Source organism: Nocardia iowensis, from assembly GCF_019222765.1.
Classification (GTDB): Bacteria; Actinomycetota; Actinomycetes; order Mycobacteriales; family Mycobacteriaceae; genus Nocardia; species Nocardia iowensis.
The window spans coordinates 3724331-3839673 of record NZ_CP078145.1 but is presented as its reverse complement, the minus strand read 5'-3'; the positions used below and the strand labels follow the sequence as shown (position 1 = coordinate 3839673).

The following is a 115343-nucleotide window of genomic DNA, read 5'->3' as shown; positions in this document are numbered from 1 at the left end:
GTCGAACTCGGGGGCACGGAAGGTGGCCATGCCCGCCCCACTTAGTTGTTGCCTCTTTCCACCAGCGCGGCGACGTAGACGTGGAATGCACGCTCAGACTCGCCGATCCGTAGGTCTTCGTGCACGACGAACCCGGCCCCCTCGATGAGGGCGATGACCTCAGTGGGTGGTCGATTTATCAGACCGTCACGCCAGGGCGTGGCTTGGACAAAGGCAGGATCTGCAGCGCCGACCACCAGCCGACCCCCGGGTCGCAGCACACGCGCCAGTTCCGTGAACGACGCGGCAAGTTCTTCGTCTGAGATGTAATAGATCGTGTTCACGGTCACGACACCATCGAGGATGGCGTCGCCGAAGGGCAGCTTCCGCATCGGCGCTTCAACCAACCGCAATCGATCCGTGCTGATGAACTCTTCGAATCGTCTCTGCGCCTGGGCGATCATAGTTGGAGAGATATCAATGCCATAGACGCGTCCATGTGCTCCTACCTGATCGAGCAGGATCGCAAGTACGTGACCGCCACCAAAGCCGATGTCAGCGACGGTCTCACCCGAAGACGCCTTGAGCGCCGCGACCGAGCCCTCCATCACCCGCCTGTTAAAGATGTTGAGGCCGTTGGTGATCCGGCGTCCCCACCATCCAGATGGGAATCCCAGCTGGCGAGCGAACGGACCCATGAACGGAAGCCAAATGCGCACGCCCGCCAGCATTCCACAGTCCACGAGAGCGGGCTCAGTATGAGCGGAACCATCGCCCCGCCAACTGGTCATTTGCTATTTTGACGCCAGCGAAACTCCGAACGCGCTGAGGGGGCACCCGTGGAGCGAGCACACGACGAGGTGCTGATCGAGACCATCGGATCCGATCCACGGGTGGTCTGGGCAGCGAGCCAGGCCCGCGACGCACGGATAACGAATGTGTTCCGCGGAGCCGAGGGCATGCTCATGCAACGTCTGGTTCAAGACGTTGTGAAATCAAGGGTTAGCACCGTGCGTTCCGGACGGGAAGGCAACGCAACCGGGCGGGTGTATGCCGCCTATCCAGTAGTTGGCCCAGACAACGCAGTCAGCGGCGTGCAGATCCTGTATGGCCCGAAACCAGAACACCCGACCGCTGCCACTGCCGCCTACCAGTGGGAGCTCGATGTCAATGACGGGCCACCACGTTTGCATGCGACGCCCGAGTTACTCGACATCCTGGAAGTGCCTGAGCGTCAGCGTGACCGCCCTTCGCACGCCTATGGGCCCGTCGACTTCTTCACCCGCGTCGAACGGCTAGCCGATCTGGTGCGGATGTGGGAAGCAATACTGACTGCCGAACCTGGCCACGCCGCAACCGGCACCGTGATCATCCGCACCAGTTCGGGCCGGCCAGGCTTACTGCTCTATGCGGAGCGCTGCGTCAAGACCGAGGCAGGTCCACGGCTACGGGTCGTGTGCCGAGACATCACCGACACGGTCGATCCGCGACAGCTACGCATTGACATGCTCGATATGAGCATGGCGAAGGCAGCCGTCAGCGCACAAGGGATGTACGGCTTCGTGCTCGACGCACGCTGGCCGAGCACGTGCATCGTCAAATGGCTGTCGGCACTCGCCCCCGGCTTCGGACACGGCGTATCAACAGGCGCAACGCCTGGCGTACATCCCGACGATCAGCGGCGCGTGCCCGCAATGGTGAAGGCGGCACTGGAGACCGGAAGCGTGCAAGACACCTTCCGCATCCGACCCGGGTTCGGCGCCGACAACTGGGTCGGCCAGGACGGCTGGCTGACCATAAACTTCAACACGTGGCTGATCGACCCTGAAGTGTCGCAAACCCTCGCGCTGAGCCTGATCTACCCGAACACCGACAAGCCACCAGACACGTAGGTGCGCCGACCGAACAATCGCCTGCCGACGCCATTGACGCCAATAGGCCAGCCGCTCAGGAGATCTCGTCGTGCCAATCACCACCTGCATTGCCACACCTGCCCACATCGATGCCTGCGTACGTGTCCTGGCCGAAGGCTTCGCCGACGATCCAGTCATGTCGTGCATCTGGCCCGACCAGAACAGACGCCACGGTGCGCTACCGCGCTACTTCGCCGCGTCCCTGCGGCACTTCCACTTGCCGGGAGGGGGTGTACAGATAGCTACCGACCAGCACGGCGACCTCGGTGGCGTCGCGGTGTGGGATCCGCCGGGACAGTGGGATCAGCCATTCTCGCGCACACTGCGCGCCCTACCAGCGCTGTTACCCGCCCTGCGCGCCAGGACATCCGCTGCGATCGCTGTACGTCGCACACTGGACGATCACCACCCACTCGCACCACTGCACTGGTACCTGGCCAACATCGCAACACCCGCCAGCCACCGCAATCAGGGATATGCCGCCCGGCTCGTCGCCGACCGCCTCGCAGCTGCGCCGGACACTGCCGCCTACCTGGTGTGCACACGTGAAAAGAACATCGGTTTCTACCAGCGATTCGGGTTCACGGTGAGCGCCACCTTCAATCTACCCATAGGACCGAAACCCCCAATGTGGGCCATGATTCGCGAACCTTAACCCTCCAATCCCGTGTGGGGTGCGCCCGATCCGGTCGGCCAGCTTGAAGGATGCCCCTTGTCGTCCGGTGGTCGGGCGGTTCATGCGCCCAGGTGGTGTCGCCAATTCTGACAAGACATCGTCGTGAGTGGCAAAATGTTCGGCGCTACCGAGGAGTGTCCGATGCCAAACAGGTCAATGATCGAGTTGTCCTCTGCTACGCGCAGAGTTCGGCACCGATTCCCCATCGACATCGACGGCTTCTCCGCCAAAGCTCTTGCGGCCCCATCGCAATGACAAGCGGTGCTGAGGTCACTAGTGTCGATCAGACGAATCATCAGGATTCAAAGGATCGCGGCAGTGGTCCGGATTTTACGGAGACACAATCCCATTGCTCGACCTGATCCGCGTACTAGGTGAGCTCACACGTGTCATCGCCGAAAACGCCACGAGGGCGACGCGCGCTCTGGGTCAGGAACTCGGCCATATCGGCGGTAGCATAACCGGCACGCGAAACATACTCGTGGAAACCGACATCGACATCGCCCGCCAGGGGCAGCAGTGGGACGATCGTGCCAAACACGTGCATCCGACACATGGCGGGTCGGGCAGCGCGGCTGTGCCGACACCGGACGAGTCCGTCGCGACGCACATCGCCCGAGCGGGATGGCGGACAGGGCCCAAGACGCTGCGCATGCACGTCACTGACGCGGGAACCGAGATTCCACCCACCACTTGGCAGCAGTCCACCGCCGCGGCACCGGATGGGCCTCACCTCTATGCAAGTCGAGCCGGGCTGGTGGAAGTGCTTCGCAATTGCGTCGACGCCGGGGTCGAACTGGATCGGCTAGATCCCCTGGGTCCGATCGACCCCCACTTCAACTGTCATGGGTACACCTTCAGCTCGAGCGGCGAAGCCGGATGGTTGAGTGGACGATCAGTCGATCGTATCCTGGCTGATAATGGATTCAGACGAATCAGTGATGTTAGCGCCGTTGCACCCGGAGATGTCGTCGTCTACCGAAATGCCGCAGGAGGTATCAGCCACTCCGGCGTTGTCGCCGACGCCACCTCGGACGGGATCTACGTCGACGCGAAATTCAGCTCATTCGCCGTCACCAGACACGAAATCCGCGAGCTCGCTCCACTCTATGGAGCCGATGTCGAGTTCTACCACACCGATCGCCCGGGCGGACGGTTTCTCGAACCCGTCGAACACACAGAGGTCGAAACACACTGGCCAGCCGCCCCACCAGAACAGAACGAACCCCCAGGGCGGTGAACCCCGCGGACTCCTAACATTCCCCTCGCGCGTCTCATGTGCTTGAGTTGCGCTGGCGCGAGAGCAGTTCCCGTCCGTGACACTGCGGGATCGCCCTTACCGCACTGGCAGCCTTCAGCGTGCCCGGCCAGCGTCCGACAGGCGAGAAGGTTTTCAAGCTTTTTCATATGAGATTGCAACTATGAGAAGCCGCGCGGATTGCCGTAGGCATGTACCTGGGGAACTCTACGCGCGCAGCGTAATCAAGCTATGTTCCCAACCATGGGGGTCAGGCGATGGGCCGACCGGCGTATCGTCGATCAAGGATCCGGCGCTCGATCCATTAAACGCTCTGTTCAACAGAGTAGCTATCGAAGGGTTGGATCATGTACGACTTGCAACTCACCATCGCTGAGCTAGTGAAATTGATGTGGCATGTGGCAAGCGGCTGCGAGTCGAACGGTTGTGTCGAGGTTGCCAATGTGCCCGATGGGCGCGTCGCGGTCCGGGATTCCAAGGATCGCACGGGACCTACCCTGGTCCTCACTCCAGGCCAGTGGGACGAGTTCCTTTCGAGTGTGCGTGCTGGTGAATTCGATCGCTAGCCGGTATGGAGTCAACACTGGCTTCGGACTCGTGGGGTCGGCCCCGGTTTCGAGCAACGCTTTCTCGACCGCGTAGTGCTCCCCGATCGTGTGGGGCGAACACCGCGGCCCGGTTTAAAATGTCTAGCTCGGCGTGCTCTCGAATTACGTCGCGGCGGTCCGGGAAGGCAACGCCCGACTCGCGAGAGACGGCGCCTCCCGTCAGGATGGTAATGGATGGGACCTATTCTTCGCATCCAGGATGATGCGGAGTGAAATGACATCGCGACTAAAGATGACCTGTCCGGCAAATCAGCGCATGCGCGAAGCAAAGCAGCGTCGGGTAGTTGAGGCGATATATGACGTCGTCAGAGCGAAGAAGTCAACGTTGCATGCCGCCGAATTGTTGACCGCCACCCAGAAGGCATGCCAGGACGCCTGGGAGAGGCCCGAAGAGAACTTCGAGCACTTCTATCGAAAATCCAGGGAATCGAACAAGAACGCCCGAGGGGGGCGAGGTTTGGATCTCTGAATTGGAGATTGGATGTAAAATCCGGCCAGTACGGAAAAGCGACGGGACAGGGCAAGGCTCGACGTACCTGGTTACCGGTCGTCACTGGCCGATCTGGCAATTGGTATGAATGGCGCGGCCGCCAAGACGAGCTCACCTTCATCCTTTCCGCGCGGCTACATCCGCGCCATTACCGGCTGCCTGGCGTCGCCGTCCTGGTGCCGTTTTCACCTGCCTGATCAGTCAGCCGGGGGCTTCGAGCCTCTTGGGTTCTATCGAAGGCCGGGCGGCGCTTTGGCTGCACGCGACCGGGCCCTGACGGGACGATCTGAGTTCCCCATCAGTGAGAAGTGTCGTGGTTTGCCGCACGTATGCTGCGAATGTCGAGGCCTGCGTGAGCCTGTCCGTGACGCGAGCGGCCCTGACACCGTGGCGTACTGGAGGCGATAGCGATGAGTGAGTGGGAGTTGATAGTCGACCGTGAGGTATGCCTGGGTTCCGGGTTGTGTGTTGGAGCAACCAAAGGTGTATTCGAACTGGTGGACAACCGCTCGCGGCCCACAGCATCGCAATGTTCGCCGGACGAAGCTGTCATGTTGGCGGCAACGAGCTGCCCGGCCGGGGCGATAAGAATCGTGGAGGCGTCGGTGGGGCGAACGATCTTCCCTGACGAGGAGGGCTGAATGTCCGAGATGAGGGCCCAAACTTTTTGTCCCGTAGGCAATCTCCGGGACGCGCAGTTGACGTTTCCGTTCCCTCCGCAGCCGGGTCTCGACATTGAGCCGGAGTTCGCGCGATTGCGAAGCGAGGCGCCGATTGTGCCGGTCCGTCTTCCGGAGGGGATTGCATGGCTGGTGACGCGCTACGAGGACATTCGGGCAATCCTGACAGACCACCGCTTCAGCCGAGCCCGGGCCTTTGAGCCCGGCAGGCCAATGATCGCCGCGCGCTCCGAGCCGGACACGAACCCGCTGCCGAATTCGACCCTCATAGCCATGGATTCACCGCACCATTCACGAATACGCGCTCTTGTGGCGCGCGAATTCACCGTTCGCCGGGTGGAGCGGTTGCGGGATGGCGCCGAGAAGATTCTGGCAAAGTTGCTGGACAACCTGGCGGCCGGTCCGCGGCCAACAGATTTCGTGTCCGAAGTAGCGCGACGACTGCCGGCCCTCGTCGCCGGTGACCTTCTAGGCGTCTCGGAATCCGACCGCGAAACGTTCCGGGACTGGGTTCGAACGCTTCTCAACATCAACTGCGTGAGCCCGGAGGAGGGCGTCGCCGCAGCGGTCAACCTCGCCGACTATGTCCGCGTTCTCGTGGAACGGCGGCACCGGCATCCCAGCGACGATCTCATCGGTGCGCTGGTACGGGCCCACGACGACGAGGACAGACTGACCGACGACGAATTGGTCTCCTTCGGAATGGTTCTGCTGCTCGCGGGATTCGAGACGGTCGCCGACCAAATGGCGATCTCGGTGTTTCTGCTACTCACCACCAACGGTCACTACGGTCAGCTGCGCGACAATCCCGAGCTGGTACCCACCGCGGTCGAGGAACTCGTACGCTTCGCCCCTCCGACCGCGGGAACTCTCATGCCATATGTGGCGACCGCCGATGTGGAGATCGGTGGCGTCACTATCCGTGAAGGCGACACCGTGGTGCTGTCGAACATCTCCGCGAACCGGGATCCGGCGGCGTTCGCGGCTGCAGACCAACTCGACTTGGCTCGAACCCCCAACCCACATCTCGGATTCGGGCATGGCGCTCACCACTGTCTCGGTGCGCAGCTGGCGCGCATGCAACTACGGGTCTTGTTGACCATGCTCCCCCAGCGGTTTCCCGAACTGACACTGGCAGTCCCCACCGGTGCGGTGCCGTGGAAGAAAGGGATGTTCACCCGCGGGCCAGAGGAACTTTTGATCACCTGGTAGTGACAACTTGTAGACCACTACCAAACTTTATGCCGCACAACCGGTCCTGTACCCCATCAGGCAAACTTCGGGTAGGTAACCGCTAGCAGGATCTTGAAGTTGACCACGAAGTCTCGTTTGGGTTCAGCGTCCTGGTTGCACCAACAGATTCAACCTCAGCCAGCACCCGCATCGCCGATTTCCCATTGCTGGAGATGTGGCACGTCAGGTGCAATCAACTGAGTCCCCCGGTGGGTCTCAAATTTTCATCTTATTCGGACTCCACTGCATCACGATCACCATATTGCGGATCCTCGCATCCCCGGTCGTCAAGGCCGTTTGGCCTTCTTACCACTGGTGGAAGAAGGTGCGCGTCAGCTCTCGCCGGAGGCGATGGCGACGGAGTTCTTCTCTTCGCGTTCGGACACGACCTGGAACAGCAATTCTGTGCTTCGGCGGTCGAGTTCTATTGTCGGGTCGGCGGGGCGCCGTGCACCGTTTCCGGTGCCGGTTACCCGCCGCCGCCCCCGAACCGGACGTGCCGTTACCGAAGGTCCTGCTCTTCATGCGATCGGGTGGACTACGGGGAAGCCCATTCGGACCCTAGTCGGCAACAGCGAAAGCTGTTGTGTCAGGCCAGGTACTTGCGGCGCTTGCGCGGCTGGATATTCGCCAAGCTTATGTCGCCCCCGTAATGCGCCAACACGCGCTCGTTCATCACCGCGCGCCAGAGTGGCGGGATCGCGGCGAGCACAATCATTGTGGCGTATCCGGCAGGCAACTGCGGCGCCTGCGTCGAGCCGCGTAGCGTCTGATAACGGCGGCCCGGGTTGGCGTGGTGATCGCTGTGGCGCTGCAGGTGGAACAGAAAGATGTTGGTGACCAGACGGTCGCTGTTCCAGCTGTCGCGAGGCGAACAGCGCGCGTAGTTTCCGTTCGATTTACGCACACGCAGCAGACCGTAATGCTCGACATAGTTCACCGTCTCCAGCAGACCGAACCCGATCACAGCTTGCAGCACCAGCCAGGGCAGCACCGCCCAGCCGAACAGCGCGACCAGCGTTCCGAACAGCGCCAGGCTCATCGACCATGCCTGCAGGATATGGTTGTGCACGCTCCACCAGCCCAGCTCGCGGCGCGCGAGCCGTTCCCGCTCAAGCGCGATCGCCGAACGGAAACCGCCACTGATACTTCGCGGCAAGAACTCCCACAGCGACTCACCCAACCGGCCGCTCGCCGAATCCTCCGGAGTGGCGACCCGAACGTGGTGGCCGCGGTTGTGCTCGACGAAGAAGTGACCGTACCCCGACTGGGCGAGCGCGATCTTGGCCAACCAGCGCTCCAGATGCTCCACCCGGTGCCCGAGTTCGTGCGCTGCGTTGATACCGATACCGCTGACGAAGCCCAGCGTGGCGGCCAGGCCCAGCTTGTCCACGAGGCTCAATTCGTCACCGGCCCACATCGCGCCCGCGATGAACAGCCCGGTCAGCTGGATTGGCAGGAACAGATAAGTGCACCAGCGGTAGTACCGGTCATTGGAGAGCAACTCGTAGTCTTCCTCGCGCGGGTTTCTGCCGTCGTCACCGATCACCCAGTCCAGCACCGGGATAACGATGAGCATGATGATCGGACCGATCCACCAGAACACCGTTGCATCGGTATGTAACACCAACTGCGAGGGGAGCAGCGCGCAGCATGGAGCGATCAGACCCAGGACCCACAGGTAGCGTTTCGGGTCGGCGGCGCATCTCGATCGGCCCACGCGTGTTCGAAAACTACCGGTACCTGCACAATGCGCCGGACCTCGTTCGTCGGCGGTGAAATCTGTCATGTCCAGTCCTGAGCTATCCGGCAGCCTTGCGAGCGATACTTCGCGCGCCACGGTTCGACGTGCACCCGGGGCTATGCCGAAGACGTGCGGCAACCCGAAGCAGCGAAGCGCCGCCTGATGTCCTTAGCCGACGATCGGTTCGAAGATCACGCACCGGGAGGCTAGCAACGAAGCGGCACACTCAACTAGAGCGGATTCCCACCCGTGAGAGGTTGGGAAAACAGCCGCAGTGCCGCCCGCGATAGATGACATCTCAAGTCGGGTGACAAAGTGCGTCGATTCGTCGACCGCCGCGAGCGGACCGAGGCAGGCGTTGGCACGAGGAATTCGCAATAGTTCGGCTACCACCTGTACACCTCGTCGCCTTGCCGGAAACCGGACACGGGCGCATGAGAGTTCCTTGCGCACCGGTCGACAGGTCGACGTGCCGTTGAAGCCCGCGCCGAGTTAGAACGCACTTCCAGATCTCGGAAGCGGCACAACAAGACCGTATGGAGTCCCCCGGAATCCGCCGTAGCCGCGACACCCGCCATAACGGCTCCCGTCACCGCGGTCCGATCCCCCACGCCCCCAGCGATCGTGGCCCGGCCAGTCATAGCTCCAACCATGGTGGCACCATCCACCGCGCCCTCGCACGTCATCCAAACCTTCGCTGCGTGCCTGGCTATTAGCCGAAGCCGGCTCGGCGGCCGCAGGAGCCGCGAGCACGGCAAGCGGCGCAAATGCGATCGCCGCAGCGACCGCGACGCGAACGCGGATACGCGGGACACGTTCAGAAATATTCGATTGGATCATCAACTTTCCCTAACCGCTTAGTAACTCTGACGACGACGAGCCGGCGGGCCGATCCGGTCCGCTTGATGCACATCGAGAATCAATGACAACACCGACCATACCGCTATGCAACGGCTCGTTCAACAAGTGCACTATCGCTGACGCTGGGGACCCCGTACGAAAACGCAAAGGCGCCCCCGGGCGGATCGCTCGTGTCCGGGGGCGCATCTCATTGCGTCTGCGGCCGTTGGGTAATCGTGACCGCGACCGGTCGATTTTGCCTCAACCATGGGGCAGGTACAGAAGCCGGGGCACGTATCCCAAGCTTCCCCATAACTGCCTCGGAGATCAGGTGCACCACTTCGGCTTTGGGTTTGCCGCTGTGAGCGACGTTCTTCCGGCGGGAGCGCGGAGAGGTCGTAGTTCCTCAGGATGCCAGTGTCGCGGCCACGGTGGTCCCTCCCGAGGAGGGACCCGGAGTGGTGTTGGCGACCAACGGTAGGTGCCGATACGCCCGAAGACTCGTCCGGCACCGCCAGGCCGAGGGTTCGCGCGATCGTCCGCATCGAAAGTGTCAAGTGTTCTGGCATGGGTGTCGACTCCTCATGGACCCCCACCATTGGGAATTCTCTACGCTCGACGACGGCAGCGCGTCAATCCGGGGGCCTCACTCCGGCAAGCACATTCATGATCCCTAACAACGCGAGGGTAGATGCATGCTGCGCGCTGCCCCTGCTTACGGAAATGGGCAACTTAGATGTCAGTCAGAAAACCGAACCGGCTTGCGTGCGGACCGCAGGCAGCGCAGTCCGGCGACCATGGTGCAGAACGCCGATCCGGTGACGATCAACTAAGTGCCCGTTCGAATGTGTCACCAACTCGTGACTCTGATCCTCGATCATGATCAGCGGCGGCGAGATTCGGCATGGTGTCCTGCACGATCGCCTTGAGGGAAACACCACGATGACGAAGCGATTCACCCACTAGCCTGCACGCCGAACCACCGCAGGCTCAATCACCATCAACCGTAAGGCGAAGTCGTAGTCTATTCCCACACCTGGGGATGCGACATCGTAGTAATCGGCGATGCCTTCGCCACAAGGCCGAGCCAGGAGTGCCGGTTGAGAATCGGTGGAAACTGCCCCTCCCCGACTCCGACACAGATCGGTCACCTCTGGCTTGGCCGCTCAAGGCTGCGTCAATGTCCGCCGATGGCTCAATCACTGGTGCGATCAACGAGTCGCCCATCATCAGCAGGCGGACTATTTACGTGCGGGCCGTCGCTCGGATTCGTGTTGGACTAGCCCGTCGAGCTCATCCGGGATGTGCGAGATGATGTCCGAGCGGGCGGTGATCATCAGCTTCGTACGGATGCTCGCCACTTGAGCATCGACCGTGCGGATGGAACTGCCCCGTCGGGTGGCGATAGCGCTGTTCGGCCAGCCCGCCGCAGCCAACAGCGCGACCTCGCGCTCCGCGGGTGAGAGTTCCTCCCATCGGGAATTAATGGGTTGGGCGGCACGGCGACCAGTCGGCGTTTCATCGATCTTGTGTCTGCCGAGGGCGAATAATTGCAGCTCATCACGTTCCGGACGCAATCCCGCCCCGCGCCGGGCGGCCGCTTCATAGCCCTCCTCGCCTAATACCAGAGTGGCCACCTCGATTGCCTGTCGGGTCTCACCGGCGGCCAGAGGCACCTTGTCGGTGGCGAGCCCCAGCGACCGGTGCAGGGTTGCGATACCGCCTTGCAGCGTCGCTATCTCCGTCGCGGCGATCCTCACCTCGTCGGGATCCCCCGTCACTGTCGCCAACTGATCGGCGAGGATGTAAGTGCGAGCCATCATGCAGTAATGAATCAGCCAACCCGCTGTCTGCCGGTCGCCGATAGCAACCAACCGTTCCAGCACAACACGCCCCAGACGCAGGGCTTCGTGCCGGTCACCGTGACGGGATTGCGCAAGCACCACTGCTAGTTCCGCCCAGGAAATCGCGAACCCGGCACCGGAGGCGCGGGCATGGTGGAGGTGCTGCTCCGACAGCGCGAGCGCTCGTTCCGGCTCGCCGACGACCGAACACGCCAACGCTTCGAACAGTTCGCTCCGGTCTTCGCCGAGCCGGTCACCCACGGCGGCGAACTTCCGGCGGGCCCGCGCCAACACATCGAGCGCCCTAGGATCGAGGTGGATCGCCATCAACTCCAGTCCCCAGGTGAGCTCAACGGTAGCGGGCAGGCCAATGTCGCGGTCCGCCCTGCCTCGCCAATCTCGGTGCAGCATCGAATCGGTGACCCACACTGCAACGCACTCGTCCAACAGCTGAGCGGTGTACGTGTGCTTGCCCTGCCACAGCGCGATCCATCCGATGAACGCTGCGGCAGTGACCCAGAGCCCGGTGCGCATCTTGGCGGTGTCGCGCGTCACCTCCAAGGCTTGCTCGGTCAGCGTCGTGATCGCGCGACTCGCTCCGTATGGAAACCGCAACGACATAAGTATCGTCGCGGTTTCCAGGGCAATAACGGCTTCGGCCGGGTCGGTGAGGCCGGTCTCGATCCCAAGGAGGATGTTGTCCGCCGCGGCACGGGCCCAGTCGATCCAGTGCTGTTCGTCCGGCCCGTACCAGACGGTATGGCCCGCTACGACCCGGTCCCGGTAGTAGCGGCGGTGACGAGCCCGCAGCTGCCGCTCGTCTGATCCTCCGCGGTGGTCACGGAGGCGCTCTGCAGCGAACACACGGACGCTTTCCGGCAGGAAGTATCGCACCTTTGTGCCGCGGATGCTGGTCCTCACCAATGACCGGTCGACAAGGCGTTCTAGCATCTCCTCTACAGATGACGCCGACAGTGCATGATCAGCGCACACGGCAACAATCGCATCGAATTCCGCTCCGCTAGCACGTGTTTCGACAGCTTCGGTTTCGAAGCCCGCCGCGAACACCGACAACCGAGCCAGTAGAATCCGCTCACCATCGGTGCACAGCAGGTACGACCACGCAAGGACATCACGGACCCCGCTGTGGCGTTCTTCCGCGCCCAGGCTGACACTGTGCGACCAATGCAGACGTTGGTCATCCCGATCACCGGTGAGCTCACGCAGAAGCACGGCAGGCGGCCGGTATCTCAGTCGGGCCGCGGCCAAACGGATGAATAGTGGATTGTTGTCGACATGACGACAGATCTGTTCAGCAATGGCACGCTGCTCAGGATCTTCGGGAATAGGCCGCCCCGTGAGTTCGGCGCCGTATCGGAACAGTTCAAGCGCCTGCGTGGGCGTCAACGGCGGCACAACAACGATGCGCTCATCAGCCCAGCCGAGTGGTTCCCTGCTAGTTGCCATAACGGTAAGGCCGGGTAGCGCTTCAAGCAGATCGGCAATAAGCGGAACCACGCCTTCGAGTAAGTGCTCGCAATTGTCCATAAGCAGAACCACCCTTCGCGCGGGCGACCGCAGCTCGCCTTCGTCACCGAACGCAGCCAGCAGCGTGTCCCATGCCGAGCGGCCCGCGATGTCAGCCTTCACGGCCGACCGCACCACCTCTTCAGCGATGGCGCCGGTATCGGCGCCTGGAGCCAACCGAGCCAACCGAGACCAATGCACGGCGCACTGAGCGGAATCGCGTATGTTGCGCAGTGCCTCCACCGCCAGCCTCGTCTTGCCGATCCCACCCGGTCCGACCAGGGTGAGTAGGCGTGTACAGCTTCCGGAGAGCAGCAGCGATTCGATCTCGCGTAACTCCGTGCGCCTTCCGAGGAAGGCACCCGCTCCACCTGGAATATCGGTGTGGCCGCGTGAACCGGACATGCTTGGTACCCATCCAAATCAGTGCTGCACCCCGCACCAGAAACGGGTCAGCGGTCGAGGACTTCGTTGGTTGTCGCGCTAAAGCTCGTCCAGCTGAAGCCTATTTCGATTCCACCGGTGGCAGGCAATTGAACACACATGAGGAGTTGTCCTCGGCCCGCCCGATTCTCACTCGACCAAGGGTATAGCCCGGGCTTCTCCAGCCTCGCTCGCTTCGCCACGCGTGACGATCGTTGACGACGATCCTGGACGATCGACCAGACAATGTCGGTTGTGCTGTGCGCGAATCACGACCCGGCGGCCGGGACGGCGCCCGCGCCCACGAGAACTGCTGCTCCACTGGCGGCTGCGTGCAAGGGCACTCACTACAGCGCCACAAGCTGCGGTTCTCCGCCTCAGAACCACCATCCTGGAACGGACCGTCACAACACCGCGTCGCCAATCCCAGAGGTGGGAACGTCCGCGGTACCTCGCCTCTTAGGCTAGAGGTCTATGTCGCTCGGCTCGATTCGAAAAACGGGCCGGCGGTCCTTTGACCTCTAGGTAGCAACTGGCACCGCGGTGACCGCGCTTCAATCGGTCGCGCGGCCTGGCCACCTACCCGCCCGAGAGAACGGACCATCATGGCTGATGCCAAGCCTCACCTCTCCCCGAAGCGACTTGGCCTGCCAGCGTCTCCCCTCAATTTCCGCCAGGCTATGGAAGTGTCACATGCGAATGAACAAACATCAACGCGCGCTTGCAACGCTGAGCATCGTCATCATCGCCAGTTTGGTGCAGATCACCCATGTGCTCGGCCCGACTGACACCAATGCGGCCCCCGGACAAGGCATTCGAGCTGTCTCCTCCGATCTAACCTGCCCGACGAATCATGTACGACCCCAGAACGGCCATAACCCCGGCAGGCCCGGCGACTGTACGTACCGGAGCCAAAACCGTCCCAGGAGCAGCGAAGACACCAAAAGTCGGTGCCGCCAACCACTCTTCCCTTCGACTTCAGACTGTGCGTACCAACGATGGTGGTGCGGTGAGATCCTCCTGCCACCGCCGTCCGATTGCGATCAATACCTTGATTAGGGAGTGCTTGACAGTCGGGTCAGCGTAGCTCGCCGATTGACGGCGGTGATGTGCGGCGCGGTAACGTAGCGGACTGCAAATCGAATCTGGTCGCGACGGAGTGGTTTTGGTGGAGTCGGTTGATTCCGAGTTCGACGGCTAAGAACGCCCACGTCTCGGCGACCCACACCTGCGGTCGATCGCAGAGCGGTTTCGTGGTAGATCTTCCACCAGTACGTGACGACTTCGTGGCGCCCGTCGGAACTCTGCGATGGCACGACCCTGCGCTCCGTGGCGTCCAACGCTGCATGAACATCTAACAGGCCACGAAAAAGCGTAATCAGCCGCCGGACGGCGGCAAGTGAAAGGCAAGTGAAATCTGCGCGGGTGTGCGGCGTCGACCCAGCTGCGGCAGGGCAAGGAGCACCACAGCAGCCGTCCAGCAAGAGCCCACACCGGGATCCAGTCGAATCTATCCAATTGCCTCGTCTTGCTTCGTGAGCTCGGTGGGCTTTTCAGCAGATAGGCCACTGTGGAGCACCAGTACGATTGTCCGCAACACGTGTCCTCCACGGTCGACACCACGATCAGCGTCACCGAGCCGGGCTCCGGGAAGCCAACGACGAGGACCTTCAACGCCGACCGGAAGCAGGTAGAGCGAATCTTTTGGATCGGCAGACCGGCTGACACGAACTACTTTGAAACACTGCCGAGTCGCGGGGATCAGGAGACCTTGACACTACCGGCGTATCGGTCGCGGGGAGCGCGGATCTGACCGAGGTTTAATAGGCACGGTTGGCACCGTTGCTGCCCCGTGGCGTGAAGACGGGCAGTCCGCCGAAGTAGAGCTCATCGGCGGGATCCGGTGGCGGACCCGCACCGGCATACCGTGACGGGACGTGCCGGCGCGCTACAAGCAGTTGCAGACGATCTACGGACTGTTCCGGCGCTGGCAGCGTGGCGGGGGGGTGGGCGTTGGCCCTGAATATGTTGCAAGCCTTCGCCGATGCCGTCGGCGCGATCGATGATCAGATGACTCACCGTCGCAGCCGTAGCTCGACCGGTGGTCGGCCAACGGCATTAATGCCCCGAGAATGAAACAAGCCCAAGTTGCGAGGATAGTGGAACGTCTGTCGATGCCGGGCTCTAGCGCCGATTTCGGGCAAGTGAGCACGTCCAGGTGGTCGAAAGGCGAGAACGCTCACCGCATTCCCAGCACTGAGAATGCACATACGCTGAAGGCACGAAGATGGTTCCGCGACAGTAATTCTGTTTGCGGGCACAGCGTCGCCGCTGGCCTAATCGCGTGGGTGCGGTGCCGCTATGTGACATGGGACGCCACGACATCGTACTACCCCACGCACCTGGCGACTTGATTCGGTCAGGCATTCTGCACATAGAACATCCAGATATCGTCCAGCTTTCGAGCCACCTCCGGAATGGCGGGTTACCCGCTCCACGCGACATACGTGCTCGATAGCTCCGGAGCGGTAGCGCTACAACTCCTCGAGGTAGACGCCGGAGGAGAGACGTTAAAACATGCGCGAATCACCAAAGCTCCGGTCTACCGATTTACTCAGGATCATATAGAAATACGGAAGAATCATGCTCTCGATATATCTTGACCATTCAACTCATATGCACCGCACACCGGGCTCGGCGGCTCGTTTTGCTCGAACGGTCGCGGTCACTCTAGTTACCGCTATAGGCACTACAAGTCCTGGAGTCTGCGCTGCCGAACCACGAACAGCCGTTGAGCCCCGACCAGCTACCACGCTATCGGCGATCAAGGCCACCAACCAACTTGGACCTCCGGAGGTGGTGGACAGAACAGCAGGAAGGGGGCTGACGATCATCCCCACCGAGCACTCCCACCTGCCCGCCCGGCAGCAATTTCCCGACACCCTCGAGGGGTGGATACTTGCAGCACTAAATATCCTGCATCAGCATGGCATTCCAGGCAGCTTTGACGGAATCCATCGAAATGTCATCCGCGAATCCGGAGGCGATCCTCGCGCAATTAACCTCTGGGACAGCAATGCGGCGCGTGGAACCCCTTCGAAAGGGCTCTTGCAGGTTATAGACCAAACATTCGCCGCATACCACGTGGAAGGCACTTCGTGGGACATTTACGATCCGATCGCCAACATTTCTGCCGCTTGTAATTATGCGGCACATAATTATGGATCAATCGATAACGTCTACTCCGCCTACTAAGGGGCCGAACGGAACATGAACCGATTGCGCATATACGCCTCCGCATGAATCCGTCGCTCAGTGCGGACGACCACACCGGCAATAGGTCGAGTCTCGCCTGGGCAGTGGCCCGCACTCCTCCAGCTAGATCCGCGAGGGATCCAATCGATCAGGCCATCGACCACCTTACTCGGCGACCTGCCAGAACTCGGCTCGCGGAAACCGTCTATGACGGGGCTGCCGACTCGGTCCGTTCCATCGGGCGCTGACCGCGCTCCCGTGGAACTTCGCAGTTCACCCCGCAGGTGCCACCCCAAGCGGAGCAACGAGGTGGAACTAAGCCCCAGTCACTGCCGGATGCCCGTCACGAATCGAGCCATGTCTGCGGGCCGCGCAAAGGTTTCGGCAAAGGCGTCGGCCAGCGCAACATCGCTTTGAGCCGCCTGCATCAATGCCTGCACTGATGGTGGCGGGTCGAGCACAGCCATCGTCCACCGCGCTGCGGGAGTCGCGACATTGGTGAGCCACGGCTGTGCCGCCTGTGCCATCCAAGTCCGGTCGTAGCCGCTCGTCGCGTTACTCAGAATCGCCTCGCTGTAGGCGAACGCACAGTGCACGGCGTTGTTGGCGCCTTGCGCACCGCCGGGATCCATGCGGCACACAACGTCGCCGCCGCCTAGCAGTGGTACACCGGACGGCAAAGTCCCCACCGGTTTACGCATGCGTGGTAGCACCGCGCCGACGAGCGTTGCACCACCGTCGGTCAGTTCGGCGTGGCGGTACCGGTCGGCAAGTGCGGCCGGTAGATATCGCGCGAAGAGTTTCTTGGCCTGTCGCAACCGCTCGACGGCGCTGCTGTTCGTAGAGAAGATGTCCAGTCCGCCGTTCGGCAGCGCCTCGATGAGCATCATCTCGCACCGCCGCTCGTGTCCGGGCGGACCGGTGAGTCCAGGGTAGGAGATGATCTCTCCGTGTCCGGGCAAGGCGATATAGGTACCGAGATCGTCCGGATCGGGCTGTACGTCATCGAGATACAGCACTGCCAGCCTGCGCATCGGCTCGGCCGGAACCGTCCACGCCGAATCATCCGGGAAGCACGCGGCGAGTTCGCCCGACGCCCTGGTGACGACGGTGAGGTCGTACTCCGCGGTTCGTCGACCGAGGTCGGCCAACGTCAGGTTGGTCACGTCGAGATGTCCGCCTGCGACAACATAGTCGGTAAGCCAGCGGGCGAAAACCGTCCGCTGGTCCACACTCTGTGCCGGTCGGCTGAACCGTCCGGCCCACCCGAGAGCAGGCTCGGCATCGACCACCATGGTGAACCGAATGCCCAGGATGGCCGGCGCGGTGGCACGCCAAACACCGAGGCCCGCGTTAAATTCGAGATCCAAGGTGGCCGGAAACTTGATTTGGGTGCTGGTCACCGAGCCAGACAGCACCGCCTCGACGGTGCGGTCGGTCACCAGGTTAACCGCGACGCCACCGCGCAGCAGTTGATGGGCCAATGGCAGACCACATTCACCGGCCCCTAGTACCTGTACTCGTCGCATGTTGGATCCTTCCGACGTGAACTCACTAATGGCTTGTTCGGAGCTCGTGAATAGCTAGGATGATGCGATAAGCAGGTGCCACACATCGGGTGCTGCCAACCAGCGCGGCGGCTAAGCTGCATGTTGTGACGGTTCGACCTTCACTGGATACTGGTTCGCTTCCAGCGTCGACCAGCGATTTCGTCGGCCGAGAACGGGAGCTGGCAAAGATCGCGGCGCTGCTGTTGAACGGGACGCGGCTGATCACGCTGATCGGTTCGGGCGGTATCGGTAAGACTCGCCTCGCCACAGAGGCTGTCCAGCGATATCACCGGGCGCGGCGGGTTCCGGTCTACTGGGTCCGTTTGGCCCGGTTGGCGAAAGACAGCGATGCGTCCGAGGTAGAGGACGAACTTGCGCAGGCGATCGTGGACGCCGACTTCTCGGGACGCTCGGCGTGGGCCGCGCTGGTCGACACCCTGACCCGTACCGACGCCGTGGGCCGCAAATTGCAGAGCGTGCTGGTGATGGACAACTGCGAGCACGTGCTAGCCGGGGCCGGTCAGTTGATCGCGGATCTGCTCGCCGCGGTCCCGCACCTCACCGTGGTGGCGACCAGTCGCGAAGCGATCGGCTGGGTCGACGAACAACTGGTGGCGGTGCCATCGTTGCCACGGGAGCAGGCGCTGGCGTTGTTCCGCGCCCGGGCCGAATTGACCGGGCTCCCTGTCGCAGACGATCAACTGGAGCTGGCCGAGGCGATATGTCGCCACGTGCACAACCATCCTCTCTATATCAGACTGGCCGCGGCTCGCCTATTGCGGCAGCCGCTCTCGCGGATCCTCCAGGACCTCAGCGGGGAGGCGACCGATCGCAGGCTGCGATGGTCCAACGGCCCACGCGTTGGCGCCGACGAACGGCACCGTGGCATCCGCGATGTCATTGCCTGGTCCTTCGATCTGTGCAGGGACAAGGAGCGGCTGCTGTTCGAGCGGATGTCGGTATTCGCGGCCGGTTACGACATCGATCCGGACGACAGCAGCCCATCGTTACTGGAGGTGGGCGCCGAATTGGCGGCTATCGAGGGCGTGTGCGCGGACCTCGACGACACCGGCGACCCGGCGGTGCGGATCGCCCGCGACGAGGTCGAGGATCTGCTGGAACGCTTGGCGGCCCAGTCGTTGGTTACGGTACATATGAGCGCGACCACCGTGCGGTACTCGCTGCTCGAGAGCTTTCGTGTCTTCGCCCAACAACGCCTGTGCGAACGTGAGGGCGGCCAAGAATGGGTGCAACTAACCGCCCGACATCGCCGTTATTACCGCGACAAAGTACTCGAAGCACAGGCTAATTGGTACAGCCCAGCCGAACAGGAGCTGCTGGACTGGGCCCGCGCCTCCTGGGGCAACCTGCACAGCGCGATCGACGGCAGTCTCGCCACACCCGGCGACGCTGCGATCGGGTTGGAAATCGCGATCGGTTTGATTGCCTTGCGAGCGCCGTTTTTCAGGGGCTCTCTGCGCGAGAGCCGTCGCTGGGCCGAGCGGACGCTCGCCGCCACCAGAGATCAGGAGTCGGCACCGCTTGAATTGCAGATCACGGCGATGGCGTTGATCAGCTGGATCAGTAGGTGTCAGGGCGTACACGAGGATGCCGATCGAATGCTCGACGCGTGCGTCGCCGCGAGCCTCCCCGATGCTGCGGCCGGTTTCGACTGGCGGCTCACCCCCGAATCAGAGCTGGGTCTTCCAGCACCGGTGGAATTTGCCTGCGGCAGCGAACTGTTGCTGGTGCAGCAGGACCCGCGTGCGGTCACGGTATTCGCGCGATCGCGCGAAAAATTCGCTGCCCGAGGCGATCTCGGGGGCACTGCGATGAGCGAGTTGTTCGAGGCGCTGGCCGCGGGGTTCCTCGGCACGTCGGCCCAGGCACTCGATATCGCGCGCCGTCACCTCGACAACGCCGCCGCCTCCGGAGCGGGTTGGGCAAAATCCTGGGCCGAACTGGCATGGACAATCGCCCTGACCAAGCACGGTGATCCGAACGAGGCATTGGCAGTCGGACGCACTGCGTTGGCAAACCAGCTGGTCATGCATGATCAGTGGGGTGCGTTGTGGGCCATACACATACGGACCTGGACGTTGGCGCGCATGGTTGCGCGTGCGCAAGCCGAGCAGGCGCGCCTCGGTCACGCGAAGGCGTGGGCGACGGAAATCGCTCAGCTGATCGGGGGGGTCGCGACGCTGCGGCGGAAACTGGGCGTCAACCTCGCCAATCTCGCACCGTTCGCGACCGAGACCGATGAGGCGGTGGCCACTGCCAGAAGCGTGCTTGGAGCCGCCGACTATGCCGTTGCTGAACGGGAAGGTTCACTGCTGCACCCCGAACACGACGAAGTGGCTCGCCTGGCGTTGGGAACATTGGTGCTCGACGAACTCGAGGTGGATCACCCGGTCCGTCGACACCGTCCTTCGCCGTGGCATGAGCTGTCGGTGGCCGAGCAGGATGTCGCCATCCTCGCAGCAGCAGGCTGGACCAACACCGCCATCGCTGCGCGCCGCGGCAGTTCGTTCAAAACGGTGAACGCTCAGATGGTTTCGATCTTCCAGAAGCTGATGATCAATTCCCGCGCCGATATCGCAGCGTTCGTCCCAGCGGAGCGGCGAGGCGATGTCGCCTCGGCTGTCGCCAGTCGACCGAAGCAACGTTGATAGGGCATGAACACCCTTCACGGTTCTGGCAGGCCCAGTTCGGCCATCTCTCGTTCGATCGTGGCAGCCGCGTGATCCATTCCGATGGATCGCAATTCACGCACCCGCCGACTCAGCGCGAGCAACCCTCCGGGTTGGGCTGCGATATCAGCCACGCTGAGTGGACCATGCTCCGAAGCCCTCGACTTTCGGGTCATCATGCATCACCTTCTTGCCGTCGATTGCCCGCTGCGGTGATGAGCCGTAAGCGAGACGTTTTCTCCGAGAATCGCGTGTTAGGTAGCGTCCCGACATCGGTAGCTGCTGCATGCGCCAAATCGCAATCATCCAGTCCGTCTGTGTTGCGAGCGGATTAGCGACCACCGTGGGTTCGGCAGCCAGAAGATTGGTGAGTGTGTGCCCCCGCTACGTCCTCTTCAGCAGCGGGAAGGTCGGCTCCGTCTGCATGGTCCGACCGGGACGTAGTCTGCCGATGTGAACGTCTCCCCTTCCGGTCCAAGCCAAATGACCAGTTGGCGCGGCACTCGACGAAGGGAGTGTACGGCCGAGCAGAACGGCTCTACCAATCCAGCAAATGATGCCGGTCGAACCGGAAAAATCCCTTACAGCTGGCGACTACCATTGCTAGCTCCGACACGGCCCCACGCAATTGAAGGAGCTGAATATGGCTGACTGGAACTCTGCCATCATCGACGAATTCCGTGCAAACCAAGGCAGGGTGGGCGGCCCTTTCGCAGGGCACGACCTTCTCCTACTCACTACTACCGGCGCTAAATCCCAGCTTCCCCGCACCAATCCTCTTGCCTTTATTCGCGACGACGACCGCATTGTCATCACGGCTTCCAATGCCGGCACCTCCACCAATCCGGACTGGTACTACAATCTCCGCACTGACCCAAAGGTTACGATCGAGATCGGCACAGAGAAGTTCGAAGCCATCGCCACCGCCATCCCGGACGGGCCTGAGCGTGACCGCTTGTATACGGCGATGGTCGAGGTAATGCCAGGTTTCGCCGACTATCAGGCGAAGACATCGCGAGTAATCCCGGTGGTGACTCTTACCATTACCGAATAACGTAGCCGGAGCTAGCCCAATGACTAGGATTGGTTTCGACCGCGCCCGGACCGCATGGATTGCCGATCGGAATAATACGCGGGACCTCGACGCTGACCTGGTCTTGAGATTGGGAATGGCGATCTTTGCCCCTTTCCCCTCGAAGCCGGATTTCGCAACCGTGGCGGCATAGGAAGGTTGGACTCGAACAGGGACGGGTGCTTCCCGCATTGGCGAACGCGGACGCCGAGGACCAGGACATAGCACGGTGGCTTTGACTCCGCGCTCGGCACGATCTCGATCGACGGCATCCCTTCTGGTAGGTCCTTCGCTGTACCCCCATCAGTAGGAATACGCCCTCCCGCTCCACTCGGTATTCTGAGGGACCAGTCGAAATGCGGACGACCGTACGTATCACTTCCCCGATGCCCGGTCGCGGCAAAATACGGCGACCTGTTTACGATCACAGATGAATACGAATTTGGCGATAGTGAAGGTGCCGTCCGACTGGTCCGCAGTATCGCCATGCTGGAGGGCTGATGAAGGCTAACGTGACTGTACCGATGGTGCTCAGTTGGAACTTCGATGCCGTGCAGCGGGTGCTGACAGCCATGACCATGGCATCGACGTTGATGAAAGCAATCGTGTCGGGTGTGCAGCAAAGGGTCGAACACTCGGTCGACTTCTTCGACAGCTCTGCCGCCACATACGCCAGGAATCGCGCAGCGTTCGAACAACAAATAGGTCTACGGGAAGGGGACGAGTTTTCCGCAGCAGCGCGCAAGGCGGAAGACTACTTCCGGCAGATCGAGCGCAATGCAGCCAGGATCCGGACGGCGGCCGAAAAGGCTGCGAGCTTACCCTGGGACCTCTCCATCGCCCCGGACGGTGCGGTGCGTTCTGGCAAAGCCGACAATGACATAATGCAGGAGTACGGAGCGGAATTCGGGCTGCAGGCACTAGCGATGAAGTACGAGGCCATCTACGAGCTGGAATACGAGATCAGGACCGCGCTGGCCGAGATCGAAGCCGCCGAATCGGGATCACTGAGATGATCGGTGTGAGCATTGCAGCCTATGATTCCCTAGCCTCCGGCCACTTCCCGCAACGCGCCGCGCCCGACTACATCCGTAGCGCGGACGGCGCTACAACTCGCTGAGCTCGGCAACGAGTAGGCGCAACAGCAACCGGCCAGGCGTTCGACGTCCAGTCATGGCTGGTCCCGATTGATGCTTCGGCCCGTTCCACACTGATGGTGTCGACAGCGGAGCTGCCCCGCTCGCCCAGACGCACAGTCGCCAGTAAGGCTGCTACTGCCTGGCCCAATGTGTCGTTGGCATCGGGAATCGCTCGCGCAAGCATCACTACGGTAATCCCACTGCCGGCGGACCAAGCAAGTGTCTCGTCTCGCAGTGCGCGCCAGTCGCCTATTGGACGCGAGATCCGGATGAGATCGCCGACAGGGGGCCATGTGGCACCAACAATCGTGGCGAGGCCAGGCAAGTCCGGCCACCATCCGCCTACCCGCTCAGTTCGCTCGGATTGGTAACTGTTGTGGCAGTGATCGATCGATCCAAAGCCGGTGTTTGATCCCAACCTCTGCACGGCTCTCCCCCTACCCGAGCTTCCCATGGCTGGCATGACCTTACGGTGCATAGACATGAGCGCATTATGGCATGGATTTACCGATCTGGACGCAGTACAGCGTGAGGGGGCCTTTATCATCTCGCGAGGTGAGGGCGCCTATATTTACGATAATTCAGGAAACAGATACTTGGACGCCACCGCAGGCCTGTGGTTCGCCAATGTCGGACACGGTCGCCGCGAGATTGCAAATGCCGTCGCTGCACAACTTGGCCGAATCGCCCACTACTCCAGCAGCGGTGACTACGCTGGCGAGATCACTCTCGAGTTGGCGTCGCGGATCGCGGAGTTGGCTCCAGTTAAGGATAGTCGAGTCTTTTTTACCTCGGGAGGCTCGGATTCGATCGACACAGCGACCAAATTAGCGCGCCGCTACTGGCATGAGATGGGCAAACCAGATAAGCGAATAATCGTCGGTCGCGAGTTCGCCTTTCATGGGATGAATATCGGAGGCACTGCATTGGCCGGCATCACGAAGATTCGTGAAGGTTATGGAGATCTGATGGTGGACGCGCGCACCGTCGAGTGGGACGATGCTAAAGCTCTACTCAGGTTGATAGAGTCCGTCGGTGCCGACAATATCGCCGCGTTCTTCTGTGAACCCATCCTTGGATTGGGCGGAATCTTACTGCCGCCGGATGGTTACTTGAACGAGGTTCGCCGAATCTGTCGCGAAAATGACATCCTTTTCGTCGTCGATGAGATCATCACCGGCTTCGGCCGTATCGGCGGGTATTGGTTCGCCTCAACGCGTTTCGATCTGGATCCGGACCTCGTAGCGTGCGCAAAGGGACTGACATCCGGATACGCTCCGATGGGTGCGGTCATAATCGCTCCACATATCGCTGAGCCGTTTCTCCGGGGCGGCGTTTTTTGGTGGCACGGCTACACCTTCGCAGGGCATTGCGGTGCTGCGGCCGCTGCGATGGCGAACCTGGACATCATCGAAAGAGAGGACCTTCTCGGTGTCGCCAAACGTCTGGAATCCACCCTGCACGACCAGTTGGCTCCATTGGCTGAGCATCCACGAGTGGCGAGCGTGCGCAGCGGACTCGCGGCGCTCGCCGCAGTCCAACTGACAGACCCGTCCGAGGCACCAGTGCTGGTGAAACATCTTCGCGGACAGGGCGTGTCGACGCGGGCGATCGGAACGGGGGCTATCCAAGTATCGCCTCCGCTGATCATTTCCGACGACCAGGTCGCCGAGTTCATCACGGCCTTCGAACGCGCGGTAGGCCGATTGGACCGTGGCCGGCGCGGTTCGTCGTCATGAAATCGCTACGTCGGTTCTATTTTGGTCGACAAATCAAAGGACGATTACCCCGGCGACTCGGCCCCGCCAGGTGAGGGTGTCGGTGTGGGCGCGGATGTGGATGCAGACGACCAAAGCGCGGACCACCGGCGGCAGGGCCGCGGGAGCCCGGCGGGCGGTCTTCCCGTCTTCGTGCGGTCCTCACGGATGCCTTTCATGAGTTGGCGCACGGCGGCGTCGGTGGTGGGGTCGGCCAGCCCGGCGGCAGTGTGGGCGTTGCCGATCTCGGCACGCCACGCACCGAGCGTGGAAGCGCTCAACCCGCGCTGCGGGTCGTCGGCGGGGTGCGAGTTCCCGCGAGATTGTCAGTGGGGTTGAACTGGGGTTTTCCCATTGCATGTCAGTAGGTTTTCCCGCTTGATGTCAGGGGCGGTCGTGCGTTGAGGGGCGCAGACTGGGAGGCGATGGGATCACGCCTTTCGGCACCGCCGATCTATTCGCGGATCAACGATCGCACCCTGCAGGTGCACTCCGTGGTCGCTGACGACGTGCCGCTGGCGTTCCGACTTCCGTAAGGCGGTGCGCCACAGCATATCCGGGTGGAGGCCGACGAGTGCTCGGAGTGGGCGATCGCCGACATGGACCGGTGGATGGCGGCGGACCGTATGTTCGACCTGATAGGCCCCGCCGCGGCGGTCCGGTCAAGCGGAAGGAGGTTCTCGATTACGCGGAGAAGTCGTCGTATCGCTTGCGAAGGTGCCGTGGATCTCCGCGCTTGATCAGCACTCGTAGCGCCCGATAGGGCACCGCGCTGTAGCCGAAGGGCCCGTCCTGTTTGACGAACGGATAGCCATCGAACAGATTGACCTCGGGATCACCGTCGCGATAGATCCATCGACCGCCCTTGACCCGGAGTAACGCCTCGCCGGTATACCAGCTTGCGCCCTCGACGAAATCCGCGTTCGCCGGATCGGCCAGGGCATCGAGTGTCGGCGTGCGGCGTAACACGATGGCGCCCAACGCTTCCAACGACTCCGGAGAATGGTCCCAGGTGATCCCGTCGCCGTAGGTCGCGGTCCAGTGCGCAAACCCCGCTCGCCGCGTCCGCAGCCAGCGTTGGAGGTACTCGACCTCGGCAGCGCCGGGCTCGTAGGGTGCTGGTATCGGCTCGAACAGCAGCCCGAAGGGCCTGCCGAGCACATTCAACGCCGCCGGGTCCCCGAAAAAACTTCCCAGTTCACATCGGGATCGCCCGGGTCCACAGTGCACCATCGCGCGGGCGAGCCGGTCGGCACCAACTCTCCCACCGACCAGCAGAATACCTGTTGGGCATCGAGATCCTCGTCCGACCCGTGCGCGATCGGCCACTCGTGCGGTTGTCCATTGCAGCGGAACCGCAGCAGATGGGCCGGATGAACACCGTCGGCTGTGTCGACCAATTCCACCTCGGTGATGGCGAACAACCCGCGTCCACACGCGGCGATCCGCGCCAGCTCCTCTCGGTACACCCATGCGTCGTTCTCACACGCGCGGCGGAAGGTCTTGTATTCCGTGCTGTATCGAACCTTCACGTATTCCAGTAAAAGCAGCACAGCCGCAGACTCGGTGGCGCCGAAGTCCTCCAACAGATAGTCCAGAGTCTCCGGGTCCAGCTCCGCCGCCACGACCGCCGCATCGACAAGACCGAGTTCGACTATCCGGTCCGCTACCTCGCGAACTGTCAACTGGGAATTCACCCCGGACCCCATACCTCTCAGCAGGACAAGACAGAAGCTGGTAGCAGCATCAGCGCAGCCGACCATCCGCCACGGGACCGTAGTGTGACGGTTGTCTGCCCTGCTGGTCATCGGGGACTTCCCATTCATGGGGGGCATAGGTGTCGGTGCCGGCCTCGCTTGCTCATGCACGACAAGCCGCGGGCCCGGCGCGCCGCTGCACATGGTTCGCGGCCACTTCAAGAGCTGCGGGCCGCAGGAACCACTGCTGGGCAACCCCGCTCGGTCGCCGAAGGGGGTCGGGCCGACCTGCGCGATACGTGAACGCGCCGAGCAGCGGGCCGCTGCGGCGACGGAGCTGACGTTGTTCGACATCGCGGCGTGAGCCGATCGGGCGGTGCTGTCACGGCCCATGCTGGTAGAGACCACGGCGGGCTCGTTGGGTTCTATTTTCCGAGGGCGTGGTGGTCGATGTAGTGGTCGAGCAGACCAGCCACTGCGTCGTCTCTGGTTTTCCAGGGCCCGCGGAGCAGGCGGCCGCCGTGGGTGGTCGCGGGCGATCCATCGGCCCTGGCTGGCACCGACGCGAACCTCGCGGGTCAACGTGCCCAGGTGGGTGCCGTCGTGGTCGGTGACCCGCCAGTTCCCGGATTCGGCGTCGCGGGTGAGATCGACCAGATCGCGAGGCTGACCGGGAGTGGTGCGCCAGCGGTGGATCCGCGCCGCCCACGCGCGCGGCGAGTCCGATTCGCGGCGGCGGGCAGGAGCGGGGGTGTTGAGAGGTCGCCGTGAGGGCAGCAGGTCGTCGTAAGCGGTCCACTGTCGGTGGGCCGGGACGCGAGTCGGCTGGTAGCTCGGCCAGGACTGGGGAGAGTTCGTTGTCGCCGCAGTCTGTCTCGGGTCCGGTGGCGGCCGTGGTGGCTTGGTCGTGGTCGCGCAGGAGTCGCAGGACGGTGGCCGGTGAGGGGTGGCGGCCCTTCTTCTTGCCGGTGGTGATGACCAGGCGTGCGGCGATGTCGCGCAGGCTGTGGTTGTTCTCGCGCAGGTGCAGCGCCATGGCGAGCATGGTGTCGTCGGCGACGGTGGTGCCGCCGATGGATTTACCGCGCTGGCGAGCGGATTCGTGGCCTTCGAGGGTGCGGCGCAGCATCAACCGCACATTCCTACGGTGGGACCTCTCCGGAGGCCGGGACTTGCTGGCCCAGCGATGTCGGTGCACAGGGCTACGCTGCGCCACCATGAGCAGCTTTGATGACGCGATCGCTGCCGCTCGCCGCGACGCCGACCATCGAGACCACACCCAGCAGTCCCAGCAACGCCACGACGCCGAGTTCGCCGAGCAGATCAACCAGGTTCTCGCCGAGGCCGCCGAGCAATTCCGCCAGCTCAACGACGGACTGCGGCTACAACTGGTGCGCCCCAAAAAATTTTTGGAGCGGACCTCGGCCGACATCGTCGACACCGCCGGAACCCGCTACGTCGTCGCCGACGAACAACGATGCTGGATCGTCCCGCCCTACGGCAATCGGTCCCACGGCGCCGACGTGCTGTTCACCGAGCACGGCGGGCTTCTCTACGTTAGTGCGTCCATGCCCCCGATCAGCGGCGGCCCGCCCCGGATCCCCCGTCCGGATCCATTCACCATAATCGTCACCGAACCCCCGCACACGGTCGACGTGCGCAAGGAATTCGAACACGGCCACCGCTACGACGAAGACCCCCACGTCTGTGTCATCCGCACGCTACGCAGCGCATTGGCCCAATGCTTCGTCGAATACGAGCGAGCGATACAGCAGTCGGTGCCCCTCGGAGACCTTTTCCGTAAGTGGCCCATTCAGTGGCGGCGCTGAACACGACTTTAACAATCGACGTGCACGCAGCGACAACATTAGCGATGCGCGCATCGCCCCGTCGCTGCGCGCGATCTCGCCGTGCGCGGGCCTCAGTCTTGTCGTCGTGCATCACAGAGGTGAAAGCTGCACGCCTGGGCCCGCCGCGTCCGACTAGTCGCGCGTGCCGCAGGGTCCGAAGAACCGGCATTCGATCAAGGGGCGAGGGTCGAGTTCGCGGGCGTGGCCCTCGAATTCATCGAGCACACTGGCCCATTGGTCGAGGTCGAGTTCGTCGCCCGGCTCCAGCGGTGCGCGCCATTCGGCACGGCGATGGTCCGCGCACCCTTCGTAGGTGCCGGCTGCCAACAATGACACCCCGGCCAAGCCGAACTGTAGATGCCGCGTCAGAGCTGGTTATTGGCGGCCCCGGCTGGTGACATTCCGCTGTCGCTTCCCGCCGACATTCTCCTGTCGCCTATCAACCGCGAACTGCAAGGGCAGCGGGTACGCCGCCCCAAGAACTCTGCCAGGAGCCGAGGCGGCGTCCCATCTCATTGCTGGATACAGCGGAACCTGAATCCGGGTAGGCAGTCTACCGATCCGCAGTCTGACGTCATGTCGGAGCTTCGTACTAGATGCGGCAGTGTGACACCCCGGATTTCGTGGAGCAGGTACTGGCTGCACGGGCGCTCGTACTGAGCGAACGGCATGGGCGATGTGAGCGCGACTCGGGATGTAAGGGTTATGCGGCGCCAAACCCGGCGGTCCGGCCGTGTGCACCTCTCCACCATGCGGTGTAGGCGGTGAACGCGAGGACGGGCACGTTCCTGGTCTGCCGAGGCCTTGAGCCGACGGGATGCCTGTCCCATGGACCATGCTCTACATCAAGGACGTCTGGCGGCGTACGCGCGGGGGCTACCACACGTACAGCTCGGCGCGCCCTTCGGCCACCGCCTGGTGCTCGTCACTGATTGGCCAGTCCGCGCGCTGGATAGGCGGCAGCCCAGCTGCTTCCCGGGCCGCCTCGTTGGCCCCGCAGTCGCCGCAAATCTTGATGCCCCGACCACGTGTAACGCGGGACCGCGCTGGAAGATCATAGAGGTCGCGGCAGCGCGGACATCTCATGGTTGGTTTGCGTCCCTTGTGGGCTACATATGCCTTGGGCTCGTTCTGTCGCGGCACACTCTTCATCTGAGTCTGCTGGGTCCGAAGTCTTGCCAGCTCATTTTGGACGGCCGACCACCTAGCCAAATCCGCACGAGACGTCACGCCGTGATCATAGTCCGCTGGTGCCGATACTGTGCCCGGTAGCGGCGAGGCAGACCCTTCGGGGTTCACCGGTTGCGATGGGATTCACCTGGCGAGGGATGCTGTCCAATCACGCACCGCCACTTGGTACTCACACACTCCGCATCCCTTCAGCGTCGGACCCCTGCACTCAAGGGTGCGCCATGGAACGTTCACGCGAGTCCAACGCGACCACCCGCCCCTTCCCGATGGAACGCCGCGGCGACGCATCAAACTTCCCATCGGTGGGAATTTATGCTCCTAGCAAGCGGCACACTGGTCATTGCACCGATAGTCAACGGCACGTTATACGCGGGCCGAGCGCGTCGATGAGCGCACCAGCTCGCCGCAACGACACAGCCGGAGCAAATGGAGAAACTCGATGGATACCCCCTCCCACACGTCGACAGCCCGACTGCTTGCTGCAGCCGCGATCATCGGAACGATGACCGGAATGATCGGAACCGGAATCGCCGCCGCGCGGCCCGAGTCGCACGACTCGCAGTCCGCCGGATCTGACTCACGGTCCGAAACATCGAGGATCGGCGCTCACCCGCAGCGCCACGTAGATCCCTACGGACACCACTACCCGCCGACCGATCAACTGGACCGTGCCGAGATCCGAGATAATGTACGCGCATACCACAACCGGCAGCAAGAGTTGCGCGAGACTACCAGGGAGCGAGTGGAACGCGACAGCCAAGGCGCCACCTGGACGCGCGTGGTCCGACCCGACGGAAGCTGGTACGTCTGCCGACCACATGCCACGCAGTGCTGATCCGACCGGCCCGATGACCTGACCGACGTGGTGCCGGCGATTCTGGCCGACCCTGCCCTGGCGCAGTTCAATTCGCGTCTGGATATTTTCCTTTGCGCGCCTATGGCATAACCGTGTATGGGACAACGATTTCATCGTTGTCCCATAGTGGAAAGCAGTCGATCCCGACTACCACGCGGGGGAAGCCATGACCTATAGAGTCCACCCGGCGATCCCTAGTCATAGCCTTCCTAATCCTGGCAATGGCGAGGAATCCGTCGCCGCCAAAACGGTCCATCATGTAGCGGCAAAGGTGCCGCCTCTGCTCATGACGGACAGGGAGACAATGGTGATCAGCACAGTTCGGCGATGGGAAGCCTGCGCGCTCGCCCAGCTTGCCGTCATTACAGTTGGTGTGAGCGTTCTGACTCCCGCCCTGGCTGACAAGGCCACCGCGGACGCCAGCATTGGCTGTTTGTGGGCAGACAACCAGCACCCATCCGGGGCAACCGTTTACGCCGGCGGTTGGAGCTTCAGCTGCGGAACGGGGGTAGCCGGGGCCTCGCGCTGGATTAATGAGGGTCCGGTCCGCCAACCGAGCACGGTCCCTAGTCCCGGGGCGGATTTCGACCCGACCGGCAGGTTCAGCGCGGGTGCGATTCAGCCCGGCACTGACTACATGGACTACTGCGTCGGAAATCAGTTGGTCGAAGGGCGTGAAGCTATGTACGAGGCCGTACCCGACGGAACCGGGAAGCTGTATTGGAAGGCAGCCGGCCCGAGCTCGTACTGGACTCTCGACCCGGGTACGGTTCAGCCTCCGTCATGGCGCTCATCGAGCATGTGCTACGACGGCACGCTGATCTGATGCGCGCTGCGCTACAAGAGTTGCTCTAGTAGCGCTTGGGCACGCTGTGGCTCCCCAAAATCTCGGAGCGCCCCAGCAAATTTGAACACAATGTTGTTCGCCGCCGGATCGACGAGGCCCCCTTGGATCCAGCTGAGCGTGAGTTGTATCGGAGCGCCGTCCCGGACCGCGAACACTTCCCTCAGGTGCATGCCGACCCCATCGACGACGCACCGAACGCCGCTGCACGTCGCAGCCAGCAGCTCCGCCAGGTATACAGAATACGCAAGGCATTTGACGGCGCGGAGCGAGGACTCCTCTTCAGCGTCGACGGACATCGACTCCACCACACCTTGCACAAACCAGACGCTGTTGTCGGTGCCATCCAGCCTCGCACCGTGTTCCCGAGCCCAGTCCAGGAAACGGTAAGCCTCCTCGAGCAAAAGATCACTCATTGTTGGTCGACCCAGTTCCTCCGCTGCCGCTGGGCATTGCTGAGCTCAACTTCGGACAACCCGCCCCAGATACCGAAAGGCTCACCGACTTCCAGCGCGTGGCTACGACACTGCGCGAGAACGGGGCAAGACTGGCAAATTTGCTTGGCGCGCCTGATGCGGGCGGTGCGGGCGAACCCACGCTCGCCCTCTGGATGGAAGAACATCGCGGAATCCTGACCGCGACAGGCCGCACTCAGCTGCCAATCCCAGATATCGGCATTCGGGAGCAAGGGATTGGTCGACATATGCACTGGGGACTCCTCGTCGTGAACCTGCCCTCATCGGGGCAAACTGTCGGGTCTGGCGAGCGTCGGCTGCATTCGGCGCGACCGCCGAAGCAACTTCATAACGCGTCCGCCGTACCGCCCCACGTCGCATTCGAGCGACGTCGGGGGTCATGTGCCGACTTGCGCGACTCAGCTTACGCGCGTCCCAAGATTGGGAAGCGGCAGCGGGATCGATGGAAACTCAGACAAGTCGGCGCCGCCCGTCCGTTACCTCGGCGACAAGATCGCCATACTGAATCTCCAATTCGGCGAGCCGAACCCACGCCGCATGTGTCTCCGTGCCTGCCGGGCCGTCCCGCTCCAGCGCGTCCAGCACCCGCGCGGCAGCGGCTGCCATCCGGTCGATCAACATCCCGACCGATTCGGGATGAAGGCGCGCACTGCCGTTCCGGCACGGCGCGGCGCGGGTGACCCACTCATCGATGCAAGCGACTATTTCCGCTCGGCGGCCATCGATTTCGCTGCAACTGAGAGGCTGACTACGGCGGCGGCGATGCAACTGCACAAGACTGTGCGCCTCTCGGCACAGCGGTCCACAGGACCCGTCGCCAGAAAAGGAGCCACACAATGCGACAATCAACTCCGCCTTGGTGGCCAGTAGCAAATTACGCAAGATAACAGCCTCGATCTCCGGCGACTCTCGCCGTTGTCCGCATGTAATATCCATCAGTCGGCCCCGCAATCCGAAGCGGACCCAGCCTCAGGAGCAGCTGACGGGCGAGTTGTCCACTCCGATATCTAGCGTGCACCCCCGACCCCGGCATGAGCTTCCCACTGCTGAGAAATTACTTGTCACGTCTGTGTGACACCCTTTTCGTCACTCTTCTGCACGACCGATCCAGTGGCAGGGCACATTTGACGGAAGCTGTCCTGAATTCTCTGCTTTTCTGCAATGCCAGAGCAATCGTATGGACTCTCAACCGCGATACGATTGACACCAATGAACTCGACGCGTTTCACAATGCCACGAGCTTCGTCGAGCCGAACATCATCGACCTAGGTTCCCAACAGTGGTAAGTCCACTCCAGCGGGCAGACTGAAACCGCATCACCCATGAGCTTCACTGTCCGCGCTTTGCTGAGACTGGAGCAGCAGCCGGCGTGCCGCTGGTGTTCATCGACCGTCCCGCGTCGGGTGTCGCAGCAGATGCGTACTCGCCAACGGCTTCGCGGTGGCTATGCCGCTGCGGCCCACCCACTTCGGAACAGCCAGCGCCGCATCGGCGTCATCGGCGTTATACCGACGCGCAACGACTACGCGGCGTTCGAGGCACGAAGGCAGCGAGTCGACCCAAGCCTCATCCGCTCGACATGACGAGCTCGGCCGAGGCACAGGCCGCCACCGATAGCCTGCTCGGGCTGGTCGAGCCGCCGACCGCATTAGGCTGCTGTCCGCGCCTTGCACGCGCAGAACGTCAGCGACGAGCGCGCCTGGTCGGCTTCGACGACTTCGAATTCGCAGACCTGCTGCGACCGTCGGTCACAGGCACGGCCCACGACGCTACCGCGATGGGCCGGATGGCGACCGAACTGCTGCTGGCGCCCATCAACGGCGACGACACCGTCCCCTCACAGCACACTCTGCCGGTACGGCTCCTCGCCAGGACTCGGGCGAGAGCTTCCCTCTCCGCAGACCGGTGCACTGCGTCCAGATTCCCGCCGCTGGGAAGGCTGGATAGTAGTGCAGGCATGGTCGAACGGTGCACATCGAACAGGCAGGATCGGAGTGGTTTACGTGATTCGTTCATGGAGACCATGGCTTTACGTCGCGCCAACGCTGGTAGCGCTCACAGTGGTCGTCGGATATCCGGTGCTGCTCGCGTTACTCAGCTCGTTTCAGGCCGACGATAAATTGCAAGACGGGACAGGCCTTTTCGTTCCGGATCACACCATCGGACTCTACAACTATTCGCATTGGCTACTGGGTTACTGTCGGATGGCCACCGGAGGCCTCGCGTCCTGCCCAACCGGCAACTTGGGTTCGCAATTCTGGTCGGCCATCGGTGTGACGCTGTTCTTCACACTGGTCACCGTTACGTTCGAAGTCCTACTCGGTCTGGGTATGGCGATGGTAATGGGCAAGACATTTCGCGGCAGGGCGTTGCTGCGCGCCGCGGTGCTGATTCCGTGGGCGATCCCGACCGCGGTCACGGCGCGGTTGTGGGAGTTCATGTTCCAGTACGACGGCGTGGTGAACCGGGTGCTCGGCACGCACATCCTGTGGACCTCCGATGCATGGCCCGCGCGGTTCGCGGTGATCGTGGCCGACGTCTGGAAGACGACGCCGTTCATGGCCTTGCTGCTGCTGGCGGGATTGCAGGTGATCCCGGCCGACGTGTACGAGGCCGCCAAGGTCGATGGCGCCTCGGCCTGGCAGCGGTTCACCCGGATCACGCTGCCGCTGCTGAAGCCCGCCCTGCTGGTCGCGGTGCTGTTCCGGACCATGGACGCGCTGCGCATGTACGACCTGCCCGCGATCATGACGTTGGGCAACCCGGCCACCCGCACGATATCGATGCTGGTGGTCGAACAGGGCCGGCAAGGCCCCAACAGCGCCGCCGCCCTCTCGGTGATCACCTTTGTGCTTATCTTCGCAGTGGCGTTCTTCCTAGTACGGGTTCTGGGAGCCAACGCGGTTCGCGTTCAGGAAGAACAGCGGGAGGCGCACTGATGTCGGTTCGGACTGCTGAAAAGCCTGCCGGGCAATCGGTTCCGTGGACCCAGCGGCTTCGTTCGGTGCGGCTGTACGTGGGCGTGGCGATCGTGCTGATCTGGGGACTCGGGCCGTTCTACTGGATGGCCGTCACCGCGTTCCGCGATCCCGATTACACCTTCGGCGGCCCGCCGTGGCCGACACACCTCACGCTGGAGAACTTCCGCAACGCGTTCGACACCAGCCGCGGCAACAACTTCGGCAAGGCGCTGGCCAACAGCGTGATCATCGGCTCGGTCACCACCGTGATCGCGTTGGTGCTCGGCGTGCTCGGCGCGTACGCGCTGGCGCGGCTCACCTTCCGCGGCAAGTACCTGGTGTCGGGGCTGATCCTGAGCGCGTCGATGTTCCCGGTGGTCGTGCTGGTCACCCCGCTGTTCCAGCTGTTCACCAATCTCGGCTGGATCGGCAAGTACCAGGCGATGATCATCCCGAACATCTCGTTCGTGCTGCCGATGACCGTCTACATTCTCGCCTCGTTCTTCGCCGAGCTGCCGTGGGAACTCGAAGAGGCCGCACGGATCGACGGCGCCACCAAATTGCAGGCGTTCCGGCTGGTGATGCTGCCGCTGGCGGCGCCGGCCGTGTTCACCACCGCGATCCTGGCGTTCATCGCCGCGGTCAACGAATACCTGTTGGCCCGACTGCTTTCCAGCGGCGCCACCGAGCCGGTGACCGTCGCGGTCGCCCGGTTCTCCGGCAACAACCCGCTGGTCGAGCCGTACGCCGCGATCATGGCCGCGGGCGTCATGGTGTCGATTCCGCTGGTCATCATGGTCCTGCTGTTCCAGCGCCGCATCATCTCCGGCCTCACCGCGGGCGGCGTCAAGAGCTGAGCTTCCCAACCATGGCAACACACCCAACCGACCGGACTCGAGCCGAGGATAATTTTCGTCATGGTCGGCATTCCCGGCAAACAAACCGGCGCCGTCGAACCCGGACAGGCACCAATCGCGGTCGCTGCGGAGGAAGGACCGCTATGGCGACCGGCGTGTGCCGCGGCAACCGTGATCGCGGCGATAGCACTTGTTCTGGTCTCCGACAGCTGGGCGTGGTTGCTGCTGATCCTCGGTGCACCGGTGTACACACCGCGCAAGCACTATCGGTGACTGGGCCGCGGCGAGCCGGCGGTGCATTGGTATGCCGATAGAGATTCCCAGCGAGGTAATCCTCTTCCTCAATTGCTGCGGGGTTCCGTATCCCGACGTCGATGAAGACCAAGTCCGCGAGCTCGCCCGCCATGTACGGGATTTCTCCTCCAACGTGGGCCAAACGCAGGAGTCCGCGACCATCGTCATTCGCGATATGGGCTCGGTCTACTCGGGGCATTCCTACGAGCAGTTGGTCACGGCCTGGGCGGCCATGAATACGCAGCATATGGCCGAGTTGCAGCGCACCTGTGCCGCCGTGGCGAAGGCCATTGATGTCACAGCCGACGTCATAACCGCGGTGAAGGTGGTGGTACTGGCCGAACTCGCCGCCCTGGCAGCGAGTTACGCGACCGCCCTGGCGGCTTCCGTGGTTACCTATGGTGCCTCCGCGGCCCTGAGCGCAGCCATCACGGCGGCCGCGCGCCGACTGTGCCAGGCGATGCAGCAGATGCTGATCGCCTACATTCTGGCCGAGGTGATCAGCAGAGCAATCGAGCCGCTCGAGGACGCAGTCGGACGAATGGTCGATCGATTCGCCTACGGTGCACTCCAGGGTGCCCTGGGGGTGCCTGCGTCCACCACGCCTCTGCACATCGAGGCCGACGAGATCGGGCACTACGCCGACGTCCTCGACCAACACGCCGCCGAAATGATCAAGCACGGTGCCGACCTCGCCGACAAACTGGCGAGACTGGATTACGTCTCACCAAGTGGGCGGGAACTCGCCGTGCCAGAACAACTCCCGAGCGCCGGCCTGACACCGCCACTAGCAGCGGAGCCGCGCGCCGACCCACCGGATCGAAGATTCGGATCACCTCCCCACGGCCAGGTTGATCCGACGCAACACGGCGCGCGAACGTCCGGATCGCACCAGCAGAACGAAATAGAGCCGGGTAACGATAATCCGGAATATGCCAAAGAACCCACGCCCGGGACTTCCCGCGACCCGCGCACTTCGACACCACCGCGCGGCGATACTTCGGCGCTGACACCGGCACGCACGGCTGAATACGGTTCTGCCCTAATGGGTGTGATGCCCGCATTGGCCTGGACCGAGTCCGTCGGCTTATCCGGGCTCGGCATCGACTCCGGCCGCACCAGTTCCCCCGACACCGCCGCAGTCAGCCTGGGGGAGAATTCTATCTCCACCGAGTTCCGAACGTCCGCAGGCAGCACGGCAGCCGCCCCGCAGTTCTCGCAGACGGGTCCTGATCAGCCGCCGACCACTCCATGGGAACACCCGCGAGCAGGCTTCAGTGGGGCCACGAACACACCTGGCACGCCCCAATCCAGAGCTGCAAGCCGCCCGAGAGGCCCTCGGATACGATCCCGAGGGGGGGTCACCACACCCTGGTCGAGACCGAACAACACACCGGGCGTCGCCTCCACCACGTCACCGCTTCCCACATCCGCAGAAGCCGCGCCTGATCGTGACCGCGACCGGGCGCCGCGCCGCATTCCAGACCCTGCGAAAACGGTTGTCTCCGAACCAAACTCGACACCTGGGGTAAAGTCCATGCCCAACGAAGCTAGGACAGCCGCGACCGCCGACAACGAGCTACGTAGGCCGAAATAGAAGAACCTGACATCACACACCTGCGTGTAGCGTTCTGCGGACTCGAATTACCCTGGCTGGGAATATGTTTCGTTCGGCGGCAGTTGTCCGTTGCTACCATCTCCGCCGTGACTTCCATCGAGGAACGACGGGCCGAACTGGTCGAAGCGACTCGGGCGGAACTAGTTGAGAAGATAGCGCGTTATCTGCCGGAGCCAGAGGTACGTGCGTATTACACCTGGGCTCTGTCGACAGCGAACCCGGAGCGTGAATTGTTCACGCGAATCATCGCTTTGACGCAATTGGGCAACCTCACCGCACGAATCCTCAATCAGTTGCCTGGCCCCCAAGATTGGTCGACCGTGCGCCGATACACCGTCTCGATGAATATCTACCAAATCTTTGAGGTAATTTCGGACAATCTCGCGATCGGGCTCGGGTCGGTGCGGCCTGGTGCAATGTCGACGACACGGAATGCGCTGGTCGCCTTCAACACGATCATGGCCGCGGAACTCCGGCATCCTTCGAAGCGGGACGCCGCCGCTCTGCTCGCGGACCTCCGGGGCCCCTGCGCGGAAACATCGACCTTCGTACAGAGCCTGACCGCAGGCGATCAGGCGCGGATGGTCGCGCAATATATCGCAACAACGGGCACCGAAGCGACCGAGCGCGTGCTGGAGCACTCGACGTGGAGCGGGCTGGCGGCCAACCTCCAATCGGGACGCGATGTGTTGGCTGCGATCGCGGGTACACACGGCGAACCATTCATGCGAGCGAAGCTGATCGAGCGGTATGAGGCCGTCAACCGCACACTCACCTGCGATCGACTGTCGCGGACAGAGCTCGTTGAAACCGGCGGGCAGGCAATACTTGCCACCCCGACGCTCGGGTACTACGCGACGGTCTTCGGTGAGATAGACCATCCGGATCATGGCTACCGCGAAGCATTGCGCGACGGAACGCTCATCACCGCACTGGACACTGCATCCGTGCTTGTCCGTTTACTCAACGACATCGGCACGCCTCTACTGACGATGGCACGACAACGGCGGACCGAGCTCATTCGTGATCTCCAGCAACGCAATCTGACCACTGACGCGAACGATGCTGTGACCCTGCTGACCCGCACGACCGACGCGGTAGCGTTCAACCGTATCCACAAAGACGTGATCAACGGCGAATTCAATGTCTGTCTCTACGACGTGTACCGCTGCCACGGCCTCACCGACGGTCTCGCCGCCCTCCTGGACAACTTGAACTTCTTCGCCGATCTCTACACTCGGCAGCGCATGACACTCGCCATGCAGCTCATACGTCTCGACCGGCGACTACGCGATCGCCGAATCACCGAGGTGACAAGGCGTTTCGTCGCCTTCCACGAACAACTCTACTCCCACCGCTACGATTCGCTGGCTGGCGACTACGCGATCTGATCACGCGTCGGGGCCGCGCGGCCCACCTCATGGCGACCTGGGCCGTTCCAGCCCAGCCAGCGCGAATAGTCGCGTTACCTCATGGGCGACAAGCTGATTCCCGCACCCGATGCGCTGCAGAGCACGGTGCGCGGCTCGGTTGAACCGCAGTTCCTCCGGGCAGGCGGCTGCGGCCTTGGTCAGCGAGAACACCGCCCCGACGTCGTCGCCGCCGGTTGCGAACGCCTCCGCCATGGCAATGTAGTACCGCGCCCGACCCTCGACCGGATAATCTGGCGTAAGCTCGGTCTCCGCGCCGATCTTGACGGCACCGTCCGCGTCGTCGCTGCCAGTGGAGATCTCCATGCAGGCGATGTCGATTTCCGTCTGCCCGAACGTAACTCCCGGTATCCGACCATCCCTACCGAGCTCGTCGGCAATACGCTTAGCCCCCGCCAGCCGCCGCTCCGCGTCTGCCAAATCGTGTTCTGCAGCCGATGCCCGTGCCCCGAGCAGATGGAACGCGCCCGACACGATTGTCCGATCGACAGAGTTGGGCACCGCGTCGACCAAGGTTGCCGAACTCGCCACGCATTCAAGACACAGTCCCGTCTCGCCAATATGCAGCAGCGAACAACCGAAATGCCATGCGGCGGTGGCTACTTCGATCGGACTGTCGGCCAGGCCAGCGAGTTCCATTGCGCGGTCCGCGACTATCCACGCGAGGTCGTCGGCGCCGATTCCGGTACATACTTCCCGCGCGAGATGATATGCGGACACCTGTAGCGATGCGTTCGCGGAGTCATTCACGTGCAGGTAAAGCAACCGGCTCGCCGATACTACGGCGGGCAGCTTTTCCAGCACCGTCGTATAGCGCCGCGGCGATTCGTGCCAGGCTCTCCGACAACTCGCTAGTTCCGTCGCCACCGACAGCAGATCGAGTGACAGCGCGGATGTGTCCTGCACCCGGAATCGGGGATGGCCGAGGATCGCTTGCCGAAGTTTCCTGGCAACTTCGCCGCCCATTGTATTTCCGTCACCGCTCGCCCCGGCACGCCGCTCGATCAGTATATTGTGGTCGAAGCCCAGCACCTCGGACAGCGCTAAGATCACCTCCACGCTGTCGAGCCGACAGCGACCTGATTCGACCAGTCGCAGCCACTCCTCGCTGCGCCCGACCAAACCGGCCACCACCCGTCGCGATAGCCCCTTCTCGGCACGACGCATTTTTACGAGTCGCCCCACGGTGAATTGCCTCGTTCCCGACTGATCCATAGCACGCAATTCCCTCGAACACCGGCCTAAAACGGATCGGACGACACGTCTCCATCAGCCCAAGCGCGCACAACGATGGCCGACGGCGAAGTGATTATCGCAACCTCGGTCTGCTCGGCGATTCCCAGAACTGGGTAGCCACTTCACTTCTCGCGTCCCCAAACCCCCTGGGCGAGAATCATTAGATCTTCGGTCACCAACCGATCTGGGAGCTCGGCGAGGGCGCGGCGCACCTGCTGTTCCGCCTGCCGCTCGGTGTAGGCACGCCCGCCTGCTCGTTCAATCAGTTCTACTGCGCGATCGGCGTCCTCGGCGTCGAGGGGGTGCTCAGCATCGAACATCCACGCCAACTCGAGGCCCGCGGACGTGCCCGACTCTATTGCTGCGACCACCGGGAGCGAACGTTTGCGACGCTTCACATCGTTGCCAACGGGTTTGCCGCTCAGCCGGGGCTGGCCCCATATCCCGAGGAGATCGTCGGTGAACTGGAACGCCAGACCGAGGCGGCGGCCGAAGGCGTCCATCGCGGATACCGTTTCCGCGTCGGCGCCGGCGCAGCATGCACCGAGCGCACAGGAGCAGCCCATCAATGCCCCGGTTTTGCCCGCAACCATTTGCAGGTAGTCGTTGACGGTAATCCCCTCCCGCGTCTCGAACGCACAATCCTCCTGCTGCCCACGGCACAACTCGACCATGGTCGCCGCGAGACGCGAGACAACCTCCGCAGCAATATGTTTCGCGCAGCCCTCAACTGCGGTGCGCACCGCGAGTGCCTGCAGCGCATCCCCGAGCAGCATGGCGTCGGTGATACCCCACACACTCCACACGGTGGGACGTCCCCGGCGGGTGAGGTCGCGGTCCATGATGTCGTCGTGCACCAACGTAAAATTGTGTACCAATTCGACTGCGGCCCCAGCCGACGCCGCGTCAACGGGCCCGCCGGAACATGCTGCGGCAGAGGCGATCACCAACGCCGCACGCAGCGACTTCCCTGGATCCGCATCGATCTCGAACCCGTCACGATCCCACCAGCCGAAGTGGTACCCAGCCATCCGGCGCAGTGGGTCGGGCAGCGTATACACCGCCGTTCGCAGTATCGGGTCGCACAGCGTGCGAGATCGCCGCAGAATGCCACCTGGGTCCGTCGAACCACCGGACAACCATGAATCCGAGATAGCCACAAGCCGCGCTCTCACCTGCCATCGACAGAACCACCCGCCTTCTCGATGAGCCTATGTCGAGCGTTAATCCGCTGATCCAAAGCCGCTTTGGGTGGCCCGGACATTCAAACGGTGTGGTCGGACGCCAAGAAATGTTGGATACGACCCGGTCAACGTCCTTAGGCGTCAGGTTCGTGTCCGGATTGCTGCCGGACACGGTGCAGGAGGTCAGCCGGAATATGCCCGATGATGTCGGACCGCGAGGAAACCATCAGCTTCTGCAGGATCAAACTCACCTGCGCGTCGACGGTGCGGACCGATCGATCGCGTCGGACCGCGATCGCACTGTTCGGCCGTCCCGCGGCGGCAAGCACGGCGACATCGCGCTCCGCTGGCGACAACGTCTCCCATAAGCTCGATGCGCGGTGCGCTGCAGTGTGTTCGGTCGGCTCACGACCGATGGTCAACAGGCCGAGCGCATAGCGCGGCAATTCATCGAACTCGGGCCGCAACTGTGACCCGCGGGCCGCAGCAGCGACCCGCTGCTGCCTGTCGAGCACCGCCTTGGTGGCCTCGAGGATCGGCCGTATGTGCGCGGTGAGCACCGGAACCTAATCGAATTCGATTCCTACGGATCGGTATCCAGCGGCGAACCCGGCTCCGAGGTGCACGATCTCGGTCGCCATCGGTGTCAGTTCGGCACGGGTAGCGCCCACGGCCAACCGATCACAGGCCGTACGACCACGCGATGACGTCCCGACACCGCGATGCCGGGCCTCGGTTTCCAAGTTGGCGCCACCTGTCCACCGCAGGCGACGGTCGTTCTCGCCGCCGGTCAGCTCGCGCAGTACCCGGGCGGCCGGCCGGTGCAGCAACCTCGCCGCAGCCAGACGGATGAACAGCGGATTGTGGTCGACATGCCGACAGATGCGCCCGGCGGCGGTGAGTTCGCCGGGATCATCGGAGATGGGCGCCCGGTAAGTTCGGCACGTCGCCGGAACAGCTCCACAGCGGCGGCAGCGGCGCGACCTTCACGAGGTGCTCGTGCAGCCGCCCGACCTGCTCACGGCAGGTCGCCAGGATCTTACGCTGCGTTGGCCAGCTGCTCGTAGTGGAACTGCACGACGGCGCTGTCGTAGGTCATCACATCCAGCAGCCGTAGACCTGCCCGATCTACGCCCGGGAACAGCGGAACACCTCCGCCGAGCAGGACCGGATGGACGAACAGCCGATATTCATCGACCAGGTCGTGCGCGATGAACGTCGCCGCGGTCTGCACGCCGCCGAACAGCACCATCCGACACCCCCGCTGCGCCCGCAGCTCACCGATCTCTTCGACGAGGTCACTGACGACCCTGGTATCCCACTCGACGGTGCGCAAGGTCCGGGAGAAGACGATCTTGGGTGTCTTCTTCCAGCAGCGCGCGAACTCGACATAGAAGGGCGAAATCGCCGGGTCGCGATCCGCCGTGGGCCAGAACGACGCCATGATCTCGTAGGTTTTGCGCCCGTAGAGGAACACGTCAGCCTCGGTCAACCGGTCCAGGTAGGACTCGCACAACTCTTCATCCACGACCGGCCAGTGCACATCGTCGTCCGGTCCCTGAGCAAACCCGTCCAGGGACATCTGCATCCACAACATCACATTTCCCATGACACACCCCTCACCTACTTCCTCGGGTGACACGCCGCTACAACGTGTGACAAAGCGATTCTCGGAGGCAAGCTGTCGTTGCGCATCGGTATGCGCGAGGAATGCCTACTTAAGTAGATCTCGAGTAGACAACGCCTCGGCGAGTTCTGAATCGCTGTCTAGGTACCGGGCCACGGATCGGACGACAAGTTCCGTCGTTATCTGGCCTGCCGCCCGCTTGATCTCCGTCAGCCGCTCGGTGAGCTCGGCGGCGTCGGCCGGGGATTGTTCGGACTGCTGGTAGGTATGCCATGCGGTCTGCCGGAACAGCTCCACGAAGCTACGGGCCATGCGATCGGAATCCGCTCTGAGCCGGTCCAGCTCGTCCAGCAGATCGGTGTGAGAGATACCAAGCGCGCTCAATTGGTCGAGGATCCGGCTGAAGTTGGCGTCGACCACCCGATAGGTCGTCGCATCGACGGGCTCGTACAGTCCGGCCGCGACGACACGGGCCAGACCGTCAGGAATATCGCTGAAGCGCTCGGCAAGCTCTGTCGCCGCGATCGTGCCGGTCGCGGATGTGCCGCTCGGTGTCGGCTCACCCACCCCGAGGATCGCGCCGAGGTCATCGCCGCGGTCCCAGGCGTTGAGCAACTCTCTGATGCCGTTGATCTTTATACCCCGGTCCAGCAGGCGGCTGATCGTGCGAACCCGGTTCAGGTGCTCCGGCCCATAGAATCCTGTCCGCCCCTTCACCTGGGGAGGCGGCAACACTCCCCGCTCGTGGTAAACACGGACACTGCGTACGGTCGTGCCTGCCTCGCGCGCCAATTCGTCGATCGTGTACTCAACACCCGCGGACATACCGTCAAGCAAACCACACGATCCGACGATGTTCGCCGTGGCACGGGACGGCGCGCCCCGGCACCAGGTCACGGCACGGCTCCGGAGCTACGGGCTATCCGCAGTTGCCTTCCGTGCCACCCACCTTAAACCCTTCCCGGCCATGGGAATTCGCTCACACCGCGACAATGTTCGGCGCGCCTATCGTCTCCCACATGAACGACATCCCGCAGCCGCGCGTAACCGATACCGAGCGCGAACAGGCGCTGCTGGAACTAACGCAACATCTCAGCGTCGGTAGGCTCGATGTGGCCGAATTCGATGAACGCAGTGCCGCTGCTGCCGCGGCCAGCACACGGGCACAGCTGGCGATGCTGTTCGCCGACCTGCCCGCGGATCCACCGACCGCCTCGCCGCAGCGTGCGGCCGATTGGCTGCCTGCCCGGGCGGCGCTAAGCATGACACTGCTCATCGGGCCCATCCTGGCATTCATCATCGGCGGCTGGCCGGGGTTGTGCGCTGCCGCGGGTGTCGTCGGATCCGGTCTGCTCGTCGTCCTCGCCATCCGAGCACGTCGCGGTCGCTACCATCGCGACCTCGGCCGGACATAGTTGGCGAGATCTACCAGGCGGTAGCGGTGCAGGCGATGTGGTGCGGCCCGGGCGAGGGTCCGCAACCTGATTTCCAGGCCTTCGCACAGTCCACGCTGTGTCATCGGGAAGCCGAGAACCTCCGCGTCCGCCACCACGGTGCGGCCGCGCGCACGCAACCATTCCAGCGCAGCTCCCAGCAGTATCACCTGCAACTGTAGGGCCCGCGGTTCCTCACGCAGCGCCGCGAGACAGTTCGACACGTCGCTGAGGTCACCCTCCGAAACGTCGGTGATCGGTCGCGCGAGGCGCAGCAGGCAGCTCGTCATCCGCGCCATACCGTAAGCCCGGGAACCCTGCGGTACCCCCTCGAGCGCGGTCACGGCACCGGGCGAATCACCCTCGGCCGCGAGCAACCGGGCCAGGCCGAACGCCGCGCTCACCACCCCGTGGTTGGTCTGCCACACCGCCCGGTAGAACTCCCTCGAAAGTCGCTGCCAGCGCTCGCGCTGCGCTGATTCGCGGGGGTGGTGCAAGACGAGTTCGGCGGTGGCCGCCAACGCCAGCACCGGAGCAATCTCACCGGGCAGGATGGTGTACACACGGTCGAAATGCCGGAAGGCACGTTCGGGCGAGCCATCCAGTAGGGCCACCATCGCGGTGTACCACGCGAGGCGCCAGTCGTGGCCGTACCGCGCACGCAGACCGGCAAGCACTTCGCGGGCGCGGGCGCTAGAACCGAGATCCAGTTGTGCCCGCACCTCGATAAGCCCGCTTTCCAGCTCAAAGGATTCCGGCGCGGCGATTGTCCGCGCATCGATGCGGTCCCGCAGGCGCCGTAGCCCATCGAGTGCCCGGAGCGAGTCGCCGTATTGCAGCGGAGACAACAGGTCGACGCTGGGATCTTCACTGTCGATCAGTGGCACCGGCAGCGCGGCAACGACATCCGCCGCGGCGAGCATCGGGGTGCGGTGGATGCCGTCGACCATGCCGTCGGTCTGACCGATGAGCGTGTCGATGCCGAAGTCGCCACGCAGGGCACCGAATTCGACGGAAACCTGAGGGTGTTCCCGCCCGGTCTCCACTGCGAGAACTGTCCGGAGCACCCCGGCGAGCTGGGAGTGCATGGCGTACGCGGAAGGGAAGCGTCGCAACGGATCCCGGTCGGTGGCCCTTAGCAGCAGCCGATGCAGTGACGGGTGCCGCAGCAGCAACGGCTCCTTCTCCGGAGCAGGGATGCCGATCCGGTAGTGCCCCATGTCGTCCTTGGGCAGCTCAAGGATCAGCGCCGCCAGCGTGCGGCCGGCGGTGTAGATGTCGGTGGCAACCGTCGGCCCCGTCTTGGTGATCTCCGGCGCCTGGTAGCCCGGCGTTCCGTAGATGCTGCCGAACGAATCGAAAGCGGCAACGGCGCCCAGATCGATGAGCTTCACCTCATCGCCGGTGACCATGATGTTGTCCGGTTTGAGATCGTTATAGGCGAGGCCGAACGAATGCAGATAGTCCAGAGCCGGAAGAACCTCCATTAGGCACGCGATAGCCTCCGCGACCGGGATGCGCCCCGGTGCGTGCTGATCGAGCAGCTTCTTCAAAGACTGCCCGCCTACATACTCCATGACAATATAGCCGTCCGGAATCTCGCGATTAGACCGATGCCGGACGAAGTTGTAGATCTTGACTACCCCTGAATAGGCCACTTCGGATAGGAACTGGCGTTCGGCGAGGGCAACTACATGAGCCTCGAAGTCGAGCGGGTTCTGCAGGCCCTTCAGCACCACCCACCGATCGCTCACGTTGCGGTCGATCGCAAGGTATATCCAGCCGAGTCCGCCGTGGGCGAGGCAACCCTGCACTTCATACTGGCCTGCCACCACCTCGCCGGGCTCCAGTGTGGGCCGGAAATTGAACGGCGATCCGCACTGAGGGCACGCACCGGTCACCGCGCCCGATTCGGTTCCCGTGGTCCGCCCCACCGGAGCATGACATTTCCAGCAGAACCGTTTGGTCTCGGGCACCTCCGGAACACTCAGCACCGCGTCGAGCGGGTCCACCGACGCCACCTTCGGCATCGCCACCAGGCCCGCGGCCAGCCTGCGCACGCTCGGACGGGATCGGGCGGTGCGCCCGGACCCGGCCTCGGATTCCGCCACACCGGTGCCGACCTGGGTGACCATCGTCCAGCCGGGGTCGGGCATCGGCCCCGTCGACCGACCGGCGTCGGTCGTCGGCACGGCGACCAGTGGACCCGGAGGTGACACCGATGCCTCGATGGTCACCCCGCGCCGGGTCGCCCAAGGATGGGCCATCCGCCGGGGCGGTTCAGTGCCGCGGGTGCGCCGATCAGCCCAAGGGTGCGGCAACGGATCGGCGGTTGCGCCGGAGTCCTCCGCCATGCCGACCTCTCGTGCCCACGCGAATCGAGCTCTAATTGTGGTCCGGAGTCCATCGGATGCGCGTGCACCTATTCCCCACGCTGGGAACCCAGCGTGCATGAAGGAGCGCCCCGGCACGCACCATTGAGTGCGCGAGTGTTCGTTGGAAGTCTGGTGGAGCGCGCATGGCATGGTTCGAACGGGAATTCATCGCGGTCCCCGACGATCGTAAGAACCAACTGGTCTACAAATGGCCGGATGTCAGCATTCGGCGCTATTCGCGCGCCATCGTCAACGCCGACGAGATCGCGCTGTTCGTCAAATCCGGACAGGTCGTCGCCACCCTCGGTGCGGGCAGGCATCGGATCGACGCAGATCAACTGCCGGTCCTCGGTGCACTGGTGGACACACTTACCGGCGGCAACTACTACCGCGCGGAGCTGTATTTCGTTGCCACAAGAGAAATTTCCGGAATCAAGTTCGGCGGACGGCTGACCGATATCGTCGACCCCGCCAGCCAGCAGGTGGTCACGCTGCGCGCGTTCGGCGAATTCGCGCTTACGGTACGGGACCCGGCGAGGCTGATCACCTCCCTGGTAGGCACCGCCGGCTTCACCGATCCGGCGCGGGTATCCGCATGGTGTGCGGAGATCCTCCTCAGATCGATGAAAGTTGCCGTCGCACAGAGTATTTCGCGCGGAGAATGGCCGGTAATAGGGGTCTCGGCGCACCTGCCAGAGATCGAGGCCGCCGTCCTGCGCCAGGCCAACGTCACGGTGTACGACTACGGGCTTCGCATCACCCGGATCGGTAACTTCGATATCACGCTCGCACCGGAGGACGCCGAGCGACTCAAGCGGTTGGCAAAGGATGTCACCTACATTCGGCTCGCAGGCGACTTCCAGCGGTACGCGGCAGGCGAACTCGCCCTCGGGGCCGCTGGACAGGGCGTCGGCAGCGGTAGCGGAACCGACAGCGGGGTCCTCGGCGGTGTGCTATTCGGCCTGAATATTGTCAACCAGCAACCACTCTGGCGACTCGACGGACAACCGCAGCCAGCGCAGACTGCTGCGTCGGCGGTGTGCTCGGCCTGTCGTACCACCAATCCGGTGGCGGCGCGATACTGCATGCACTGCGGCGACCGCCTGACGGCACCCCCGCGGCGCTGCCCCGGCTGCGCCAGCGAGCTCTCGGTTGCCGCCAAGTTCTGCGGTGCCTGTGGCGCAACGCTTTCCGCTGACTGACCTCACCATGGGACACCGCCGGTCAAGCCGGAACGGGCCACGAACGTCTGCGCACTGGATCGGCTGGCGAAGGTCCCGGTGTCGAGGTGCACTCCCGTGCGGGTGTTCGCATACCACACTGTGTTCGACGGTCCGATGGCCACGAAGACCGGGCCGCCGGAGACGATGGCGCCGGCCGCCGCCCGCCACCGATCGATGATCTCGGCGAGCCGATCGGACGGCGAGACCTGCACGTAGAACGTCAGATCCCGGCCGCCGGTCAGCCCACCCGCCAAGAGCAGATCGGCGGCGTGAACGACGCACCGATCAGCATCATCCGCATCGGTCAACCGCTGACAGGACGCTGCCGCACTCAGCTGCGGCGGCAGGGCCGCTAATGCGGAATTCTCGCCAGGCACCAGCGGTCGCAGTGGAAACGAGCGCGCGCCGACAACGAGGATTACCGCCATCGCCAGCACCAGCAAACCCGCAAGCGCCGTACGCAAGCGCCAATCATGGAGTGGACTCCAGACCGGCTGGCTCCCGCTTTCTCGGTCGTCGGGCGGTGGATCGGCAGGCACTCCATCTGCGGGCACGAGCGCGGCTTTCGCCTCGGCCTGCAACGGCGCTCCGCACTCGGCGCACTTGCCGTCGCGACCGCTGTTACGGTGCGCACAGTATGCGCAGATCCGCTCGGACATCACTGGATCAACGCCCGGTGATCACGATCGACGATATCGCGACGACATTCAACGCAGGTTCACCATTCGTTTCGAGGACGGTCAGAGTGATGCGCGAGGCCCGGATCGGGGGTGCGATCTTGGTGACCACCAAGGTCCGTTGATCCAGCGTCTGCTGGGTGTACGTGGTGGCGTCGGCATCGTCGAACTGATAGGAGATCCGGCTGACCGTCCGGAACTTACTCCACTGATCCTCGCCAGCCGGGCCGACGTGGTCCCAACCGGGAACGATGCCGATCGAGTCGATCTCGTACATGGCGCCCAAGTCGATCCGAAGGACTTGACCATCGACCCGGAAAGCCCGCGGACACGACCACGCGCGACCGGGCTGTCCAGCGAAGGCGTCCATCCCTGCAGTGCCCCCTGGCGGGCAACGCGACTCCGCAGCGCGGACCTTCAGCGGCTCACCAGCTATCTCGGCACCGCTCGGCACCGACGACGTCGGGACCGAGGGGGCCGGTGCGATGTCCGTCGGCGTGGCGATCACCACGTTCTGGCGCGGCTCGCCGCCACCTGCGACCAGGGCCAGGATGAGCAGCAGCGCGGCGACACCGGCGAGCGGGAGCGCAACCTTCGGCTTGCGCAGCTGGGTGAGCAGCCGCCTCAGATCCGTTCGCGCGGTGGACCCACCCGAGGTTGCCGGTGGAGTCGCCCCGACCTGCGACTCCACCGGCGCCGCCCGCTCGGTCAATGTCCCGGCGGACGGGGTTCGAAAGATCGGCGAGTCCGGGGCTGGAGGACCGTCGGGGTCGTGACCGTTCAGCAGCGAGCTGATCCGAGCACTCGCCCGCGACCCACCGGCCGGCCGCCGACGCAACGGCACCGACGCGCCGTTCAGCACCGGAGCACCGACCGACGCCGACTCCGGCTCACTTACGTGGAGATCGCGAGACGGCTCCAGCGCAGAAGCCGAAAGCAGAGCATCCAGCACCGCACGCCGATTCCGGAGAAAGACATCTCCCTGCTCCGCATCCGGCATGATGCGATCGTATCGGCACGTTTCGCGGGCCTATTCCCGCTGACGAGAACAGATTCCGGCCCGGCCGAGCGACTACTCAGCCCCGCTTCGCCTCGGTGACGAAATACTCCGGCGGCACATCGAACACCCGCGCCAGCGCGATGATCAGATCGAGCCGGGGGATCGCGTCACCATGGATGAGCCGATATAGACCGGACTGCGAAACCGGCACATCCGGATAGGCCAGCTCCAGATGCTGCGCGAGCGAGTACAGCGTCAGTCCCCGCGTCGTACCGTCTTCGGTCGACACGACCGACTTGTCGATCAACCCCGAGAGGCGGCTGGCGAAGATCGCCGCCGCAGCCTGCCTCGGGGTCAGTTCCTCCCGCTCGTTTTCGGGGACCTCGCTGCTCTCCGGCTGGGAGTCCGCTACCACGCTGCTAAACATTACCGCCCGCATGGTCGGTGCACACTCATCCAACGCCGTCATCCCACGCGTCGTCCGTCCGGGTGCGTTGCTGCGGTCCGGTCGGGTGTCGTGGTGATCGCGGCCGGGCCGTCGGCGGAACCCAGATACCGCGTCTCGCCGCGCGGCTCGATCAGCTCGACCCGCACCGTGCGCATCGGAATGCCGACATCGACGGCCGTAGCGCTGATCTGGTCGATCACCAGATCCGCGGCCGGGCGGTGAGGTCCGCCTGGTTCGCTCACCGTTACGGTGGTGTGCGCGCTCGATGCGCGCGCCGGAAGCTGATCGAATACCGCGATCGTCACCGACGAGTCCTCCTCACCCGGATCCGAACCTTCATGTTCGGCTATGACACGCAGCGACCGGGTATCGCCGACCGCGTCGACCAGCTGCCGCCAGCGCTGCGGGCGTGCAGTATGCACCTCGACGTCGGCGCCGACCACCGTCGCGCGCAACACGAGTTGCTGGACGAACGTCAGAGTTGCATGCACATCTATCGTGCGACGCCGCGGGTTGTAGCGGGCCGGATCGAACAGCGGTAGCGCCAGGGTGTGCCGCGGCTGGCCGCTGAGGGTGCCGAGAATTTGTCCGTTGGGTCCAATGCCAACGGTGAGGGCAGTGACGAGTTCGTCTGGTGCGATATCGGTCGGCGGGTCGAGGCTTGGTAGCGCACGTATGGAGGTCGCCGTTGGCAGCGATGCCAGCAGTGCCGTTGACTGTTTACCGCCGAGGGGCCGTAGATAGCCAGGCGGCTCCGTCACCGCGGCTCCGACATACCGCACGAGGGCACGCGGCCCGGTGGCCGAGTCGGTCAGGCTCACGACAAGCGTTGTGCGGCCCCCGTGCCAAACCCAGCAGTCATCGAGCCCGACATCGCCGAGCCGGGACCATTCCAGCTGGAAGGTGGTCACACATCGACCCGACGACGGCGATTCCAGATGGCCCCACTTCTCCCGGAGATCAGTGAGCTCGATACCGGCATGCAGTAGCCGCGTCGCCTCGTGCAGCGCCGACGCCGGGAGCGGATGTGCCGCGATCCCCTGTTCCCGCAATCGCCCGGCGATCCGATGCGCGGCGCTGGCCAGTGCCTTGGGCGCCACCACCGCGACAGAACCGCGCCGCTCAAGCACCATCCGGTTCCGCTCCTGGTCTAACCGCACCACCAGCCACGCCAGCCGGTCCCCGACCACCGGTTGGGATCCGATCAACTGGTCGTAGAGCATGCTGTAAGCACCGCCGGACCGCACCCGTTGGCCGGTGGCCACGATGTCGATGTCGACGGCAATGCCGAACTGGTCGAGCTGGGCAGACACCACATCCACTGGCACTGTGTCCTCGGTATACAGCGTTTTTTCTCCGATCACGGTCGGTAGGTCGAGGTCGGGAGCGAGCTGAATCATCGCGACCAGCACGGTGTCCCCATCGCGGATCCCGCACACGCCAGCGGCCACCGTCACATCTCGCGCGTCGAGCTGATCGGCGCGTTGGCGAGCGTGCACGGACCGACGGACCAGATACTCCACCGAATCGAGCATCCAGCGCGTCGCAGTCCGGCCGCGCCAACGCACCGCCGCCGCGGCAAGCAGCACACTGGCAACCACCGCGGAAACCCACAACGGAGTGCGGGCGGACAGACCTGCGAGCAGCAGACTGCCGCCGATCACCGCCGCCGCGAACGGGCCACGATCGATACCGACAGCCCAGGCGCTCGGCGCACTCATCCGTGCCTCCGGACTAGACCACCGCCACCGAAGACCCCGCCCAACCCGAGTAGCACAACGGTGAGCATGACCGTCGCCGCGACTATCGCCGGTCGCCGATCCCTTTGCCTCGGCGGTTCAGGTACGGCCAGTGGCGTCGACAGATACAGTCCACTCGGCGGTGCGGGCGGTATGCGGTAGCTCAGCGCCGCGAGCGGGTCGACCAATCCCGCGCCTACCACGTTGTCGATCCCCCGGGCCGGAGCATGCGCCGACGCCAGCAGCCGTGCGCTGATCTCCGACGGCGTTTCGCCCGGAAATCGCGAACGCAGCAGCGTCGCGATCCCCGCGACGTAGGCGGCCGCGAATGAAGAGCCGCCCACCGGCACCAGCTTGCCGGGCGCGCCGACACCGTTGATCAGACCTCCACCGCCGGGACCGAGGGATTCGATCCCGGTGCCGGGCGCGGCAAGCGCCACCCACGGGCCGGTCAGTGACTCCGGCATCGGCGTTCCGTCCGCAGTGGTGAATCCCACCGTCAGCACCGCCGGCGCGAACCAGCCGGGCGCCGAAATGGTTTTCACATCACGCCAATTCCTCGAATCAGTCGGCCGTGCCGGATCAATGCCCGGATTCTGCGCGCACTCCGAGTTTCCGGCGCTGCCTGCTCCGGCGATCAACAGTGCGCCACGGACATGCACGGCATACCCGATGGCGGCCGACAGCATCGACTGGTCGACCTGCAGGTCGGCCGGTACGCAGACCGCCAGCGGCACCGCGATCACTCCGGCACCCATATTGGCCGCGTGTGTGATGGCACGCGCCATGGTCCTGATCTCGACGGCCGCCTGCTCGCCAGGGTCACGGACGGTGGGCCGCTCGGCGCTGAATGCACCGGACCGCACCCGGATCGAGATGATCCCGGCGTCCGGGGCAACCCCGGTGAAGCCGTCGGCCGGATCGGCGGCGCCCGCGATGATTCCGGCGACCAGCGTGCCATGCGCATCGCAATCAGCCAGGCCGTCTCCTCCTGCCAAGACATAGTCTCCGCCACCGACCAGATTGGGCAGCCGCTGATGGGGGTGAACGCCGGTATCGATGATGGCGACGGTGACGCCGGCGCCCCGGCTCAGCGCCCTAGCCTGGCCCAGATTCAACGCGAGATCGGGCGGCGGCACCCTGGACAGGTCGCTGTCCGGCAGTACGCCAGCCGCCAGGCATGCCTTGTCCTGCTTGGTCGCGAACTCCGGTCCCGGCGGCTCGTCCGGCGGCGGCGGGCCGACAACCACCTCGGGCGGCTCGAGCGCGGCTACGGGCGCAGCGCCGAGGCACAACAGCAGTCCGGCGGCCGCCGTCGCTACCGCACGGCCGAACGTCATCAGATCCCCCGCATCGCGGTGTAGACGCCCATGATCCAGAACGCGATCACCGGAACGACGACCAGCAGGGCGTACTCGAACAGATCGATGGCGCGGCGGGTCACCGGCGACAATCGCTTATCCGGCAAGCGCATCGCGCCGACGCAGCCCGCGATCGCCAATCCGGCGAGCACCAGGACCACCGTGGTGCGGGCGAGCCCGGTCTCGTAGGCGCCGACCAGCACGACGGCGATCCCGCAGATCGTGGCGGCCGAGGCGGTGATCAGTGCGATCGCCTGCACCCGGTCCGGATGCCACCGCGCCCGCATGAGCAGGATGCCTGCCACCGCCGCCGCCATGATGATCTCCCGGATACCGCCCGGGCTCGCCGCGGCCGCAACGACCGTGGCCAGTGCCAGCGCGGTTGCGATTGCAATGATCAAGCCGCGTAGACCGGACACCGCAAGCCGGGCCCGGCGCTCGATGCTGAGCGCGGCTCGCTCGCGGTTCGCCTCGTCTGCTTGGTTGTCCCGGTCGTCGTCGGGACGCGCGGATTCTGCCTCGAAGATGTCGTTCAGCGTCGCGGGCGCGACGTCGGTTCCGGGGTCCGGCAGATCCGGAGGCCGGATCCAGGCGAGGACCATTGCCAGCCGCGGCGCCACCGTCAAGAGGATCAGCGTGACGAGCACCGCACCGCCCGCCACCTTGTGCACCGGGAGGGTAGCGACGGTCGAGGGCAACATCGCGGCTGTCATCAGCAGCCCGGACATCGCCGCGGCCAGCAATGGGGCGAGACCGACCCCGGTCAGCCGGATCATGGACACCGATGCGACGACGATGAACGTCCCTCCTGCCGCGATATTCGCCGCCCCGAACGGACCTGGTGCACCATAAGCGGTGGGCACGAGCATGGCGCCACCGGCGAACAGCAACGGCAGCGCCGCCAGCGCCAACGCCAGGCAGGCCCGGCCCGAGCGGTGGTTCCGGAACGCGGCGACGGCACCGCCCCAGCAACAGCCACCGAGCAGCAGCGCGGGCAGGGCACACCAGCCGACCGCGCCCGTATCGGTCCACACCCACGACAGCAGTGCCGCGACCAGAACCGCGGCGACGCCGAGCACGGCGAGACCGACGACCGCCGAGGTGTCGGCGTCGTACTCGGCGAACTCGCGTTCGTTGATCATGGCGAGCGCGTCGGTGATGTCCTCGACGACCGGCGTGAACACCTCCGAGGATTCGACCGGGCAAAGTGCTAGCACCGTTCCGTCGGCGACGTCGTGATCGGCAAGGCTGCGCCAGCGCGGTATCGGCAGTTCACCAGGCCGCGCCAGACTCCACTGACCGGTCGGCGGGGTGAAGTCGACGGTCTCGTCCGCGATGGCGGTAGCCAGCACCCCGACCAGGTCCTCGATAAAGGTTTCGATGGTGAACTTAGTCGGGACCACCACGTCGACCTGGTACGCGGCCACCATCACCGCGATCCGTGCCCGTTCGACCTCCGCCGTGGGCGGCGCAGCCGAGGTGGTCATCGCCAACTCCCGCCCATATCGTGCGCGGCGCCGCCCGCGACAATGAAATCGGGGAACTCGTCGGCCAGGGTGGCAGCGAGATTTTCGAAGGCGATGCGGGTCGTCTTGCCCAGCAGCCGCAGATCGATAGCGCCGCCCTCGGCCAAGTGCGTATCGAAAGGCAGCACGCAGGTCGGCCGCTGCGCCGTGGCGAACAGATCCTCGATCGCGCCGACGTCGACGTTGGATTTGACGGGCTGATGCTGCACGATGGTGACGACCGAACGAGCGACCAGATGGTCGAACCCGTGCGCGCCGAGCCAATTAAGAGTGGCCACCGCGCCGGTTACCCCGCCCACCGTTGCCGGAGTGACGATCACCGCGGCGTTACTACAGTTCAGAACCTCGCGCGTCACGGAGTCGAGCACGCCAGTACCGCAATCAACGAGCAGCAGGCTGTAGTGGCGTCGCAGGATATCGGCTGCGGCAGCGAAGTCGCGTTCCGTTAGTGCAGTGGTGGACTCGGCGGTCCATGGCGAGGCAGCAACCGCCAGATCGGCGGAGTTGATCGAGAGATAGGACTGTACCGCCGAGAAAGATTCCCGTTCTCGCGCATAGGCCAGATCCCGCAGCGAGAGTCCGTACGGGTGTCGGCGGGTGCGAGTGGCGAGATCGCCGAAATGCGGACTCGCATCGACCGCGACCACCCGATCCGGACGGAGGTCCGCGAAGGTCGAACCGAGCGCGGCGACTGTAGTGGTACGGCCCACGCCGCCTTTCACGCTGACAACGGCGATCTGGTACTGAGTGACCAACTGGCGGCGTATCCGGTCGTGGCGCTCCTCGGCGCGCTGTTCGCTGGGCGACAGTCCGAGCCGGAACCCAAGTTTGTTGAGTGCGCCGCGCATACCGCTGCGGGAGCGCAGCGTCGCCTTATTGGCCACCGTGATGTCGGCGAACAGTTCCGGAGACGGAAGCGCCACAGCCGCGAACTCCGTACGTCGAGCCGGTTGCCGGGTTTGTTCCTGATCGGCGTGGAGCATAGCCTGCGACGGAGGCACAATTTTGGTCTCGGCCTCGGAGTTCGCCTCCGTTTCAACTTCGCGTCGCCAGCGATGTCTGCGCACCGTCGCCTCCGACGACCGCGGTGCCGAGGCGCTCTGCGGCGTCGACATCGGGGAACTCGCCGAAGGGGATACCCGAGCGCTAGGCGCAGCCGGAATATTCGGTGACTCCGGCGGTTCCGGCGACTCCGCCATCATCGACCTAGCCTGCGCAGTTTCGGTCGGCTCGTGATCCAACGGCTGGAACGGCTTGTCGGGTTCCATCTCCCCATTGCTCAAAAAGGTCTGCATTTCCGCTTCGACTGGGGGACCGCCCTGATAGGTGTCCGCAGAGAAGAATGTGTCGTACCCGACGTGCGCCGACACGGCCCCTGCGGTTCCTTCGTTCGTCGGTACTTTCTCCACCTCTGCCGTCCTTTCGCATTACCGGAGCTAGGTTCAATCGGTCCGCACGGTGTCGAACCAGCTACGGCCGGGCAACAATTCGAGCAGCGAGCCAATGCTCGCGTGCACTGCGGCGCCGTCACCCGGGGCGTAGGTTGACCAGATCCGCCCGTCCACCGCCCGGCTCGGTGTCACGAGGATCCGACCCGAGAGTGTGTCGAGCACGCTCACGCACACCTCGGTCTGTGTGGAACCGCCGTCGCGGTGTTCGACCATCAGCACCTCCGCGCGCCGCACCACCTCGCCGAGCGCCCGGGTGAGCACTGCGGCGGTGTGCGCTCCGGCCCCCAGCTCTCGCAGCACCTGCCGTCGCTCGTCTGGCTCGGAGGGAACGTCGGTGAATTGCTGCAGGGTCGCGCTCATCGGTTCGAAGCGCAATGGCTCGCGCGGACCGAGTGCGGCGGCCACCACTCCGGTGATAGGTGGCAGCTGCCGCCCTTCCACGAACACCGGCTGGATGACGACATGGTCGTCACACCGCAGAGCGAGCACATGCGTATCGTCGCGGCGCACCAGTGACATCCGCAGCATCGCCTGCGGCCCGCAGTCCACACCGGTGTCCACGATGCGTGCGACGAGTTCCATATCGGGCCGGTACAAACATTGCAGCCAGTGCCTGACCCGCGGGTGGACGCCGTCGTCATCGAGGATGCCCGCATGAGCGAGTTCCTCGACCATGACCGCGTGTACCCGTTCTTGATCCTCGACGCGAAAGACGTTGGGCAGCAACGCCAGCACCGCTGGGTACTCATCGATGCCCGCCAACGTCATGAGCGCGAGCGCAGCATCGACATTCAAGTCGATCACGACGGGATCGGCGTCTACGTGTGCCATACCAACCGATTCGCCAACCGTTCGGCCGAGAATCTCCCGGTTGCTTGCCGCTCAGACTGGGAAGTACGAGGCGGCCTGTTGATCGGTCTGATGCAGCGTGCCGCCTGTGCCGGAAGCCCCGCCGATTGCCTTGTTCAATTCTCCGAGGCGGAGCTTGTAGTTGTCGACCGAGGTAGCGAACCTGACCTGGAAGTCATGGTTGCTGGTACCTGCCGCACCCTTGAATACCTCCGCAACGAGGTTCACCAGAGATCGGCGCTCGCCCGCGTCGACTTCCATCTGTCCCAGGAGTGCTCTCGTAGAATCCACAAGTGCATCCACATGGTTGAAATTGTTATACATTGTTCTGCCTTGTCTGATTGTTGGAGTTTGCCGATTACTTGAAGTTGAGATCCAGTCCGGCGATCGTGCTGTTGGACTCCGCGTCTTGGCTTTCGATGACGGCACCAGCTTTCCGCAATGCGGTCGTTGCTTCATCCAGGGTTGCCTGCAAAGTCCTTCCTGCATTTATTGCATTCTGGAACTGCACCTGGATCGCGTTACCGGCTTGTGAGCCGCTTGCGGCCACCGCGAACTCCCCTTTGGTGCCCTCCAATTTTCCGATATGGGCCTGCATTACCTGCACGTGTGCGGCGAACTTATCGGCGAAGCTCTGCAGCTCCGCCGGAGAGCCCGAGTACTCCGGGTTTCCCATTGGTCTTTCCTTCCATTGAGGATTTAGGTTCCGCCCTGGTGCATTCCACCGGGGACGTTCTAGTGGGGCTGCTCGTCGTCGACGTACTCGATGACGCCGACCACAACCGATTTCTCGAGCGCCGGAACATCCGTAGCTCTATTCGGATCGAATAGCGTGGTGCTGTCACCGTTTTCGTCGCGGCGGTGACGTATGCGAGCACCGGATGCGGTCGCGCTACGTGGCGGGACACTCTGTGCCACAGGCGCGGCTGCCGCGGCACCGGGTGCCGGGCCGAACGCCGTGCCGGATCCAGCAGGCCAGTTCGACGGCAGCCGGTATCCAGTCGACGCTCCCGATAGCGCACCGAGACCCCCGTTGGTCATGCCGATCGCCACCATGCTGCCCATGCCGCCCTGGAGGCCGGCGAGCGTCGGCGAGGTCGGCGAAGTCCCGAAGAATCCCAGAGGCTCTGCGCCAGTTCCGGCGGAACCAGCCAGATCGTCGTAAGGATCCTGCGGTAAAACCGACTCGGTGATAGGCAGTTCCTCCTGAACCAGATCGGGCGTCACCGCCGCAGGGTCGGGTGTCGAACCGCTCGCGTCAGCCGGGTTTCCTGTGCTTACTCCCGGGTCAACGGGCGCAGCATCGTTCGGTACGCCGCCGCCTTCGACCGGACTGAATTCCTTCAGCAGCATCGACGGCTCCATAGCTGTTGGAGCGCCAATAGTGATGGACGGCGCGACGGTCGGGCTCGGCATCGCGGTGATATTGCCCAATGTCTGTCCCAGGTACCCGTACATGGAGCCGGCCGCAGCCGCCCACATACTCATGTACACGGCCTCGTTTGCTGCAATAGGCGCCGTGTTCTGCCCCATCGTGTTGGTGGCGACCAATGCGGCGCTGGCCATCCGGTTGGCCAGGATCAACGGCAGCGGAGGCATCGTTGCCTGCGCCGCAGAAACCGCGCTGGCCTGCGCGGTGCCTTTCGCGGCCATCACGTTGTACAACGCGGCCTGCTGGAACAGCCATGTCGAATGCTTCAGGTATGCCTGCTGCGCTTTGGCGGCTGTCGGCCCACGCCACGTCGCCATCAATTCCTGTACGTGGCTTTGCGCACCGATCGCAGCCGCTGTCAATCCGTCGGCTACGCTCTTATATGCCGCAGCGGCCCCCAACATCGGCATCGGACCCGGGCCGGTGAACAATCGCATCGAATTGACTTCCGGCGGTAGTGCCCAGAACCAGAACACGGTCCGGCCCTAACCGAGAACCATCACGGGATTCGCAGAGACCAGCGCACTACCGGAAGCGTCAGCGGCACCGTATCCAGCACCGACCGGACCGAGCACCTCCGCCCCGCACACGCCTTTCACATAAGCATCATTCGTGGCTTGCGAAAAGTGAGCGGCACAATCGGCGAAAGCCGCCGCGGCCATCTGGCTGACTTCGTCCAACGCAGCCGGAACCGGGACCATCGGCCCGGCCGCTCCGACAATGGCGCCCATCAAGGCAGCTTGCTCCATGGAGAGCTGCGCGCTGGTAATTGGAAATTGCTCAGGACGAGCTTCGAGAAACATCGACTTACTCCCTGCCGACTCTGTACCGACCCCGACTTGATCGGTACCAAGAAAAACGTTAAGTCATTCCCAAGCGTGGGAGTACTTACGTACCAACTGGTCCCCGCCTCACACCCGTGGCGGCATCCACGCAGTCTGGACAAGATCCTTGCGACCGTGCAGCGGCTCAACGAAGATGCCCCGACCCGCGGGTTGCGGTGCGGCCTTGACATCGCCGACCAGTATGCCGTCGAGTTTGGACCCGTCCATGATCAGACCCGACGAGTTCAGGTTCTTCATCTGGCCGATCACGTTGTCGTACATAGCCGAATCGGCCTGGGCGATATTGCGGGCTGCGATGATATGGAGTCCGGTGTCGCGAGCGTCGACGATGACATCCTTGAGCGGCTCCAGCGGATTCAGCTGACCACGCTGCGCCACCATGTGATAGTCGTCGATGACCACGAAGATCTCCGGACCAGTCCACCACGAGCGCTCACGTAGCTGCCGAACTGTCACCCCCTGTGGTGGGCGCCTGGTGCGCATCTTGGCGACGAACGCCGGCAGCGCATCGGCAAGCTCGCGCTCGCTGGTCAGATATCCGATCAGCATGTCGTCCGGCACGGCGTCCAGATGTCTGCGGCGGTAATCGACCAACAACACCCTGGCCTGCTCGACGTCGAACTGGGTGTGGATCGAGTCCAGCAACGCGGCGAGTACTGTCGACTTTCCGCACCCCGTGGACCCGAGCACGATCAGATGCGTCGAGACGTTGAAATCGACGGCAGCGGGACCGAGATCGGATTCACGGATCCCGAACGGAACCACCAAGCGCTCGGCCAGATTCGTCGGTGCGGGCAGACCAGCGCGAATGTCGGCCAACTCGATCTGAGCGGGCAACAGTTTCACATCCGGGACCTTGTGATCGGGGAACTGCTGGTTGAGTTGATCGACAAGGGCAGCGAGACCCTCCGCCGACGACTGCGGGTCGCTCACACCGTCGGCTCGCGGCAACCCGGCCATCATGTGCAGCAAATCGGCGGAGATACAACGCCCGGGCCGGTTGGGCGGTACCGCACTGACCAGCGTGCGGTGACTGGTGAAGACAGTGTCGCTGAGATCGCCGAGCCGCAGCTCGATGCGGGTCTGCAGCATGTCCTTGATCGCCGGCCGGATCATCGCCCAGCGGGAGCTCCCGATCACCAGGTGCACACCGTAGTTCAGCCCTTGGACGGCGATCGCCTCCATGACCGACAGGTACTCGTCGAAGTACGGCCCGGTGGTGGCGAATCCGATATCCCAGCCATCGATGACCAGGAACACGTCGCCGTGCCCGTCACGGGTTGTCAACTTTCGATCACAGGCATCGCGTAAACGGCGGAACTTCCGCATCGTATCGATGCCTAGTTCGGTGAACAGCGCCTGCCGATCGGCGATCAGTTTGGTGATCAATGCGATGGTACGGCGGATTCGGTCACCGTCGCGCACCGTGGCCACCGAACCGACGTGCGGGACGTTCCGCAGGGAGGCGAGGGCGCTGCCGGAGAAGTCGATACAGTAGAACTGGACTTGCTCGGGAGTGTGGGTGAGCGCCGCCGACATGATCAGCGTCTGCAGCGCGGTCGATTTCCCGGACTGAGGTCCGCCGACGACGGCGACGTGTCCACCTGCACCGGAGAGATCGATCGACCACACATCCTGGCGCTGTAGCCGCGGCCTATCGATCAGAGCGACCGGTATTTGTAGCGACCCCGGCCGCACCGCGGGCACCAGCGCATCCAACGTTGGCGGAATGCCCAACGGAGGCAACCACATCCGGTGCGCTGGAGACCCGTGACCGGCAAGCTGTTGCAGCACGACCTCCATCACACTGATCATCTCGCCCTCGGCACTGTCGGCCACGTCGGGCTCCGGGTGCGCGTCGAGTACTGGCGGTCGGGTCTCGGCGATGTGCGCGGCGGAGAACCACCGCGGCGGCCGATATCCCCCACCCTGCCTGCGCGCCCGGCTACTGGATGCCGCCACCAGCTGCGCCGGGGCCTTGTACGGCTCGCCCACATACGCGACGTTGAACCGCTGCAGATCACCGGAACCGACCCGCAGGTATCCAGACCCCGGCTTCTTGGGCAGATGGTAGGCATCGGCAGTGCCGATCGCATCACGGGAGTCGCTGGTCTGGTTGGTACGCAACGCGATTCGATACGACAGATGCGCCTCCAGCTCCCCCATCCGATGCGCGGGCACCTTCTGCGAGGAGAGCAACAGGTGGATGCGCAACGAGCGGCCGACCCGGCCGATTGCGACGAACAGCTTCGCGAAATCCGGATACTGCTCCAGCAGCTCAGCGAACTCGTCGAGGATGATGAACAAAGTTGGGAGCGGCCGGAGATCCGCGCCTTGCTCACGGGCGCGCTCGTAATCGGCCACGTTCGCGAAATTTCCCGCGTCCCGCAGGATCCGCTGGCGCCGCGCGATCTCGCCGTTGATCACATCCTCCATGCGGGTGACGAGGTCGGCCTCTTCTTCCATGTTGGTGACGACCGCGGTGACGTGCGAGAGCCGGTCGAACCCGAGAAAGGTCGCGCCGCCTTTGAAGTCGACCAGTAGCAAGTTGAGCGTGTCCGGAGAATGCGTAACCACCGCCGAAAGCACCAGCGTGCGAAGGAACTCTGACTTTCCGGACCCGGTCGCCCCGATGCACATGCCATGGGGGCCCATGCCCTCCTCGGCCGATTCCTTGATGTCGAGGTAGACCACTGACCCAGCCGGGTCGTGCCCGAACGGGATGCTCAGCCGCGATCTGTCGGTGTCGCGCCGCCGCGGCCATTGCCGTTCGATTCGAATCGCACCCGGATCGGCGATCCCGAGCATCTCCTGCCACGAGGTGCCGCCGACCTGTTCCGCAGCGACCGCCTCGACCACCGTCGACAGCCGATAGGGCGAAATGTTGCGCGCCAGTGCGGTCATCGCAGGAAGTGACATCGAGTCGGCGATCCCGACCCGTCTGACGCCCCGCGAGGTTACCTCGTCCAGCTTACGGTCCGCGGTTACCGTGAATTTCAGCGCGCGGGGCAGGGTCTGCTCCACGGCGCCGAGCCGCAGCCAGGTGCAGCCGTCAATACCGGAAATGTCACGGTCGCTGGCCGGACCGCCGACATCGACGATCAGCAGAAAGTGCTTACGGTCCTGCGCCGGTTCGGAATTCGCCGAGAATGGCCCTCGATTGAGCCGGGCGAGCACCTTTGTGCGCAATTCGGCGACGCTGGTGTACACCATTCGGCTGGACCCAATCGCGTCGACGTCGATGGGATGCTGCGTGTGCGGCATCCACTTCAGCCAGGACCATTCCGGAGCGTCCGGATCAGCCAGCACCGCGGCTACCGCGACCTGGTCCGGTCCGTGCAGCACCGCGACTTCCGCGATCATCGCCCGCAACAGACCAAGCACCGCGGTGCGATCACCGTCGAATCCCACCTGCGGCGCCGACAGCAGATTGATCGCCACCGGCATGCCGCCTACCGTGGAATACGCCTTGGCGAAACGGGTCAGCTCGACCACGCCTACCGGATCGAGTTCGGAGGTCGGTGCGGCCTCGGGCACGATGACTCGCACCTGGTTGGCGATCCGCCCGCGCCCCACTCGAACCCGCAGGAATTGCGGGCTGGCCGCCTGCACCTCCCACATCCGCTTGCCACCGATCAAACGCCCTACCTCGGCCGGGCCCGGGTGGGTGTAGCGCAGATAAGTGTGCAATTCGTTCTCGGCGTCGTGCACGGTCTTCCGGTTGTCGGCAACGCTGCGCAAATAGTCCTTGCGTTCCTCGTTGACGCCCGCGGAACCCCCGCCACCGCTGCCCACCCCGGCCATGCCGCCGCCCATCATGCCGACCATCGACACCAACATCATCACCGGGAACAGCATCATCATGGGCGACGCGGCCATGCCGCTGCGCAGCATCAGCATGACCATGCCGACCATGGCCGCAACCATGACAACTGGCAGAATCATCCGGAATTTGGACATCGGCACCGGCCGGGGCAATTCGGTCGGCGGCTCCAGCCGCAGCTCCGTCACCGCAGGCGCTTTCGGACCACTCACCATCCGAGCGGGCCGCACGAACCGACGGGTGGTGGTCATGCCGGACCGCCGAGGCCGACGCCGGTCGTGTTCGGCGCGATGCCGTCGTGCTGGATACGCGCCGCCCCCTCCGACAAGCTGGGTCCCGGGGCGAACAGCGACACGACACTCCACGGCGCGGCCACCGGCGCGCGCAACCCCAAGGCCCGCAACGTCTGTTCGGCTCCGCGATCGGTGATCTCGATGCCGTACCGAACACCATTGTCGGCGATCCAGTAGAGCGACTCACGCAACGGCGACGCCGTATCCGTCCCGGTCACCTGTACCAAACGTCCGGTCGTTCGGGGCAAGTAGGCCGAGTCGGCCGTCTTGCCCCGCGAGGCAGGCGCGGTCACCAAATTCACCACACGGACTTGTTCCTCCTGCGTCAACGGCAGCCGCCTGCCGACCAACAGTGTGGTGGCCGCCGTCTGGTCGCTGCCCGACCGCGACCACCGATAGCAGGTCACTCCACTGCTCGACGGATTGACGAGCTCGATCGGCCGGGTGGGATACGCCGCCGTGCCTGGCCACCCACCGGGACGCAGATTGGCCGCGATCAGATCCGGTCCGACGTTCCTGCTGGTCACCGTGCCATGTGCGTCCGAGTTACGAATCATCGCTGCAAGCACGGAACTGATCTGCACCACTCCGGTTTTCGACACCAGGTAGTGTCCCGATGGCCGCTCCGCGTCATGCACCGCAAGCACCGAGCCCACCGGCACGGTGTACCCGGTGGTCAGAGTGACGGTCTCCCCTGCGCCGTCGACCTGCGGCACCCGGATCGGCGGCACCTCCGGGATCGCGCCGATCAGTCCCTTCGATGCAGCGAGCACCGGTGCGGTGGCGTCGATACCGAGGGCGAGCAGCACCGCCGTGTCGGCGAGATTGATCTCCCCGCGGACGACTCCACGCGCGCCGTCGCGGTACACAAGCCAGTTCGTCGTGCCGTCGCGGAGCAACCTGGCCTCGCCCACGTCCAGCTCGCGCGCCGCGCCGCTGTCGAGGGTGAGCGGACCACCGATCACGGTGGTGCGCAATGCGGAACGCGTGGAGCTCGGCAATCCGGTCTCCGGGTTCACCGGCGCGGCCGCCCCGGTCTGCGTGCTGTCGCACACTGTCCAGGTCGACTCCCGGTTGTCGGTGTCGACCATGCTGCCCGGCGCTCCCGGAATACCGACCCACGGTCCGCGCGGGTACTTTTCCAGCTCGGCGCGCGACACCTGCACCGGCTTGTCGGCTGCGCCGATGATGAGCCGGGCCGAGGTGAGATTCAATGCGGGATGCAGTCGTTCGCCGACCCGCACGTACAGCGCGCCGGTCTCCTTGTCCGCCACGATCCGCGAATTCCCGACAGTCTTGGCCGGTTTGAAGAAGGCAAGCACGGCCGCGCCCGCGATAATTACGCAGGCGAGCGCGACGCCGATGGTCAGCGCGGTGGAACGGCCTCGACCGGGGTCGTCGCGCATCGAGGTATCGCGGCGCACCAGTGCATGCTCGATTCGGCGCAGCAGGAAACGCCAGCCCGATACCTGGTGTTTGGTCACCACCCGGAAGCGCCGCATGACTCACCCCGATGTCGTCTGCGCCAACCCCGCGAGCGCCGCGGTAATATCAAAAGCGTCGATGGTCATTAGTTCCTCATCGGTCAGCAGCGATACGTCCGAATTGTCCTTGGTGACTCGATAGTCGCGTTCCGCCTCGGCCGCCTCGACAACGTTGCGCACGAACCGCCCGTTGCCTGCCAGGTCGATCAGCCGCCTGCCATGGCTCGACTGCTTGGCCAGTTCGTCGCATCTGTCCCGAAGAACTTCCCGCGCCTGTTCGGACAGGATCGAATCCTTCTTGCGGGCGATATGATCCGCAATACGTACCAATTCGTCGGTGTCGTAGCCGGGGAACCTTATCCGCTTGGTGAAGCGGGAGGACAACCCGTCATTGGAGCGGAGGAAGCGGTCGATCTCGTCCTCATAGCCTGCGATGATCACCACCAGCTTGTCCCGATCGTTCTCCATCCGGGCCAGCAGGGTGTCGACGGCCTCCTTTCCGAAGGCGTCTCCGCCGGACAATCCTTCCTGGATCAGGGTGTACGCCTCATCGACGAACAACACTCCGCCAAGCGCGGAGTCGACGAGCGCATTGGTCTTCGGCGCGGTGTGCCCCAGATGAGTACCCACCAAATCTTTGCGGGTCGCCTCGACCACCTCCGCGTTCTCCACCACACCCAAGCCGGCGAAGATCTTGGCGATCACCCTTGCGACAGTGGTCTTCCCGGTGCCCGGCGGACCGGAAAAGATGAGATGCTGCGCCTTCGCGTCCACCGCGAGACCGCGCCGGGCGCGCACCTGGTCCATCTGCACGCCTGACTTCAGCCGTTCCACTTGCTCTTTCACCGAGTCCATGCCGATCTGCGCGTTCAGTAGGTCAGAAGCCTCCGCCAGCAACAGTTGCCGCTCTTCGCGGGCGGATGATGCGAGCACCTCGGCCGGATCGTCACCGGACTTCGGATCCCACTCGTCGGTCCGAGAGGCGATGACCTCCGGGGTGGTGACCTCTAGCCGATAGTCTCGATCCCGCACCGCTCGCTGCCATTCAGGCCGCTCCTGCCACAGCGCCGAGCCCTGCAGCCCGGCGAGCACCTTGGTCCCAGCGTCGTGATCACCTGTGTGCCGCAGCACCATTCCCAGTAGAAAGTGCGCATCCGCCCAAATGTAGGAAAGGTTGCCCGACGATGCCTCCTCGACGATGCGCTGCGCGCGCGGCAGCGCTTCGCCGAAACGCCCCAGGTGCGCGAGGGATTGAGCGGCCATCAACTCGGCCGCGATATCGAGTAGGCCGTCCTCCAGCACCGGTTTCACGGACCTCTCGGCGATCACGTCCGGCCACCTCCCGGACCTGAAATACAGAGTCATCCGGACGAAATCGACCGTTTCGTCGCCACGCGTCTCGTCCAGAATCGCCGCGGCCTCACGCCATTCACCGGCCTCCGCGTAGGCGCAGGCCTGCGCGATCGCGATCTGATCGCGATCCGCCATCGGCAGCCGCAGCCCGTACATGCCGACCTCTGCCTGACACCACAGCGCACGATCAACCAGACCGGCACGCTGCTGATCTCGATAGAGGTTGTGCACCGAGCGATACGCCCCATAGATCACCTCGGCGGTTATCTCGCCCGCCATAGCACGACCCAACCAGGCGTCGCACATGTCCGGGTCCAGGTCCGTCGCCGCCTTGAACGCCGCCGCCGCATGCTCCTGATTCCGCACGCCTCCGGCGACGAGGCCCAAACATTGCACTCCCGTGTAGAACGCGTCCTCGGCCGCTGACACTCGGACTTCCTTCCGCCGACCTCGCTGCAACGAACACTAATCAACGGGCGTGGATGGAACACGCAGCCGATTCCCCACCCCTGGGAAGTACGCTGCCCCGAGTCGAGAGCATCCACGCCGATCACTCCTATTTGCCATTACTTAAGTGCAACCCATTGAACGGGCCGTTGATTGACGGTATGGTTGGTCGCGTGGTCGTCGATTCTCTACCCCTCGCGACGGCCCCCAATCCAGCGGTCGGCCGGCTGGCCGACTCAGCCGACCGACCGCTGCGGGCCTGCGGTCCGGGGTCGATCGAAACCCTGACCGCCAGGAATGAAGCCGCGCAGGCCACGGCGGTTCCGCTGCACGGAAGCCGCTGAGCCCAGCGCCTATTCGACTACGGCTGCTCCACAGGAACACCCGGCGCGGGCTCGCTCTCGTCCTCTGCTTTTGCCTTTTCGTCGCGCGGACTCGGGCCCGGCTGTCCCGCACCGGGTTTGCTCGGCGCGGCCACCACGGGCGGAGCCGTCGCAATCGCTGGCGGAGCAGGCGGTGCTGGGGGTGTCGACACCGCGGGCGGCGGGCGGGCAGGGACCGGGGCGGCGGGCGGCGGCCCCGCGGGGACGGGGACAGCGGCCACCGGATCATCCGGCGGCGGCGCATCGGCGGTCGGCGCAGCGGAGGGCTTCGGCTCCACCTGTTCCGCCTTTCGATCCTCCTCAGCTTTTCGATCCTCCTCGGCCTGCTTGTCTTCCGCATTCTTGTCCAGGAGTTCCGGAAGCATGGTGAGCAACGGCGCCGCCATCATCGGCAGCATCCCAACCATCGAAAGCAGCGAGTCGAGACCACCACCCCCGCCACCGGAACTCCCGCCCTGGCCAGAACCGGCCGAACCGTGCGCAATATCTTGATTCGCCTGCAGAACCACCGCCAGAATGTCGTAGACCTTCTCCGCCGCGGCCCCGATGTGGCGCAAGAGTTCCGATTCTTGGGCGGCAGTCGGCTTCGCGCTACCCACGGCCTCCAGTTTCTTGTTCAGTTCGACGACGACCGCCCGAATGGCACGGAAAGCACGTTCCTGCTGAGCACCTGCCACGACGGCGGACTTGGCGACTTCGCGATCCATCAGCGCCAGCAGACGTAACCGCTTCTGCACAATTGCTACCGCGTCTTTGTATTCGGTCGTAGTCTCGCCTGACCCGCTCGTGGGCGGCGCCTCCACAGGCTGGTCGTTGGCTGGCGGCGGTATGCACCCACCAGCACCGAGCAACTCGACGGCCCCCGAGATCGCCTGTTCCGCCTGGGCTATCACGCCCTTGAACGCCGGCGAAGCATTAGGCGGGCGCACCAGGTCAGTGTCGACGCAGAACCAGGACTGCCTCCGGCGGCCCGATGCGGAGCCCAAGAGTTGCTGTAGCCCTTCGGTGCTCGCGTCCGTCAAACTGAATGTCACAGCCGACACCGCCTCTCTGAAATGACCCTTACATTCTCCCGCCTTCCCGCCTCTGGAAAGAACCGACGAATTTTTCACGATTGGGAACAGGCACATCTTGGCAGCGGCGCGACAATAGGCCAGCTGAAACTTTCGGAGGTGATCGTCAATGAACGACGGTGAGTCGGTCCGATGTCAGCCGAGTTGACCGACGGCGTCCAGGGCGTGCTGCGCGCTCTGGTCGGCCTTTATGGGACAGGCAGTCCGGTAAGCGGGCAATCGCTGGCACTCAGTCGCGACGCCGTTGGCGAATTGCGCACACCCAATGGCTCGACGGCGGCCTTCTACGCCGAGGCCCGAGGCAACCACGCCGCAGTCGCCGAATCACAAACGGGCCGAGACGGTCTGGTGCACAAGCTCGTCGCCGGGGCGGCCGACGGGACTATGACCGGACGTAGCGCCCTCACCCGGCACATCGCCGATTTCCAGGATCGGCTTCGGGCACTTGCGGCCATACCGGACAGCCGCTTCAGCGGACCGGCGTTGCTCGACGCCGCCCGTATGGCTGTCGCGAACGCGACCAAGCAGGTCAACGCCGACTCCGAATCGGCGCGACAGCGTGCAGCCCAGATTATTCCGCCCGCGCCGGCGCGGGCACGCCGTCGCCCACCACGGCGGCTGCGGGGCCGCGGCCAACCGAGATCGATCTCAGGCGGCAAAGGCCGGCGCCCCCGCCGCGCCACACGTCCCTCGGATGGGACAGTCGGCGGCGAAGCAGTCCGCGCAGCAGAGAAAGAGCTCGGTACACCATACGTTTGGGGCGGCGGCGCCCTGATGGGGGCCTCACTCGGCGGCTTCGACTGTTCGGGACTGACTCGGTACGCAATCGCTCAGGCCACAAATGGTGAGGTAGTGCTGCCGCGCACGACTTATGAGCAGATACACAGTGGGGTCCGAGTGCACCCCCAGGATGCGCAGCCCGGCGACCTGGTTTTCCCTCGTGACTCGTTCAGTGCCCGTGGGCCCGAACACGTCCAGCTCGCGGCCGGCGGCGGGCGAGTCATCGAAGCGCCGTATACCGGGTCCTATGTCAAATATTCGGATATGCCCAGGAACGCCGTTGTGGTGCGGGTGCTGTAGAGGGGTGGCGCGTGGACCGCACGCCGGAAGGACCAGGGCACCGAGTCGCATTCGTCAGGCCTGACTCCGATCCGCCCTTGCGGGCACCGCGGGCGGCGGCCCGGCCGAGGGAGCCATAGCAGGCGACGCGGCCGCGGTGTCCGCGTCTCCCGATTTGTCGAGCTGGGCACCTACCGGGCGGAAGTAGGCGACGAAATCCCCGTATGCGCCGTGTCCATCGTCCGGCGGATTGTTCACGTCGTCGAGCTTCAGCAATTTCTGATGGGCAACCAGATACAAACTGCCTTCCTTCTCGACGACAACCGCAGAGCGCTCGCCCCAGGTCACGACGTCACCCGTATCAACCTCCTCCGGCCCGATCTGCAGCCAATTCTCGGGCGACTTTTGCCCCGGTGTACCCGCGTACGCGTCCTGCGCGTTGCCGCCGTTGGGGTTGTTCCACTCCTTCTGAACGGCCTCAGCCACCACCGAGGATGTCTTCTGCGTCGTCCCATCCGGAAGTTTCATATCGACCGGCTTGTTCGACGGCGGCGGCGATGGCGGCCCGGAGTCGGCGGGCGGTGCGGCCGTGGCGATGGTGTCGGCGGGCGGCGCGGCCGGTGGGGTGTCCTGTGGCATCGACGGTGCCGGAGACGGCGAAGTCGGCGCAGAATCGTCCCTAGGTGGGTCGTCTTGGCGCGGAGTCGGTCGGTCCATACGGTTGACGGGAGAGTTCCGGTTCATCATGCTCGACGCCAGCTGCGACAACATCATCTGTTGTGCCAGCCCGTCCGCCGCCCCGGCAGCCGACCGAGACGGGTTGGCACTCATATTGTTGGCGAGATCTTGCTCCACTCGGTCGAGCAGACGCGAAACCCGGGAAGCGTTGGGGTCGTCTCCCGCGCCTACCTGATAGCCCCCGGGACCGGTACCGGACAAGCCGTCCAGACCAGTACCGGACAATCCGTCCAGACCAGTACCCGACAGACCGTCCAGACCGGTGCCGAACAGATCGCCAGAGCCGCCGCCAAGTCCTGTAGAAGATGTACCGCCAGTGTCGCCGCCCGAGCCGTTCCCGCCGCCGTTACCGCCACCACCGCTGCCGCCGTCGGACGGAATCGTTGTGGTCGGCGTGACCTCAGGTTCCACCTTAGCAACCCATTCCGTAACGCCCTTTATCCTGTTTTCGATCGACTCAGCCGTTACGAACATCTTCTGCAGGATGATTGATTCCGTCGCTGCGGACAGCGCGGGCGAGTTGTGGTCTTTTTTATCGGCCGCCAAAGCAGCGGCAATCACCGGGGACGCATTGGACCACATCTTGACGTTCTTCAAGAATTCTTTGAGACTATTTATGTCGTTATTGATGTCGTTCCGAGTTCGGCTCACGAGTTCGGTAGCCTGGCCTGCGATATCGCCTATTTTGTCGTTCGCAGCCCGCATCTCCCTTTTGTACTCTTCGATTCGCTGCAGCTTGGCATTATATTCGGAGATAGTTTTCGCGCTCTGCGTATCGACCGGGAGACCTCGACGCAAAAGCTCCTTCTTGAACGATTTGATCTCCGCTGGGTGGCCACAGAGATCGAGCGTTAACTGGCACCACTCTCGCATAGCATTTACTGCGGCTATTAGCCCGCGGGACGCGCCGTCCGGCGGATGGATTACGACCAGCATGAAGTGTGGACCGACATCTGCGCCGAGCAGGTCGGAAGCCAGCAATTGGTCATCCCTGTCGAACAGCGTCATCCTGCCCGCATCGGTCAAGGTGACGTGGTGGCCGTTGCTGTATCCGAGTGGCAGCGAGAAGAGGGCGGTCTTGGTGCCGTTCACTACGGCGAAAACCTTGAGCGACCCGTCTGCGTCGACCTGTGCGCCTACGAGCTTGCCGCCCGTGGGGACAGCAGTCTCCGAACTCCACACTCGGCGGCTGTCCGCCGTAAGCTCCAGATCCCCGTCGGGTTTCATTCTGAGCTCGTACTTCCCATCCTGGGAATGCAGCGATTCACCGGGCTCAAGAGTTGAACCCACATACAGGGTGTCTGTCTTGACCTTCGGCAAAAGGTGGTCCGCGATCCACTTATTCACCGCGGGTGGTAGCGGGTTGAACACCGTCGCCAACGGCAGTGGCACCGTCATGTGCGCACCTCGCTTTCGGTTCTCGACGGAAGACCCGCGCCGCCGTCGCCCAGCGTCAGCGGCGAGATCGAAGGGTGCGCCTGGAGCGTCTTGGCCCGAGGCAGCCGTACTTCGGTCTCACCGGCTGCCGACACCCCGCTCGCCACCGAAACCTTCATTCTCTGATCTCCCCACGGATGGCAAGTACCCGATAGCCGCTCATGCGGCCCACCGGCTGGCACGATAGTTTCTCGGTAGTTGGTCGATGACTACACCCCTTCCGCCGGTTGCGTGCACGACCTGATTGTTTCCGATGTACAGCATCACGTGCCCCTGACGCCCGTCCGACTTCACTGCGGACGATGGAAAAATCAAGTCGCCGGGACGAAGATTCCGCGGGTTCGGGTCGATCTTCTTCGTCGTCTGGTACTGCGCCTCCGCATTGTGCGGGAGCTTGATCCCTGCCCTGGCCGCCGCGAACTTGGTCAATCCTGAGCAGTCGAAGGTGCCCGGTCCCGAGGTGGCGAACACATATTTTTTACCCTGCTGGGCCATAGCGGCGTCTTTCGCAATCAGCCCCGCCGCATTCGCCCCAGCCGAGCCCATGATCAGTCCGCCGAGATAGCGATTGGCGAGTCCGTTGACTACACCGGCGATTTCGGCGCTTTTCGCCTGACTGCTCCCCACCACGGCATGGGCTTGTTGCAGCGCGTGCATGACGGTGCGGTCGATCTCCTGCTTGCCTTCCCTGGTTATCGCGGCCGGACCGATCGCTCGGATGCGAGCAAAGACCTCCTGCCTTATTCGGCCGAGCGCGGCGGCGCTGACGCCGTTGTCCTTCGCGAGCTTGGTCAAGTAGCCGCTGAGTTCAGCGTCGAGCCCGCTGAACGCGCCCGCGGCATTGCGTTGAAAGAGCTCGGCCCGCTGGTATGCGCCGAGCGTGCTGCCGGCTCCGGCCGCTGACGCTGCGAAAGTGCCTGGTTCGGATGCGGCGGGCACCGTGGCACCTTCGCCGTACAGCGCCTCAATTTCCTGCAGCACATCGATTGCGCGCCGCGCTTCGGGTGATATGCCGCCGCTGGCGGCGGCGTCCGAGCCGGTCTGATCGGCGCCGCCGAGACCCCTCAGTGCATCGGTAATCATCGGTAGCGCCGCCGACATGACGGGCAGGGCGGCCGGTGCCAGCCGGGCGACGACATCCGGATCGAACACGGGCGGCGGCGCGGCGGGCAGGGATGGGAACGCCAACGACGAAGGCGGAAGTACCGGCGTCGGCGGTGACGGCACAGGCACTGAGCCGGATGCCGGGGACGCGGGTGCCACGGTTCCCGCAGCCGGTGGGGCGAGTGCCGAACCCGAGTTCGGCGGCGCGGTCGCGACCGTCGCGTTGGTCGGCGGTACGGATGATGTCGAGCCCGAAGGCAGTTGCCCGGTCGATGTACTCAGCGGCGCGGACGACGTACCCGACGGCGCGGCAGCGCTCCCGGGTGTCGACGATGGGCCTGGACCAGGTTGCATCGGCGCGAGAGTCCACGGCGTCGGGCGGGCCTGGGTACCAGGGACCGCAGTGGCCTCCTCGCGTCGACGCTGCCCGGCCTCCGTTCCGTCCGTGGGAAGGTCCGGATCTGCTGTGGGAAAGACGATTTCGGTACTCGTCACGTGACGCTCCTCGACACGGTCTCAAGCGTGAGAAACATCAACGGGAACGCTTGCCGCTCGGTGGCCCACCCGGAGTCGGCGCCGCCACGGCCCCATTCGGCGGCACCGCTGCTGTCGAGTCGGGCGCGGTGACGGCCACCCCAGCGTCCGCAGGCTCTTGCACCGACACCGCCATGGGTCGGGCCACAAACAGGGGGTGCCGCACGATCTGCTCGTACGCGTAGACGGCGTCACGCAGACACTGCCGCGTCGGCTCCTCGGCCAGCAGCAGCACCAACTCGTTGCAGCGCCGTTCGGCTATCAGGTCACGCAATGTAGGGTCATCGTCGCACCGCAACTGGCCGACCTCCACTCGGCTGACGTCGACCCGTCGCGTCACCATAGTGGCCGCCAGAAGAGCGTCCGCGTCCTGCAATTCGTCCCACCAGACCTGTGGCACTTCGGCGTCGGCCTCGACCGCTGCCAGGATACGGTCCCGCAGAGCCCTCGTCTCGGCACCATCGAGCGATCCGGACCGCGTGCGGCCGACTTGGGCATGCGCATCGACGGCGAGTCCCACGCATTTCGAACGGACCCGCGAATCCGGCACTGCCGCAGCATGTTTCAGTGCGTCGATCGAGCCCGTAAGACCGAGACGATCGATCGTGTCGGCTGAGGGTACGCGGAGATCGGGTTCAGCGAACGGGCGCACGAGCCCTGCAGTGGGTACGTCACTCAGCCGCGCTCGAAGCCCGGGATCGATGGTCCCAGCGGACGCCAGCGCCGTCAGCCGCGCACCGGCTTTCGCGCCCCATTCGAGCCCGAATTCGACCAGCACGCGAGCCGGATCGGCGACCCCTTCCCAAGCAGATCCACCCGCACCCGGATCCGAGCCGAGCGCCTCTTCCCAATCCCACGGCGTCGATACCCCGCGCGGAAGGAACACGCCGGCGGGCAACCAGCCACGTCCCTCATTTGAGGTGATGAACACGCCCATACCCGCGGGGCCACGCATCACGGACACCGCCCAGGACAGACCGACGACCGATGGACCCACGGCCGCGAGCACGGCGCTCAACAACGTCCTGGCGACCACCAGATCGTCGTCGACGTCCTCACCGACCACATAGGACGGCTCCGCAGCGCGATCTTTGGCGGCGGCAACTGCCGCGGCGAACGGTGTCGGCACCGGCGTCTCGGCTGTGACTCCACTCGATCCCAACGGCGGCTGGGCACGCTCACCCGCGGGCCCGGAGGTGGCTCCCGGCACCATCGACAGCGGTGGTGGCGGCAGCACCGGCCCACCTGCCGGGGCCGGCGTCGTGGCACCAGGGGCAGCTGTGACACCGGGTGTTCCCGTGGCGCGCCCATCGGGCGGCGGCGAGCCAACGCCTGTCGACGAACCGGTGTCACCGAGAGGTACCGGGATCAAGCCGGGCCCACCTGTCACCTGTCGGTCATCCAGACGAGGACCGACAGGCCCACCACCTGAGGGACCACCGCTGCCTGGCAGCGCGAACGCCGGATCGCCGGACGCCAGCCGCTCCATATCACCGCCCGCCAACGAAATCATCGCTCCACTGTCGGCATCGTTTCGATCGAAGGCATCCGCGGCCTCGCGCAGCATCGTCGCTGTGTCCGCATGCCGCTGTGCGAGATTCAAGCCCGCTAATTCGCGCGCTCCGTAATACCGTTCCAGCGCAACGCGTACCGGCTCAGCGATCTTGCCGTAGGTGGACTCGAAACTCGCCAGCCACTCGGCGGGCGGCTTCGCCCAGTCCCGAATTTCCGCAGACAGTCGATCGTGCCCAGCGGCCCACCGGCGGAATTCCGCGGTATCGATATCCAGGTTCTCCGCCATAGTCGGTCGGGTCCTTTCTCACCGCCGATGGCTACAGCGCGCGGATAATCGCCGCCGCGCCCGCACTGTCGGCTTGCTCGAAACCTTGTGCCGCGGCACGCAGCAAGGTGGCATCCCGGTCGCCACACTCCGCCACCCGCTCGCAATCGGCTTGCTGGACTGCGTAACACTCCCCCATCAATTCAGGCAGTGGCCAGAGAAGTGTGGCGCGCATCCCTTGAAACGCGGCCAGCCACTCCGGCGGTTTGCCCCACACTCGAGCGTTCGCCGAGTCGTCGTCGCGCCGGTCGGCGAACCAGCGCATCCCCCCGCCATCGACATACAATTCCATCTTCGCTCATCCTTTTCCACCCGCTGGTTCCCTCATTGTCAAGGCTTCCCAGCATTGGCGACGCCATCGTCTGGCTGGGGCGACAATGGGCTCAGCAGCGAATCCGGCGTCTACGCTCGACCGCTGGCGGGACGCGAGACTGCGCCGTGGGAGAAAAAGCGGAAGTGGTGCCGGTAACAATGCCGCCGGGCATGGATGATCTGATCACCCCCACGGCCGGGCACTTCCCAGAGGGCACGAAGACCTCATGCGTCAGGCGGGCGTGCAGTGAGACCGCACCAGAATCCTCATCCTCGATCTGGCAGACGAGATGGTCGCCACGGCATCGCCCATGTCCGCCGCCGGCGCGGTCGGGCATCAGGCTTCGAGAACTTTTTTGAGGATCCGCAGGCGCCGCATGGTGGCGCGGCGAACCAGCGGAACGAATAGCGGGCCCAGCAAACGGAAGGCCCCTACACCGGTGACCTCCGCGTCGAGCGTAAAGACGGTGCCCGCGCCAACGGCGGTAGGCCTGAAGTGGTAGTGGGCAAGGAACGGAGTCAATGACCGGATCGAAGCAAGCGTCATGTGACGCGGCGGGTCATACGACGTCACCTTCATTGTGGCGGTAAATGTCCGGCCGAACAGACTGGTCACTTGCTGATACACGACGCCGACACCCACGTCCACCTCCGACAGGACGTCGACCGCAACGATGCCGCGATACCAGTGGACATCATGGCGCAGGTCGGTGACATAGCCGAACACGTCGGCCTGCGGTCGATCTATGACGGTGGATACCAACACGTTGCCCATCCGCGCAGGCTAGCGTGGACCGAACCGGTTGCTCGTATTCCCATGCCTGACAACAAAGTACGTGTGCTGGGCTGACCCTCCTGCGACATCCGGCTGCCCACGGTCGCCCAAGCAAGCAGCTGCTTACGACCTCACGACCGATCTCCTGGGAACATTTGCATGTTCTGGTAGTCAATGGGTTCGTACTCGACGGGTTCGGGTTGCGGATTTCGTTGCACCCATCGTTTGATCGCCGCCTCCCAGTGGGCGAAGTCTGGATCTGCGGGGCCGATAACGATGGCCCCGTCGACCAGCGCACCGCCAGGATCGGTGGCACAGAAACGCAAGAGAATACGCCCGTCGTCGAGGCGTCGGGCCAATGGATGATCTTCGGTCACTATATCCTCAAACTTGACGAGAGAGCTCGATAATAGTCCGTCAGATGCTCTGCGGCGATGAATGATCCGGAAAACGACTCTCCATATGTGCGGTGGAACCATGCGAAGCTCTCAGCGAACAACTGCTTCCTCCCAGTCTGGGGTTCCGCGTACATGTCAGCCACAGCCGGATCGATACTCCTCAGATAGGGAACAACAATAGAGTGCACAGCCTTGAAGGCCTCGCCGTCACTCAACCAGCCGACGGCGTCCTTGCCCTGCTCGCCGAGGGCATGATCGACGGCATGACCTAGCTCGTGCACTGCGACGTCCACGCTGCCACCGAGCCCGCGGCCGACCAGCATGGCCCGGCTATTGCTGTCGTACAAACCGAGTATGTGAGCCCACGTCACACCATTCGGCGCTCCCTGCGGCCCACCCTCTTTTCCCGGTGGCCAGTCGGGGTGGCCAAGATTGAGGAGATCTGTGTCACCGAGCCAGATTCCTCCGTTGGGTCGCCCGCGCGCAAAATAGGCGAATATGCGGTGCCACCCAGCAGGGACCGAGGCCAACGAATCGATGTACGCGAAGGCTCGTGTTGAGTAGTCGTGGTGATACTGCCTACCGTATATGTTCCGCAGAAAGAAGTCCGCCCCCGAACTTGCATTGTTGAACGGCTTGCGTGCGCCGCTGTCGAAAGGGTCCATTCGAGCAGGGATCACGGAATCGGCGCCCATCGCCCTCAGTACACTATCCCGGCTGCCGTCAGCTGCCATATTGAGTCGCCAGGCCAGCGCTCTCGTCTCTTTATCGGCGAGGCCCCTGATCCTTCCGGCTACGGCCTGCACGACACCACGCAGCGGATTCACCTCGGCACGCTTCTCGAGCCCCTCCCCGTGGGGTCGGCTGTAGTGATTCTCCTGCGGTCATCCGGCACCGCGGATGCCTCCGGTGCTTCGAATAGTGGGTGATCCACGATCTGCCCGTGCGCATATACCATCTCGCGGAGCAGCTGCGTCGTCGGCTCGGTCGCCAGCAGGAGTACAAGTTCGTCGCATCGGCGCTGGAAAACTAACTCGCGCAGCAACGCTGCTTCCGAGCGGTGGCCGGGATCGTCGGTGCGCAACTGCCCGATGCCCACCTGTGCCACGTCGATCCGGCGGGATATCAGCGACGCCGCGAGCAGATCGTCCGCGTCACGCAGCTCGTCCCACCACTGTGGCTGTGGCGCAGCGCCGCTGGCCACCGCCCGTAGTATCCGATCACGTAATACCGACAGTCCCAACGGCTCCGGTGTGCTTGTCTCGAAAAGCCGCACTCGCAGATGTGCATTCCACGCCAACTCGACGCACCGGGCGCGGACCTGATCGTCCGGTATCCCATCGACCCATTCCCGCGCGCGCCGGGATCCGACCAGCCCGAAACGGTCCACCAAGCCTGGCCCGGGTGAACCGAAGTCTGGTTCTTTGGCCGCAGGTACCGAGCCTGCCATCGAAACGTCGCTCAGCCGCGCACGCAATATTGGATCGATCGGTGCCGAGGACGCGACCGCCGACAGCCGAGCCCCCGACTTGCGGGCCCACGCCATCCCGAACTCCACGAGGATTCGCACCGGATCCGAGATGCCCTCCCACACCGAAGATTCCGATACCGCCCATACCCACGGTGTCGACAGCTCACTCGGCAGGTACAGCCCTGCCGGTAACCAGCCTCGCCCCTCGTTCGACGTTATGAACACACTCAAACCGACCGGCTGCCGCATCACCGAGATCGCCCATGCCGGTCCGACCATCGAGGTTCCCGCGACCGCGAGTACGCCACTCAGCAGCGTTCGCGCCAGCACGAGATCCCCGTCGACTCGCTCGCCGACTACGAAGGAAGGCGCGGCTGCCCCGGCAATCGCGGCGCTTACCGCCTCGCGAACCGAAGTATCGGACCCAGCTGCCTCGCCGGAGCCGCTGCCACGCAGCGGCGTTCGAGCAGGTGGCTGGGCCGACGCCTCAGCGGCGACAGCACCCGCAGTCGAGCCCGCTGACGGGATCACGCCTCGCGCTTGCGCCGGCGACTGAGGATTCGATACCGCCGGGGCAAGCGCCGCGGGATGGACCGCAGCAGCCGCCGCCAATAGGGGCGCCCCCACTGCTGACAGCGACAGCGCGCGCGATGGATCCACCGCAACCAACGGCACCACAGTTGAATCCGTTGCCTCGCCCAGAACTTGATCCGCTGCAACGACCGTCCCGCTGTCCTGGTCCACGACGTTGCCGAGATCCGGTCGTGCGGTGCGATCCGATGCCGCACCAATGATCGAATCCGGCGGCGCAGATGACTTCACCGGGCGGTCAGAGGCCGCCCCATCGGACTCGGCCGCTTCCGGCTCCGGCGGTCGAGTGTCGCCCCCACCCGCTCCCGCGCCGAGCAGTGGAAAACTATCGGTGCGCACGACCGCGGGCCCGGCCGCCGAATGCTCGCGATCGTATAGACCTGGCAATCCGTTCTCGTGTGGGACCAACCCCAACTCGCCCCTCGGCGCGGGCCCCGGTGTGTCCTGGGACGGCAGGCCGAGCGGCGGCCGAGTTGTCTGATCCGGGTCTCCGTACACTGGCGGCGACCCGGGTGAATTCCGTGGCGAGCGCTCGCGTTCCGGTTGCCATGGCACCGGCTGACCCAGCGCCTCCGCGATTCTTGCGAGCAGCGGCCGGGTCATGAATTCGGCCGCCGCGGCGGCCTCGGTCGCCACGTCGACCACCTCGGCCCGGGCCTCGGCGACAATGTCACCGACGCTGGCCGCGCCGTGGTGCTGTTGGTCCTCCTCGTCACCCGATTCGCTCGTCTCGGGTATACCGTCGATCCGGCGCTTGGCCTGCTCGACGATGTCGAGGATCTGATGGCTGGTGCGGCCGACCACCCCCGCGAAAACCCGAAAGGTATCCGCCGCAGCCAGCAATGCCTCAACGTAGGCCACCGGGTTCGCCCGCCGCATCTGCTGTTCAACCGGCTCCAACGCGGCGCTGGACCGTACGACCTCGTCGAATGCGTGCCTCGCCTGGGTGACCGCGCCCGCGTCTAACCCAGCAACGCCGTCACGGGCCACCGATTCGAGGGCGATCCAGTCCTCCGGACCGATCGCCGGCCAGTTCTCGCCGACGATATCGGCCCAGTACGGAAAGTTCCGCTGCGGTTCCATCCGCTTTCCGTTCGCCTCGACTGCGCCGATCAGATCGGCGCATACTTCGCGATTCGCTGTGCGCCGTGCTGGTCCGCCGCATCGAGCGCCTCGGCAATCCGGACGGTCTTTTGAAAGGAGGATTCGGAGTCGGCGCGACCGGTCGCGGCTGCGCGTGCGCAGACCGACTTGATCCACTCGAGACTGGCGACGAGTTGGTGATCTAGTTGCGATACCGGTGCGTGTTGCGGCGTGCACTCCCGGGTCGTTGCCGCGACGCGGTCGGTCACCGCCGTGACGGAGCGTGCGAAAACAACTGCCGCAGCAATGACCTCGGACGGCGAATCGATATCCAGCACGTGGCCTCCATTCATGGATTGTGCCGAGTCCGGCGTTCAGGAGGTAGTGCCGAATTCGGCGTTTTCGGCTGCGATATACGCGGCTTCGGTGGGCAGGTCGAACGAATCGACGGTGTACGGGAGGACCCCCTTGTACTCCATCTCGGTTCGCAGTCCGACCCGGGACTTCATATGCGCGAGTCGCGCGATGCGGACGATCTCCTTCGCCAGCCAGCTGTCGCCGTTGTCCCTGGCATCGTCGGTGATGTGCAGCCCGACCACCTGGCCGTCGCGGTCGCAGGCAACGCCCACGGTGTGGCCGGGATTGAACACCTCGTAGGTCATGGTCGGCCAATCCGGTGGCAGCTCTGCTTCGTCCGGGTCACCATCCGGATCGAGGTCGGCCCGCTGCGGTTCTGATTTCTCGGTCATCGGCCACCCTCCTGGAGTCGCACGGGAAATTCGGGTTCCGGAACCGGCGCGAGTCGATGCTCCTGCGCCGGCTCAGAATCACCAGCGGAATCGGGTTGCAGCAGGGTTTCGGTGAGACTTGACCACGCGACATCGTCGATACACATGACCCGCCGCAGTTCCCAGAACCTGGCCCCCAGATACAGCTCACCTGATCCGTCCGGATAGACGTCGAGGTGGTCTGGTCCATCCGTCGTCGCATTGAGCGTGACGGTCGTGATGGGCGGGCGTCGATCATCGACGTTGATAACCACGGTGTCGGTTCCCGGGAGAAAGCGGTGTCCGCATCGAGTATTCGGGCCTATGGCGATATCTGCGCTGTTGGTGGTCAGCGTGATGTCCGGATTCATCAACAACTGCATCGCCCAGGAACGGGCAGCTTCTTCCGGGGCGTCGGCGTTGATGGCAATGTCGGTGCTGGCCGCCAGGTCGACGACGAGCACGGCGTCGGCAGTCGTGACCCCGACGATCACTAGACGCTTCGAGGTACCCGTTGGGAACGGCAGATCGTCGGCGGCCAGGGTCAGCACATCGGAGCCGAGCCCGACACCGGCGACTGGATGTACGACAACCGTTCCAGTGGCGACATCGACGGCGTACGCGGCGATGGGATCGGACATTCGAGCGCCGACCCCGGCCAGCCGGATCAGCCCCTCCTCGTGCAGCCACCGTACGGTGTCGGCCACAGTGACCTCGCCTGCCTCGTTCACGATGTCGGCTCCGAGCCGTTCGTGGACCGCTGCAGGGCGGAAAGGTCCGGCGGCACAGCGGTATCCATGATGACCTGATGCTGCCGTGCCGCGTCATCGGTACTTTCCCGGATGGCCGCCATGATCTCGGTGACCAGCTCGTGGCCGGTGAACCGCCGCACGGTGCCAGGCGCCAGGTAGAGATCGGTGAGATGGCCCATCGCGTCGACTTCGGGGATCACCGCGCCGCTCGGTGACGGGCGGCGCGCCCGCACATTGTCGATTCGCTCGCGTAGATCAGCGATGCGGTGGCGCAATTCGCGAGCCATGTCGAGCGCCGCTTGTACGTCGGGATGGATGGCGCTCATGAGGATCCTCCGTTGCGGGTTGGGTCGGCGGGGGTCGGTGTAGGCGGTGTCACCGACAAGGCGATCGTCGGCCGCTCCCCGATTACCGCCTCGGTATGCGGTGTGTCGTCGACGTACATCAGGCGATCCGGATGCCAGGCAACGACACGGTTGCGCTCGTTGTTCCCGCCGCCCTGACCCATGCCCGGCGCCATCGGCATGTAGGGCATGTAGGGCATGCCCGCAGCGCCACGCCCGTGCGCCGCACCGGCTGACGAGGTGTTCAGCGGCTCGATCACCGGTGCGCGCGGCGCGCTCGACGCGGCGGCGCCCAATGCGCTGCCGGTGGCCATCGGCCCCACCACGACTGCGGGGTCAGCGGCCTCCACCGGACTGAAGTCGGCGCTCACCGGGACGCCCCCAAGCCCGCTCGGTGCGCCGACCGGACTGTACGCGTAGTCGTCGAGGAAGGAATCGTCGTAACCGTATTCGTCATAGCCATATTCATCCGCTGGACTCATCAAGTCCTGCGCCATAGGCAGTCCGCCCGCGGCCATCGAGCTCAGCAAGGCGGGCAGCATCGAAGTCAGGGAACTGGAATCACCGCCACCGCCCGAACGCTCACTGTCGGAGATCTCAACACCGGTCTCGGTCGCGTACCGGCCGACAGTCTCCGCCGAACGTACGTCGAGCTCTTCGAGTTTCGCCAAGGCTCGCTGGACCCCGAGTTCGTCTTCAGCCCGGATAGCGGCGAGCAGTTCCTTGCGAGCCGCGATGATCTCTTCCGGCGCCGGATGTTTCGCCTTCGCGGTGCGGAACGCGTTGCCGTAAGCATCGACATCGTCGGCCCAGCGCGCGAAACCATCACCAAGTTGGTCGAGCAAGCCACGGTATCGGGTAAGCGTGGTCGAGGCCGCGTACCCCACCGGTGTCCAGCTTTGCATCGCCGCCGCGGCCCGGTCGACCGAACTGCGCAGCGTGGTATATGGACCCCGCACGTAGCTGCGGAACGCGGCGGCGAGCCCTTGCGCGGCATCCGGACCCGGCCCGGCTCGCAGTTGCTTGGCGAAAGTCAGCGGATCGACCGCGCCGCTCAGCACACTGCCCCTCGGCGGCACCTGCTGGCTGCCACCGCGGTGGACCGCTCCTACCGGGTTATCGACCACATCACCGTGACCACCGCCGAGCACGAGCGCGTTCACGTTGTCAGCCTCGCTGTAGTCCGCTGCCGCACTGCCAACGCGATGGGAAATCGACTCGATCTCGTCGAAAACCACGGTCGCGGCGTTGCGCAGCATCGCAAGATTCGCGTCGAGGCGCCGCTTCTGCACCTGTGAAATCATGTCTGCTCCGGCAGGTACCAACCAGCTCTGTGGCAGCACCGCATCGGTGCCGGATGCCGTATCCGCAAGGACCAACGCCACATCGGCCAGCGACCTGGGATCGACATTCAGCTCCATGACTCCTCCTGCACTATGCGGGCGCGGGCACCGCCACCGAGGGCGCCGCGCCCGCCTGGTCGGCGGCGGCGACGTCCGAGGGCGGCGCACTGGCTGCCCCGGCGGGCAATTCGATTCCAGGTGGATGGAAGAACCCGGCGAAGTCACCGAAATCGCCGTCTCCGCCGTGCATCTCCCCCTCAAACATCCTCTGCGCGCCGTCCACGACGACCTCGAGCGTCCCGTCCGTCTCCGAACCCCAAGTGATGACGATGGCTGTGCGCCCACTGTCCCAACTGGCGACGTCGCCGGTCATCAACTCGTAGGGGTCGACCCGCTGGCCGGGATCCTCGGCCTTGTCCTTGCCGCCCGACCATTTGGCAGTGGTATCCGCATACGCCGCCTTGGCATCCGTGCCGGTTGTGTTGGCAAAGGCCGCGTCCAGTGCCTGCGCGACCACTGCGGAGACCTTCTGATTTCGGCCGTCCGGGAAGGTGTACAACACGCTCCCATCCGCCTCACGCGGTCGCGCCGGCTGCTGCGGCCCTGGCTGGGCTGGGGAGGACGCGCCGGAAGGTGCGCTCGCGTGCTGTGCAGGCGGTGCAGGGGGAGCAGGCGGAGCAGACCACGGCGTCGCCGCCGGCACGGCCGCCGCAATCGGCGGGGGGTCGGTGCGGCGTTCGCGCCGCTCCAAATCCGGCGCCTCGCGCATATCCCCGCGACTGCGATCGGCCATGTCCCGCATGGCCTGTTGAGCGAGCAGCTGCGGCATCAGTGAGCTCATCATGTCCATCCCGCCGAGACCGGCACCGAGACCGGTGCCCGCACCGAGCTGAGTTGGCGGAGACGAAGGGTTGTACCGGCGGGCCAAGTCGTCAATCCTGTCGGAGACACCGGGCCCGTTCCCCGGAACCGCGTTCAGGTTGCCGCCTGAACCGAGCAGTGACGACCAATCGGGTGGCGGCGGCGGATCGCCGCCCTCCCCAGGCGGTTTCAGGTCGCCGAGTTCGGGCGTTTTATCCTCGCCCGGATCCTTCTTTCCTGGATCCGGCGCTTCGGTCGCCAAACGCGCCAGTTCGTTGTGGGCTTCCTTCATACCTTCCTCGGCACGCTCGGTGACCTGTGTGAGATAGCTGAGCATATGATCGTCCTGGCTGATCCCGTACGGTGCGGGTGTAGACGCCATATTGTTGAGCGCGACGATCGCAGCGTTCAGTTTCTCCTGTGCCAGCTGGGCTCTATCCGCGCTGGCTCTGGCCAATTCGACCACGTTCTTGTCGGCCTCAATGAGTTCCTGAAGGCCCCGCTCGAGGTTCGCACGAGCGACGGCGTAGTTGGTAAAGCTATGGTCGGTGGCCGCAGGAAGCTTGGTAAATACATCCTTGGTCGGCGGATCCGTCTTGGAGCCCACACCACAGCTATCGAACAACCCTCGCAAAAAACGAGGAAAACTGTCGTACACGCCGTTCGTGTACGCGGAGTAATTGTAGGTCCGAGGGTAACCCGGAGACCCCATGTCCGGCTTCAGTAAGGACAACATCTCCACTGTAGTGACCTCACGCACCGTTACCGATGGGTACGGTGGGAAGACTTCCGACTCCCCAATATTTGCGCTGACCGGGACCGCTGTAGGCAGTACCGAGACCGGTGGCCACGGTGCCTACGCCTGGGCGTACCATCAAATTGCGCGAATTGAGCAACCTGTCCTTGAAACCCAATGCCACATCCGGAACAATTTGCTTGACATTATTCGCCGTGAAACTATTGGCCAGCGCCTTGGCACCTCCTCCCACCAGGCCCTTGGTGGCACCGCCGAGCACCCCACCCGGGATAGCGCCGAACGCACCGTTGACCAGGGCTGCTTTGCACCCCTCCCCAAAACTTCCCGTCGTCGCCCATCCCAGCGCCCCGCCCACGGCGGCACCCGCGATGGCCCCACCAACCGGTCCGCCGACCAAAAATGCTGCTCCACTTACCCCGCCGACGATCAAGTCCTGCCATCCCAGGCCGAGGAACTCCGCCATACGATCACCTGCTCCGTCCGGATCGGCCGTCCACTCCCCTATTCTCGATGATTCCCACCCCTGGGGATTAGTTCAGCGAATACAGGCTGGCACTCGTTTCGACGACCGCTGGCGCAGAGCGGACGCCTGGACCGACCCGTTACTCGTCCCACGGATCCTTACCTTCTGTACCGATGTCGAGGTGATCGAGGGTAGACAGCCTATTGGTGGTCTGCTGCAACATTCTGAGATTGATGTCACTGGGCTCCAAGTAGTAGTTATAAGCCGCCAAACTGTGCGCCTGAGCTGCACGGCGACCGATCTCCCAGCGCGTTTCGTCGTTCAATTTCTCCCAATCCTTTCTCTTCCGATCAGGATTAGCCAAGAAGTAAGCGGCTTGCGCCTCGTTCACCTTTGCGGGGTCACTTACGCGCGAACTTGCCTCTGCGAATCGCGCGGACACGACAGCTCGGGCGGCAAGGGCGGTGGGATCGGCATATTCAGCATGCCCATCGATTGCCAGGGCAGACGCGATAGCGCGCTGAACCGGGTCGTACCCCATCATGTTTCGTTTGTTGCTGCGGCTTTCGACGCTGGCCGCGATCCGTGCGGCGCGGGCCGCCGCACGCGTGGCTCCCGACACCTCCAACATGCCGATTCTGAGCTCGTTGGAGACTTCCAGGTCCAGGAGCCTTTCGTAGGCGCTGGCTACACCAAGGGCGGTATCGAAGCCACCATCGTTTGCCGCGCGCTCCCTCGCTTCCTCTATCGCACCCATCCGGCTCAAATGCTGCATCTTTGCCTCTTGCAGCTGCCAGGGGAACCGTTGGGCGTTGATCGTGTCGATCGTCTTCTTCTTGCGTGACAATGGGTTGAGCGGATTGGGCGTCCCGGCCCACAGCCAACCGAGCGCCGGTGAGGCGTTCAACGTATTGAGTGCGGTGAGTGCGGCGAGGAACCCGAGTCCAGGGATAGCCGCCGACTCCGGCCCCATCCCCAGCGCTCTGCCGCCGCCCGACCCGGCGACTGCGCCACCTCCCTGAATTGCGGACGCGAACCGGTCACTGAACCAGTCGGCGCCACGGTTGAGACCTTCCCTCAACCGCCACATCTGCACGATCGCGACGAACTGGATCAATGTGGCCATGAACAAAACCGCGATCACCTGCCCTTCCGCGTTCCGCGCCATATTTGTCTGGATGCGAAGATAGAGCGCAGAGAAAATCAGGACGGACGCAACCTTCAGAATGGCGGTCAGAAATCCGAGGCCATCTTTAATCAGACCCGTCTGTGGTGCCCCGTAAATGTAGCCGCCCACCGTGACACCGACAATTGCTTTCGCCACGTAGAACAGGCCATCAAGGCCCGCCCTGAGCACGTTATACGAGGTGTATCCGGCGAAGAGCAACTGTCCCACCGCGAAAAAAAGGAGTAGTAGCCCGGTCCCAACCTGCCCCATCGTCGGGTTCTGTGCACTGGCGAAGGCCGCCGAATCGCCACACGTCCGCATCCCCTCCTTGACTGCGTCGGCGTCGCCGGCGAGCACCGCCGACGACCACACCATGCGGCACGACTCGTTGCGGTCCACCGAATGCCCGAAGTTGTGTATCTGCACCTGCAGGCGTAGGAGATCAGCCATCCCAGCCTGCAAATCCGCCATGACCCCGAGCGGATTGGGTGCCGAATCTCCGGACAACCCCGCCGCCACCGATACACCGACATCACGCCCCTGCATCATGGGTCCGTACACCGGTGCCAGCGGATCGGCCAGCAGCACCGGACCGAGCACCGCAACCGCGAGCATCACCGCCACCTGCCTGGCCGCCTTCGCCTGGAATCCCCGCGCAATGAACCAGGCCACACAAAACGCCCCCACCGTCGCCGCGGCCGTCATCACGATCGGGTGTCCCAACACGCTCGCCAGATCCTCGAGCCCGCCCTGCGTCGCCTTGGCAGCCCAGTCCAACCAACGCAACTCGTACACTTCCCCGATCAACCAGATCGCGGTCGTCTGAATCGTGAGGTAACCGATGAATTCGAGATTGAGCAGAACGCAGATGATCGTCGTCAGCGGTTCCAGCACACTACCTTGATCGGTAGCGAGCAAGTAGCTCGACACCGGAACTCCCGACGAGTCCCGAACATTCGTCCAAGCGAGTCCGTGAATCTGGGAGGCACCACCCTCTCCGGTTACGCCGCGAGCCACCGCCACCGCGCCGACGATCGCCGGGACAACGAACAACACGACGAAGCTGAGCAGTACCCAGGCGATTCTGCGGCGCCACCGCTTCGCTGTGATCCACTCCCGGACTCGTTGCAACACTGAGCACGGATGCCATCGTGCCGGATCCATGTCGTCCCAACGGAATACCGGCCCGTGCGGCCGACTGCCCGCGGACGGTGTCAAAGCGGAAAGTATGGTTGAGCGATTTCCGGACGACAATGAGGTCTGCCCCCTGCCGGGGAGGTCGGGATCAGTAGCCGACATAGCCGCCCCCACCCCGCAACTGCACAATTCCCGGCACGTTGCTGACCGACCCATATCGGTCGATCGAATACCGGACTCCGGCAATAATGTTGTCGACCGGGTTCCAGATATCGCGGTGTCCTGGTAGGGAATGCGCGTTGAAGGTCGGGTCGATTGTTTGCATCAACCCTTTGGAAGGGATCCCGGCGGCGGCATTGCTGTCCCACAGATTGATCGCGTGCGGGTTGCCGCCCGATTCGTGTTGGATAATCGCCGCAATGTCGGCGGGATCGATCCGGCTGATGTCGTAGCCGTGGGCGGCCAGCACACGCAGCGCCTCTCCGATCCATTGGCCCTGCTGTCCGGACGGACGGGTCCGGGGCGGTCCGTCAGCGCGGCGACCGGAATCGGCACCAAGAGCCCGGCGCCGCGGCGATGGCGAATCGCGAGACTCCCTCCGATAGCGGTCGGCCAGCCGCTCAACCTGATCAGCGGTGACAGCGGCGGCCAGTTGACCGCCACCGAGAACGGTTCCGGCCTGCCGCAGCGCGTTGTCGAGCGTGCTGATCAGCAGTTGTCGTCCAGCGGCGGTGTTCGCCACCGGGCCGAGCGCGGTCAAGGCTGTATTGACCTCCGCGACAATCGAACCGATTGCAGCGCGCCCCTGGGTAGTAGTCGTTGCCGCGCCGCCGAGCAACTGCCCCAGCTCGACGTTCAGGTTCCGCAGCGCATCCGCCTGCCGGGAGGTGTTGTGCTGCAATGCCTGATACTGCCCCCACGCCGCACCATCCCAGAGCACCGGCCCTTCCGGTGGCCCGCTGGGAGGTCCCGGCGGCCGGCCTGTATCCACAGTCGGCGCACCGCTTCCGTATTGACCGGCAATCGCGGCGAGCGCTTGCAGCGCCGCCGCGAAGAAAGGCCCCTCCGAACCGGGCAGCGAGACGGAGGATTCCGGGCCGGGTCGGGAAACAGTTGACCCACGCCGTGATTCGGCTGCCGGTTCGACGGACATCGGGACGGCGCCGGGGGCAGCGAGGGCCGGGTTTGCCGGTGTACCCGTCGAAACCACCGGCGCCGCCGCATGTTTCTGGCTCACCTCGCTACTGTCAGAAGACGTGCTCGTCGCTCCGCTCCGTCCGCGTCGCGCGTTGTTCGTTCGCGTGTCGGCGGGTGCGCTGGGCACGGTAGGGGCGACCATCTCAGTACCACACGTACTTTCGGCCGCTGCGCACCGCGCGCACTCCGGGTACATTGCTCACCGACCCGTAGCGATTGATCGCGTAGCGAACCCCGGCGACAATGTTGTCTACCGGGTTGAAGATATTGCGATGCCCCGGCGCAGCCCACCGCTCGAAGGTTGGGCCAATAGTCTGCATCAGGCCCTTGGACGGAGTTCCCTTCTTGGCATTGCTGTCCCAGTTGTTGACGGCATTCGGATTTCCGCTCGATTCGTGTTTAATGATGATCCCGATCGCTTCAGGATCGATTCTGTTGATGTCGTAGCCCATGCGCTGGAGGACCCCGAGCGCCTGCTGAATCCACTGCCCTACCTGTCCGCCTGGCATACGGCCGCCGGGCCGGGCAACTGGGCTACCCGGTGCTGGGACGCTCTGCGCGAAGCGTCTGGTGAGGCGATCGACAGCCGCGGCGGTGGCGGCCGCGTTGGCCTGGCCCGTCGCGACGACGAGTTGGGCCTGTCGCAGTGCGACGATGAGTATTCCATTGACCTGCTGACGTCCTTGCGGAGTATCGGCGGCGGGTCCGAGCCTGGCCAGTGCGACTTCGACATTGCGCAGAATCTGATCGAAAGTCAGCTGATCGACCTGGTTCCGCTCCGAGAGCGCGTCGAGCTGACCTCTCAGTTGTCCATCCAGGTCGTTGAAGGTCACGGCGGAATCGCTGTACGACAGTCCGGCTGCCGCGATCGCGTCCGCAGTCGCGCCGGAAGCACCATTCGCTGAAGACTGTTCCCACAGTCGCTGCGCTGCAAGCTGTTTCGCGGCACCACTGCCGTACATCGCGGCCAGCGCCTGCAACGTGCGCAGTGCTTGCGACGACGTCGCGACGGCGATATCGCCAGCTGTCGCGCCACCGTGGGCGGGCTCAACGGCGACACCGGCGCCCTTTGCACCAGTCGGTCCGATCAACGGTGGTGCGACGGTCAACGGAGCGCGGTCCGCAAGCATCCGCAGCGGCTCGGTCGGCCACCCTTGCGGTGACCCGGCGCTTTCCGCACGCGGCGTGCGTGGGAACCCGGCCGGCGCGGCCGCAGCTGCAGGGGTCTGTCCAGTCCCAGCCTGTGCGGCGAGCGTCAGGGCCGAAGTCGGCGCGGCGATCACCGACCTATCCTCACCGACCGCAACCGGCACCGCATCAGTCGGCCGATCCCGTGCGGTCCCTTCGGGGACCGCACCGGCTTGTCCCCACGGCAAACCCGTTTGGGTTCCAAGCGAACCCGGCATCGACCCGGTCCACGGTTGGGTCGACTGGCCCTCCTCAGCCGAGGCGTCACGCGAGTTCGCCGCCCCGGGCACAGCCCATGGAGACCGCGCACCCGGACGGTCGTGTCCCCCTCGCGCCGACCATGGTGTCAGCGGGTTGTCCGGCGTCTCGACCGAAGACCAGAGTTCGGTACTTGTCACCATCCCGCACCCGCCAGCACTCGCTTCACCCGGACATCGCCGCCGGACGTTATCTGCTGCAGCACAAAAGTTCCGGTCGTCGGATCACCGGTCACCAGCTGGGTCCGATCGACAGCGATACCGACTCGTGTCGGGGCATTGTTGCGATGCCCCCAGAAGACGAGATCTCCAGCCGATATCGCCGCCGCATCTACGCGCTGGCCGCAAACTCCTTGTTCGGCGACAGTGGGCGGCAGGAGCACTACCCTTGGGACAGGATTACCCGACCGATCCACGGTCCACGCTTGCCCGCATGGACCTGGGCGAACGACGTCGCTATCAACCCGCCGGAACGAGGAATCGGTATGTTCGGGCACTGGATCCTCGTGTCCGGTGCGAGTGCTGGCTGGTTCGACACATCGACCTGTTGCGCTCGCAACAGACGCTTGGTAGACCACATATCTGACCGCCGCTGCCGGGCCGAACGCCCCAGCGGTGGGGCCGTCGACCGTCCCCGCCCCCTCGACCACGCGTAAACGGACCAGCGCAAGCGGACTGTCTCCGACAGCAAGGCGGGCAGCGCAAGCGGCGGCCGCACCCGCGTTGGCTTTCTGCAGTGGGGGCAGCTGGCGCGGGGCAGACCGCATGGCGGAGACACAGGCACGGTGCCGGTCGGAAACGATTTTGTCGTCAGCGGCGATTGTGAGCTCCGCATAAGGATTCGTAGGCGGGATGACTGACAGGCCCGTCGGACTGCTCCCTCCGGGTGGAACACCGCCCCCGGTACTGTTCGCCCTGCCTGATGGCCGCCCCAATGCCGCTTCGCACTGGTCTTCGAAATCAGCCCCCGATATCGACACCACCGAACCCGCCACCATCAGCACTACGCCACAACCCGACCCACACACGATCAACGCGGCCAGCAGCCCCCACTTCAGCATCTGGCCGACTTTCGGACCCTGGTCAGAGCTCATGACACACGCTGGCCGTCCCGCTCGGCGACCCGCGTTCCGACCGCCGATGTCGGCGTACTACCGATCGCCATCGCCCGATCCAAACGCGCCGGACCGAGGACCTTCCCTCGCCCAATCCGGTTCAGCGCGTCCCGCATGAACATCTCACCTCGCCGCTCCTCCGGCACTTGCCGTCCCGGACCGATCGGCGGCGAGGTCTCCTCCCGCAGCATCTGGAGGAGGAACGGCGCTTCCTTGAGATCGACGCCCAGCCACGCCAAACTGTTACGCGCCAGCGTCTCGTCCCGCTGCCGGAATACGAACCGGTTGGGAATCAGATTGTGCGCCGCGCCCTGGAAGTCGGTTGCCGGATCGTGTGAGGCCAACCCGATCGCGGCCAGATGCTTACGGCCGTCCCGGCTGAAATCCGAGGTCACCGCCGCACCGACCTGGGTCTGCGTGAAATGGTGTGCCTCGTCGCCGACCAGCAGCCCGAAACGTCCGTTATCGGTGAGGAATGCCTCTCTGGCGGCGACGCCGACCAGTTCGTACAGCGCGGACCCCAGTCGCTTGGTCAGTGGCAGCCGGTTGTACAGATGCGGGGTGACGAGTTCCTCTGCCGTAGGCAGCGCCAGCTTGTGGCTGCGCACAACAGTCGCCGCCGCGTCTAGCCGCAAAGTCGGCAAGGTCGGATCGAACAGGACCGGCACCCGGTCCGCGATCGCGCCGAGCCGAATCGCCAGATCGGCGTAGTCGGCGTCCGTCCCGCCCGCGTCCCGCAGTCGCCGGGCAACGTGTACCAGATCAAGCATGCTGTGAATGCGATGCTCGGCAAGACCCCTGACACTTAACAGGTTTCCCGCAGCCGTCCCTGCGGCGGAGGTCGGCGACAGGTCTAGCAACGGCAGCAACGAATCCAGCGCCCGCTCCCCCGCGATCCGCGGATCGAACATGCGCAACGGATCGAGCGAGACCGAGGGGTCGGTCAGATCGATCACGACGGCGTCGTCGATCGCGGCCGCGAAATGCGCCCACTCGCCAACCTGGCTGCGATCGATGGCCAGGAACTGCCCGCCCATGTCATGCACGAGCACCGCGATGAGTTTGAGGAAAAACGACTTGCCGGAACCGAGTTCGCCGGTGACCGCGAACGAGGCGGACAAGTCGTGCAGCGCCGCCTCCATGATGCCGAAGTGGATAGGCTCGAAGTTTCCGGACAGCAGATTGACCCCGATGACCGGTCCGCTGTCGTCGCCAACCTCGTTGGACACGAACGGCACGAAACCCGCCCACATGTCGGACGGAATAATATGTGCGAAGTCGTCATAAGCGCGCCGCGGCGAACTGCCCGGCACCAGCATCGACCACAAATCGATCTGAGCGCCGACCGGGGCCGTCAGCTCGACCTGAAAACGCGTGTACCTGCGCTTGAGTGTGTTGACCGCGTCCTGCGTCGTCTCCCGCGAGTGTCCGCCGACCGCGATCACCGTGGTGAAGGTGACCTCCGATTCGCCGCCGTTGACCTCGAAATGTTCGTGGTATTCGCCCAGCATCTGAGCTTTCGACATCAATGTGCTCTGCGCGAAGGACACCTCGACGTCACGCTGATCCATCTGCTCGCCCAACCGGCGCAGATTCACCTCGTTGCTCTTCAGCACCTGCTCGGCGGGTCTGGTAGACACCCGCATCCCCCAGTCGACCGTAACCTCCCGCATGCCCTCGGTCATCGTGAGGAATTCGCTGCCGCCGGGAAAAGCCATACCCCCGTAGGGAAATGAGCGCGGCGTCAGCATTGCCTGATATGAGGGCCGGTGTTCGGCGTCCGGCCGCACTACCTTGATCATCGGCACGAACGACGGCCGGACCCGACGCTTGCTGTCGGCCTGCGCACCTTCGTCGAGCACGGCCGATCCGAACACTGCCGAGGTGGCGTCGTTCAGCGCGCCGGCGCGCAGTGGCGCGACCAGGTCGTCGTCCGCGCCACGGGCCAGATGATGCTCCCACAGCCATTTGAACAGCGCCGCGGGCACGGGAACCGGATCGAACTCGCCGCCGATCTTCGACAGAATCGAATTCGCTTGCTCATCATAGGTTTTGAGATCGGCTCGCGCGATCGCCGTAGCATCAACGGCGGTGGTACCGCGCCACATTCGTGACACCCCTGACATACCGGAATTGGTGATGCCGACCGGAATCGAAAGCAGATGAATGCGCGTGCGCGGCCCGATGGCATGGATCCGGTCGTAGCAGGCGACTACCTCTCCGGCGTAGTCCTCGCACTCATCGAGTTCCACCCCCTCGACCATTTTGCTCAGCACGTCGACCATGTCGCGCCGAGCCTGGATGCCGAGCAGCAGCGAACCATTGGGCAGGTTGTTGATCAACGTGTGGTGGGCCAGTTTGACGTCGAATTTGTCGCTGGCCCTGCGCAGTCCGTAGCCGAGCGGGTTGATGAAGTAGGTCGCGGTGACCAGCCCGGCATGGGTGAACTGCAGATTGCCGCGAAGCGCGGCCGTCGGCTGGAGATCTCGTCCGAGCGGCATCAGTGCACCTCCTCGGGCTCGGCGTACCGCTCGATGCCCGAACGGGCCGTGCCCTCTCCCTCCCCCGGGATCGGCGGAGGCACGAACAGGACGGTGCTCTCGTCGATGTACATCGTGTTGCGTCCCGACTCTGAAATCACCGCTATACCGGAGGCTGAAACCGGCCGCCGGATGAGAATCAATCGTCCGATCCACAGCACGCGTGAAGTCAGCCGGACACCGGTATAGGGAATCAAGCCCAGACCGAACACGGTCGCCACGGTCAGCAGCACACCGACACCGAAGGTGATCGCGGGGTTGAACGGAAAGGTCAAGGCGCACGTCGACGTCAGCAGTAGCAGGACCATTCCGCCGACGACCTGTGGCAGGGTGTATGGGCCGAACGGCAGTCGTTGGCCGTTCTGCGCTTTGCCGATCACGGTGGGAACCCGCTTGATCGGCGTGAACACCTTGACCACTTGGGTCATCTGTATGAGCCGATCGGAAAGTTCGGGATGAAAGTGCCAGCATCGGAGCGGGCGTAATTCATCAGGGTAGGCAGTACCCAAAAAGCCACCGCCGCCAGCAATGAGCACGCCAGCAAGGAAATTATCTTGGTCGCCGAAAGTTTGCTCTTGATTGTTTCGGAGAGCAGGATTCCCATACAGCCGATGGCCAGTACGATCATCCCGACCCAGCGGAAGATCAACAGAAAATTGAATATGAATGTTTCTAGGCTGGTTTTCACGGCACTGTCCTCTCGGTTCTCACTTCTGCGTAGGCGGTGGAATCTGCGCCGACGACGAGCGCGAGACACTCGTGGACGGCGCAACGGCTCGACTCGGCTGGCCATGCTCGGCCAGCACGGTGATCGGATCCGCCAGCGCCGGAACCGGTTCCATAGTCTGTACCTGCCAGTGTCCTGCTGTGCGGACCATCGTCAGCGGATAGGCCAGTGGCGATGCGGTGGCGCCCTCAATTTTTGGCGTGACCGTGGCCAATACGCGCGCCTCAGAGGTGGCCGCGCCGCAGCCGGTGTCGTCCGCGGACACCGATACCGCGCTCAGAGCGCCGAAAGGCGCGGGTCGCAATGCCGCGATGCCCGCGTTCACTGTGGTGTATCGCGAAATGTCACCGGAACCCGTAAGCAGCGCCGTCAGAAATCCGGAGGCGACCTCGGCCAGCGGCGATTCGGTCGCGCACGGCGCGGAATATGCCAGCGCCAGATCACTGCCCCGGCCCGGTGGCTCCACCACCGCGGGCAGCGACAATGCCCGAAGACGACCACCGGCCACCGACACCGCCACCCGGTAGAACTGCTTCGTGTCCGCCGCCTGCGCGCCATTCTTCCCGACACGCACCGAAACAGTCACCGACCAGATCTCAAATCCACCGTTCGACATCGCTCGCCAGACGTGCACGACCGACGGATCGGACACCTGCCGACCGCTGGCAGGCAAGGTGATCTGCTGTCCAGCGGCGACATACTCGATGATCCGATCCTGTTGTCCGGCACTGGCACTCAGATAGGTCACGACAAAATCCGCAGCGTATGCCCCCGCCAGCTCTGCTCGCCCGATCATTTGCGCCATCGGCTGATCGGTGTCGACGGGCGGATCGCCGGAGAACGCGCCGACGATGGCGTTGCCGCCTCCCAGCACCGCCAGCACCGCCAGCGCCGCCACGATCACGTTGTCACGGCGGCGCCGAGCGGCCATCCGGCGGAGCAACGCCTCGCCGGAATCGGCCGACCGTCCGGCAACTATCCTCACCCTCGAAATGGTAGGGAGCACGGGCGCTTCCGACCTGGCGCGCTATTCTCACCTTTGGGGATATTCACCGGGTTTACTTGATCCGGCAAGCTAATGAATGCCGCAGCTGCTCGTCGTAGCCGATCTGCGGCTGGCGATTCGATGCCAACTCATTGCGCGTCAGGTCCAGGCTCGCAACACTGTCGGCGACACGAACGAATTGTGCGATGGAAAGTTCCCGGTTCGAGAATCCCGGATACGGGTAGAGCAGCATCGAAGTCGGGGTGTATTCGCCCGCGTAGTTGAGAACACGGACGGTGATCCTCGTGGTGTCGCCCGTTCTGGGTCCGTGAGCGAGTTCGATCAGCCGGCCTCGATCCTCCGGATGGAATACGTCCACCGGTCGGAACAAGTAGTCCCACCGCACCCATGGGGCCGGATCGGTGAGCCAATGCGTGATACTGGTATGCGCGAGCTGAACGATCGCCAGATAGGTGCCTGCTCGGCGGTGCGCTTCCCGCAATCCGACGCGCTCCAGCGTCGGGCAAACCGGCGGCAGGTTGTCCGACCGGATCTGTTCGAACAGCAACCACGCACCCCGCTGCCCGTCCTCGTCCCGTGCGCAGATGGTAACGCGCCACAGCGCCGGGCGCGCCGAGGCGAACACCACGACGACGTCGTGTTGGAAGCGGTCACCCGCCCGAGGGTCATAGAGCAGGTCGAGCAACTCAGCATGCCGGTCGAACATCGGTATCCGCTGAAAGAGCTCGGCGAGCGACATTCTCGGCACGTATTCTTCCGCCGCCACACCACACAGCCGGGTGATGCCACTCGGTTGTGCAACGGTCTGGGCGTCCAGGTCCCAGATGCCGCCGACGGCGGGCCGCAATTCGGGAATCGGTACGTCGGCGGGGCCGAGCCACAGACGTACGGCATGCACCGCCCCCGTCGGCCCGTACACCGGCCGCACCTTCAGCAGGTGCGGGCCCGATGCGGTCGGCATCACGAAGTCCACGTCAGTCGCCCTGTCCCGCGCCGAACGGAGGATGTCGAGGATGTCCCCGGTGTTAAGGCAGTCGTAGATGGCGGGCATCTTCGTCAGCAGCCGTTGTAGGACACGATGCACGCTGGAGAAGTCTCGGGCCGAATCGCCGACCGAAACCACCGACATGAAACCCGGCGTCAAGGTTTCTATCGTCATCCACGGGATCACTTGCGCAACTTCTCCCATCGCACGTGCCTCTGGCCGCTCGTCGACTTCGCCGATTTCGCGACCCATTGCGCCATTGGACGTAGTTTAGTGTACCGCTAAATAGCGGTACACTAAATGGCGAGTTGACCTTCAGAACCGCGCCCGACAATGAGCATCAGCTGGTGCGCGGACAGCGGCTCAGTCTTGCGTCGATACGGCGAGAACCCCAGCCCCCGCCAATATCCCCGCATCCCCTAGTCTCGACGGCACCGCTCGCAGTCCAGGCAAGAAACTGAGCTTGGCGTGCGCCGCGACCGCCTCGCCGAGCGGATCCCACAGCGCGGGACCGGATCCGGCGAGCGAGCCCCCTACTACCGCGAGATCGACATCGAGCAGGGCAGCCATCGATGCGATCGCCTGCCCCAGCGCCGTGCCCGCGCGCCCGACCGCGTCCACCGCGATCTGGTCACCCGCCGTGGCCGCCGCGGCGAGGGCAGGCACCGAAGTCCCGGCCCATCCGCGTTCCCGGGCCCAGCGAATCGCGGACAGCCCGCCCGCCACTGCCTCCAGACACCCGTGCCCACCGCACTCGCACCTCTCGTCGAAGCCGGATACGAGCACATGACCCATATGGCCTGCGTTTCCAGTGCGGCCTACCACCACAAACCCGCCGATCATGGCGCCACCGGTGACGTGCGTCGAGACATCGAGTACGACCGCGTCCATCACTTCGCGGGTCGCACCGAATTGCCGTTCGGCCAGTGCGCGGCACACGCCGTCCAAAGCGAGCCGAACCTCTGCTGCCGGAAATACTTTGCGCACCGCCTCGGCGATGCCGAACCCCGTACGCCACTCCGGCACGTCGACTGTCGCCACCATGCCTGCGCCCATGTCGATAGGTCCTGCGGCGGCGATGCCGACGCCGGTTATCTCGCCCGGATCGGCGACGTCGAGCAGCAGCTCGCGGCACCGCTCCCAGGCCGCACGATCGGGTACCGGAATCTGGGCTACATCATCGACGCCGATGTCCTCGGCCACCCGACAGGCGGCGAATCTGGTCGCGCCGATCTCCAGAGCCAGCAGCGTCATGAATCAATCACCGCCGGTTCCCGTTGGTCGCAGCGGGCGGCCGAGGATGAGCTGCCGCTGCGGGGCGACGGGAGGTTCCACGTGGTCGGGCCGGGGTCCAGTGTGGATGATCTGCAACGGCCGCTTGTGGTCCATCGGCGTCTTGCGGTAGCGGTCCAGGTTGCCGACAACATTGCCGGCCGCGTCATATGGCACGCCAGCCCAGATCATTGCCCTCGGGCTGCTGCCGCTGGCGATCAGCGCCTCCGCCGTCTCACCGCACTCCGCGAGCAGCGGACAACCTTGGCAGATCTGGATGGCGGCTCGCCATGTGTCCGGCGATCCGACATCGAGGTCCCAGTCATCGGGAAAGTCGGCACACGGCGGCCGCCGTACCGATTTGGTGGGAATGGAAGAAATCGTCGCCGGCGCTGGATCCGGTTCCAGCCGACGAGTCCGTATTGCGTTCATTGCCGCCTCCGGGAAAGCCGAAGCACGCGCCAATCGTGCGTGCCCCATAGTCGGGCTCATCAGGGCTGCTCGACAGTCCCCGGAAGCCAGCTGTGAAAGCTGGTCCTCGCACGTTAACTGACGATTGTCCGCGCGGCAAGCATCAATGCCGCTATGTGACGGCACGTTTATCTACGGTTCATATTTCGTGATCTATGGCAACCTGGTGGGTATGGCTGGTGACGCGGAGTACACAATCGACGAACTGGCGCGAGTGGCCGAGACGACAGTGCGGAGCGTCCGCGTCTACCACGAACGCGGGCTGCTCCCCTCGCCCGAAGTGCGCGGGCGGATCGGCTACTACGGGGCCGACCATCTGCATCGGCTCCAGACGATCAGCCGCCTGCTCAGCCGGGGCATGCAGCTGAACGGGATTCGGGAACTGCTCGATGCCTGGGACCGCGGCGATGGCTTGGCCACGGTTCTCGGTGTCCCGGAGCCGGAACCACCCGTCCCCGTAGAGGTCGCAAACGCACCAACCCCCGCCGCCGAGCCGGTGGTCCCAGCCCCAGCGAGCTTCCCGGCTACGTCACGCCCCATAGACTGGAGCACCACCCCGCGTTGTGCCGACCTGGCCGCTCGGCTAGTCGACACAGGACTCGCGGCCGAGGACGCGCGCCGACTGCTCGAGCGACTACGTGCGGATTGTGACCGCATCGCCGACGAGTACAGTTCCCCACTGTTCTGGAGCCTAGCCAGGCAGGCCTACGAGCGCTCGGACCGCGCTCCTGAGGCAGAGGCCAGGCTCGAGACCGACCTGGCTATAGCCCGGCTGATCGTCACCAGAGCCGCGGCCGAGCTGATCGACCAGGCCTTTGGGCGCTACGCAGAACCAACCGCGTGATCGTTTCGCAAAGGAAACCAGGCGTGACCCGGTCAACTCGTCCGAGCCGTTCGCCGCCGGGCATTTCAACACGCATGACACGACACTGTTCCCATGCCTGGCGACAACCCGGAAGAATCCCGAACGGTTCGGTTTTAGCGTTAAAAGAGTGCAAACTCCTGACGGGAAGCCACAGCAGGCACCAGGTGGATGCTGGTTGCGACGGTTCGACAAACGGGTCGCGGCGTCGCCAGACCAGGTTGCGCTGGTGGCAGACGGTTGGCGGCTGACATACCACGAGCTGCACGACTGGGTCGGCCGCGTTTGCGCTGAACTGACGCGAGCCGGTGTGACCAAGCAGGATGCGATTGCCGTGGTGGTGCCAGACGGTCGCAGTCCGTACACCACGGCCGCAATGCTCGCCATATGGCGACTCGGTGCCGTGTACGTGCCTATGACAGCGGACCAACCGGTCGAGCGAACACGAGCTGCGCTCACGACCTGCGCGGTGCGGGTGGCAGTGCTGGAGCCGGGGGAATTACCGCCGCACCTGCCAGACGGCGTCGAAACGCACACACTGCCGTACCCCGGCGAAGCCGACACTACCGCTCCGGATCTGGGTAGGTATCCGAATCCGGAGGACGTGGCGTACATAATTTTCACCGCCGGATCAACTGGCACGCCCAAGTGCGTCGCGGTGCCGCATCGCGGCATCACCGCCATGGGCGACGCCACCGCCCGGGCGCTGGAGCTCGGCCCCGGCGCACGCATGCTGCAGTTTTCCGCCGCCACTTTCGACGCCTCGATCGCCGAGGTCACCTCGACCCTCGGGTCGGGTGCGACCGCGGTCTTCGTCGAGCACGAGCGGCTCACCGATGGCGCGAGCATCGCAGAAGTCTTTGTCACACAGAACATCACGCACGCGATCCTGGGGCCATCGGTGCTGGCTGCCATTCCGGAACGCCAGATGCCGCAGGGACTACGACTCATCGTCGCCGGCGAGCCGGCCAACGCCCCGGTGATCGCGGAATGGAGCGTGCGCCACCACATCGTGAATTCCTATGGGCCGACCGAAACAACGGTCTGCGCCACCATCAGTGATCCGCTGGTGGACGTCGCGCGCCATGTTCCGATCGGCCGCGCGATCGATGGCACTCGGCTACGCATCGTCGACAACGAGGGCAGAGACGTACCGGCTGGCAATGTCGGCGAGCTGTGGATCGGCGGCCTCGGTGTCGCGAACGGCTATGTCGGCCTGCCCCGGGAGTCCGCGGCCGCGTTCGTCGACCATGCGCAGACCGGCGAACGGTTCTACCGCTCGGGAGATCTGGTATGGCAGCTGCCCGATGGGCAGCTCGAGTTCGTCGGCCGGATGGACCGGCGAATCAAACTGCGGGGCAGGCGGATCGAACCAGGCGAGATCGAAGCCGTCGCGGTCCGCCATCCAGATGTCCGCCAGTGTGCCGTGGTCGCGACCGACGCTCAGCTGGTGTGCTTCGTCGTGACCGCGGGTGAGGTCAGCGGGGGCGAGATTCGTCGCTTCCTGGCGGAGCGCCTACTCCGCTATATGCAGCCCGACCGCGTACACGTGCTTGCCCAGATGCCACGCACACCACACGGCAAAGTCGACTATCGCTCCTTGACAGCCTCAGCAAAACAGCACGGCAGGGCCCGACCGGCACCGGCCACGATGACGCCGATCGAACATTTGCTGTGCGGCCTATTCGCGGAGACCCTCGACCTACCCCGATTTCATCCCGATGACAGCTTTTTCGATCTCGGCGGCGAATCGATGCTCGCGACCCGGCTGGCCCGGCGGATCAAGGGTGAATTCGGAGTAGCCGTGACGATGCGCATGCTGCTCGACGCGGAATCGCCTGCCGCGCTTGCAGCCCTTTTCTCGGCGCGGAACCAACATGGTGAATGAGCCGTGATCGCACTGGACCTGGATCTCACCGAGCCTCTGGTTCACGCGCGCGCCGATATGGCAGAGTTCTGGCGCATCCAGCGGCGGCACCGGCCGATCTTCTGGCAGCCGGGTACGGCCGCCGCCTCAGGCTTCTGGGTTGTTTGCGGCTACCATGCAGCGGCGGGCATCTACCGCGATCATGTTCGGTTCACCTCTCAACGAGGAAACGTACTGCTCACGCTGCTTGCGGGCGGAGACAGCGCGGCTGGCGACATGCTCGCGGTCACCGACCCGCCGAGGCACACCGTGCTGCGTCGGCTGCTGACTCCAGCGCTGTCACGGAAGGCCTTGTGCGCTCTAGCCAATCCCATTCGCGACCGCACCCGGCGACTGTTGTCCGACCGTGTCGGTACCGGCCCCTTCGACTTCGCCCGCGAGGTCGCTTCCCGCATCCTGATATACACGATCTGCGATCTGCTCGGCATAGCCGAGCGCGACCACGAATTGCTCGTCACGCTCACCAAGCAGGCCCTCGGCTCCGAAGACGCGGCGCAGCCGCGGATCGACGCCATGGCCGCACGCCAAGAGATCTTGCTCTGCTTGCTCGAACTCGTGCAAGAACAGCGACGTCAACCCGCAGGGGGTCTCGTTTCGGCGCTGATCGCCGAAACCTTCGAGGGTGCGCCCCTTACCGACGACCAGATCGTCACCAATTGCTACAGCATGATTTTGGGCGGTGACGAAACGAGCCGACTAATCCTGACCAACACAGCACAGGCATTCGTCGCCGACCCGAGCCTGTGGGATGCCTTCGGTGAGGTCACCGATCTCCCCACCGCGGTCGAGGAGATCCTCCGATGCTTCGCCCCGACAATGCATTTCGGACGCGTTGCGCGCACCGACGTCGAACTGCCCGGCGCCGACATCGCGGCGGGCGACATTGTCACTCTGTGGAACATCTCCGCCAACCGCGACGAATCCCGCTTCCCCAGCCCGGATACGGTCCGGTTCGACCGAAAGCCCAACCCGCACTTGTCCTTCGGGTTCGGGCCACACCACTGCGTCGGCGCCCACCTGGCCCGGCTCGAGATCGGCATAGTCCTGGACGAACTGCGTGGCGTGACCCGCGTCATCAGACCCGCTGGCACACCTCGACCGTTGTACTCGAACTTCCTGCACGGCTATGCGACGCTGCCGATCGAGCTCGCATGAACGAGCCGAATCGGCTTACCGACGCACCCACGGCGAGGTCGAGTACCTCACTGGGACGGCGAAGTGAAACACCGACCTCCCACGGTTGATAAGGCAAGAGAATGAGTTTATGACGCTAGTCGAGATGGGAATCCCTGCCGTACGAGCTGGGCTGCCCTCGCTCGACGGCCGCCCCGACACTCCGTTCTTGGTCGACCGCTTCGGGCGAGTGGCACGCGATCTGCGTGTGTCGATCACCGAGAAGTGTTCGCTCCGATGTACCTACTGCATGCCAGAGGAGGGTTTGCCGCAGATTCCGCGCGCCGAACGGTTGACGGTGGCCGAGATCGTCCGATTGATCAGCCTAGCTGTGCGCGAGCTCGGCGTGCGAGAAGTCCGATTCACCGGCGGCGACCCGCTGATGCGTCGCGACCTCGAGCAGATCATCGCGGGCTGCCACGAGCGGCTGCCCGACACACCGCTGGCCATGACGACCAACGGCGTTGGCCTGGAACATCGTGCGAAAGGACTGGCGGAGGCAGGTTTGAACCGGGTGAATGTCTCGCTCGACACCATCGATCGCGCGGCTTTCGCCATGCTCACCCGCCGCGACAGGCGCGACTCTGTGCTGGCCGGTATCCGGGCCGCGCGGCTCGCCGGCCTGGCCCCAATCAAGGTGAACGCGGTTCTGATGCGGCAAACCCTTTCCGGTGCAACGGATCTGCTGGGATGGTGTATCGCTGAGGACTGCCGGTTGCGCTTCATCGAAGAGATGCCGCTCGATGCCGGCCGCGAATGGGCCCGCGCCAGTATGGTCACCGCCGCCGAATTGCTCGATGTCCTCGGCACCCGCTTCACGCTCACCGCCATCGAGCGCTCCGATCCGACATCGCCCGACGAGACATGGCTCGTCGACGGTGGACCCGCCACCGTCGGCATCATCGCATCGGTGACCCGCAATTTCTGTGCCGACTGTGACCGCACTCGGCTCACCGCCGAAGGCAGGCTGCGCTCCTGTCTGTTCAGCGACGAAGAATTCGACCTGCGCGATGCCATGCGCGGGGGTGCTTCCGACGACGAACTCGCCACGATCTGGCGGGCATCCATGTGGCAAAAATGGGCGGGCCATGGCATCAACGCCGCGGATTTCGTTCCACCACAACGCACGATGGGAGCCATCGGTGGTTGAAGTCCGCTACTTCGCCGCAATCGCCGAGGCCACCGGCAGAGACCGCGAGCTCATCGATCTCCCGCTCGGCGCCACCGTCGCCGATCTCCGCTACACCCTGGCCGAGTCCTACGGTCCGAAGCTCGCCGAGATGCTCGGCTACTGCGCGTACCTGGTCGGCGACGAACTCACCCGTGACCCGAGCACCGAACTGACTCTCCGAGTGGACGTGCTCCCACCATTTGCTGGCGGGTGACCATCTTCTCATTCCTGGCAGGCATCGGACTCTATTTCGGCACTTTTGACGACATTGCAGGCAAAGGTGCGGCCAATCTTCCATCCGTCGTCTTCGGAGACGAAGGATATACAGGAGATGAAGACAGGGGATCCGCCGATGGTGAGCTTGGCGTCGGCCTTGAGTTTGCCGTCTTTGGGGTCCTGGACGTCGATGACCTCGAACTTGGCGTTCTGCTTCTTGGCAGCGTCAACGAGGTTGGCGACCAGATGCGGATCCCGCTCGGCAGCCTGGATCCAACCGACCTTTACCGCATCCGGCACGTTGGGGTCCAAAGCTTTGGTGAGGCGGTCGTTGAGCTGCTGCACCGATGGCTTCGCCAGTACCGTCGAAGACGATGGCGGGGGCGGGGAGGGCCCGGCCTTCTTGTCGCTGTCATCCTGCGGTTCATCAGATCTGTTATCGGCGTTGGCCGTGGTGCACGGCGACGAGGTGTCCTTGTAGTTCGAGATGCAGGCGCTGAGGCTAGCTGCGGCGGCACTGAGGACCATGGCCATCACAGTTCGGAACGTACGGTGTTTCACGATGTGTCCTATACCAGTGTTTCAACCCGATTGCCTCGGAGCGCTTCTCAGCCGCGGGAACAGCGGTTAGCTGACGCATCTCCTCGTTCGGAGTGCGAATCTGGTTGGCCTATCGGATCATCCGCAGGGTCGGCACAGCCTTGGAACAAGCGGGCCCGTCGACCCTTACGTCAAATCCGACCTTTTCCACAGGGGAATACTCCCGGTGATGTTGATCCCTTCCCAATGCTGGGGCTAGCAAATCCCAAGGCCATTGCCCAAATACCTAAAATCAAGCCTTATGGTGTGGGAAGCCAGGGGAATTCACGATTCAGGAATCTCCATGCCAACCCACCTGAACGGTGGGCCGCCGTCCTCGACACCGGGTCTCGCGACCGCATTGTGCCCATGAGCTCCAGCGATGTGCGCGCGTTCCTGGCCGAGCTGGCGGAGAAACTGGAGGCGGCAGTCGAAGGCATGGATCCGGCAGATCGGGTCGCCGAGCTCGGCGCGGAACTGGCCGACTCGCATTTTGCCGGTGATGAGGTGCTCGGGCGCAGTATAGCCGTTCTGAATGCGCATCTCGCAGCGGCGGGCAAGGCGCCGTCGCGCGTGGCCGAGTTGATGAATGCCTTCACGACGGGCTATCTACGCACTTTCCGGGACTGGCTGCTCGACGAACAGGAGAGCGTCCGGGCTGCCGATATCGCTGCCCGACGCAAGGTGGAGGAGCAACTACGCGCCAGCGAGGCTCGTTTGCGGGCCGTGTTCTCCCAAGCCGGCGTAGGCACCGGACTTTCGGACATGACGGGGCGGATCATCGAGGTCAACAACGCGTTCGCCAGCATGCTCGGCTACCGGCCCGAGGAAGTGTTCGAGATGTCGGTCACCGATCTTACGCATCCCGAAGACCTTCCGGGCATGTGGGATACATATGCGGCGCTGCTGCGCGGCCAGGACGACCACGTACAACAGGAGAAGGCGTACCGGCACCGCGACGGCCATACGGTGTGGACCAACATCAACGTTTCTCTCATCCGCGACGACTACGGGCAACCGCAATACACGCTCATGCTGGTGGAGGACATCTCCGACCGCCGCGCGCTGCGCGAACGACTGCATTACCGCGCGCATCACGATCAGCTGACCGGTCTGGCGAACCGCTCCCGGTTCTTCGACGTGCTCGCCGGTGCACTCGCCGATCCCAACGCCCGGGTCGGTCTCTGCTACGTCGACCTCGACCACTTCAAGGTCGTCAACGACACCTTCGGCCACATGGTCGGCGACGAACTACTGGTGCAGGCTGCGGCCCGCCTACGCGCCTGTCTCACCGGACCCGACCAACTGGTGGCACGAATGGGCGGCGACGAATTCGTCATCCTCCTCCCGCATTCCGGCGGTGCCCAAAAACTGCGCCGCCTGGCTGCAGCCGTACTCCGAACATTCCACCGGCCCTTCGAAATTCACAACCATCGCCTGTCCGTGTCAGTCAGCATCGGCGTGATGGAGGAGCACGTATCGCGCACCAACGCGACTGAACTGCTCCAGGCTGCCGATACCACCATGTACTGGGCTAAAACCGCCGGACGCGACCGCTACGCGATGTTCGACGCCGCTCGTGGCCGACGCGAGCACACCCGGGCCGAGCTGACGGCTGCGATGCCCGTCGCCCTCAGCCGCGGGGAGTTCGTTGTCGACTACCAGCCAATCGTCTCGCTCGGCGACGGCCGGATGGTCGCTGTCGAGGCGCTCGTCCGCTGGCAGCACCCGGATCTCGGAATCCTGGCACCCGCGCGGTTCATCGATCTTGCCGAAGACAACGGGCACATCCGAACGCTTGGTGCCCACGTCCTGGAGCGCGCCTGTCGGTGCAGCAGGCGTTGGCACGACGAGTACTCCGACCTGACGCCGATCGTCAGCGTCAATGTTTCCGCTGTCGAAGTAGCCGACCCCGATTGGCTGCAACGCGTGCGGCAGATCATCGCCGACACTGACGTAGACCCGAGCTGGCTGCAATTGGAGCTGACCGAACGGGCCTTGATGCAAACCACCGGTCGGCCACTGCGAGCGCTGCACCAACTCGCCGAGACCGGCGTCCACATCGCCATCGACGACTTCGGCACCGGCTACTCCAATTTGGCTTACCTCAGCCAGCTACCCCTCGACGTGGTCAAACTCGCCGGTCCGTTCATCCATCACATCCGCGACGACGGCACCGCAAGGCGCGCAGACATGCTCATCCTAGAGGCGATCATCAAACTGGCACACGCACTCCGCTTGAGCGTTACCGCCGAATACGTCGAAACTCGCCACCAAGTCGAAGTGCTTCGCGACCTCGGCTCCGACACCGCCCAGGGCAAGTACTTCTACGATCCGGTATCCGCGGATAAGTTGGCGTCCCTGCTCGCCACCGCTGAGCCCGGGTAGACGAGCCCCCTGCCGATCGTTCTCACGTTTCCGAACGACGCAGATCAATAGCCGCGTGTGCGGAGACCAACGCTGATTCGCAAACCTACCGGTTCGGGTGACTGCGGGCGGCCCCAGCAGCCATTCGACTCAGCGCCCGTTGTTCCCCGGCGCATTTGACCGATTCGCCCAGCGACCTTTGAAGAATCGGCGGTTGCGCACCACATCGCCGCAGAGTTCATCAATCACCCGCTTGCTCACATGCGGCAAGGTGATTATCCGGGCCCGGCCGTACTCGGTGGCCAAATGGTACTTGCGGCAGATCCAGTCGGCGGGTTGAGTGAACACGACCGTGATCGAATCCGGGTACAGCACTGGACGCAAACCGACGTCGGCCAATTTCTTCGCCGCGTATTGGGCCATATCGAACGCCTTGCTCGCGTTCAGCGCCAACCCGGCCTCGCCCTTCGAAGCCAACGCGTGCCACAGCATTACACTGGCGAACCCGCTGCAGGCGCCGCCCGAAACCGATTCGGCAGCAACGAGATCGGAGCGACCCAGAGCTACCGCACACGGCATGGGCAGGCCGAGCCCCTGATGCATGCTCACCGCAACGCTTCCCACCTCGTCCACCGCGAAACCCCAAGTTTCTTGGCTCGTCGTGAAAGGCATGAGCAGGCCACCGAGTGAAGCGTCGACATGTACATAGACCGACCCCGTCGGCGATGCGGCAGCGACGATGGCCTCGACATCGTCGATCGCTCCGGTCTTCCAAGTACCGATGTTCGCGACGACCACACAGCCATGCCCTGCGTCCCGCCAGCATTGCCGGGCTAGGGCATTGGTGTCGATACGTCCTCTTCTGTCGCACGCGAGCACGACGAGCTTCTTGCGCATCAACCGCGCGCACATCTCTATCGATCGATGTGCTGCTTCGCTACAATAGATTTTGGCATCGGGCAGTAGCGTACATCCGCGATCGAGCCCGAACCGGTTGGCTTCGCTGCCATTGTTGGCGACATACCCGCCCACCCCGTCGGGACTCCCGTTGGCGAGCCGCGCCATGAAGTCCACCACCGCCCGCTCCATCGCATCGGGCTCATCATCGCGATATGAGCCGTTGTCGGCGAAGACATCCAAAAGTCCGGCCAACCTGCTGAATGTGAAGTCGAGATTCACTGGAAAACCGAGCATGTATGGCCGCTCGGCGTGCAGATCCGAGACGAGATCATTGAGGTGACAGAGCAAGTCCTCCTCTGCACGCCTAGTTTTCTCGATTCGAAGTCGGCCGGGGACTGGAACGCTCATCTACACCGCCTACCCGGCGAATACGCCGACCACCCGTAAACCACTGCCATTCCCCGCAGACGATAGCAACGGCATCGTAGACGCCCATCCTTCCCAGCCCCGGGGACTCCGGCCGCGACACCGTAACATCGGCTTCGCCTTCGGCCTCCCAACCCTGCAGCCTGTCGGCGAGGCCGAAGGCCTCGCGCCGAACGGAAGCGAACCCGATGGACAATATCGAAGGTCAGATGCACAAGGCCCTGCGAATTACCGACCTGTTGGCCGGAATTCGGGGATGTGCGTGGTCGGACGACTGCAGCGTGGCGATCCGAACGGACTACTGTGGACGAATTACCGATCTGTACCTCACCGCCCACGCGCTGCAATATGAACCAGAACGACTCGCCGCCATCATCATCGAATGTCAGGGCGCAGCGCTGGCAGACGCCGCGATGGAAGCGGAACAACTATTGGAGCAGTCTCCCGACCAGTGATGGAATACCTCCGCGCGCAGGCCTGACATCAGCTTCGAGTGTTGTCGGCCTATCCACCAAACTTGAAAATGTTGCGTTGGAACACCATGCAGCCGTTCAGTTTCTGGACGGCTGCGTGTCGACAATTCGCGATTTTCGGCACCTAGCGGTCGGTAGGTAACCACAGGCATACCCGCGATTACGGTGTCGGCTTTTGCAGCGGCGAGCGGTGGCGACTGTACAGGAAGTAGATGCCGAAGCCGACTATCATCCAGACTACGAACCGGATCCAGGTTTCGACCGACAGATTGAGCATCAGCCACAGTGCGGCCAGCGCGGCCAGGACCGGAATCAGCGGCACCCACGGGACGCGGAACCCGCGTGGAAGGTCGGGGCGGGTCCGGCGCAACACCAGGACACCGATCGCCACCAACATGAACGCGAACAACGTACCGATGTTGACCATCTCCGTCAGCGTGCCGAAGTCGACGAAACCCCCGAGCACGGCACACACCACGGCGACGATGACGGTGATTCGCACCGGTGTGCCGTGCTTGCCGGTGTGCGCGAGCCTGCGCGGCAGCAAACCGTCGCGCGACATTGCGAACAACACCCGGGTCTGCCCGAGCAGGTTGATCATTACGACGGTAGAGAGTCCGGCCAGCGCACCGACGGAGATGATGGTCTTCGCCCATGTCGCTCCGTGCACCGCGAAAGCCGTTGCCAACGTGGCGTTCTCACCGGACAGCTCGGTGTAGGGCACCATGCCGGTGAGCACAAGCGACACCGCGACATAGAGCACGGTGACAATGACGAGGGAACCGATGATGCCACGCGGCAACGCACGCTGCGGGTCTTTGGTCTCTTCGGCCGCAGTAGCCACGGTATCGAAGCCGATGAACGCGAAAAACACCAGGCTGGCGGCGGCGAGAAGCCCGTACCAGCCGAAGGTGCTGTGCCCCGCGCCGGTGAGGAAGGAAAACAGCGACTGACGCATGCCTTCGCCCTCGTCACCGGGCTGCGACGGCGGAATGTAAGGCGTCAGATTCTTCGAATCGAAGTAAGTCATGCCGACTACCAGCACGAGCGCGATCACCGCCAGCTTGACAGCCACCGCGACCGCGGACACTCGCGAGGACAGTTTGGTGCCGGTGGCAAGCAGGACGCCGAGCACCGCGATGAGAACAACCGCGCCCCAGTCGAACTCGATTGAACCGGCATGCAGCACAGGTGGCCGGCCAATCAGCTCACCGAGGTACTGCGACCAACCCTTGGCCACTACGGAGACCGTGAGTCCGAACTCGAGTATCAGGTCCCAACCGATGACCCAGGCGATCAGTTCACCAAACGTCGCGTAGGAGAACGTGTAGGCGCTGCCTGCAACCGGCAAGGTCGAAGCGAACTCCGCGTAGCACAGCGCGGTCAGCGCGCACGCGATGGCGGACAGTACGAACGCGAGCGAAACCGACGGTCCTGCAACGGTTCCCACGGTCCGTGCGGTGATGGTGAAGATTCCCGCCCCGATCACCACCGCGACGCCGAAGATGATGAGGTCCCACGTGCCCAAGTCCTTGCGGAGCTTGGAATCCGGGTCGTCGGTGTCACGAATCGACTGCTCGATGGACTTCGTCCGAAAAAGACTGCTCATCCGGGTTCGCACGTTGGCGGTCGCCACACTATCTCCTCTTTTTCCGACGGTAACACCGTCGCTTGGATACGCCCGGGGACCTCATCGAACCGCCGGGAATCAGCGGCGATGACACCTGTTCCTGCGTCGCCACCGCCCTGCCGGTAGTGGTCCAACGGGCAACCCATCGCCGATCACTGAATCGCCGTCAGAGTATCGGCGGGCCGCGCCGCGCATATCAGCTCACCTTCCCACCAGTGGAGATAGTCGGCGACATGCTGAGTCGTCTCGCGCCTCGTGAGAACATCCACGGCTGGCCCCGCCGATTCGATTTTCCGTGTCGGTTGAACGAACAGGCTCAGAGCTTTGCGACACAGATGACGAAACGCCGCTGGTCGTAGACGATGCCGCGATCACCAGACGGACAACTGTTGACGTCAGTGGTGGCATTCAGGACGTCCACAACCTTCACCCGATTTCCGCCGGGGACGCAGTCGACCCGCTTGGCGCCATCGTTCAGCTCCATACAGGCACCGACCATCCAGTCGATGTCTAGGCATACAGCTCCACGCTCGGTCCCGTGCGACTTGTCCGCATCGCTGGGGCACACACTGCCGTCAGCGGTCACATCGACCACCTTGTAAATGGAACCCCCACCGCCGCAAGCGACTTTCTCGAGCGTCGCACCGACCCCCACGCATTCACCGACACTCACCTCTGGAGTCCGCGGCCTGGTCACCGAGATCGCGGTCTTGGCGAAATCGACGCGCGAACCCTGGGTGAGTGGCGGTCCGTCTGTCGAGGACGGAATTTCCGTCAGCGGCGGTGCGGCGGCGCCGGTTGCCGCTGTACCCGCAACGTCGGGCGCGGGTACATCCGTTGTTGTTGCCGTGCTGCTCTCTTCGGTGCTACGAGACTTCTCGGCGAGCGTGGAGAAACACGCGGCCGCCATAAGTCCCGTCAGAACCATTATCGCGGCCAAGCCGAGGCAGGCGGCGATCATACGGCGTACCATGCGCCGTCCTTTCAGGTCTGTCACAAAGGTTTTGCGAGTTCGAATTCATTGGTGGCGAATGCCTTCCGAAGTGGGCAGGCGTGCCAGGGCACGTCTGCCCACCGCCGGAACACGCTGAGTCGATCAGCCTTCGCCGTTGACCACCGCCATCACAGCCTCGGCGAACGGCTGACCACCCATGATGTACCCACCCGCAACCGCGCCGACAGCCATGCCGATAGGACCGGTCACGATACTGAAGAACCCTAGCCCGATCACAGCACCGATGAGCCCCCCGAGCAGGCCACCGACCACCATCCCCACGACGTTCCTGTTGAGTTCGGTAACCAGGCGCGCCATCGAACTGATCGGGCGCATCTCGCCGATCTCCTTGGCACCCACACGTGGCGCGAGAACCAGCTTGCGCCCCTCCTCGCCGATCTGATGAGCCACCGACACCGCATGGCCCGACACCTCGAACGTCAACGGCACCACAGCGACAACCTCGCCCATACGCGACTTCAATAACACCTTCGCGCCGTGCTCCGCAATTTCGAACTTACCTCCTTCCACCACCGTGGTGAGGCCCTTGGCACCATCGGCCAGCACAGCCCGATACGCGACACCCTCCTCTTCTCCCGTCGTCACCACCTCGTCCTTGACCTCGGTGGGCCGCGAACTCGCGGTTCCCGCAGTAACTCCCAGAACAGTGACGGCCATAAACGTTGCCGTTACTGCTGATACACCGATCTTCACACCGAATCCCTTCTCGTCAGACCTCCGACTCCGAACGGGCCGGACGGCGAGCGACTGTACAGACCGCATAACCTGTTGCCAGGCATGGGAATTCGCCTGGCCAGACACGACCGCGAAAATCGTCGAGCCCGACGCACCGGACAACGTCTACGTTTCTCACTGCTGGGACGCCAACGCTTCGGCGGATTCGCCGACTCACCGAGTCGGATAACGCGTCCCCGATTCCCAGCCATGGGAACTACGTCCTCCAGGGTCGAACGTAGCTCAAGATAAGCTGCAGCATTGCACGGCCGGGCAGTCACCCAGCCCGGCCGGAGTAAAAGGAAAGGTGTACCGATGTTTATCGATATTATTTCGGCGTTGCTGAACTATGGCTTCAGCGGCGCTGAACTGCTACGGCGCATTCTCGGACTCTGACCGCGATCGCCCTCTCTGAGAAGTGATTCGACCGCGTACGGTCGCAGCGCTGCGCAATTGATGTCCATGAGTTAGTCGTTTCACATCGACCGAGCGTGCCCCGCCCGCATGTCGATGTGGGCCCCAAACCGGCTCGATTCGGACCGCGGTGGCCGACGGCGAATTGCGGACCACTGCGGCGGCGATCGCCCTGCTGCGCACGAGGGGTGCGCAGACAGTGGAGGTCATTGCCGTCACATTCCCCGCGGGTGTCACGGCGGCCAAGCAGACTTCAAAGCTGCTACCGCCGTGTCGCCCGTTGGCGCCGTCCTCTGTGAAGGTGGTGTTCGGTTACACCCGACACTGCCGTCATCATCGAGGCAACAGCAATGACAAACGGCCCGACTGGGTCGAGATGGAGGCGCTCACCGCAGTAGCCGTCGCGGGACCGAATCTGAGGTATCTGCTGGAAAATAGCCGATCCGGTGGCTCGGCATCTAGCTCCTACCGATGCACCGGACTGTCAGCAAGCAGGTAGAGCGACGTCGCACTAGCCAATTGGTTCATTCTCATCATCCCACGTCGAGCCGGCACGCAGCACGAACTGCTCGCTTCGCCACGCGCCGACTCGTGCGCTATCACATGAACATCAGTGCGCCATCACCTGGCGAATCGATCACTCGGCGTGCTGCCGACCGCGGCTGCGGGTTGGAACAGTTCGATCAGGTTGCCGGTGGGGTCAGCGAGCAGTATTTGGCGGCCGCCCGGGCCGCTGACAACCTCGCTTCGGAATTCGACGTCGGTTGCTCGGAGGTGTTCGATCTCGGTGTCGAGATCCGCGACGACCAGGTGGATACGATTGGCGCCCGGTCCGGCGGCGCCGGCAGGGGTGGCGCGAGCGCCGGAACTGGATGGGCCGGACAGCAATAGGCGCAGCGAGCCGCGAACCACGTCGGCGAAGGCGGGGGCGGCGTTGGTGTGCAGGACGAAGCCGAGGCGGTCGGTGTAGAAGTCGACGGCTTTCTGCACGTCATCGACGAGGTAACGTACGCTGGCGTATTCGGTGGATGTTGTCATCAGGCACTCCTTTTCGTGGGGTCGAGGGCGGTGAGGGTTGGCAGCAGATAGCGGATGCGGGTATCGATCTCGGCGGCAGTGGCCAGGAAGGCCGGGTAGCTATCCTCGCTGCCCGAGGCGACCGGGTCCGGGATGCTCCAGTGGATCCACCGGGGATCGTCACCGAAGTCGGGACAAATCTCACGGGCCTTGTCGCACAGTGTGACCACAGCGTCGAAGGGTTGGTCGATTAGCGTGTCCAGGTGGCGGGGACGTTGGTCGGAGAGGTCGATGCCGAATTCCTCCCACAACACCCGCACCGTATTGGCATGCATGAACGGCTTCGGACGAGTGCCGGCGCTGAGCCCTTCGACTCTGCCTCCGGCACGTTGTCGCAGCAGGGCCTCAGCGATCGCGGAGCGCGCGCTGTTCCCGGCACACACGAACAACACCATCGATGGCACCGACGATTCTAATTCTGTTGGCGTGGAAGCCATTTGGAGCGCAGGGTGTAGCGCTGCACATGCACCGGTGAGCATTTCGGCGGCGCGGTCCAGATCCAAGTGGTAGTAGCTGTCGCGGCGATCATTGCTGCTGCGCGAAGCGGTGACGAGGCCACTGTCACGCAGTAGTCGCAAATGGTAGGAGACCAGATTTTGCGGCTCGCCAACGCGAACCACCAGTTCGCGCACGCGATAGTCGCCGTTCGACAGTTCCGCCAACAGCCGCCACCGCACTGGATGGGCGGCAAGATGAACAAACGGTGGAACAGCTTGACGGGCCAGAGCCATAAGCCGAGGATAGCACCGAATACATCAATCTGCTTTGATGGTTTATCGAGCTTCGACTGTGACAGGAACAGACTGGCCAGGGAATCGCTGACGGACGCGCCGGGCGAGCTGCGTCGGAGCCTGGGGCTGGCCGATGCTGTGGTGATCGGGCTCGGCTCGATGATCGGGGCCGGGATCTTCGCGGCGTTGGCTCCGGCGGCCCGAGCGGCGGGATCGGGGCTATTACTCGGGCTCGCGGTGGCCGCGGCGGTGGCGTACTGCAATGCGACCTCATCGGCGCGATTAGCTGCCCGATATCCGTCCTCGGGCGGCACGTATGTGTACGGGCGCGAACGGCTCGGCGAATTCTGGGGCTATCTGGCTGGATGGTGTTTCGTGGTCGGTAAGACCGCTTCCTGCGCGGCCATGGCGTTGACCGTCGGTGTGTATGCCTGGCCGGGACACGCGCACGCGGTCGCCGTCGCTGCGGTGGTCGCGTTGACGGCGGTGAACTATCGCGGCGTCCAGAAGTCGGCACTGGCGACTCGGGCGATTGTCTCGATCGTGCTGGCCGTGCTCGCCGCTGTGGTTGTCGCGGCGTTCACCTCCGGCCCCACCGACGCCACAAGGCTGGAGTTCGATTCCGGTCTCCCCCTGACAGGCGTGTTGCAGGCAGCAGGTCTGTTGTTTTTCGCGTTCGCCGGATTTGCGCGGATCGCCACGCTCGGCGAGGAGGTACGTGACCCGGCACGCACGATTCCCCGGGCGATTCCATTGGCGCTGGGCATTACCTTGCTCGTGTATGCGGTTGTAGTGGTCGCCGCGCTGAGTGTGCTCGGGCCTCAAGGATTGTCCGAGGCGACCGCGCCGCTGTCGGGTGTGGTTCGCGCCGCCGGTGTCGGCTGGCTGGAGCCGGTGGTGCGGGTTGGAGCCGTCGTCGCCGCGCTCGGCTCGCTGCTGGCGTTGATCCTCGGTGTATCGCGCACCACGCTAGCGATGGCCCGCGACCGGCATCTGCCCCATACTTTGGCGGTCGTGCACCCTCGATTCGCGGTCCCGCACCGCGCCTCGGTCGCCGTCGGCTTCGTCGTGGCCGTGGCCGCCGCGACTGCCGATCTCCGTGCGGCGATTGGGTTTTCTTCTTTCGGAGTGCTGCTCTACTATGCCGTCGCCAATGCGGCAGCCTGGACGCTGACGGCGGCTGAGGGGAGGCCGGTGCGGTTGGTTCCGGTGGTCGGGCTGCTCGGCTGCCTGATCCTCGCCTGCACATTGCCAACGGCGTCGGTGCTGTCCGGCGTGGCGGTCGTCGTCCTCGGTGCCGCAATTTACACCGCCCGTCGCAACTTCGCTACCAGATCGGCCGCGACAGGGCGATCGCGATAACTGGGCCGCGGGCGCCGCCGCCCGACTTTGGCACTGTAAAGTAACCTCGGCACCGAAATCATTTCCCATCAATGGGGACAGGCCGGTGGATTGCTCCGCGTAACGTCCACACTCGTGTCCACCGCCGACGGTTTCTATGCTCTCAGCGCCGGTCACGCTCCGCGGATCGGTGCGCCGCCCGATGCCGCCAACTGTGCGCGGCTGGCCGCACTGACGGTCCGTCCGCTTGGTCGGCTCACTGTCTTATCGGGCCGACTGGCTGCTGGCGACCTCGCCAGTCTTGGCACCCAGCACGTTGGACCAACGCCCGGCCGGGCGGGTGCCGGTGAGATCCCCGTATTCGGTCCGATACCGGTCGGTGCGCACCCGTTGCGGCTCACGTTGGCGGCTACACTGGAGCACACCCACCTGATACCCGCCTACCTGAGCATGGTGTTCATCGATACACCGACCGATACCATCGAACCGTGGATCGCCGAGGGCGGCCAATCTCACAACGGCGCGCCGGCCGACAATTTCGTCTCTACCGATAACGATATCGTCGCTATGCTGGACGCGGACGTGGCCGAACGAGCCCTGGACGATCCGGAAACGTTGCAGC

Annotated in this window: 96 protein-coding genes and 1 pseudogene (1 of these 97 cut by a window edge); 31 read left to right on the top strand and 66 right to left on the bottom strand. The window is 64.1% G+C overall.

Going from position 1 to position 115343, the window contains the following annotated elements:
- Positions 1-41: 41 nt before the first annotated feature.
- Positions 42-710: a class I SAM-dependent methyltransferase gene (locus KV110_RS17660; protein WP_218477359.1), complete on the bottom strand. Its 669-nt coding sequence runs from the start codon at positions 708-710 to the stop codon at positions 42-44.
- Between the two features lie 108 nt (positions 711-818).
- On the opposite strand from KV110_RS17660, the gene KV110_RS17655 reads away from it, so the two are divergent.
- The 6 genes from KV110_RS17655 to KV110_RS17630 all read left to right on the top strand — a co-directional run bounded on the left by KV110_RS17655 (position 819) and on the right by KV110_RS17630 (position 6816).
- Positions 819-1871: a GAF domain-containing protein gene (locus tag KV110_RS17655; RefSeq protein ID WP_218477358.1), complete on the top strand. Its 1053-nt coding sequence runs from the start codon at positions 819-821 to the stop codon at positions 1869-1871.
- A gap of 70 nt (positions 1872-1941) precedes the next feature.
- Entirely contained in the window at positions 1942-2547 is a 606-nt protein-coding gene (locus tag KV110_RS17650; protein ID WP_246634607.1) for a GNAT family N-acetyltransferase, read from the top strand.
- A 370-nt stretch (positions 2548-2917) separates the two neighbouring features.
- Positions 2918-3808, top strand: a complete 891-nt coding sequence (locus KV110_RS17645; protein WP_218477357.1) for a hypothetical protein — start codon at positions 2918-2920, stop codon at positions 3806-3808.
- A gap of 365 nt (positions 3809-4173) precedes the next feature.
- Entirely contained in the window at positions 4174-4392 is a 219-nt protein-coding gene (locus KV110_RS17640; RefSeq protein WP_343224188.1) for a DUF397 domain-containing protein, read from the top strand.
- Between the two features lie 942 nt (positions 4393-5334).
- On the top strand, positions 5335-5565 hold the full coding sequence (locus tag KV110_RS17635) for a ferredoxin (RefSeq protein ID WP_246634606.1): 231 nt from the start codon (positions 5335-5337) through the stop codon (positions 5563-5565).
- Between the two features lie 312 nt (positions 5566-5877).
- A complete protein-coding gene (locus tag KV110_RS17630) occupies positions 5878-6816 on the top strand; it encodes a cytochrome P450 (RefSeq protein WP_218477355.1) in 939 nt (312 codons plus the stop codon).
- A 356-nt stretch (positions 6817-7172) separates the two neighbouring features.
- On the opposite strand, the pseudogene KV110_RS17625 reads toward KV110_RS17630, so the two are convergent.
- From KV110_RS17625 to KV110_RS17615, 3 genes and pseudogenes are all read right to left on the bottom strand, one after another.
- Positions 7173-7265 (bottom strand): annotated as a pseudogene (locus KV110_RS17625) (IS21-like element helper ATPase IstB); the annotation flags it as partial.
- Positions 7266-7426: 161 nt separating this feature from the next.
- Positions 7427-8626 carry an alkane 1-monooxygenase gene (locus KV110_RS17620; RefSeq protein WP_218477353.1) on the bottom strand — a complete coding sequence of 400 codons (1200 nt, stop codon included), beginning with the start codon at positions 8624-8626 and terminating at the stop codon, positions 7427-7429.
- 2036 nt (positions 8627-10662) lie between these two features.
- On the bottom strand, positions 10663-13197 hold the full coding sequence (locus KV110_RS17615; protein ID WP_218477352.1) for an ATP-binding protein: 2535 nt from the start codon (positions 13195-13197) through the stop codon (positions 10663-10665).
- Between the two features lie 2874 nt (positions 13198-16071).
- Here KV110_RS17615 and KV110_RS17610 point away from each other — a divergent pair.
- Positions 16072-16470 (top strand): transglycosylase SLT domain-containing protein, encoded by a 399-nt coding sequence (locus KV110_RS17610; RefSeq protein ID WP_423710132.1) that lies wholly within the window; start codon positions 16072-16074, stop codon positions 16468-16470.
- Positions 16471-16796: 326 nt separating this feature from the next.
- Here KV110_RS17610 and KV110_RS17605 read toward each other — a convergent pair whose 3' ends face one another.
- On the bottom strand, positions 16797-17999 hold the full coding sequence (locus KV110_RS17605; protein ID WP_218477351.1) for a styrene monooxygenase/indole monooxygenase family protein: 1203 nt from the start codon (positions 17997-17999) through the stop codon (positions 16797-16799).
- Positions 18000-18124: 125 nt separating this feature from the next.
- On the opposite strand from KV110_RS17605, the gene KV110_RS17600 reads away from it, so the two are divergent.
- From KV110_RS17600 to KV110_RS17585, 4 genes are all read left to right on the top strand, one after another.
- Positions 18125-20689 (top strand): helix-turn-helix transcriptional regulator, encoded by a 2565-nt coding sequence (locus tag KV110_RS17600; RefSeq protein WP_218477350.1) that lies wholly within the window; start codon positions 18125-18127, stop codon positions 20687-20689.
- Positions 20690-21353: 664 nt separating this feature from the next.
- Positions 21354-21764: a nitroreductase family deazaflavin-dependent oxidoreductase gene (locus KV110_RS17595; protein WP_218477349.1), complete on the top strand. Its 411-nt coding sequence runs from the start codon at positions 21354-21356 to the stop codon at positions 21762-21764.
- Positions 21765-22282: 518 nt separating this feature from the next.
- Positions 22283-22798 (top strand): hypothetical protein, encoded by a 516-nt coding sequence (locus KV110_RS17590; protein ID WP_218477348.1) that lies wholly within the window; start codon positions 22283-22285, stop codon positions 22796-22798.
- 605 nt (positions 22799-23403) lie between these two features.
- A complete protein-coding gene (locus tag KV110_RS17585; protein ID WP_218477347.1) occupies positions 23404-24660 on the top strand; it encodes an aminotransferase family protein in 1257 nt (418 codons plus the stop codon).
- A gap of 702 nt (positions 24661-25362) precedes the next feature.
- Here KV110_RS17585 and KV110_RS17580 read toward each other — a convergent pair.
- Together KV110_RS17580 and KV110_RS17575 are read right to left on the bottom strand one after the other, a co-directional pair.
- A complete protein-coding gene (locus KV110_RS17580; RefSeq protein ID WP_218477346.1) occupies positions 25363-25839 on the bottom strand; it encodes a hypothetical protein in 477 nt (158 codons plus the stop codon).
- Between the two features lie 2 nt (positions 25840-25841).
- Positions 25842-26375: a magnesium and cobalt transport protein CorA gene (locus tag KV110_RS17575; protein ID WP_218477345.1), complete on the bottom strand. Its 534-nt coding sequence runs from the start codon at positions 26373-26375 to the stop codon at positions 25842-25844.
- A gap of 1217 nt (positions 26376-27592) precedes the next feature.
- On the opposite strand from KV110_RS17575, the gene KV110_RS17570 reads away from it, so the two are divergent.
- The gene (locus KV110_RS17570; RefSeq protein WP_218477344.1) at positions 27593-28204 is read left to right on the top strand and encodes a hypothetical protein; all 612 of its coding nucleotides are present in this window, start codon (positions 27593-27595) and stop codon (positions 28202-28204) included.
- A 153-nt stretch (positions 28205-28357) separates the two neighbouring features.
- Here KV110_RS17570 and KV110_RS17565 read toward each other — a convergent pair whose 3' ends face one another.
- From KV110_RS17565 to KV110_RS17550, 4 genes are all read right to left on the bottom strand, one after another.
- A complete protein-coding gene (locus KV110_RS17565) occupies positions 28358-28552 on the bottom strand; it encodes a hypothetical protein (RefSeq protein ID WP_218477342.1) in 195 nt (64 codons plus the stop codon).
- A gap of 2557 nt (positions 28553-31109) precedes the next feature.
- On the bottom strand, positions 31110-31532 hold the full coding sequence (locus KV110_RS17560; protein ID WP_218477340.1) for a hypothetical protein: 423 nt from the start codon (positions 31530-31532) through the stop codon (positions 31110-31112).
- Entirely contained in the window at positions 31529-31819 is a 291-nt protein-coding gene (locus tag KV110_RS17555; RefSeq protein WP_218477338.1) for a WhiB family transcriptional regulator, read from the bottom strand. The genes KV110_RS17560 and KV110_RS17555 overlap by 4 nt, the downstream gene beginning before the upstream one ends.
- Positions 31820-32042: 223 nt before the next feature.
- Positions 32043-32528, bottom strand: coding sequence for a DUF4254 domain-containing protein (locus KV110_RS17550; RefSeq protein WP_246634746.1), 486 nt, complete (start codon positions 32526-32528; stop codon positions 32043-32045).
- A 433-nt stretch (positions 32529-32961) separates the two neighbouring features.
- On the opposite strand from KV110_RS17550, the gene KV110_RS42075 reads away from it, so the two are divergent.
- The 6 genes from KV110_RS42075 to KV110_RS17525 all read left to right on the top strand — a co-directional run bounded on the left by KV110_RS42075 (position 32962) and on the right by KV110_RS17525 (position 38712).
- Positions 32962-33711 (top strand): substrate-binding domain-containing protein, encoded by a 750-nt coding sequence (locus KV110_RS42075; RefSeq protein ID WP_357941859.1) that lies wholly within the window; start codon positions 32962-32964, stop codon positions 33709-33711.
- Positions 33596-34531, top strand: coding sequence for a carbohydrate ABC transporter permease (locus KV110_RS17545; RefSeq protein ID WP_357941856.1), 936 nt, complete (start codon positions 33596-33598; stop codon positions 34529-34531). Before KV110_RS42075 ends, KV110_RS17545 begins: the two co-directional genes overlap by 116 nt.
- The gene (locus tag KV110_RS17540; RefSeq protein ID WP_218472358.1) at positions 34531-35409 is read left to right on the top strand and encodes a carbohydrate ABC transporter permease; all 879 of its coding nucleotides are present in this window, start codon (positions 34531-34533) and stop codon (positions 35407-35409) included. The genes KV110_RS17545 and KV110_RS17540 overlap by 1 nt, the downstream gene beginning before the upstream one ends.
- Positions 35410-35469: 60 nt before the next feature.
- The gene (locus KV110_RS17535) at positions 35470-35682 is read left to right on the top strand and encodes a hypothetical protein (RefSeq protein ID WP_218477334.1); all 213 of its coding nucleotides are present in this window, start codon (positions 35470-35472) and stop codon (positions 35680-35682) included.
- A gap of 31 nt (positions 35683-35713) precedes the next feature.
- Positions 35714-37300: a WXG100-like domain-containing protein gene (locus KV110_RS17530; RefSeq protein WP_218477333.1), complete on the top strand. Its 1587-nt coding sequence runs from the start codon at positions 35714-35716 to the stop codon at positions 37298-37300.
- Positions 37301-37407: 107 nt separating this feature from the next.
- Positions 37408-38712 (top strand): hypothetical protein, encoded by a 1305-nt coding sequence (locus KV110_RS17525; protein ID WP_218477332.1) that lies wholly within the window; start codon positions 37408-37410, stop codon positions 38710-38712.
- Between the two features lie 27 nt (positions 38713-38739).
- Here the strand turns inward: KV110_RS17525 and KV110_RS17520 are convergent, their stop codons facing one another.
- The 5 genes from KV110_RS17520 to KV110_RS17500 all read right to left on the bottom strand — a co-directional run bounded on the left by KV110_RS17520 (position 38740) and on the right by KV110_RS17500 (position 43695).
- The gene (locus tag KV110_RS17520) at positions 38740-39966 is read right to left on the bottom strand and encodes a helix-turn-helix domain-containing protein (protein ID WP_218477331.1); all 1227 of its coding nucleotides are present in this window, start codon (positions 39964-39966) and stop codon (positions 38740-38742) included.
- A gap of 143 nt (positions 39967-40109) precedes the next feature.
- Entirely contained in the window at positions 40110-41018 is a 909-nt protein-coding gene (locus tag KV110_RS17515; RefSeq protein WP_218477330.1) for a polyprenyl synthetase family protein, read from the bottom strand.
- Between the two features lie 287 nt (positions 41019-41305).
- Complete coding sequence (locus tag KV110_RS17510) at positions 41306-41731, bottom strand: helix-turn-helix domain-containing protein (RefSeq protein ID WP_218477329.1); 426 nt, start codon at positions 41729-41731, stop codon at positions 41306-41308.
- A 479-nt stretch (positions 41732-42210) separates the two neighbouring features.
- Positions 42211-42780, bottom strand: coding sequence for a dihydrofolate reductase family protein (locus KV110_RS17505; RefSeq protein ID WP_246634605.1), 570 nt, complete (start codon positions 42778-42780; stop codon positions 42211-42213).
- A gap of 105 nt (positions 42781-42885) precedes the next feature.
- A complete protein-coding gene (locus KV110_RS17500) occupies positions 42886-43695 on the bottom strand; it encodes a MerR family transcriptional regulator (protein WP_246634604.1) in 810 nt (269 codons plus the stop codon).
- Positions 43696-43817: 122 nt separating this feature from the next.
- Here KV110_RS17500 and KV110_RS17495 point away from each other — a divergent pair, with 122 nt between their 5' ends.
- Positions 43818-44213 carry a DUF1707 SHOCT-like domain-containing protein gene (locus KV110_RS17495; protein ID WP_218477328.1) on the top strand — a complete coding sequence of 132 codons (396 nt, stop codon included), beginning with the start codon at positions 43818-43820 and terminating at the stop codon, positions 44211-44213.
- Here KV110_RS17495 and KV110_RS17490 read toward each other — a convergent pair.
- Entirely contained in the window at positions 44186-46585 is a 2400-nt protein-coding gene (locus tag KV110_RS17490) for a serine/threonine-protein kinase (RefSeq protein WP_218477327.1), read from the bottom strand. The genes KV110_RS17495 and KV110_RS17490 overlap by 28 nt on opposite strands.
- A 164-nt stretch (positions 46586-46749) precedes the next feature.
- Between KV110_RS17490 and KV110_RS17485 the strand changes: the two genes are divergently transcribed.
- Positions 46750-47808: an SPFH domain-containing protein gene (locus tag KV110_RS17485; RefSeq protein WP_218477326.1), complete on the top strand. Its 1059-nt coding sequence runs from the start codon at positions 46750-46752 to the stop codon at positions 47806-47808.
- 2 nt (positions 47809-47810) lie between these two features.
- On the opposite strand, the gene KV110_RS17480 is transcribed toward KV110_RS17485, so the two are convergent.
- The 16 genes from KV110_RS17480 to KV110_RS41805 form a co-directional block, all read right to left on the bottom strand.
- Positions 47811-48293, bottom strand: a complete 483-nt coding sequence (locus tag KV110_RS17480; protein ID WP_218477325.1) for a hypothetical protein — start codon at positions 48291-48293, stop codon at positions 47811-47813.
- Between the two features lie 202 nt (positions 48294-48495).
- The gene (locus tag KV110_RS17475) at positions 48496-49506 is read right to left on the bottom strand and encodes a discoidin domain-containing protein (protein ID WP_218477324.1); all 1011 of its coding nucleotides are present in this window, start codon (positions 49504-49506) and stop codon (positions 48496-48498) included.
- Positions 49507-49582: 76 nt separating this feature from the next.
- A complete protein-coding gene (locus KV110_RS17470; protein ID WP_246634603.1) occupies positions 49583-49921 on the bottom strand; it encodes a helix-turn-helix domain-containing protein in 339 nt (112 codons plus the stop codon).
- A 50-nt stretch (positions 49922-49971) separates the two neighbouring features.
- A complete protein-coding gene (eccE, locus tag KV110_RS17465; RefSeq protein ID WP_218477321.1) occupies positions 49972-51675 on the bottom strand; it encodes a type VII secretion protein EccE in 1704 nt (567 codons plus the stop codon).
- A complete protein-coding gene (mycP, locus tag KV110_RS17460; protein ID WP_218477320.1) occupies positions 51672-53033 on the bottom strand; it encodes a type VII secretion-associated serine protease mycosin in 1362 nt (453 codons plus the stop codon). The genes eccE and mycP overlap by 4 nt, the downstream gene beginning before the upstream one ends.
- Positions 53033-54541 carry a type VII secretion integral membrane protein EccD gene (gene eccD / locus KV110_RS17455; protein ID WP_218477319.1) on the bottom strand — a complete coding sequence of 503 codons (1509 nt, stop codon included), beginning with the start codon at positions 54539-54541 and terminating at the stop codon, positions 53033-53035. The genes mycP and eccD overlap by 1 nt, the downstream gene beginning before the upstream one ends.
- Positions 54538-55503, bottom strand: a complete 966-nt coding sequence (locus KV110_RS17450; RefSeq protein ID WP_246634602.1) for a MinD/ParA family ATP-binding protein — start codon at positions 55501-55503, stop codon at positions 54538-54540. Before KV110_RS17450 ends, eccD begins: the two co-directional genes overlap by 4 nt.
- A 519-nt stretch (positions 55504-56022) precedes the next feature.
- Entirely contained in the window at positions 56023-56862 is an 840-nt protein-coding gene (locus KV110_RS17445) for an ESX secretion-associated protein EspG (protein ID WP_218477317.1), read from the bottom strand.
- A gap of 51 nt (positions 56863-56913) precedes the next feature.
- Positions 56914-57141 carry a hypothetical protein gene (locus tag KV110_RS17440; RefSeq protein WP_218477316.1) on the bottom strand — a complete coding sequence of 76 codons (228 nt, stop codon included), beginning with the start codon at positions 57139-57141 and terminating at the stop codon, positions 56914-56916.
- 97 nt (positions 57142-57238) lie between these two features.
- Positions 57239-57556: a WXG100 family type VII secretion target gene (locus KV110_RS17435; protein ID WP_218477315.1), complete on the bottom strand. Its 318-nt coding sequence runs from the start codon at positions 57554-57556 to the stop codon at positions 57239-57241.
- A gap of 59 nt (positions 57557-57615) precedes the next feature.
- Positions 57616-58788, bottom strand: coding sequence for a PPE family protein (locus KV110_RS17430; RefSeq protein ID WP_218477314.1), 1173 nt, complete (start codon positions 58786-58788; stop codon positions 57616-57618).
- A gap of 9 nt (positions 58789-58797) precedes the next feature.
- Positions 58798-59115 carry a PE domain-containing protein gene (locus KV110_RS17425; RefSeq protein WP_218477313.1) on the bottom strand — a complete coding sequence of 106 codons (318 nt, stop codon included), beginning with the start codon at positions 59113-59115 and terminating at the stop codon, positions 58798-58800.
- Positions 59116-59223: 108 nt separating this feature from the next.
- Positions 59224-63231: a type VII secretion protein EccCa gene (gene eccCa / locus KV110_RS17420; protein WP_218477312.1), complete on the bottom strand. Its 4008-nt coding sequence runs from the start codon at positions 63229-63231 to the stop codon at positions 59224-59226.
- Complete coding sequence (gene eccB, locus KV110_RS17415; protein ID WP_218477311.1) at positions 63228-64775, bottom strand: type VII secretion protein EccB; 1548 nt, start codon at positions 64773-64775, stop codon at positions 63228-63230. The genes eccCa and eccB overlap by 4 nt, the downstream gene beginning before the upstream one ends.
- A gap of 3 nt (positions 64776-64778) precedes the next feature.
- A complete protein-coding gene (gene eccA, locus KV110_RS17410) occupies positions 64779-66539 on the bottom strand; it encodes a type VII secretion AAA-ATPase EccA (protein WP_218477310.1) in 1761 nt (586 codons plus the stop codon).
- Positions 66540-66918: 379 nt separating this feature from the next.
- Positions 66919-68052 (bottom strand): hypothetical protein, encoded by a 1134-nt coding sequence (locus KV110_RS41805; RefSeq protein ID WP_218477309.1) that lies wholly within the window; start codon positions 68050-68052, stop codon positions 66919-66921.
- Between the two features lie 93 nt (positions 68053-68145).
- Here KV110_RS41805 and KV110_RS17400 point away from each other — a divergent pair, with 93 nt between their 5' ends.
- Positions 68146-69093: a C40 family peptidase gene (locus KV110_RS17400; protein ID WP_218477308.1), complete on the top strand. Its 948-nt coding sequence runs from the start codon at positions 68146-68148 to the stop codon at positions 69091-69093.
- 54 nt (positions 69094-69147) lie between these two features.
- On the opposite strand, the gene KV110_RS17395 is transcribed toward KV110_RS17400, so the two are convergent.
- From KV110_RS17395 to KV110_RS17270, 26 genes are all read right to left on the bottom strand, one after another.
- On the bottom strand, positions 69148-71208 hold the full coding sequence (locus KV110_RS17395; RefSeq protein WP_218477307.1) for a hypothetical protein: 2061 nt from the start codon (positions 71206-71208) through the stop codon (positions 69148-69150).
- Entirely contained in the window at positions 71205-71366 is a 162-nt protein-coding gene (locus KV110_RS17390; RefSeq protein ID WP_218477306.1) for a hypothetical protein, read from the bottom strand. Before KV110_RS17390 ends, KV110_RS17395 begins: the two co-directional genes overlap by 4 nt.
- Before the next feature lie 40 nt (positions 71367-71406).
- Complete coding sequence (locus KV110_RS17385; RefSeq protein ID WP_218477305.1) at positions 71407-72435, bottom strand: C40 family peptidase; 1029 nt, start codon at positions 72433-72435, stop codon at positions 71407-71409.
- 448 nt (positions 72436-72883) lie between these two features.
- The gene (locus KV110_RS17380) at positions 72884-74686 is read right to left on the bottom strand and encodes a type VII secretion target (protein WP_218477304.1); all 1803 of its coding nucleotides are present in this window, start codon (positions 74684-74686) and stop codon (positions 72884-72886) included.
- A gap of 31 nt (positions 74687-74717) precedes the next feature.
- Positions 74718-75017: a hypothetical protein gene (locus KV110_RS17375; RefSeq protein ID WP_218477303.1), complete on the bottom strand. Its 300-nt coding sequence runs from the start codon at positions 75015-75017 to the stop codon at positions 74718-74720.
- Between the two features lie 357 nt (positions 75018-75374).
- Positions 75375-75812 (bottom strand): SRPBCC family protein, encoded by a 438-nt coding sequence (locus tag KV110_RS17370; protein ID WP_218477302.1) that lies wholly within the window; start codon positions 75810-75812, stop codon positions 75375-75377.
- A 131-nt stretch (positions 75813-75943) separates the two neighbouring features.
- Complete coding sequence (locus KV110_RS17365) at positions 75944-76189, bottom strand: hypothetical protein (protein WP_218477300.1); 246 nt, start codon at positions 76187-76189, stop codon at positions 75944-75946.
- Entirely contained in the window at positions 76189-77037 is an 849-nt protein-coding gene (locus tag KV110_RS17360; RefSeq protein WP_218477298.1) for a hypothetical protein, read from the bottom strand. Before KV110_RS17360 ends, KV110_RS17365 begins: the two co-directional genes overlap by 1 nt.
- Positions 77034-79355, bottom strand: a complete 2322-nt coding sequence (locus KV110_RS17355) for a hypothetical protein (RefSeq protein ID WP_218477296.1) — start codon at positions 79353-79355, stop codon at positions 77034-77036. Before KV110_RS17355 ends, KV110_RS17360 begins: the two co-directional genes overlap by 4 nt.
- 29 nt (positions 79356-79384) lie before the next feature.
- Positions 79385-79693 (bottom strand): hypothetical protein, encoded by a 309-nt coding sequence (locus KV110_RS17350; protein WP_218477294.1) that lies wholly within the window; start codon positions 79691-79693, stop codon positions 79385-79387.
- Between the two features lie 36 nt (positions 79694-79729).
- Positions 79730-80104 carry a hypothetical protein gene (locus tag KV110_RS17345; RefSeq protein ID WP_218477292.1) on the bottom strand — a complete coding sequence of 125 codons (375 nt, stop codon included), beginning with the start codon at positions 80102-80104 and terminating at the stop codon, positions 79730-79732.
- Positions 80101-80853 (bottom strand): hypothetical protein, encoded by a 753-nt coding sequence (locus KV110_RS17340; protein ID WP_218477290.1) that lies wholly within the window; start codon positions 80851-80853, stop codon positions 80101-80103. Before KV110_RS17340 ends, KV110_RS17345 begins: the two co-directional genes overlap by 4 nt.
- The gene (locus KV110_RS17335) at positions 80850-81200 is read right to left on the bottom strand and encodes a hypothetical protein (RefSeq protein ID WP_218477288.1); all 351 of its coding nucleotides are present in this window, start codon (positions 81198-81200) and stop codon (positions 80850-80852) included. The genes KV110_RS17340 and KV110_RS17335 overlap by 4 nt, the downstream gene beginning before the upstream one ends.
- On the bottom strand, positions 81197-82639 hold the full coding sequence (locus KV110_RS17330; protein ID WP_218477286.1) for a hypothetical protein: 1443 nt from the start codon (positions 82637-82639) through the stop codon (positions 81197-81199). The genes KV110_RS17335 and KV110_RS17330 overlap by 4 nt, the downstream gene beginning before the upstream one ends.
- A gap of 13 nt (positions 82640-82652) precedes the next feature.
- Positions 82653-84182 (bottom strand): hypothetical protein, encoded by a 1530-nt coding sequence (locus tag KV110_RS17325; protein WP_218477284.1) that lies wholly within the window; start codon positions 84180-84182, stop codon positions 82653-82655.
- Complete coding sequence (locus KV110_RS17320) at positions 84175-84642, bottom strand: hypothetical protein (protein ID WP_218477282.1); 468 nt, start codon at positions 84640-84642, stop codon at positions 84175-84177. The genes KV110_RS17325 and KV110_RS17320 overlap by 8 nt, the downstream gene beginning before the upstream one ends.
- Positions 84643-84781: 139 nt before the next feature.
- Positions 84782-86740: a hypothetical protein gene (locus tag KV110_RS17315; RefSeq protein ID WP_218477281.1), complete on the bottom strand. Its 1959-nt coding sequence runs from the start codon at positions 86738-86740 to the stop codon at positions 84782-84784.
- A gap of 355 nt (positions 86741-87095) precedes the next feature.
- Positions 87096-88100, bottom strand: a complete 1005-nt coding sequence (locus KV110_RS17310) for a transglycosylase SLT domain-containing protein (RefSeq protein ID WP_218478550.1) — start codon at positions 88098-88100, stop codon at positions 87096-87098.
- Between the two features lie 187 nt (positions 88101-88287).
- Positions 88288-89124 carry a DUF4226 domain-containing protein gene (locus KV110_RS17305; RefSeq protein ID WP_218477280.1) on the bottom strand — a complete coding sequence of 279 codons (837 nt, stop codon included), beginning with the start codon at positions 89122-89124 and terminating at the stop codon, positions 88288-88290.
- Positions 89125-90679: 1555 nt separating this feature from the next.
- Positions 90680-93205: an ATP-binding protein gene (locus tag KV110_RS17300; RefSeq protein WP_218477279.1), complete on the bottom strand. Its 2526-nt coding sequence runs from the start codon at positions 93203-93205 to the stop codon at positions 90680-90682.
- Complete coding sequence (locus KV110_RS17295) at positions 93205-93672, bottom strand: hypothetical protein (RefSeq protein ID WP_218477278.1); 468 nt, start codon at positions 93670-93672, stop codon at positions 93205-93207. The genes KV110_RS17300 and KV110_RS17295 overlap by 1 nt, the downstream gene beginning before the upstream one ends.
- Entirely contained in the window at positions 93669-93932 is a 264-nt protein-coding gene (locus KV110_RS17290) for a hypothetical protein (protein ID WP_218477277.1), read from the bottom strand. The genes KV110_RS17295 and KV110_RS17290 overlap by 4 nt, the downstream gene beginning before the upstream one ends.
- Positions 93933-93951: 19 nt before the next feature.
- On the bottom strand, positions 93952-94956 hold the full coding sequence (locus KV110_RS17285) for a conjugal transfer protein (RefSeq protein WP_246634599.1): 1005 nt from the start codon (positions 94954-94956) through the stop codon (positions 93952-93954).
- Between the two features lie 73 nt (positions 94957-95029).
- Positions 95030-96136 (bottom strand): GAF domain-containing protein, encoded by a 1107-nt coding sequence (locus KV110_RS17280; RefSeq protein ID WP_218477276.1) that lies wholly within the window; start codon positions 96134-96136, stop codon positions 95030-95032.
- Between the two features lie 189 nt (positions 96137-96325).
- The gene (locus KV110_RS17275; RefSeq protein WP_218477275.1) at positions 96326-97216 is read right to left on the bottom strand and encodes an ROK family protein; all 891 of its coding nucleotides are present in this window, start codon (positions 97214-97216) and stop codon (positions 96326-96328) included.
- A gap of 3 nt (positions 97217-97219) precedes the next feature.
- Entirely contained in the window at positions 97220-97666 is a 447-nt protein-coding gene (locus tag KV110_RS17270; RefSeq protein WP_218477274.1) for a hypothetical protein, read from the bottom strand.
- A gap of 211 nt (positions 97667-97877) precedes the next feature.
- Between KV110_RS17270 and KV110_RS17265 the strand changes: the two genes are divergently transcribed.
- The 5 genes from KV110_RS17265 (at position 97878) to KV110_RS17245 (ending at position 103052) form a co-directional block, all read left to right on the top strand.
- A complete protein-coding gene (locus KV110_RS17265; RefSeq protein WP_218477273.1) occupies positions 97878-98549 on the top strand; it encodes a MerR family transcriptional regulator in 672 nt (223 codons plus the stop codon).
- Between the two features lie 148 nt (positions 98550-98697).
- A complete protein-coding gene (locus KV110_RS17260; protein ID WP_281427771.1) occupies positions 98698-100455 on the top strand; it encodes a non-ribosomal peptide synthetase in 1758 nt (585 codons plus the stop codon).
- A gap of 3 nt (positions 100456-100458) precedes the next feature.
- Entirely contained in the window at positions 100459-101649 is a 1191-nt protein-coding gene (locus KV110_RS17255; protein WP_218477271.1) for a cytochrome P450, read from the top strand.
- 109 nt (positions 101650-101758) lie between these two features.
- Positions 101759-102817, top strand: a complete 1059-nt coding sequence (gene moaA / locus KV110_RS17250; protein ID WP_218477269.1) for a GTP 3',8-cyclase MoaA — start codon at positions 101759-101761, stop codon at positions 102815-102817.
- A complete protein-coding gene (locus tag KV110_RS17245) occupies positions 102810-103052 on the top strand; it encodes a MoaD/ThiS family protein (RefSeq protein ID WP_218477267.1) in 243 nt (80 codons plus the stop codon). The genes moaA and KV110_RS17245 overlap by 8 nt, the downstream gene beginning before the upstream one ends.
- 8 nt (positions 103053-103060) lie before the next feature.
- On the opposite strand, the gene KV110_RS17240 is transcribed toward KV110_RS17245, so the two are convergent.
- The gene (locus KV110_RS17240) at positions 103061-103588 is read right to left on the bottom strand and encodes a WKL family lipoprotein (protein WP_246634743.1); all 528 of its coding nucleotides are present in this window, start codon (positions 103586-103588) and stop codon (positions 103061-103063) included.
- 30 nt (positions 103589-103618) lie between these two features.
- On the opposite strand from KV110_RS17240, the gene KV110_RS17235 reads away from it, so the two are divergent.
- Positions 103619-106021, top strand: coding sequence for a putative bifunctional diguanylate cyclase/phosphodiesterase (locus tag KV110_RS17235; protein ID WP_218477265.1), 2403 nt, complete (start codon positions 103619-103621; stop codon positions 106019-106021).
- A gap of 129 nt (positions 106022-106150) precedes the next feature.
- Here the strand turns inward: KV110_RS17235 and KV110_RS17230 are convergent, their stop codons facing one another.
- On the bottom strand, positions 106151-107308 hold the full coding sequence (locus KV110_RS17230; RefSeq protein WP_218477264.1) for a pyridoxal-dependent decarboxylase: 1158 nt from the start codon (positions 107306-107308) through the stop codon (positions 106151-106153).
- 206 nt (positions 107309-107514) lie between these two features.
- On the opposite strand from KV110_RS17230, the gene KV110_RS17225 reads away from it, so the two are divergent.
- The gene (locus KV110_RS17225; RefSeq protein WP_218477263.1) at positions 107515-107781 is read left to right on the top strand and encodes a hypothetical protein; all 267 of its coding nucleotides are present in this window, start codon (positions 107515-107517) and stop codon (positions 107779-107781) included.
- Positions 107782-107959: 178 nt separating this feature from the next.
- Here the strand turns inward: KV110_RS17225 and KV110_RS17220 are convergent, their stop codons facing one another.
- The 3 genes from KV110_RS17220 to KV110_RS17210 all read right to left on the bottom strand — a co-directional run bounded on the left by KV110_RS17220 (position 107960) and on the right by KV110_RS17210 (position 111137).
- Positions 107960-109408: an amino acid permease gene (locus tag KV110_RS17220; RefSeq protein ID WP_218478546.1), complete on the bottom strand. Its 1449-nt coding sequence runs from the start codon at positions 109406-109408 to the stop codon at positions 107960-107962.
- Between the two features lie 337 nt (positions 109409-109745).
- Positions 109746-110402: a hypothetical protein gene (locus KV110_RS17215; protein WP_218477262.1), complete on the bottom strand. Its 657-nt coding sequence runs from the start codon at positions 110400-110402 to the stop codon at positions 109746-109748.
- A 123-nt stretch (positions 110403-110525) separates the two neighbouring features.
- The gene (locus KV110_RS17210) at positions 110526-111137 is read right to left on the bottom strand and encodes a DUF8020 domain-containing protein (RefSeq protein ID WP_218477261.1); all 612 of its coding nucleotides are present in this window, start codon (positions 111135-111137) and stop codon (positions 110526-110528) included.
- A 553-nt stretch (positions 111138-111690) separates the two neighbouring features.
- Between KV110_RS17210 and KV110_RS42070 the strand changes: the two genes are divergently transcribed.
- On the top strand, positions 111691-112071 hold the full coding sequence (locus KV110_RS42070; RefSeq protein ID WP_357941903.1) for a cyclic pyranopterin monophosphate synthase MoaC: 381 nt from the start codon (positions 111691-111693) through the stop codon (positions 112069-112071).
- A 122-nt stretch (positions 112072-112193) separates the two neighbouring features.
- Here KV110_RS42070 and KV110_RS17200 read toward each other — a convergent pair whose 3' ends face one another.
- The gene (locus KV110_RS17200) at positions 112194-112610 is read right to left on the bottom strand and encodes a VOC family protein (RefSeq protein WP_218477259.1); all 417 of its coding nucleotides are present in this window, start codon (positions 112608-112610) and stop codon (positions 112194-112196) included.
- Positions 112610-113380, bottom strand: a complete 771-nt coding sequence (locus KV110_RS17195) for an arsenate reductase/protein-tyrosine-phosphatase family protein (protein WP_218477258.1) — start codon at positions 113378-113380, stop codon at positions 112610-112612. Before KV110_RS17195 ends, KV110_RS17200 begins: the two co-directional genes overlap by 1 nt.
- An 87-nt stretch (positions 113381-113467) precedes the next feature.
- Between KV110_RS17195 and KV110_RS17190 the strand changes: the two genes are divergently transcribed.
- Together KV110_RS17190 and KV110_RS17185 are read left to right on the top strand one after the other, a co-directional pair.
- Positions 113468-114742, top strand: coding sequence for an APC family permease (locus KV110_RS17190; protein ID WP_423710176.1), 1275 nt, complete (start codon positions 113468-113470; stop codon positions 114740-114742).
- A 114-nt stretch (positions 114743-114856) separates the two neighbouring features.
- Positions 114857-115343: the 5' portion of a hypothetical protein gene (locus KV110_RS17185; protein WP_218477256.1), read on the top strand. 227 nt of this gene lie beyond the right edge of the window; 487 of the gene's 714 nt are visible here — the first part of the coding sequence; the start codon lies at positions 114857-114859; the stop codon falls past the right edge of the window.

What these genes read in the sequence shown, in the direction of transcription:
- KV110_RS17435 (WP_218477315.1), bottom strand. Translation starts at nt 57,556, where the DNA reads ATGGGAAACCCGGAGTACTCGGGCTCTCCGGCGGAGCTGCAGAGCTTC.
- KV110_RS17375 (WP_218477303.1), bottom strand. Translation starts at nt 75,017, where the DNA reads ATGGAATTGTATGTCGATGGCGGGGGGATGCGCTGGTTCGCCGACCGG.
- KV110_RS17630 (WP_218477355.1), top strand. Translation starts at nt 5,878, where the DNA reads ATGGATTCACCGCACCATTCACGAATACGCGCTCTTGTGGCGCGCGAA.
- KV110_RS17240 (WP_246634743.1), bottom strand. Translation starts at nt 103,588, where the DNA reads ATGGCCATGGTCCTCAGTGCCGCCGCAGCTAGCCTCAGCGCCTGCATC.
- KV110_RS17560 (WP_218477340.1), bottom strand. Translation starts at nt 31,532, where the DNA reads ATGAGTGATCTTTTGCTCGAGGAGGCTTACCGTTTCCTGGACTGGGCT.
- KV110_RS17215 (WP_218477262.1), bottom strand. Translation starts at nt 110,402, where the DNA reads ATGGTACGCCGTATGATCGCCGCCTGCCTCGGCTTGGCCGCGATAATG.
- KV110_RS17370 (WP_218477302.1), bottom strand. Translation starts at nt 75,812, where the DNA reads ATGGGCAACGTGTTGGTATCCACCGTCATAGATCGACCGCAGGCCGAC.
- KV110_RS17345 (WP_218477292.1), bottom strand. Translation starts at nt 80,104, where the DNA reads ATGACCGAGAAATCAGAACCGCAGCGGGCCGACCTCGATCCGGATGGT.
- KV110_RS17310 (WP_218478550.1), bottom strand. Translation starts at nt 88,100, where the DNA reads ATGTCCGTCGAACCGGCAGCCGAATCACGGCGTGGGTCAACTGTTTCC.
- KV110_RS17295 (WP_218477278.1), bottom strand. Translation starts at nt 93,672, where the DNA reads ATGACCCAAGTGGTCAAGGTGTTCACGCCGATCAAGCGGGTTCCCACC.
- KV110_RS17395 (WP_218477307.1), bottom strand. Translation starts at nt 71,208, where the DNA reads ATGACGGTGCCACTGCCGTTGGCGACGGTGTTCAACCCGCTACCACCC.
- KV110_RS17515 (WP_218477330.1), bottom strand. Translation starts at nt 41,018, where the DNA reads ATGGCTGGGTACCACTTCGGCTGGTGGGATCGTGACGGGTTCGAGATC.
- mycP (WP_218477320.1), bottom strand. Translation starts at nt 53,033, where the DNA reads ATGACGTTCGGCCGTGCGGTAGCGACGGCGGCCGCCGGACTGCTGTTG.
- KV110_RS17615 (WP_218477352.1), bottom strand. Translation starts at nt 13,197, where the DNA reads ATGTCCGGTTCACGCGGCCACACCGATATTCCAGGTGGAGCGGGTGCC.
- KV110_RS17220 (WP_218478546.1), bottom strand. Translation starts at nt 109,408, where the DNA reads ATGAGCAGTCTTTTTCGGACGAAGTCCATCGAGCAGTCGATTCGTGAC.
- KV110_RS17595 (WP_218477349.1), top strand. Translation starts at nt 21,354, where the DNA reads ATGGCTGACTGGAACTCTGCCATCATCGACGAATTCCGTGCAAACCAA.
- eccB (WP_218477311.1), bottom strand. Translation starts at nt 64,775, where the DNA reads ATGCGGCGCTTCCGGGTGGTGACCAAACACCAGGTATCGGGCTGGCGT.
- KV110_RS17660 (WP_218477359.1), bottom strand. Translation starts at nt 710, where the DNA reads ATGCTGGCGGGCGTGCGCATTTGGCTTCCGTTCATGGGTCCGTTCGCT.
- KV110_RS17605 (WP_218477351.1), bottom strand. Translation starts at nt 17,999, where the DNA reads ATGCGACGAGTACAGGTACTAGGGGCCGGTGAATGTGGTCTGCCATTG.
- KV110_RS17400 (WP_218477308.1), top strand. Translation starts at nt 68,146, where the DNA reads ATGTCAGCCGAGTTGACCGACGGCGTCCAGGGCGTGCTGCGCGCTCTG.
- KV110_RS17390 (WP_218477306.1), bottom strand. Translation starts at nt 71,366, where the DNA reads ATGAAGGTTTCGGTGGCGAGCGGGGTGTCGGCAGCCGGTGAGACCGAA.
- KV110_RS17355 (WP_218477296.1), bottom strand. Translation starts at nt 79,355, where the DNA reads ATGGAACCGCAGCGGAACTTTCCGTACTGGGCCGATATCGTCGGCGAG.
- KV110_RS17330 (WP_218477286.1), bottom strand. Translation starts at nt 82,639, where the DNA reads ATGGAGCTGAATGTCGATCCCAGGTCGCTGGCCGATGTGGCGTTGGTC.
- KV110_RS17265 (WP_218477273.1), top strand. Translation starts at nt 97,878, where the DNA reads ATGGCTGGTGACGCGGAGTACACAATCGACGAACTGGCGCGAGTGGCC.
- KV110_RS17275 (WP_218477275.1), bottom strand. Translation starts at nt 97,216, where the DNA reads ATGACGCTGCTGGCTCTGGAGATCGGCGCGACCAGATTCGCCGCCTGT.
- KV110_RS17230 (WP_218477264.1), bottom strand. Translation starts at nt 107,308, where the DNA reads ATGAGCGTTCCAGTCCCCGGCCGACTTCGAATCGAGAAAACTAGGCGT.
- KV110_RS17635 (WP_246634606.1), top strand. Translation starts at nt 5,335, where the DNA reads ATGAGTGAGTGGGAGTTGATAGTCGACCGTGAGGTATGCCTGGGTTCC.
- KV110_RS17520 (WP_218477331.1), bottom strand. Translation starts at nt 39,966, where the DNA reads ATGGATCAGTCGGGAACGAGGCAATTCACCGTGGGGCGACTCGTAAAA.
- KV110_RS17475 (WP_218477324.1), bottom strand. Translation starts at nt 49,506, where the DNA reads ATGCCGGATGCGGAGCAGGGAGATGTCTTTCTCCGGAATCGGCGTGCG.
- eccE (WP_218477321.1), bottom strand. Translation starts at nt 51,675, where the DNA reads ATGAGTGCGCCGAGCGCCTGGGCTGTCGGTATCGATCGTGGCCCGTTC.
- KV110_RS17195 (WP_218477258.1), bottom strand. Translation starts at nt 113,380, where the DNA reads ATGGCTCTGGCCCGTCAAGCTGTTCCACCGTTTGTTCATCTTGCCGCC.
- KV110_RS17505 (WP_246634605.1), bottom strand. Translation starts at nt 42,780, where the DNA reads ATGGGAAATGTGATGTTGTGGATGCAGATGTCCCTGGACGGGTTTGCT.
- KV110_RS17425 (WP_218477313.1), bottom strand. Translation starts at nt 59,115, where the DNA reads ATGTTTCTCGAAGCTCGTCCTGAGCAATTTCCAATTACCAGCGCGCAG.
- KV110_RS17570 (WP_218477344.1), top strand. Translation starts at nt 27,593, where the DNA reads ATGAGCAGCTTTGATGACGCGATCGCTGCCGCTCGCCGCGACGCCGAC.
- KV110_RS17270 (WP_218477274.1), bottom strand. Translation starts at nt 97,666, where the DNA reads ATGAACGCAATACGGACTCGTCGGCTGGAACCGGATCCAGCGCCGGCG.
- KV110_RS17530 (WP_218477333.1), top strand. Translation starts at nt 35,714, where the DNA reads ATGCCGATAGAGATTCCCAGCGAGGTAATCCTCTTCCTCAATTGCTGC.
- KV110_RS17550 (WP_246634746.1), bottom strand. Translation starts at nt 32,528, where the DNA reads ATGGATATTACATGCGGACAACGGCGAGAGTCGCCGGAGATCGAGGCT.
- KV110_RS17620 (WP_218477353.1), bottom strand. Translation starts at nt 8,626, where the DNA reads ATGACAGATTTCACCGCCGACGAACGAGGTCCGGCGCATTGTGCAGGT.
- KV110_RS17485 (WP_218477326.1), top strand. Translation starts at nt 46,750, where the DNA reads ATGGCATGGTTCGAACGGGAATTCATCGCGGTCCCCGACGATCGTAAG.
- KV110_RS17490 (WP_218477327.1), bottom strand. Translation starts at nt 46,585, where the DNA reads ATGGCGGAGGACTCCGGCGCAACCGCCGATCCGTTGCCGCACCCTTGG.
- KV110_RS17590 (WP_218477348.1), top strand. Translation starts at nt 22,283, where the DNA reads ATGAAGGCTAACGTGACTGTACCGATGGTGCTCAGTTGGAACTTCGAT.
- KV110_RS17555 (WP_218477338.1), bottom strand. Translation starts at nt 31,819, where the DNA reads ATGTCGACCAATCCCTTGCTCCCGAATGCCGATATCTGGGATTGGCAG.
- KV110_RS17225 (WP_218477263.1), top strand. Translation starts at nt 107,515, where the DNA reads ATGGACAATATCGAAGGTCAGATGCACAAGGCCCTGCGAATTACCGAC.
- moaA (WP_218477269.1), top strand. Translation starts at nt 101,759, where the DNA reads ATGACGCTAGTCGAGATGGGAATCCCTGCCGTACGAGCTGGGCTGCCC.
- KV110_RS17540 (WP_218472358.1), top strand. Translation starts at nt 34,531, where the DNA reads ATGTCGGTTCGGACTGCTGAAAAGCCTGCCGGGCAATCGGTTCCGTGG.
- KV110_RS17535 (WP_218477334.1), top strand. Translation starts at nt 35,470, where the DNA reads ATGGTCGGCATTCCCGGCAAACAAACCGGCGCCGTCGAACCCGGACAG.
- KV110_RS17335 (WP_218477288.1), bottom strand. Translation starts at nt 81,200, where the DNA reads ATGAGCGCCATCCATCCCGACGTACAAGCGGCGCTCGACATGGCTCGC.
- KV110_RS17440 (WP_218477316.1), bottom strand. Translation starts at nt 57,141, where the DNA reads ATGGAAGTCGACGCGGGCGAGCGCCGATCTCTGGTGAACCTCGTTGCG.
- KV110_RS17380 (WP_218477304.1), bottom strand. Translation starts at nt 74,686, where the DNA reads ATGGCGGAGAACCTGGATATCGATACCGCGGAATTCCGCCGGTGGGCC.
- eccCa (WP_218477312.1), bottom strand. Translation starts at nt 63,231, where the DNA reads ATGACCACCACCCGTCGGTTCGTGCGGCCCGCTCGGATGGTGAGTGGT.
- KV110_RS17640 (WP_343224188.1), top strand. Translation starts at nt 4,174, where the DNA reads ATGTACGACTTGCAACTCACCATCGCTGAGCTAGTGAAATTGATGTGG.
- KV110_RS17300 (WP_218477279.1), bottom strand. Translation starts at nt 93,205, where the DNA reads ATGCCGCTCGGACGAGATCTCCAGCCGACGGCCGCGCTTCGCGGCAAT.
- KV110_RS17585 (WP_218477347.1), top strand. Translation starts at nt 23,404, where the DNA reads ATGAGCGCATTATGGCATGGATTTACCGATCTGGACGCAGTACAGCGT.
- KV110_RS17445 (WP_218477317.1), bottom strand. Translation starts at nt 56,862, where the DNA reads ATGGCACACGTAGACGCCGATCCCGTCGTGATCGACTTGAATGTCGAT.
- eccD (WP_218477319.1), bottom strand. Translation starts at nt 54,541, where the DNA reads ATGACCACCTCGGCTGCGCCGCCCACGGCGGAGGTCGAACGGGCACGG.
- KV110_RS17495 (WP_218477328.1), top strand. Translation starts at nt 43,818, where the DNA reads ATGAACGACATCCCGCAGCCGCGCGTAACCGATACCGAGCGCGAACAG.
- KV110_RS17320 (WP_218477282.1), bottom strand. Translation starts at nt 84,642, where the DNA reads ATGGCGGAGTTCCTCGGCCTGGGATGGCAGGACTTGATCGTCGGCGGG.
- KV110_RS17280 (WP_218477276.1), bottom strand. Translation starts at nt 96,136, where the DNA reads ATGACGATAGAAACCTTGACGCCGGGTTTCATGTCGGTGGTTTCGGTC.
- KV110_RS17200 (WP_218477259.1), bottom strand. Translation starts at nt 112,610, where the DNA reads ATGACAACATCCACCGAATACGCCAGCGTACGTTACCTCGTCGATGAC.